The organism is Melissospora conviva, assembly GCF_049523535.1.
Taxonomy (GTDB): Bacteria; Actinomycetota; Actinomycetes; order Mycobacteriales; family Micromonosporaceae; genus Melissospora; species Melissospora conviva.
Map to the genome: position 1 here is coordinate 828,896 of NZ_JBLLDT010000001.1, position 113,724 is coordinate 942,619.

At 72.1% G+C, this 113,724-nt stretch carries 103 protein-coding genes, 2 tRNA genes, 1 other RNA gene and 1 pseudogene (2 of these 107 only partly in view); 71 read left to right on the top strand and 36 right to left on the bottom strand.

What is annotated here, in order from left to right; translation table 11 throughout:
• Positions 1–271: the 5' portion of a cyclase family protein gene (locus ACK8GG_RS04105; protein ID WP_440355562.1), read on the bottom strand. Its footprint begins 635 nt before the window's first position; 271 of the gene's 906 nt are visible here — the first part of the coding sequence; its start codon is at positions 269–271; the stop codon falls past the left edge of the window.
• A gap of 153 nt (positions 272–424) precedes the next feature.
• Here ACK8GG_RS04105 and mfd point away from each other — a divergent pair, with 153 nt between their 5' ends.
• The 3 genes from mfd to ACK8GG_RS04120 are packed head-to-tail and all read left to right on the top strand — an operon-like array spanning position 425 to position 5,925.
• Positions 425–4,072 carry a transcription-repair coupling factor gene (gene mfd, locus ACK8GG_RS04110; protein ID WP_440355563.1) on the top strand — a complete coding sequence of 1,216 codons (3,648 nt, stop codon included), beginning with the start codon at positions 425–427 and terminating at the stop codon, positions 4,070–4,072.
• A 13-nt stretch (positions 4,073–4,085) separates the two neighbouring features.
• Complete coding sequence (locus ACK8GG_RS04115) at positions 4,086–4,922, top strand: hypothetical protein (protein WP_440355564.1); 837 nt, start codon at positions 4,086–4,088, stop codon at positions 4,920–4,922.
• A gap of 1 nt (position 4,923) precedes the next feature.
• Positions 4,924–5,925: a nucleoside triphosphate pyrophosphohydrolase gene (locus ACK8GG_RS04120; protein ID WP_440355565.1), complete on the top strand. Its 1,002-nt coding sequence runs from the start codon at positions 4,924–4,926 to the stop codon at positions 5,923–5,925.
• Positions 5,926–5,935: 10 nt separating this feature from the next.
• Here the strand turns inward: ACK8GG_RS04120 and ACK8GG_RS04125 are convergent, their stop codons facing one another.
• On the bottom strand, positions 5,936–6,649 hold the full coding sequence (locus ACK8GG_RS04125) for a hypothetical protein (RefSeq protein ID WP_440355566.1): 714 nt from the start codon (positions 6,647–6,649) through the stop codon (positions 5,936–5,938).
• Positions 6,650–6,861: 212 nt separating this feature from the next.
• Here ACK8GG_RS04125 and eno point away from each other — a divergent pair, with 212 nt between their 5' ends.
• The 7 genes and pseudogenes from eno to ACK8GG_RS04160 all read left to right on the top strand — a co-directional run bounded on the left by eno (position 6,862) and on the right by ACK8GG_RS04160 (position 11,601).
• Complete coding sequence (gene eno / locus ACK8GG_RS04130; protein WP_440355567.1) at positions 6,862–8,145, top strand: phosphopyruvate hydratase; 1,284 nt, start codon at positions 6,862–6,864, stop codon at positions 8,143–8,145.
• Positions 8,146–8,175: 30 nt separating this feature from the next.
• A complete protein-coding gene (locus ACK8GG_RS04135) occupies positions 8,176–8,772 on the top strand; it encodes a septum formation initiator family protein (protein WP_440355568.1) in 597 nt (198 codons plus the stop codon).
• 100 nt (positions 8,773–8,872) lie between these two features.
• Positions 8,873–9,415 (top strand): annotated as a pseudogene (locus ACK8GG_RS04140) (DUF501 domain-containing protein); the annotation flags it as partial.
• Between the two features lie 127 nt (positions 9,416–9,542).
• The gene (locus ACK8GG_RS04145; RefSeq protein WP_440348150.1) at positions 9,543–10,064 is read left to right on the top strand and encodes an amino-acid N-acetyltransferase; all 522 of its coding nucleotides are present in this window, start codon (positions 9,543–9,545) and stop codon (positions 10,062–10,064) included.
• Between the two features lie 129 nt (positions 10,065–10,193).
• A complete protein-coding gene (locus ACK8GG_RS04150) occupies positions 10,194–11,123 on the top strand; it encodes a Ppx/GppA phosphatase family protein (protein ID WP_440349190.1) in 930 nt (309 codons plus the stop codon).
• 62 nt (positions 11,124–11,185) lie between these two features.
• A complete protein-coding gene (locus ACK8GG_RS04155) occupies positions 11,186–11,389 on the top strand; it encodes a ribbon-helix-helix domain-containing protein (protein ID WP_440348149.1) in 204 nt (67 codons plus the stop codon).
• Positions 11,386–11,601, top strand: a complete 216-nt coding sequence (locus tag ACK8GG_RS04160; protein ID WP_440348148.1) for a hypothetical protein — start codon at positions 11,386–11,388, stop codon at positions 11,599–11,601. Before ACK8GG_RS04155 ends, ACK8GG_RS04160 begins: the two co-directional genes overlap by 4 nt.
• Before the next feature lie 208 nt (positions 11,602–11,809).
• Here ACK8GG_RS04160 and ACK8GG_RS04165 read toward each other — a convergent pair whose 3' ends face one another.
• Together ACK8GG_RS04165 and ACK8GG_RS04170 are read right to left on the bottom strand one after the other, a co-directional pair.
• Positions 11,810–13,987: an MMPL family transporter gene (locus ACK8GG_RS04165; RefSeq protein WP_440355569.1), complete on the bottom strand. Its 2,178-nt coding sequence runs from the start codon at positions 13,985–13,987 to the stop codon at positions 11,810–11,812.
• A 19-nt stretch (positions 13,988–14,006) separates the two neighbouring features.
• A complete protein-coding gene (locus ACK8GG_RS04170) occupies positions 14,007–14,549 on the bottom strand; it encodes a TetR/AcrR family transcriptional regulator (RefSeq protein WP_440354021.1) in 543 nt (180 codons plus the stop codon).
• 195 nt (positions 14,550–14,744) lie between these two features.
• Between ACK8GG_RS04170 and ACK8GG_RS04175 the strand changes: the two genes are divergently transcribed.
• The 10 genes from ACK8GG_RS04175 (at position 14,745) to ACK8GG_RS04220 (ending at position 23,458) form a co-directional block, all read left to right on the top strand.
• Positions 14,745–15,077, top strand: a complete 333-nt coding sequence (locus ACK8GG_RS04175; protein ID WP_440354020.1) for a PadR family transcriptional regulator — start codon at positions 14,745–14,747, stop codon at positions 15,075–15,077.
• Complete coding sequence (locus ACK8GG_RS04180) at positions 15,074–16,063, top strand: HAAS signaling domain-containing protein (RefSeq protein ID WP_440355570.1); 990 nt, start codon at positions 15,074–15,076, stop codon at positions 16,061–16,063. Before ACK8GG_RS04175 ends, ACK8GG_RS04180 begins: the two co-directional genes overlap by 4 nt.
• A 127-nt stretch (positions 16,064–16,190) precedes the next feature.
• Positions 16,191–16,871 carry a dienelactone hydrolase family protein gene (locus ACK8GG_RS04185; RefSeq protein WP_440354436.1) on the top strand — a complete coding sequence of 227 codons (681 nt, stop codon included), beginning with the start codon at positions 16,191–16,193 and terminating at the stop codon, positions 16,869–16,871.
• The gene (locus tag ACK8GG_RS04190) at positions 16,798–17,604 is read left to right on the top strand and encodes a uracil-DNA glycosylase (RefSeq protein WP_440355571.1); all 807 of its coding nucleotides are present in this window, start codon (positions 16,798–16,800) and stop codon (positions 17,602–17,604) included. The genes ACK8GG_RS04185 and ACK8GG_RS04190 overlap by 74 nt, the downstream gene beginning before the upstream one ends.
• A gap of 27 nt (positions 17,605–17,631) precedes the next feature.
• The gene (locus tag ACK8GG_RS04195) at positions 17,632–18,345 is read left to right on the top strand and encodes a DUF4129 domain-containing protein (protein ID WP_440354018.1); all 714 of its coding nucleotides are present in this window, start codon (positions 17,632–17,634) and stop codon (positions 18,343–18,345) included.
• A 19-nt stretch (positions 18,346–18,364) separates the two neighbouring features.
• Positions 18,365–18,922 carry a hypothetical protein gene (locus tag ACK8GG_RS04200; protein ID WP_440348140.1) on the top strand — a complete coding sequence of 186 codons (558 nt, stop codon included), beginning with the start codon at positions 18,365–18,367 and terminating at the stop codon, positions 18,920–18,922.
• On the top strand, positions 18,919–19,920 hold the full coding sequence (locus ACK8GG_RS04205; protein WP_440348139.1) for an AAA family ATPase: 1,002 nt from the start codon (positions 18,919–18,921) through the stop codon (positions 19,918–19,920). The genes ACK8GG_RS04200 and ACK8GG_RS04205 overlap by 4 nt, the downstream gene beginning before the upstream one ends.
• A 25-nt stretch (positions 19,921–19,945) precedes the next feature.
• On the top strand, positions 19,946–21,355 hold the full coding sequence (locus ACK8GG_RS04210) for a DUF58 domain-containing protein (RefSeq protein ID WP_440355682.1): 1,410 nt from the start codon (positions 19,946–19,948) through the stop codon (positions 21,353–21,355).
• Entirely contained in the window at positions 21,352–21,912 is a 561-nt protein-coding gene (locus ACK8GG_RS04215) for a hypothetical protein (protein WP_440355572.1), read from the top strand. The genes ACK8GG_RS04210 and ACK8GG_RS04215 overlap by 4 nt, the downstream gene beginning before the upstream one ends.
• Before the next feature lie 217 nt (positions 21,913–22,129).
• Complete coding sequence (locus ACK8GG_RS04220) at positions 22,130–23,458, top strand: NAD(P)/FAD-dependent oxidoreductase (RefSeq protein ID WP_440355573.1); 1,329 nt, start codon at positions 22,130–22,132, stop codon at positions 23,456–23,458.
• A 113-nt stretch (positions 23,459–23,571) separates the two neighbouring features.
• Here ACK8GG_RS04220 and ACK8GG_RS04225 read toward each other — a convergent pair whose 3' ends face one another.
• Positions 23,572–25,416, bottom strand: coding sequence for a hypothetical protein (locus ACK8GG_RS04225; RefSeq protein WP_440355574.1), 1,845 nt, complete (start codon positions 25,414–25,416; stop codon positions 23,572–23,574).
• A 102-nt stretch (positions 25,417–25,518) separates the two neighbouring features.
• Here ACK8GG_RS04225 and ACK8GG_RS04230 point away from each other — a divergent pair.
• From ACK8GG_RS04230 to ACK8GG_RS04245, 4 genes are all read left to right on the top strand, one after another.
• Positions 25,519–25,602, top strand: a tRNA-Leu gene (locus ACK8GG_RS04230).
• Between the two features lie 150 nt (positions 25,603–25,752).
• Entirely contained in the window at positions 25,753–26,640 is an 888-nt protein-coding gene (locus ACK8GG_RS04235; RefSeq protein ID WP_440355575.1) for a Bax inhibitor-1/YccA family protein, read from the top strand.
• 171 nt (positions 26,641–26,811) lie between these two features.
• Positions 26,812–27,570 carry a Bax inhibitor-1/YccA family protein gene (locus ACK8GG_RS04240; protein WP_440355576.1) on the top strand — a complete coding sequence of 253 codons (759 nt, stop codon included), beginning with the start codon at positions 26,812–26,814 and terminating at the stop codon, positions 27,568–27,570.
• Between the two features lie 59 nt (positions 27,571–27,629).
• Complete coding sequence (locus ACK8GG_RS04245) at positions 27,630–27,950, top strand: hypothetical protein (protein ID WP_440348133.1); 321 nt, start codon at positions 27,630–27,632, stop codon at positions 27,948–27,950.
• Positions 27,951–28,107: 157 nt separating this feature from the next.
• Here the strand turns inward: ACK8GG_RS04245 and ACK8GG_RS04250 are convergent, their stop codons facing one another.
• From ACK8GG_RS04250 to ACK8GG_RS04260, 3 genes are read right to left on the bottom strand one after another with little or no spacing between them, the layout of a single operon-like run.
• Positions 28,108–29,367: an acetyl-CoA C-acetyltransferase gene (locus ACK8GG_RS04250; protein ID WP_440348132.1), complete on the bottom strand. Its 1,260-nt coding sequence runs from the start codon at positions 29,365–29,367 to the stop codon at positions 28,108–28,110.
• A 54-nt stretch (positions 29,368–29,421) separates the two neighbouring features.
• Entirely contained in the window at positions 29,422–30,228 is an 807-nt protein-coding gene (locus ACK8GG_RS04255) for an SGNH/GDSL hydrolase family protein (protein WP_440348131.1), read from the bottom strand.
• Positions 30,225–31,310, bottom strand: a complete 1,086-nt coding sequence (locus ACK8GG_RS04260) for an SGNH/GDSL hydrolase family protein (RefSeq protein WP_440355577.1) — start codon at positions 31,308–31,310, stop codon at positions 30,225–30,227. The genes ACK8GG_RS04255 and ACK8GG_RS04260 overlap by 4 nt, the downstream gene beginning before the upstream one ends.
• Positions 31,311–31,527: 217 nt before the next feature.
• Here ACK8GG_RS04260 and ACK8GG_RS04265 point away from each other — a divergent pair, with 217 nt between their 5' ends.
• Together ACK8GG_RS04265 and ACK8GG_RS04270 are read left to right on the top strand one after the other, a co-directional pair.
• Positions 31,528–31,884: a YkvA family protein gene (locus tag ACK8GG_RS04265; protein ID WP_440348129.1), complete on the top strand. Its 357-nt coding sequence runs from the start codon at positions 31,528–31,530 to the stop codon at positions 31,882–31,884.
• Between the two features lie 80 nt (positions 31,885–31,964).
• Positions 31,965–33,335: a cystathionine beta-synthase gene (locus tag ACK8GG_RS04270; protein ID WP_440349188.1), complete on the top strand. Its 1,371-nt coding sequence runs from the start codon at positions 31,965–31,967 to the stop codon at positions 33,333–33,335.
• Positions 33,336–33,438: 103 nt separating this feature from the next.
• Here the strand turns inward: ACK8GG_RS04270 and ACK8GG_RS04275 are convergent, their stop codons facing one another.
• From ACK8GG_RS04275 to ACK8GG_RS04295, 5 genes are all read right to left on the bottom strand, one after another.
• Entirely contained in the window at positions 33,439–33,951 is a 513-nt protein-coding gene (locus ACK8GG_RS04275) for a GNAT family N-acetyltransferase (protein ID WP_440355578.1), read from the bottom strand.
• A 10-nt stretch (positions 33,952–33,961) separates the two neighbouring features.
• Positions 33,962–34,906, bottom strand: coding sequence for a ribonuclease Z (locus ACK8GG_RS04280; protein WP_440354009.1), 945 nt, complete (start codon positions 34,904–34,906; stop codon positions 33,962–33,964).
• Positions 34,907–35,283: 377 nt separating this feature from the next.
• Positions 35,284–36,483, bottom strand: coding sequence for an osmoprotectant NAGGN system M42 family peptidase (locus ACK8GG_RS04285; RefSeq protein ID WP_440354008.1), 1,200 nt, complete (start codon positions 36,481–36,483; stop codon positions 35,284–35,286).
• A gap of 74 nt (positions 36,484–36,557) precedes the next feature.
• On the bottom strand, positions 36,558–38,369 hold the full coding sequence (gene ngg, locus ACK8GG_RS04290) for an N-acetylglutaminylglutamine synthetase (RefSeq protein ID WP_440355579.1): 1,812 nt from the start codon (positions 38,367–38,369) through the stop codon (positions 36,558–36,560).
• A gap of 4 nt (positions 38,370–38,373) precedes the next feature.
• Positions 38,374–40,158 (bottom strand): N-acetylglutaminylglutamine amidotransferase, encoded by a 1,785-nt coding sequence (locus ACK8GG_RS04295; protein WP_440355580.1) that lies wholly within the window; start codon positions 40,156–40,158, stop codon positions 38,374–38,376.
• 683 nt (positions 40,159–40,841) lie between these two features.
• Between ACK8GG_RS04295 and ACK8GG_RS04300 the strand changes: the two genes are divergently transcribed.
• Complete coding sequence (locus ACK8GG_RS04300; RefSeq protein WP_440355581.1) at positions 40,842–41,000, top strand: CoA transferase; 159 nt, start codon at positions 40,842–40,844, stop codon at positions 40,998–41,000.
• Here the strand turns inward: ACK8GG_RS04300 and ACK8GG_RS04305 are convergent.
• The 4 genes from ACK8GG_RS04305 to ACK8GG_RS04320 form a co-directional block, all read right to left on the bottom strand.
• Positions 40,985–41,275, bottom strand: a complete 291-nt coding sequence (locus ACK8GG_RS04305) for a type II toxin-antitoxin system RelE family toxin (RefSeq protein WP_440355582.1) — start codon at positions 41,273–41,275, stop codon at positions 40,985–40,987. The two genes, ACK8GG_RS04300 and ACK8GG_RS04305, sit on opposite strands and share 16 nt — an antisense overlap.
• Positions 41,272–41,556, bottom strand: coding sequence for a type II toxin-antitoxin system Phd/YefM family antitoxin (locus ACK8GG_RS04310; protein ID WP_107260578.1), 285 nt, complete (start codon positions 41,554–41,556; stop codon positions 41,272–41,274). The genes ACK8GG_RS04305 and ACK8GG_RS04310 overlap by 4 nt, the downstream gene beginning before the upstream one ends.
• 95 nt (positions 41,557–41,651) lie before the next feature.
• Positions 41,652–42,311 carry a peptide-methionine (S)-S-oxide reductase MsrA gene (gene msrA / locus ACK8GG_RS04315; RefSeq protein ID WP_440355583.1) on the bottom strand — a complete coding sequence of 220 codons (660 nt, stop codon included), beginning with the start codon at positions 42,309–42,311 and terminating at the stop codon, positions 41,652–41,654.
• Positions 42,312–42,456: 145 nt separating this feature from the next.
• The gene (locus tag ACK8GG_RS04320) at positions 42,457–42,900 is read right to left on the bottom strand and encodes an HIT family protein (protein ID WP_440355584.1); all 444 of its coding nucleotides are present in this window, start codon (positions 42,898–42,900) and stop codon (positions 42,457–42,459) included.
• A 109-nt stretch (positions 42,901–43,009) separates the two neighbouring features.
• On the opposite strand from ACK8GG_RS04320, the gene ACK8GG_RS04325 reads away from it, so the two are divergent.
• The 3 genes from ACK8GG_RS04325 (at position 43,010) to ilvA (ending at position 46,971) form a co-directional block, all read left to right on the top strand.
• Positions 43,010–44,152, top strand: a complete 1,143-nt coding sequence (locus ACK8GG_RS04325) for a cystathionine gamma-synthase (protein ID WP_440354002.1) — start codon at positions 43,010–43,012, stop codon at positions 44,150–44,152.
• A 14-nt stretch (positions 44,153–44,166) separates the two neighbouring features.
• Complete coding sequence (locus ACK8GG_RS04330) at positions 44,167–45,576, top strand: amidase (RefSeq protein ID WP_440355683.1); 1,410 nt, start codon at positions 44,167–44,169, stop codon at positions 45,574–45,576.
• A 174-nt stretch (positions 45,577–45,750) separates the two neighbouring features.
• Positions 45,751–46,971: a threonine ammonia-lyase gene (ilvA, locus tag ACK8GG_RS04335; RefSeq protein ID WP_440354001.1), complete on the top strand. Its 1,221-nt coding sequence runs from the start codon at positions 45,751–45,753 to the stop codon at positions 46,969–46,971.
• A 31-nt stretch (positions 46,972–47,002) separates the two neighbouring features.
• Here the strand turns inward: ilvA and greA are convergent, their stop codons facing one another.
• Complete coding sequence (gene greA / locus ACK8GG_RS04340; protein ID WP_440348116.1) at positions 47,003–47,497, bottom strand: transcription elongation factor GreA; 495 nt, start codon at positions 47,495–47,497, stop codon at positions 47,003–47,005.
• An 83-nt stretch (positions 47,498–47,580) separates the two neighbouring features.
• On the bottom strand, positions 47,581–48,009 hold the full coding sequence (locus ACK8GG_RS04345; protein WP_440348115.1) for a DUF4307 domain-containing protein: 429 nt from the start codon (positions 48,007–48,009) through the stop codon (positions 47,581–47,583).
• A gap of 205 nt (positions 48,010–48,214) precedes the next feature.
• Here ACK8GG_RS04345 and mca point away from each other — a divergent pair, with 205 nt between their 5' ends.
• From mca to ACK8GG_RS04365, 4 genes are all read left to right on the top strand, one after another.
• Entirely contained in the window at positions 48,215–49,075 is an 861-nt protein-coding gene (gene mca / locus ACK8GG_RS04350; protein WP_440349186.1) for a mycothiol conjugate amidase Mca, read from the top strand.
• Between the two features lie 52 nt (positions 49,076–49,127).
• Complete coding sequence (locus ACK8GG_RS04355; protein ID WP_440348114.1) at positions 49,128–49,397, top strand: hypothetical protein; 270 nt, start codon at positions 49,128–49,130, stop codon at positions 49,395–49,397.
• Between the two features lie 241 nt (positions 49,398–49,638).
• Entirely contained in the window at positions 49,639–52,287 is a 2,649-nt protein-coding gene (locus tag ACK8GG_RS04360) for a putative bifunctional diguanylate cyclase/phosphodiesterase (protein WP_440355585.1), read from the top strand.
• 61 nt (positions 52,288–52,348) lie between these two features.
• Positions 52,349–54,337 carry a thioredoxin domain-containing protein gene (locus tag ACK8GG_RS04365; RefSeq protein WP_440355586.1) on the top strand — a complete coding sequence of 663 codons (1,989 nt, stop codon included), beginning with the start codon at positions 52,349–52,351 and terminating at the stop codon, positions 54,335–54,337.
• A gap of 4 nt (positions 54,338–54,341) precedes the next feature.
• On the opposite strand, the gene ACK8GG_RS04370 is transcribed toward ACK8GG_RS04365, so the two are convergent.
• Entirely contained in the window at positions 54,342–54,986 is a 645-nt protein-coding gene (locus ACK8GG_RS04370; protein WP_440348111.1) for a pyridoxine/pyridoxamine 5'-phosphate oxidase, read from the bottom strand.
• A gap of 140 nt (positions 54,987–55,126) precedes the next feature.
• Between ACK8GG_RS04370 and ACK8GG_RS04375 the strand changes: the two genes are divergently transcribed.
• Positions 55,127–56,284 (top strand): 5-(carboxyamino)imidazole ribonucleotide synthase, encoded by a 1,158-nt coding sequence (locus ACK8GG_RS04375; RefSeq protein ID WP_440355587.1) that lies wholly within the window; start codon positions 55,127–55,129, stop codon positions 56,282–56,284.
• The gene (purE, locus tag ACK8GG_RS04380) at positions 56,281–56,772 is read left to right on the top strand and encodes a 5-(carboxyamino)imidazole ribonucleotide mutase (protein WP_440348109.1); all 492 of its coding nucleotides are present in this window, start codon (positions 56,281–56,283) and stop codon (positions 56,770–56,772) included. Before ACK8GG_RS04375 ends, purE begins: the two co-directional genes overlap by 4 nt.
• Before the next feature lie 100 nt (positions 56,773–56,872).
• On the opposite strand, the gene ACK8GG_RS04385 is transcribed toward purE, so the two are convergent.
• On the bottom strand, positions 56,873–61,819 hold the full coding sequence (locus tag ACK8GG_RS04385; RefSeq protein ID WP_440355588.1) for an SCO7613 C-terminal domain-containing membrane protein: 4,947 nt from the start codon (positions 61,817–61,819) through the stop codon (positions 56,873–56,875).
• A 166-nt stretch (positions 61,820–61,985) separates the two neighbouring features.
• Positions 61,986–63,413 (bottom strand): UDP-glucose dehydrogenase family protein, encoded by a 1,428-nt coding sequence (locus ACK8GG_RS04390; protein ID WP_440348107.1) that lies wholly within the window; start codon positions 63,411–63,413, stop codon positions 61,986–61,988.
• A gap of 240 nt (positions 63,414–63,653) precedes the next feature.
• Between ACK8GG_RS04390 and ACK8GG_RS04395 the strand changes: the two genes are divergently transcribed.
• On the top strand, positions 63,654–64,817 hold the full coding sequence (locus ACK8GG_RS04395; protein WP_440348106.1) for an acyl-CoA dehydrogenase family protein: 1,164 nt from the start codon (positions 63,654–63,656) through the stop codon (positions 64,815–64,817).
• Between the two features lie 103 nt (positions 64,818–64,920).
• On the opposite strand, the gene ACK8GG_RS04400 is transcribed toward ACK8GG_RS04395, so the two are convergent.
• Complete coding sequence (locus ACK8GG_RS04400) at positions 64,921–65,454, bottom strand: RNA 2'-phosphotransferase (protein ID WP_440355589.1); 534 nt, start codon at positions 65,452–65,454, stop codon at positions 64,921–64,923.
• Positions 65,455–65,566: 112 nt separating this feature from the next.
• Positions 65,567–66,235, bottom strand: coding sequence for a hypothetical protein (locus ACK8GG_RS04405; RefSeq protein ID WP_440353995.1), 669 nt, complete (start codon positions 66,233–66,235; stop codon positions 65,567–65,569).
• Between the two features lie 23 nt (positions 66,236–66,258).
• Between ACK8GG_RS04405 and ACK8GG_RS04410 the strand changes: the two genes are divergently transcribed.
• Entirely contained in the window at positions 66,259–66,774 is a 516-nt protein-coding gene (locus ACK8GG_RS04410) for an acyl-CoA thioesterase (RefSeq protein ID WP_440348103.1), read from the top strand.
• 221 nt (positions 66,775–66,995) lie between these two features.
• Complete coding sequence (locus tag ACK8GG_RS04415; protein ID WP_440355590.1) at positions 66,996–68,990, top strand: acetoacetate--CoA ligase; 1,995 nt, start codon at positions 66,996–66,998, stop codon at positions 68,988–68,990.
• Between the two features lie 103 nt (positions 68,991–69,093).
• Here ACK8GG_RS04415 and ACK8GG_RS04420 read toward each other — a convergent pair whose 3' ends face one another.
• Positions 69,094–69,771: a TIGR03089 family protein gene (locus ACK8GG_RS04420; RefSeq protein WP_440355591.1), complete on the bottom strand. Its 678-nt coding sequence runs from the start codon at positions 69,769–69,771 to the stop codon at positions 69,094–69,096.
• A gap of 234 nt (positions 69,772–70,005) precedes the next feature.
• Between ACK8GG_RS04420 and ACK8GG_RS04425 the strand changes: the two genes are divergently transcribed.
• On the top strand, positions 70,006–71,151 hold the full coding sequence (locus tag ACK8GG_RS04425) for a glycosyltransferase family 4 protein (RefSeq protein ID WP_440348100.1): 1,146 nt from the start codon (positions 70,006–70,008) through the stop codon (positions 71,149–71,151).
• A 59-nt stretch (positions 71,152–71,210) separates the two neighbouring features.
• Positions 71,211–72,308 (top strand): mannose-1-phosphate guanylyltransferase, encoded by a 1,098-nt coding sequence (locus ACK8GG_RS04430; protein ID WP_440355592.1) that lies wholly within the window; start codon positions 71,211–71,213, stop codon positions 72,306–72,308.
• Here ACK8GG_RS04430 and ACK8GG_RS04435 read toward each other — a convergent pair.
• Positions 72,277–72,843, bottom strand: a complete 567-nt coding sequence (locus tag ACK8GG_RS04435) for an NUDIX hydrolase (RefSeq protein ID WP_440355593.1) — start codon at positions 72,841–72,843, stop codon at positions 72,277–72,279. The genes ACK8GG_RS04430 and ACK8GG_RS04435 overlap by 32 nt on opposite strands.
• 290 nt (positions 72,844–73,133) lie before the next feature.
• On the opposite strand from ACK8GG_RS04435, the gene ACK8GG_RS04440 reads away from it, so the two are divergent.
• The 4 genes from ACK8GG_RS04440 to ACK8GG_RS04455 all read left to right on the top strand — a co-directional run bounded on the left by ACK8GG_RS04440 (position 73,134) and on the right by ACK8GG_RS04455 (position 77,669).
• Positions 73,134–74,138 carry an ArsR/SmtB family transcription factor gene (locus ACK8GG_RS04440; protein ID WP_440355594.1) on the top strand — a complete coding sequence of 335 codons (1,005 nt, stop codon included), beginning with the start codon at positions 73,134–73,136 and terminating at the stop codon, positions 74,136–74,138.
• A 140-nt stretch (positions 74,139–74,278) separates the two neighbouring features.
• Positions 74,279–74,806 carry a PadR family transcriptional regulator gene (locus tag ACK8GG_RS04445; RefSeq protein WP_440355595.1) on the top strand — a complete coding sequence of 176 codons (528 nt, stop codon included), beginning with the start codon at positions 74,279–74,281 and terminating at the stop codon, positions 74,804–74,806.
• Entirely contained in the window at positions 74,803–75,474 is a 672-nt protein-coding gene (locus ACK8GG_RS04450; RefSeq protein ID WP_440355596.1) for an ABC transporter ATP-binding protein, read from the top strand. The genes ACK8GG_RS04445 and ACK8GG_RS04450 overlap by 4 nt, the downstream gene beginning before the upstream one ends.
• Entirely contained in the window at positions 75,471–77,669 is a 2,199-nt protein-coding gene (locus ACK8GG_RS04455) for an FtsX-like permease family protein (protein WP_440355597.1), read from the top strand. Before ACK8GG_RS04450 ends, ACK8GG_RS04455 begins: the two co-directional genes overlap by 4 nt.
• Positions 77,670–77,735: 66 nt before the next feature.
• Here the strand turns inward: ACK8GG_RS04455 and ACK8GG_RS04460 are convergent, their stop codons facing one another.
• A complete protein-coding gene (locus tag ACK8GG_RS04460; RefSeq protein WP_440355598.1) occupies positions 77,736–78,857 on the bottom strand; it encodes a coenzyme F420-0:L-glutamate ligase in 1,122 nt (373 codons plus the stop codon).
• Complete coding sequence (gene cofD / locus ACK8GG_RS04465; protein WP_440355599.1) at positions 78,854–79,801, bottom strand: 2-phospho-L-lactate transferase; 948 nt, start codon at positions 79,799–79,801, stop codon at positions 78,854–78,856. Before cofD ends, ACK8GG_RS04460 begins: the two co-directional genes overlap by 4 nt.
• 96 nt (positions 79,802–79,897) lie before the next feature.
• Between cofD and ACK8GG_RS04470 the strand changes: the two genes are divergently transcribed.
• The 3 genes from ACK8GG_RS04470 to ACK8GG_RS04480 all read left to right on the top strand — a co-directional run bounded on the left by ACK8GG_RS04470 (position 79,898) and on the right by ACK8GG_RS04480 (position 84,316).
• Positions 79,898–80,833 (top strand): hypothetical protein, encoded by a 936-nt coding sequence (locus tag ACK8GG_RS04470; protein ID WP_440355600.1) that lies wholly within the window; start codon positions 79,898–79,900, stop codon positions 80,831–80,833.
• A gap of 173 nt (positions 80,834–81,006) precedes the next feature.
• Positions 81,007–83,595: a bifunctional FO biosynthesis protein CofGH gene (locus ACK8GG_RS04475; protein WP_440355601.1), complete on the top strand. Its 2,589-nt coding sequence runs from the start codon at positions 81,007–81,009 to the stop codon at positions 83,593–83,595.
• A 460-nt stretch (positions 83,596–84,055) separates the two neighbouring features.
• Entirely contained in the window at positions 84,056–84,316 is a 261-nt protein-coding gene (locus ACK8GG_RS04480; protein ID WP_440348092.1) for a WhiB family transcriptional regulator, read from the top strand.
• A 39-nt stretch (positions 84,317–84,355) separates the two neighbouring features.
• Here the strand turns inward: ACK8GG_RS04480 and ACK8GG_RS04485 are convergent, their stop codons facing one another.
• On the bottom strand, positions 84,356–84,805 hold the full coding sequence (locus ACK8GG_RS04485) for a metallopeptidase family protein (protein WP_440348091.1): 450 nt from the start codon (positions 84,803–84,805) through the stop codon (positions 84,356–84,358).
• A gap of 143 nt (positions 84,806–84,948) precedes the next feature.
• Between ACK8GG_RS04485 and ACK8GG_RS04490 the strand changes: the two genes are divergently transcribed.
• The 12 genes from ACK8GG_RS04490 to hpf all read left to right on the top strand — a co-directional run bounded on the left by ACK8GG_RS04490 (position 84,949) and on the right by hpf (position 98,087).
• Positions 84,949–85,317, top strand: a complete 369-nt coding sequence (locus ACK8GG_RS04490; protein ID WP_440348090.1) for a DUF3499 domain-containing protein — start codon at positions 84,949–84,951, stop codon at positions 85,315–85,317.
• Between the two features lie 138 nt (positions 85,318–85,455).
• Positions 85,456–86,832, top strand: a complete 1,377-nt coding sequence (locus ACK8GG_RS04495) for a phosphomannomutase/phosphoglucomutase (RefSeq protein ID WP_440353986.1) — start codon at positions 85,456–85,458, stop codon at positions 86,830–86,832.
• 59 nt (positions 86,833–86,891) lie between these two features.
• Positions 86,892–87,077 carry a Trm112 family protein gene (locus ACK8GG_RS04500; RefSeq protein ID WP_440348088.1) on the top strand — a complete coding sequence of 62 codons (186 nt, stop codon included), beginning with the start codon at positions 86,892–86,894 and terminating at the stop codon, positions 87,075–87,077.
• Entirely contained in the window at positions 87,074–88,276 is a 1,203-nt protein-coding gene (locus tag ACK8GG_RS04505; protein WP_440348087.1) for an SIS domain-containing protein, read from the top strand. Before ACK8GG_RS04500 ends, ACK8GG_RS04505 begins: the two co-directional genes overlap by 4 nt.
• 61 nt (positions 88,277–88,337) lie before the next feature.
• Positions 88,338–89,357, top strand: coding sequence for a cation diffusion facilitator family transporter (locus ACK8GG_RS04510; RefSeq protein ID WP_440348086.1), 1,020 nt, complete (start codon positions 88,338–88,340; stop codon positions 89,355–89,357).
• Between the two features lies 1 nt (position 89,358).
• Entirely contained in the window at positions 89,359–90,519 is a 1,161-nt protein-coding gene (manA, locus tag ACK8GG_RS04515; RefSeq protein WP_440353985.1) for a mannose-6-phosphate isomerase, class I, read from the top strand.
• Positions 90,520–90,586: 67 nt separating this feature from the next.
• On the top strand, positions 90,587–92,083 hold the full coding sequence (gene ahcY / locus ACK8GG_RS04520; protein WP_440353984.1) for an adenosylhomocysteinase: 1,497 nt from the start codon (positions 90,587–90,589) through the stop codon (positions 92,081–92,083).
• A 175-nt stretch (positions 92,084–92,258) separates the two neighbouring features.
• Positions 92,259–92,948, top strand: a complete 690-nt coding sequence (gene mtrA, locus ACK8GG_RS04525) for an MtrAB system response regulator MtrA (RefSeq protein ID WP_440348083.1) — start codon at positions 92,259–92,261, stop codon at positions 92,946–92,948.
• A 90-nt stretch (positions 92,949–93,038) separates the two neighbouring features.
• Complete coding sequence (gene mtrB, locus ACK8GG_RS04530) at positions 93,039–94,685, top strand: MtrAB system histidine kinase MtrB (RefSeq protein WP_440355684.1); 1,647 nt, start codon at positions 93,039–93,041, stop codon at positions 94,683–94,685.
• The gene (locus tag ACK8GG_RS04535; RefSeq protein WP_440353983.1) at positions 94,682–96,499 is read left to right on the top strand and encodes an LpqB family beta-propeller domain-containing protein; all 1,818 of its coding nucleotides are present in this window, start codon (positions 94,682–94,684) and stop codon (positions 96,497–96,499) included. The genes mtrB and ACK8GG_RS04535 overlap by 4 nt, the downstream gene beginning before the upstream one ends.
• Before the next feature lie 10 nt (positions 96,500–96,509).
• Positions 96,510–97,217: a ComF family protein gene (locus ACK8GG_RS04540; RefSeq protein WP_440353982.1), complete on the top strand. Its 708-nt coding sequence runs from the start codon at positions 96,510–96,512 to the stop codon at positions 97,215–97,217.
• A gap of 240 nt (positions 97,218–97,457) precedes the next feature.
• Positions 97,458–98,087 (top strand): ribosome hibernation-promoting factor, HPF/YfiA family, encoded by a 630-nt coding sequence (gene hpf / locus ACK8GG_RS04545; RefSeq protein ID WP_440348080.1) that lies wholly within the window; start codon positions 97,458–97,460, stop codon positions 98,085–98,087.
• 94 nt (positions 98,088–98,181) lie between these two features.
• Here hpf and ACK8GG_RS04550 read toward each other — a convergent pair whose 3' ends face one another.
• A complete protein-coding gene (locus ACK8GG_RS04550) occupies positions 98,182–99,375 on the bottom strand; it encodes a GNAT family N-acetyltransferase (RefSeq protein ID WP_440355602.1) in 1,194 nt (397 codons plus the stop codon).
• A gap of 170 nt (positions 99,376–99,545) precedes the next feature.
• On the opposite strand from ACK8GG_RS04550, the gene secA reads away from it, so the two are divergent.
• Positions 99,546–102,392 (top strand): preprotein translocase subunit SecA, encoded by a 2,847-nt coding sequence (gene secA / locus ACK8GG_RS04555; RefSeq protein ID WP_440348078.1) that lies wholly within the window; start codon positions 99,546–99,548, stop codon positions 102,390–102,392.
• A 150-nt stretch (positions 102,393–102,542) separates the two neighbouring features.
• Here the strand turns inward: secA and ACK8GG_RS04560 are convergent, their stop codons facing one another.
• Positions 102,543–103,163: an Rv3235 family protein gene (locus ACK8GG_RS04560; protein ID WP_440348077.1), complete on the bottom strand. Its 621-nt coding sequence runs from the start codon at positions 103,161–103,163 to the stop codon at positions 102,543–102,545.
• Positions 103,164–103,314: 151 nt separating this feature from the next.
• On the bottom strand, positions 103,315–103,542 hold the full coding sequence (locus ACK8GG_RS04565) for a helix-turn-helix domain-containing protein (RefSeq protein WP_440348076.1): 228 nt from the start codon (positions 103,540–103,542) through the stop codon (positions 103,315–103,317).
• A 150-nt stretch (positions 103,543–103,692) separates the two neighbouring features.
• Here ACK8GG_RS04565 and ACK8GG_RS04570 point away from each other — a divergent pair, with 150 nt between their 5' ends.
• The gene (locus ACK8GG_RS04570) at positions 103,693–104,211 is read left to right on the top strand and encodes a DUF6912 family protein (protein WP_440355603.1); all 519 of its coding nucleotides are present in this window, start codon (positions 103,693–103,695) and stop codon (positions 104,209–104,211) included.
• Here the strand turns inward: ACK8GG_RS04570 and ACK8GG_RS04575 are convergent.
• Positions 104,201–105,193: a hypothetical protein gene (locus ACK8GG_RS04575; RefSeq protein WP_440353980.1), complete on the bottom strand. Its 993-nt coding sequence runs from the start codon at positions 105,191–105,193 to the stop codon at positions 104,201–104,203. The genes ACK8GG_RS04570 and ACK8GG_RS04575 overlap by 11 nt on opposite strands.
• A 457-nt stretch (positions 105,194–105,650) precedes the next feature.
• On the opposite strand from ACK8GG_RS04575, the gene ACK8GG_RS04580 reads away from it, so the two are divergent.
• The 6 genes from ACK8GG_RS04580 to ssrA all read left to right on the top strand — a co-directional run bounded on the left by ACK8GG_RS04580 (position 105,651) and on the right by ssrA (position 110,250).
• On the top strand, positions 105,651–106,166 hold the full coding sequence (locus tag ACK8GG_RS04580) for a PadR family transcriptional regulator (RefSeq protein ID WP_440348073.1): 516 nt from the start codon (positions 105,651–105,653) through the stop codon (positions 106,164–106,166).
• Positions 106,167–106,316: 150 nt separating this feature from the next.
• Positions 106,317–107,438: a peptide chain release factor 2 gene (prfB, locus tag ACK8GG_RS04585; protein WP_440348072.1), complete on the top strand. Its 1,122-nt coding sequence runs from the start codon at positions 106,317–106,319 to the stop codon at positions 107,436–107,438.
• Between the two features lie 117 nt (positions 107,439–107,555).
• Positions 107,556–108,236 carry a cell division ATP-binding protein FtsE gene (gene ftsE / locus ACK8GG_RS04590; protein WP_440348071.1) on the top strand — a complete coding sequence of 227 codons (681 nt, stop codon included), beginning with the start codon at positions 107,556–107,558 and terminating at the stop codon, positions 108,234–108,236.
• A 69-nt stretch (positions 108,237–108,305) separates the two neighbouring features.
• Positions 108,306–109,181, top strand: coding sequence for a permease-like cell division protein FtsX (gene ftsX / locus ACK8GG_RS04595; protein WP_440348070.1), 876 nt, complete (start codon positions 108,306–108,308; stop codon positions 109,179–109,181).
• 113 nt (positions 109,182–109,294) lie between these two features.
• On the top strand, positions 109,295–109,774 hold the full coding sequence (gene smpB, locus ACK8GG_RS04600; RefSeq protein ID WP_440348069.1) for an SsrA-binding protein SmpB: 480 nt from the start codon (positions 109,295–109,297) through the stop codon (positions 109,772–109,774).
• 99 nt (positions 109,775–109,873) lie between these two features.
• Positions 109,874–110,250: a transfer-messenger RNA gene (gene ssrA / locus ACK8GG_RS04605) on the top strand.
• Positions 110,251–110,330: 80 nt separating this feature from the next.
• On the opposite strand, the gene ACK8GG_RS04610 is transcribed toward ssrA, so the two are convergent.
• Both ACK8GG_RS04610 and ACK8GG_RS04615 read right to left on the bottom strand, forming a co-directional pair.
• Positions 110,331–111,056 carry an ABC transporter permease gene (locus ACK8GG_RS04610; RefSeq protein ID WP_440348068.1) on the bottom strand — a complete coding sequence of 242 codons (726 nt, stop codon included), beginning with the start codon at positions 111,054–111,056 and terminating at the stop codon, positions 110,331–110,333.
• Positions 111,053–111,784 (bottom strand): ABC transporter ATP-binding protein, encoded by a 732-nt coding sequence (locus ACK8GG_RS04615; protein ID WP_440348067.1) that lies wholly within the window; start codon positions 111,782–111,784, stop codon positions 111,053–111,055. Before ACK8GG_RS04615 ends, ACK8GG_RS04610 begins: the two co-directional genes overlap by 4 nt.
• Positions 111,785–112,075: 291 nt before the next feature.
• Here ACK8GG_RS04615 and ACK8GG_RS04620 point away from each other — a divergent pair, with 291 nt between their 5' ends.
• The 3 genes from ACK8GG_RS04620 to ACK8GG_RS04630 all read left to right on the top strand — a co-directional run bounded on the left by ACK8GG_RS04620 (position 112,076) and on the right by ACK8GG_RS04630 (position 113,440).
• A complete protein-coding gene (locus tag ACK8GG_RS04620; RefSeq protein WP_440348066.1) occupies positions 112,076–112,471 on the top strand; it encodes a hypothetical protein in 396 nt (131 codons plus the stop codon).
• A 214-nt stretch (positions 112,472–112,685) separates the two neighbouring features.
• The gene (locus ACK8GG_RS04625; protein WP_440349184.1) at positions 112,686–113,276 is read left to right on the top strand and encodes a YqgE/AlgH family protein; all 591 of its coding nucleotides are present in this window, start codon (positions 112,686–112,688) and stop codon (positions 113,274–113,276) included.
• 91 nt (positions 113,277–113,367) lie between these two features.
• Positions 113,368–113,440, top strand: a tRNA-Ala gene (locus tag ACK8GG_RS04630).
• A 276-nt stretch (positions 113,441–113,716) separates the two neighbouring features.
• On the opposite strand, the gene ACK8GG_RS04635 is transcribed toward ACK8GG_RS04630, so the two are convergent.
• Positions 113,717–113,724 carry the end of a hypothetical protein gene (locus tag ACK8GG_RS04635; RefSeq protein ID WP_440355604.1) on the bottom strand. Its footprint extends 172 nt past the window's final position, so 8 of the gene's 180 nt are visible here — the last part of the coding sequence; its start codon lies beyond the right edge, outside the window — the gene reads right to left on this strand; it ends in the stop codon at positions 113,717–113,719.

Sequence of the window (113,724 nt, forward strand, 5' to 3'; positions counted from 1 at the left end):
CGCGGAGGACGTGGCTCAGCTCCACCAGCCGCCGTCCGGTTGGCGCTGCGGGCACTCCTCTGCCGCCCTTGTGCGCCTCGGCGATGATCTTCTTGTTGCTGATCTCGACCCCGGCCACCATCAGCAGACCCAGGTGCCGGACGAAGAGCGCCGCCAACTGCGCGTCGTCGATCTCCGGGCCGGGCAGGTCGAGCCGGAACCCCTCCGTGCGCAGTCCGCCGCCGTTGGCGAAGGTCACTTCCGCGTCGAACCGGGCCCGCCACTGATCCATGCAGCCGATCATCAGGGCGGCAATGCCGCGCGGCAAGGGGTTTCCCGTCGACTGTCCCGCCGGGCCGGGGATACGCTGGCAGGGTCGACCCGCACCCCCCGTCCGTCCCGGACGCGGGGTGGTCGGCGTGTGCCGATCCGCTGGAAAGGGACCATGACTGCGCTCACCGGACTGCTCGCCGCCGCCCTCGGTGACCCGGCGTTCACCCGTACCCGTGATCTGGCCCGCTCCGGCGCCGCGCAGGTCGACGGCCTGGACCTGACCGCGCCGGTGGCGCTGCGCCCGTTCGCGGTGGCGGCTGTCGCCGCCGACGTCGACTCGGGCGGCGCCGGGCACCCGGTGCTCGCGGTGACCGCCACCACCCGGGAGGCCGACGACCTGGCGGCCGCCCTGGCGGATCTGCTCCCCGCCGGCCAGATCGCGGTCTACCCGTCCTGGGAGACGCTGCCGCACGAGCGCCTCTCGCCCCGCTCCGACACCGTCGGCCGGCGGCTGGCGGTGCTGCGCCGGCTGGCACACCCGCAGGCGACCGGAAGCGGCGGCCCGCTGCGGGTGGTGGTCGCGCCGGTCCGGTCGGTGCTGCAACCCCAGCTCAAAGGGCTCGGCGACCTGGAGCCGGTGCAGCTGGCCACCGGCGGCGAGGCGGAGCTGGAGGGGATCGCGCGGCGCCTGACCGACCTGGCGTACGCGCGAGTCGACCTGGTCACCAAGCGCGGCGAGTTCGCGGTGCGCGGCGGCATCCTCGACGTCTTCCCGCCGACCGACGAGCACCCGTCGCGGGTCGAGTTCTGGGGCGACGAGGTGGAGGAGATCCGTACCTTCGCCGTCGCCGACCAGCGCACCATCGAAGCCGTACCGGCGCTCTGGGCCCCGCCCTGTCGGGAGTTGCTGCTCACCCCGGAGGTCCGGGAACGCGCCGCGGCGCTCGCGCAGGCGCACCCCGAGCTGGCGGAGATCCTGGAGAAGGTCGCCGAGGGCATCCCGGTGGAGGGGATGGAGTCGCTGGCGCCGGTGCTGATCGGGCCGGACTCACTGGAGCTGGTGCTGGACACCATGCCCGCCGGCACCCACGTGCTGCTCTGTGACCCCGAGCGCATCCGCACCCGGGCGCACGACCTGGTCCGCACCTCCGACGAGTTCCTCCAGGCCGGCTGGGCCGCGGCCGCCGCCGGTGGACAGGCCCCCGTCGACGTCGGCGCCGTGGCGTTCAAGACCCTCGCCGAGGTACGCGCCACCGCCGCCCGGCTGCGTCAACCCTGGTGGACGCTCTCGCCGTTCGGGCTCACCGAGGCCGAGCCGGCGCAGACCCAGCCCTGGGAGGACGCCCCCGACGAGGCGGCGGTCGCCCCCGACGACAGCATCGCGGTGACCCTGTCGGCCCAGCCCACCCCGCTCTATCACGGCGAGACCGCCCGGGTCGTCGACGACCTCAAGCGCTGGACCGGCGACGGCTGGGCCGCCGCCCTGGTCTTCGAGGGCAAGGGTCCCGCCCAGCGGGCCGTGCAGGTGCTGCACGACGCCGGGCTCGGCGCGACCCTCACCGACCGCGTCGACGAGGCGCCGAAGCCGGGCACCGTCCTGGTCACCTGCGGCGCGCTCAACCACGGCTTCACCGACGAGGCGTCGAAGTTCGCCCTGCTCACCGGGAACGACATCTCCGGCGGCCGGGGCGCCTCCACCCGCGACATGCGCAAGATGCCGGCCCGGCGGCGCAACACCATCGACCCGCTGGAGCTCAAGGCCGGCGACCACGTCGTGCACGAGCAGCACGGCATCGGCCGCTACGTCGAACTCGTGCAGCGGACCGTCAACGGCGCCGAGCGCGAATACCTCGTCATCGAGTACGCCCCCAGCAAGCGCAACCAGCCCGGCGACCGGCTCTACGTCCCCACCGACCAGCTCGACCAGCTCTCCCGCTACGTCGGCGGGGAGTCCCCGACGCTGCACAAGATGGGCGGCTCGGACTGGCAGAAGTCAAAGGCCCGGGCCCGCAAGGCGGTCAAGGAGATCGCCGCCCAGCTGATCCAGCTCTACGCCGCCCGGCAGGCCTCCCAGGGCCACTCGTTCGGCCCGGACACCCCCTGGCAGCGGGAGCTGGAGGACGCCTTCCCCTGGCAGGAGACCCCCGACCAGCTGGCCGCGATCGAAGAGGTCAAGCGGGACATGGAGCAGTCCGTTCCGATGGACCGGCTGATCTGCGGCGACGTCGGCTACGGCAAGACCGAGATCGCCGTCCGCGCGGCCTTCAAGGCGGTGCAGGACGGCAAGCAGGTCGCGGTGCTGGTGCCGACGACGCTCCTGGCGCAGCAGCACTTCAACACCTTCACCGAGCGGATGGGGCAGTTCCCCGTCGAGATCCGCCAGCTCTCCCGCTTCCAGACACCGAAGGAGGCCGCGGAGACCGTCGCGATGGCCGCCGAAGGCACCGCCGACATCGTCATCGGCACCCACCGGCTGCTGCAGGACTCGATGCGCTTCAAGTCCCTCGGTCTGATCATCGTTGACGAGGAGCAGCGCTTCGGTGTCGAGCACAAGGAGCGGCTCAAGGCGCTGCGCGCCTCCGTCGACGTGCTGAGCATGTCCGCCACCCCGATCCCGCGGACCCTGGAGATGGCGATCACCGGCATCCGGGAGATGTCGACCATCGCCACCCCGCCGGAGGAGCGCCACCCGGTGCTGACCTTCGTCGGCGCGTACGACGAGCGGCAGGTCGCCGCCACCATCCACCGCGAGCTGCTCCGCGACGGGCAGGTCTTCTACCTGCACAACCGGGTCGAGTCGATCGAGAAGACGGCCCGCAAGCTGCGTGAGCTGGTGCCGGAGGCCCGGGTCGCGGTCGCGCACGGCCAGATGGGCGAGGACGCCCTGGAGAAGGTGATGGTCGGCTTCTGGGAGAAGGAGTACGACGTCCTGGTCTGCACCACGATCGTGGAGTCCGGCATCGACATCCCCAACGCCAACACTCTGATCGTGGAGCGGGCCGACCTGCTCGGCCTGGCCCAGCTGCACCAGATCCGCGGCCGCGTCGGCCGGGGCCGCGAGCGGGCGTACGCGTACTTCCTCTATCCGGGGGAGAAGCCGCTGACCGAGCAGGCCCACGAGCGGCTGGCGACGATCGCCCAGCACACCGAGCTCGGCGCCGGCATGTACGTGGCGATGAAGGACCTGGAGATCCGCGGCGCGGGCAACCTGCTCGGCGGCGAGCAGTCCGGCCACATCGAGGGCGTCGGTTTCGACCTCTACGTGCGGATGGTCGGGGAGGCGGTGCAGGCCTTCAAGGGCACGCAGCCCGAGGAGCAGCCGGACGTCAAGATCGACCTGCCCATCGACGCGCACCTGCCGATCGACTACATCGGGGTGGAGCGGCTGCGGCTGGAGATGTACCGCAAGCTCGCCGAATCCCGCGACCTCGACCGGCTGCGCGAGGTCGTCGCCGAGATGACCGACCGCTACGGCGAGCCGCCGGCGCCGGTGCAGAACCTGGTCGCCGTTGCCCGCTTCCGGCTGCTGGCCCGCCAGTACGGCCTGACCGACGTCTCCATGCAGGGCAAGCACCTGCGCTTCTCGCCGTTGGTGCTGCCCGACTCCAAGCAGATGCGGCTCAAGCGCTACCACCCGGACTCGGTCTACAAGCAGGCCGCCGATCAGGTCAGCGTGCCGCGGCCGACCACCCGCCGCATCGGTGGCGAGCCGCTGCGCGACCAGGCCCTGCTGGAGTGGTGCGCCCAGCTGTTGTCAGATGTCCTCGGCGAGCCGGCCGCTGCGCCGGTAGCCGCCGCCCCGACCCCCCGCAAGTCGTGAGAGAGTGGCCATTATGCGTGTTCGCCGCCTTGCCGTCGCTGCCATCGCCGCAGTCCTCGGCGCCGGATCCCTCGCCGCCTGCGGCACCGGATCGCCGGACGTCGCCGCCTACGTCGGTGACACCACCTACCAGCTGAGTCAGGTCGACGCCGTCTACGACGAGGTCCAGCAGTCGCACGGCGACCGCGTCCGGCAGGCCTACGCCGCCGAGAACGACGCCGCGAAGCAGCGGGCCGAGCAGACCGGCGCCGAGGCGCCCGCCACGATCGAGCCCTCCCCGCAGGACCTGCTCCACCCGGCGACCCGCCAGGACGTGGTGAACCTGCTGGTCACCGTCGACCTCGGCCGGCAGCTCCTCGCCGACCGGCAGCTCGCGGCGCCGACCGACATCGACCCCGCCGTCATCGGCAACGGACTGGGCGTGGACCCCGGCAGCGAGTACGCCGCCCTCTGGGCCGAGTCGTACGGCATCTACCGGGCTCTGGCGCAGGACCTGCCGCCGGCCGCGGACACCGACGAGAACGTCATCGCCTTCTACACCCCGCTCGCCGACCTCGGCGCGCTGCCGCCGGGTCTGACCGCCGCGCAGGTACGTGAAGGGCTCGGCGGGGCCGAGCTGGCCCAGATGGTGATCGCCGTCCGGGACGCGTTCGCCGGCAAGGCCGACGAGGTCGGCGTCACGGTCAACCCGCGCTTCGGCTCGGTCGCCATCCCGATGGTGCTCAGCGGCGGCCAGGGCGACATCTTCTTCGACATGCCGTACACCACGGCCGGCGTGCCGGTGACCGACGCGCCCGCCCCGACCACGGAGCCGGCCGACCAGCCGGCCGACGACGGCGACGCCCACTGACGTGACCGCCCGGATCATCCTGCTGGTCACCTCCCCCCGGCTGCCGGTCGGGCTGCTCACCGCGGGCGCCTGGGATGCCGTACGGGCCCATCCGGTGCTCGCCGGCGCCGAGGGGGAGTGGACCGCGGCCCTGCGTCTCTGCGGGGCCGAGGTCACCGTGGTCGACCCGCACGACGCCGTCGAGGCGCTGGTGGCGGCGGCCGAGACGCATGGCGCGGTGGTCTGGCTCGCCGGTCCCGCCGGTGACCAGGAGATGGCCCGTTCCCTCGGGCTGCGGCTGGCCCGCCGGCCCGGCCTGGCCGACCTGGAGCTGCTCTACGGCTCGTGGGATCCGCCCGGCGCGCGGCTGCTCGACGCGGTCGCCGTCATCGACCGGCTGGCCTCCCCGGGCGGGGATCCGTGGAAGCGGGCGCAGACCCATCAGAGCCTGGCCCGGTTCCTGCTGGAGGAGGCCTACGAGGCGTACGACGCGATCGTCGCCGGTGACAGTGCGGCGCTGCGCGACGAACTCGGTGACGTACTGCTGCAGGTGCTCCTGCACGCCCGGTTCGCCGAGGAGGCCGCCGAGGACGAGCGCTGGAACGTCGACGACGTCGCCGGCGGGCTGGTGGAGAAGATGATCCGCCGCAATCCGCACGTCTTCGCCGGCGCCTCCGCCGGGACCCTCGACGAGATCACCGAGAACTGGGAGCGGATCAAGCAGGAGGAGAAGCCCCGCGAGTCGGTGCTCGAGGGCATCTCCGCCACCCTGCCGACCCTGGCGTACGCCGGCAAGGTGCTGGAGCGTTCGGCGCGGCTCGGCGTACCGGTGCCGTCCTCGGGGCAGGTCGAGCCGGAGCTGGCCGCCGACGCCGACCGGCTCGGCGGCCGGCTGCTGGCCCTGGTGGCTGCGGCCCGCGAGCACGGCGTCGACGCCGAGGCGGCTCTGCGCGCGGCTCTGCTCGCCCACACCGGGCGCATCCGCGACGCCGAGCAGCGCGCTGCCGGCGACCGGGTGGGGTGACGCCGGGCGGTCAGTCGGTGTCGTCGCGGCGGTCGACCACCAGCGCGTCAGCGGGCAGTTCGAACACGCTGCTCTCCACCGAGTCGCGGTAGCGGACCAGCGCCAGGTCGACCGAAGTGTCGTCGACGGTGCCGGTGAAGCTGCCGAGCACGCCGTCACTGGTCACGCAGGTCTTGAACGGGGCCTGGCCGTCCTCGGCGCTGCCCGGGCGGACCTCGACACAGGTGGCGTGCCGCCCGGCGATGGTGCTGTCGGTCTCCTCGGTCGTGGTGGTCGGATCCAGGGCGGCGGAGGTCAGCAGGCCGATCACCATCGGCGGAGTGACCAGTCCCCGGTCCTTGGCGGAAGTGAACGTGGTCACCGGCGGCTTGCCGGCCTGCGCGGGCGGCGGGGTGAGGGTGCAGACGGGCCGCTCGCCCCCGGTGTCGCACTCCGCCGTCGCCTCGTCGGTGACGGTGAGCAGCCCCGCCGGGTAGATGTACGCCGCGCGGGGAGCGGGCTGCTGGGTCTGCACGATCGAGGCGGTCGCGCCGCCGGCCAGCTGGTACTCCGCGGCGTAGGTCGACGCCAGGGCCGCGTCGAGCCGGCCGGCCAGGTCATTGATCAACTGCGAGCGGCCGATCCCCCGGCCGGCGTCGTCGAGGGTCTGGCAGCCGGTGGCGAGCAGAGCGAGCGCGACGGCGGCCGCGGCGACGACGCGGCGAGCGAGGGAAGCGGCAGGCATGGCGGACAGCCTATGCCGCCCGGTCGATGCCGGTGGAAACGATCACGATTGATGGGACAGAAAACGGGAATCCCGGCCAGGCACCATCAGGGTGGTACTGCGTCGGAGGTAACACCCGGTCGGCGCGTGAGGACCGATACGCTGCTTTGCACAACGCTTTCGCGGGGGCGGCCCTGCCGACCGGAACCACATCGAAACGAGGAGCGACAACAGTGGCAACCATCGAGGGAATCGTCGCCCGGGAAATTCTCGACTCGCGGGGCAACCCGACGGTCGAGGTCGAGATCGGCCTGGACGACGGCACCATCGCCCGCGCCGCAGTTCCGTCGGGAGCTTCCACCGGGGCCTTCGAGGCGCTCGAACTGCGAGACGGCGACAAGTCCCGCTACCTCGGCAAGGGCGTCGAAAAGGCAGTCAGCAACATCGAGGACCGCATCGTCGACGAACTGATCGGTTACGAGGCGAGCGAGCAGCGCATCATCGACCAGAAGATGCTCGACATCGACGGCAGCGACGACAAGTCCTCGCTCGGCGCCAACGCGATCCTCGGCGTCTCGCTCGCCGTGGCCAAGGCCGCCGCCGCGAGCGCCGAGCTGAGCCTGTTCCGGTACCTCGGCGGCCCGAACGCGCACCTGCTGCCGGTGCCGATGATGAACATTCTCAACGGCGGCGCGCACGCCGACTCGAACGTCGACATTCAGGAATTCATGATCGCGCCGATCGGCGCGCCCACCTTCCGCGAGGCGCTGCGCGCCGGCGCCGAGGTGTACCACGCACTCAAGTCGGTGCTGAAGAAGCAGGGCCTGAGCACCGGTCTGGGCGACGAGGGCGGCTTCGCCCCGAACCTGCCGACCAACTCCGCGGCCCTGGACCTGATCTCCGAGGCCGTCGAGAAGGCCGGCTACCGGGTCGGCGCCGACATCGTCTTCGCTCTCGACGTGGCCGCCACCGAGTTCTACAACGACGGCTCCTACACCTTCGAGGGCGCCGGCAAGTCCGCCGAGGAGATGACGGCGTACTACACCAAGCTCGTCGGCGACTACCCGATCGTGTCGGTCGAGGACCCGCTCGCGGAGGACGACTGGGCGGGCTGGAGCGCGCTCACCGCCGCCCTCGGCGACAAGATCCAGATCGTGGGTGACGACCTCTTCGTCACCAACCCGACCCGCATCGCCCGGGGTATCCAGGAGCGGGCCGCCAACGCCCTCCTGGTCAAGGTCAACCAGATCGGTTCGCTCACCGAGACCTTCGACGCGGTCGACCTGGCCCAGCGCAACGGTTTCCGCGCCATGATGAGCCACCGTTCCGGCGAGACCGAGGACACCACCATCGCCGACCTCGCCGTCGCCACCGGCTGCGGGCAGATCAAGACCGGCGCGCCCGCCCGTTCCGAGCGGGTCGCCAAGTACAACCAGCTCCTGCGCATCGAGGAGGAGCTCGCCGAGGCGGCGCGCTACGCCGGCGCCGGCGCGTTCCCGCGTTACCGTTCCGCCTGAGTCCGGTCGCCACGGCGGAGGAGGACCACAATGCAGCAACCACGGACCCCGGGCGGGCGTCGTCCGGCGCGCCGCCCCGCCCGTCCCGTGCGTTCGGGCGCTGCCCGTACGACCGGTCGGGGCGTCCGCTCCGAGGCCCGTGGCTCCTCCGGTAGAACACCGCACGCCGCGCGGGGCGGTGAGGCCGTACGTTCGGCCAGCCGCCCCGCCGCGGCGCGGCGCACCTCCGCCAAACGCACATCCGCGCCGCAGCAGCGGCATCTCACCGGCCGCGCCACGGTGCTGCTGACGGTCCTGATCGCGCTCGCCCTGGCCTATGCGTACCCGCTGCGCGTCTACCTCGACCAGCAGTCGGACATCGCCCGGACGGAGGCGGCGCAGGCCGAGCAGCGCGAGCTGATCAAGAACCTGTCGCTGCAGGCGGAGAAGTGGCAGGACCCGGAGTACATCGAGATCGAGGCGCGTCGCCGCTTCTACATGCGCCGCCCCGGCGAGCAGCTCTTCCTGATCCACGACGACCGCGACCTCACGACCGACCCCGGCGCGGCCGGCGGCCCGGCGCCCGAGGAGGGCGAGACCTGGTACGACACGCTCTGGTCGAGCATCGAAGCCGCCGACGAACGGTGACCGGAGCCGACGCCGTGCTCGACCGGCCCGTGTTGTGATCCGTGGCCGTCCGGCCCGGCCCGCCCGTAACAGCCACCGGACGCGCAGGGAAGATGGAGACGTGACTGTCGTACCCCCGCCGGAGCCGGCTGCCGAACTCGTACCCCCGCCCGTACGGGAACCCGCCACCGAGGCGGACCTCGCCGCGGTCGCCGAGCAGCTCGGACGCACCCCCCGTGGCACCCGCGCGGTGGCGCACCGCTGCCCCTGCGGCGCCCCGGACGTGGTGGAGACCACGCCTCGGCTGGCCGACGGTACCCCGTTCCCGACGTTGTTCTACCTGACCTGCCCGCGGGCCACCGCGGCCTGCAGCCGGCTGGAGTCGGCGGGGCTGATGAAGGAGATGGCGGCCCGGCTCGCCACCGACGCCGACCTCGCCGCCCGCTACGAGGCCGCACATGAGGACTACCTGCGGCGGCGCGCGGCGATCGGCGAGGTGCCGGAGATCGCCGGGATCTCGGCCGGCGGCATGCCGGGGCGGGTCAAGTGCCTCCACGTGCACCTCGGTCACGCGCTCGCGGCCGGGCCCGGCGTCAATCCCTTCGGCGACGAGGTGCTGGAGCTGATCGAGCCCTGGTGGCTCGCCGGCCCCTGCACCGAGGTCGCGGGTGCGGCGGCGCAGGCCGCCGGCGTGGCGCAGCCCGGGGACCCGGCGCAGGCAGCCGACGCGGCGCCGGTCGCGGCCGCTGAGAGCGCCGACGCCGACCGCGACCCCCGCTAGGCTCGCCCGCATGGAGGCCGCCACCGTCGAGGTTCGCCGGGCCCGCACCGCCGACGTACGCGGAATCCGGCGGCTGATCAACACCTACAGTGCCGACCCCGAGGACCGGCGGCTGCTGCGCAAGGCGACCGTCACCCTCTACGAGGACGTACAGGAGTTCCGGGTCGCCGTTCCGGTCGGCGAGTCACGGGTGGTCGGCTGCGGCGCGCTGCACGTGATGTGGGAGGACCTGGCCGAGATCCGTACGGTGGCGGTCGACCCGGCGTACCGCGGCCACCGGATCGGGCAGCGCATCGTCACCGAACTGATCGACCAGGCGCGCGAACTCGGCGTGGCGCGGATCTTCGCCCTCACCTTCGAGACGCGCTTCTTCGCCTCCTTCGGTTTCGTCGAGATCGACGGCGCCCCGGTGCCCACCCCGGTGTACGAGCAGCTGCTGCGCTCCTACGACGAGGGCGTCGCCGAGTTCCTCGGCCTGGAGCGGGTCAAGCCCAACACCCTCGGCAACACCCGCATGCTTCTGCGCCTCTGACCCCCCTCCTGCCGCCCGCCCGGGCGTCCTGCTCGGCGCAACTTCAGGGAAGTTGCGGTGTCCCGCAGCAGCTGATGCAGCAACTTCCCTGAAGTTGCCTGACGTAGGGTGGCTGCCGTGACGACTCGTGTGGCGGCCATTGACTGTGGGACGAACTCGATCCGGCTGCTGGTGGCGGATCTGCCCGACGCCTCGGCGGGGCCGGAAGCGCCGCTGGTGGACCTGAGCCGCCGGATGGAGATCGTCCGGCTCGGTCAGGACGTGGACCGGACCGGCCGGCTCGCCGATGAAGCGATCGAGCGGACCCGGGTGGCGCTCGAGTCGTACACGGCGCAGATCAGGCAGTTGGGTGCCGAGCGGGTACGGATGTGCGCCACCTCCGCCTCCCGGGACGCCACCAACGCGGAGGTGTTCCGCACGATGGTCCGCGAGACCCTCGGGGTCGCGCCCGAGGTGGTTAGCGGCGACGAGGAGGCACGCCTCTCCTTCACCGGCGCCGTCCGCGGGCTCGCCGCCGACGCGCAGCCGCCGTACCTCGTGGTGGACATCGGTGGCGGCTCGACCGAGTTCGTCGTCGGCGACCGGGAGCACGGGGTGCGGGCCGGGGTCTCGATGGACATCGGCTGTGTCCGGATGACCGAACGCCATCTGGCGGGCGACCCGCCGAGCGCGGCGCAGATCGCTGCCGCCGAGGCCGACATCACCGCGGTGGTGGACCGGGCACTGGCGGCCGTGCCGGGCCGGGAGGCGGCGACCCTGGTCGGGCTCGCCGGTTCGGTGACCACCGTCGTCGCGCTCGCCCAGAACCTTTCCGAGTACGACCCGGCCCGTATCCACCACGCGCGGGTCTCCTACGACGACGTGGCGCGGGTGACCGCCGATCTGCTCGGCAAGTCGCGCGAGCAGCGGCTGGCGTACCCGGTCATGCACCCGGGCCGGGCCGACGTGATCGGCGCCGGCGCGCTGGTGCTGCGGATCATCATGGAGCGCGCCGGCATGAGCTCGGTGGTCGCCAGCGAGCACGACATCCTCGACGGCATCGCCTGGTCCCTGGCCTGACCCCGCAGCCGCTGCGGTTTCTGGGAACTGTTCAGACTGTTCAGGGCGGGTATGGTTTCTGCATGGTCACCCCGGTCAATCTCCCTGACGGCCTCCATGAGCAGCTGAAACGGGTCGCCGACGCCGAGCACCGCTCGGTGGACGACACCATCGTCGTGGCGGTCGAAGAGTACGTCGCCGCCCGCGACCGACGATCGCGCGTTCGTGATCTGGCGGGCCAGGTCGCGGAGCGAGACGCGGAGCTACTGCGGCGGCTGGCCGAGTGATCGTCTATCTCGACGTCGAGGATCTCGTCGAGATCGCCTCAGTTGTTCTGGGCGAACCCCCGCAGATCCGCGATCCGGGCCTGCTCTCCTCCGCGGCCGTCCGGCCCGCAACCGAGGCCTTCGGCCAAGAGGCGTACGAGGATCTGTGGAGCAAAGCGGCTGCGTTGCCGGGTTTTCCTCGCGCTGAACGACGTGCCGGTCTCGGCGGTTGATGTCGATCAGGCCGAGGCGCTGGTCATGACAGTGGCCAGTGGTGCAATGGGTGAGGTTGCTGAGATCGCCCGCGAGCTGCGGAAGCTCTACCTCTGAGCGGGAGTCAGCGACGTCTCGTGATTCCCACCGGCGTGCCAGGTCCCTGACGCGGCGACGGCCCGGTCGTCCAGCCCTTCGGGGCCGGACGACCGGGCCGTCGCCGGTTGGTCAGACCTGTGCCGCGTCGGGCGTGCGGGCGGAGTCAAGCTGCTTGCGCAGCGCTTCGCCCTCGATGTCGACGTTGGGCAGGATCTTCGACAGCCAGCCGGGCAGCCACCAGGCGCTCTTGCCGAGCAGCGACATCACCGCCGGCACGATCGTCATCCGGACCACGAAGGCGTCGATCGCGACACCGATCGCCATCGCGAAGCCCATCGACTTGATGATCGGGTCGTCCATCAGCATGAAGCCGGCGAAGACCGAGACCATGATCAGCGCGGCGGCGGTGACGACCCGGGCCCCGTGTCCCATGCCGTTGATCGTCGCCTGCTGTGCGGTGTCACCGTGCACGAAGTCCTCCCGCATCCGGGAGACCAGGAAGACCTCGTAGTCCATCGCCAGGCCGAAGAGGATGCCGATCAACAGGATCGGCAGGAAGCTGACCAGCGGCCCGGGGCTGTCGACGCCGAGCAGGCCGGCGAGGTTGCCCTGCTGGAAGACCAGCACGGTGATGCCGAAGGTGGCACCGACGGTGAGCAGGAAACCGAGCGCCGCCTTGACCGGCACCAGGATCGACCGGAAGACCAGCATCAGCAGCAGGATCGACAGCCCGACCACGAGGATCAGGTAGATCGGCATCGCGTCGCTGAGGCTCTCCGACACGTCGATGCCGAAGGCGGTCGCGCCGGTCAGCAGGATGTCGGCGCTGTCGACGGCTGCGGCCTTCTCCCGGATGGTGTGCACCAGATTCTCGGTCGCCTCGTCGGTCGGCGAGGTGCCCGGGATGATGCTGAGCAGGGCGGTGGTCTGGTCCCCGCTGAGGTTCGGCGGGGTGACCGCGAGCAGGTTCTCGGTGCCCTGCAGCTCCGTGGTGATCTCCTGCACGGCGGCGGCGGTCTGCTCGGGGGAGTCTCCGGAGACGACCAGGGCCAGCCGCCCGGTGAAGCCCGGCCCGAACCCCTCGGCGATGAGGTCGGCGGCCTCGCGGGGCGCACTGCCCGCCGGGCCCGAGCCCGCGTCCGGCAGGGCGAGCCGCATGTCGGTGGCGGGCAGGGTGAGCGCACCGAGTGCGAGCACGCCGGCGATGATCACCGGGATCCGTGCCCTGGTCACCCAGCGGGCCCAGGTGAAGCCGAAGCCCTGGGTCGGCTCGGCGGCGGCCTTGTCGGGGCCGCTCCGGTGCTTGCGCGGCAGGACCCGCGCGCCGATGAAGCCGAGCAGGGCCGGCAGCAGCGTGATCGCCACCAGCACGGCGACGGCGACGGTCGCGGCGGCGGCCAGACCCATGACGGTCAGGAAGGGGATCTGGACGACGGCCAGCCCGGCGAGGGCGATGACGACGGTGGCGCCGGCGAAGACCACGGCGGAGCCGGCCGTGCCGACCGCGCGTCCGGCCGCTTCGTCCCCGTCGAAGCCCTCCAGCAGGTTCTGCCGGTAGCGGGAGCTGATGAAGAGCGAGTAGTCGATGCCGACCGCGAGGCCGAGCATCAGCGCCAGCACCGGCGTCACGCTGGTCATCTCGAATGTGTTGCTCAGGGCGTAGAGGCCGGCCATGCCGACGCCGACGCCGATCAGCGCGTTGAGCATGGTCATGCCGGCGGCGACCAGCGATCCGAAGGTCACCACGAGTACGACCATCGCCACCGCGACACCGATCGCCTCGGTGCTGCCCACCTCGGGTTCGGAGTTCATCACCTCACCGCCGTGCTCGACCTGCAGGCCGGCGGCCTGGGCGGCGGAACCACTCTGCTCGTACGCGGTGCGCTGGGAGTCGGTGACCTTGTCGACCTGTTCGGTGAACTGGACCGAGATCAGGGCGTACCGGCCGTCGGGGGAGACCGAGCCGGTGGTGAACGGGTCGAGCGCGGCGAGCACGCCGGGCAGCTCGTTGGCTTCCTTGACCAGCTGTCCCAGCTGGGCCTGACGCTGCGGTGCGGTGAGCGTCTCGCCCTCAGGCGCGGCCACCACGATCGTGCCGGTGGTGCCGCTGGCCTCGGGGAACTCCTCGGCGAGCATGTCGATCGCCCGCTGCGATTCGGTACCGGGGATGGTGAAGTTGCTGGAGGTGGGGCCCATGAAGGCCAGGGCGCCGCCGCCGAGGGCGAGCAGCAGCCCGAGCCAGAGCGCCACCACGACCTTGCGGCGCCGGAAAGCGCCGCGGCCGAGCCGGTAGAGCAGGGTTGCCATTTTCAGTCCTTGTTTATCGTCAGGCGTCGGGGCGCAGGGCCCGTCGTGCCACACGGATGAGGGCGGTACGCAGTTCGTCGTCGTCGAGGTCGCGGCAGGTGTCGATGGCGACGGTGGCGCTGCCGGCGAGCAGCACCTCCGCGGCGATCCGGTCGGCCGGGTCGGTGGACCAGCCGGTGCAGGCGGCCATGAGGGTCTCGATGAGCGGCCGGATGTCTTCGAAGCTCGCCACCTGCAGCAGCTGGGGCAGGGAGTCGAGCAGGAGCATGGTCTCCTGCCGGAATGCGAGCAGCAGGTCGACGAAGCCGTTGATCGCGGTTTCCCGGGCGGTTGCGGCGTCGAGGCCGGTCAGCCGGGTGACGAGGGCCTGCAGTGCTTCGGCTGCGGGCGCCAGTAGCGCGGTGAGGATCGCCTCCTTGCTGTCGAAGTGGTAGAGCAGCGTTGCCTTGGAGCAGCCAACCTTGACCGCGATGTCGTGCAGCGACGTGCCTTTGAAGCCGGTGGCGGCGAACTGCCGGGCCGCCTCGGCGAGGATCTCGTCGCGTGTGTTGGTACGTGCCATTGCCGCAATTGCCTCCCGGACCAGAATGCCCTGACCGTTCGGCCAGTTCCTGACCGATCGGCCAGATGTGACGCAGCTCGCCATGCGGGGGTGGCGCCGGCCCGGGGCGGCGCCGGGCCCGGCGTGCCGGCCCGGAGTATCGGCGGCCAGCTATGTCATTGACGGTACTGTGCGATGCGTAGTAGCGTCCTCGTTGTGGATGCCACTCAGCTGTTGAAAGGTGTGCTGGACCTTGCCGTCCTCGCCGTCCTGCGGGACGAGGACGGCTACGGCTACGACATCCTGCGCCGGTTGCGCGCCGCCGGGCTGGAGGAGGTCGGGGACGCCTCCGTCTACGGCACGCTGCGCCGGCTCTTCGCCGCCGGCCTGCTCACCACCTACGTGGTGCCGAGCGAGTCCGGGCCGCACCGCAAGTACTACTCGCTCAACTCCGCCGGACGCGACGAGCTCGCCCGCTCCGGCAAGCTCTGGCGATCCTTCGCCACCACCATGGACCAGTTGGTCGACGATCGGGGGATGACGGCATGACCGTCGTACACGAGCAGGACATCGCGCGCTATGTCGAGCAGGTCCGGGCCGCGCTGGCCGACCTGCCGCCGCAGCTGCGCGACGAACTGACCGAGGACCTCCCCGAGCACCTGGCCGAGGTCGCAGCCGAGGGCGACGGCTCCCTGGTGGACCGGCTCGGCAGCCCCGAGGCGTACGCGGCCGAACTGCGTACCGCCGCCGGTGCGGCCGTACCCTCCGCCCGGCCCAACCTCGACCAGCGGCTCGCCGCCGCCCGGATCAACCTGCGTGACCGGATCCGCAACGCCGACCGCACCCTCGGCCCCCTGGTCGGGTACGCCCGGGCGAGCGAGTTCCTCGCCCTGCTGCGCCCCGGCTGGTGGGTGCTGCGCGGCTACCTGGTGGCAGTCCTGATCACCGGCAGTGGGGGAGTGATCCCGCGGCTCGGCGGCAGCGTCCTCGCCGGCCTCGTCGTCCTCGGCGCGGCCGTGATCGGCTCGATCTGGCTGGGCCGGCGCTCCGGCGGCTTCCGGCTCTGGCCGCGCCGGGCGGTGCACGCCGGCGCCTTCCTCCTGCTGCTGATCGCCTTCGTGCAGGTGGTGCAGATCGACCGGGAAGCCCGCTGGGACCCGTACTACCCGGAGCCGGCCACCTACGCGGATCCCTCCGGCCAGATCAGCGACATCTTCGTCTACGACGAGCAGGGCCGGCTCGTGCCGAACGCCCGCCTCTTCGACCAGGACGGCAACGTCATCCGGCTCGGGGACGAGTGGTGCTGGGACGAGGGGACGCAGGAGAGCGTCCAGGCCGTCACCGGCCGCTACCCGCACTGCCCGGGGGACGCACCGTTCACGTTCCGCACCGACGCCACGCCGACGCCCGCCGACGCCACACCGGCTCCGTCCGACGCCACGCCGACGCCCGCCGACGCCACGCCGGCTCCGTCCGACGCCACCCCGGCTCCGTCCGACGCCTCGCCCGCTCCCGCGGGCACCCCGCACCGGTGATCGCGCGCCGGGAGGCGAAGACCACTGCCGCGGTTACTTCCCGGCGGCCCTGCGGCATGGCAGGCTACCGGCACGCGTCGCCACGCTGTGACGGGCGACGGTGACTGACCGCGAGGAGGCCGGGCCGATGGGCGAGATGGTGAGCTATCGCGGCAGTACGGAACAGATCCCGGGTTACCTAGCCAGACCCGTCGGCGCCCTGCCCGCCCCGGCGGTCATCGTGATCGGGGAAGGGTGGGGGCTGGTCCCGCACATCCGGGCGGTCGCCGACCGGCTGGCCGCCGCCGGCTTCGTGGCGCTCGCGCCGGATCTGCACCGGGGCGCACCGCCCCCGGGGCCGGACGAGGCCGCCTCGGCGGCGCTGCGGGCGCGCATCGGTGCGGCGGCGCAGGAGATCGCTGCCGCGGCCGAGTACCTCGGCGGCCTCACCGGCTGCCAGGGCAAGATCGGGACCGTCGGCTTCGACATCGGGGCCGGCCTGGCGCTCTGGTCGGCCACCCGATCGGAACGGATCGTCGCGGCGGCCGGTTTCTACCCCACGCTCCCCGCCGCGGAGCTGAGTTGGGACAACTACGCCGGCAAGGCCGCCCTGATCCACTGTGCCGAAGCCGACGGCAGCTCCACCGCCGACGGTGTGCGCCACGCCGTACGGGCGATCGAGGCGGCCGGGGGCAGCTGCCACACCTGCGACTATCCGGGCACCGCGCACGCCTTCTTCAACGACGACCACCCGGATGCGTACCATCCGGCGGCCGCGGCGGGCGCCTGGGCGCGGACCATCGAGCTGTTCCGGAGCCGGCTTGGCTGAGGCACGCACCCCGGCCGACGTGGTCCGGCTCGCCGCCGGCGCGGACGCACTCGGTGCGCTCGACACCCGGATCGCCGACTGCTTCGCCTGCCCCCGCCTGGTGGCGTGGCGCGAAGAGGTGGCGGTGGTGCGGCGCGCGGCCTTCCGCGACCAGGCGTACTGGGGCCGGCCGATCCCGGGGTTCGGTCCCGCCGACGCCCGGATCGCGATCCTCGGTCTGGCACCCGCCGCCCACGGTGGCAACCGCACCGGCCGGATCTTCACCGGCGACCGCTCCGGCGACGTCCTCTTCGCCGCCCTGCACCGCGCCGGGCTGGCGAACCAGCCCACCAGCGTCGCCGCCGACGACGGGCTGGAGCTACGGGGCACCCGGATCTTCGCCGCCGTGCGCTGCGCTCCGCCGGCGAACAAACCCACCCCGGCCGAACGCGACACCTGCGCGCCCTGGCTGCACCGCGAGATCGCCCTGATCCGGCCTACGCTGCGGGTGGTCGTCGCCCTCGGCGCGTTCGCCTGGGACGCCTGGTGGCCGGCATATCGACAGGTGTACGGTGTGGCCTCGCCCAGCCCCAAGCCCCGCTTCGGCCATGCGGCACACTGGGCGGGTACACGCGGCCCGCACCTGCTGGGCTGTTACCACGTCAGCCAGCAGAACACGTTCACCGGCCGCCTCACACCGGCCATGTTGGACGAGGTGCTGAGCCGGGCCAAGGTGCTGGCCGGATTGGACTGAGAGGGTGGGGCGGGTGGCGAAGACGTCATGATCCCCGCCAGCCTGCGCCGCTTCGGCGGACTCGTCGCCGTCGCCGGCCTCCTCGCGTTCGCGGCGGTCCTCTCCGGCCACTCCGCACTGCCCTTCACCCGGGTGGAACAGCCCGTCAACGACGTGCCCCCCTTCTACGAGGAGCAGCTCCCGCCGACCGCCGGACCGCAGGACGCGCCGGCGCCGAGCCCGACCCCGGAGCGGGTCGCGCCGGCCGAGCCTGCCGAGATGCCGGGCTGGGTGGGCACTCTGCTGGTCGTCCTCGGCGCGCTCGCCGTGGCGGTCAGCCTGGGTGTGCTGGTGCGGGCCCTGATGCGCGACGTCGCCCGCCGCGCGGGCAGACGGGCGGCGCCCCGCCCGCAGGGCGAGACCACGGCAGAGGTGGTCGCCGCGCTCGAAGCCGGCCTCGACGAACTCAGCGACAGCGACGCCGACCCGCGCCGCGCGGTCATCGGCTGCTGGCTGCGGCTCGAGGAGGCCGCCACCGCCGCCGGGATCGAACGCCAGATCGGCGACACCCCCACCGACCTGGTCAGCCGCCTGCTCGGGCGCGAGTCCACCCGGATCAGTGCCGGCGTGCTCGACGGCTTCGCCGACGTCTACCGGCAGGCCCGCTACGCCCGCCACCAGGTCGACGAGCAGATGCGGGCCCAGGCCCGGGCCGCGCTGGAGCGGGTACGCGACGAACTCGCCGCCGAGGTGGGCACGTGACGGACCGTGGAGCGCGCCGGTGAGCGAACTCAGCGCCCTCAACGACCTGTTCACCGGCGACGACGAGCCCGAAGGCACGCAGCAGCGGCGCGGCTCCGCGCTCGGCGGCTGGATCCGCTCCGCGCTCGGCGTCGCCGCGCTGACCGTGGTGACCATCGTGCTGCTGCGGGTCGGTGGGGTGGCCGTACCGCTGATCGCCCTGGTCGCCGGCTGGTCGGCGGTGCTGCTGCTGCGCCGGGTCGCCGCCTCCGTCTCGCCGCCGCCGGTGCACGGACGGCGGCCCGACGACGACGCCGGCTACGGCGAGGAGACCGAGGACGGGATGCGGGCGGCGGTGAAACGGTGGGAGCGGCGGCTGAGCGCCCCCGACCGCTTCCAGCAGGTGAGCCGTTCGATGTTCACCGAACTGGTCGACGAGCGGCTGCGGCAGCGGCACGGCCTTACCCGCGCCGGTGATCCGGAACGCGCGCGCAAGCTGCTCGGCGACCGCCTCTGGACGTTCCTCGACAAGCCTCCCCGGCGGCACCCGGCACCGAAGGACTACGCGGCCCTCATCGCGGAAGTGGAGAAGATATGAAAGACGTGGAGCCGCTAGCCCTCAGCGAGGTCCAGCGACTGTCCCGGGCGGTGCTCGACGCCGTCGGCACCGTGGTCGTGGGCAAGCGCGATGCCCTCGAACTCGTGCTCGCCGGCATCCTCGCCGGCGGTCACGTGCTGCTGGAGGACCTGCCCGGCCTGGGCAAGACGCTCACCGCCAGGTCGCTCGCCCAGGCGCTCGGTCTCGACTTCCGGCGTCTGCAGTTCACCCCGGACCTGCTGCCGGCCGACATCACCGGCTCGTTCCTCTACGACCAGCGCAACGGCGAGTTCGCCTTCCGCGCCGGCCCGATCTTCACCAACCTGCTCCTCGCGGACGAGATCAACCGGACGCCGCCGAAGACCCAGTCCGCCCTGCTCGAGGCGATGCAGGAGCGGCAGGTCTCCGTGGAGGGCGTCACCTACCGCCTGGACCCGCCCTTCCACGTGCTCGCCACCGCCAACCCGATCGAGTACGAGGGCACCTACCCGCTGCCCGAGGCGCAGCTCGACCGGTTCCTGCTGCGCGTCTCGTTCGGCTATCCGAGCCGGGATGAGGAGTGGGACGTGCTGCGCCGGCGGATGTCGCGCCGCCACGAGGAGACGTACGTGGAGTCGGTGGTCGACGCGGCGACGCTGCGCGCGATGCAGGCGGCCCTGGAGGACGTGGTCGTGGAGGACTCGATCGGCCGGTACATCGTGGAGCTGACCTCCGCGACCCGGGACCACGCTTCGGTGCTGGTCGGCTCCTCCCCGCGTGGCTCGCTGGCGCTGCTGCTGCTCTCTCGGGTCTGGGCGGTCTTCGCCGGGCGCGACTACGTGGTGCCCGAGGACGTCAAGGCGGTCGCCGCGCCCGCCCTGGCGCACCGGATCACCCTGCGGCCGGAGATGTGGCTGCGCCGGGTCGACCCCGCCTTCGTGGTGGCGGAGGTGCTGGCGGCCACACCCGTGCCCGCCAGCGGCGCCCTGCCCAGCTACGCCGCCGGCACGTCGGCCTGACGCGACGGGCATGGCGATGACCGCGCTGACCTTACGGAGCGCCACCCCCGCGCAGGCGGAGCCGGCGCTGCCTGCCGGCGGCGGCGACCAGGAGACCAGCTGGGTGCCGACCCCCGCGCTGCGCCGGGCCGTCACCCTCACCGGGCTGCTGCTGCTCGCCGGGGCACTGCTGGGCCGGGCCGACCTGGTCGTGCTGGCCGCGCCCTTCGCGCTCGGCACCGCCTGGGCGCTGCGTCGCCTCCCGGAGGCCCCGCCGGTGCTGCGCATCGGCGCCGACGACGCCAACGCGGTCGAGGGCAGCGACCTGGTCGCCACCGTCGCGGTGGACAACCCGGGCCGGGTCGACTACGACCTCGTGGTGGTCCGGACGCTGGTCTCGCCCTGGTTGCGGATCCACCGGGCCGGGCTGCCCGGCCCGGACGGGGAACCACCCGCCGGGCAGGCCGATCGGCCGTTCGCACTGGTGGTACCGGCCGGCGCCGGCGTCGATCTCGAACTGCGCGGTGAGACCCGGCGCTGGGGCCGCCACCAGCTCGGTCCGGCGGCGGCCCGGGCCGTCGTCTGCGACGGGCTGCTGCTGGCCCGGCCGGTGGCGGTCAGCGAGGCGCGGCAGGTCCGGGTCTTCCCCGCGACCGACGTCTTCAGCGCCGACGAGGCGATGCCCCGTGCCGCCGGGCTGGCCGGCGGGCACCGGTCCCGGCGCCCGGGCGAGGGCGGCGAACTGGCCGGCGTACGGGTCTTCGGTCCCGGAGACCGGCTGCGCCGCATCGACTGGCGGGTCTCCCTGCGCGCCCGGCAACTGCATGTGGCCGGCACCCTCTCCGACCGGGACGCCGAGGTCGTGCTCCTGCTCGACGTGCTGACCGAGGCGGGCCGCTCCGGCGGCGTCAACGGATCGGCGTCGGTGCTGGACACCACGGTGCGGGCCGCGGCGGCGATCGCCGAGCACTACCTGCACCGCGGCGACCGGGTCGCGATGCTGGAGTACGGCCCGCAGGCCCGCCGGCTGCGCCCGGCGAGCGGACGCCGGCAGTATCTGACCGTGCTGGAGTGGCTGCTCGACGTCAAGGTCCTGCCCGCCTGGCAGGAGCCCTACGACCGGGTTTTCGGCGCGCACCTGCTCTCCTCCGACGCCCTGCTGGTCGTGCTCACCCCGCTGGTCGACACCCGTTCGGCGGAGATGCTCGCCCGGCTCGCCCGGTCCGGCCGTTTCGTGGTGGCCGTCGACACCCTCCCCGCCGATCTTGTCCCGGCCGGTCAGGGACCGTGGCACGAGGTGGCGTGCCGGCTGTGGCGCATGGAGCGCGAGAACACCGTCGGTCAGCTGCGCGAGCACGGCGTACCGGTGGTGCGGTGGGCCGGGGCGGGGAGTCTCGACCTGGTGCTGCGGGACGTGGCCCGGCTCGCCTCGGCGCCGAGGGCGGGACAGCGATGATCGCTCTCGCCGAGCGGGCCGCCGCCCTGCTGACCGCGCTGCGGCGGCTCACCCTCGTCCCGCTGCTGCTGCGGACCGCGTTGTTCGTGCTGGCGTTCACGACCTTCCTGCTGGTCTTTCCGGGGTGGGCGCTCGCCGGCGGGTACGGGCTGCTGCTCGTGGCCGTCGCCCTGCTGCCCGCGCTGACCCCGCGCCGCGGCTGGACCGCCACGCTGGTGGTGCTGACCGTCGTCGGCGGGTGGATCCTGGCCACCAGCTGGTACGACGAGCCGGTGGTGCTCTGGCGGCTGCTCACCCTGGCCGTTCTGCTCTACCTGCATCACAGCCTGACCGCGCTGGCGGCGGTGCTGCCGCACGACGCGGTGGTCCCGCCGGAGGTGGTGCTGCGCTGGCTGCTGCGCAGCCTCGGGGTGGCGCTCGCCGGGGCGGTGGCCGGGATTCTGCTGCTCTTCCTGGCGAATCTGGGCGGGGAGCGGACGTACTTCGCCGCCGCGCTGCTGGGGCTCGCCACGGCCGTCGGGGTGGCCGCCCTACTGGCCCGGCTGCATCGGCGCTGAGCGGGTTCGCCGCGTACGCTCGTTGCTGTCGGCGATGCCGCCCGAAACGGCCGGCACCTCAGGGACGTGGGCGCCCTGAAGCGTTGCGGCGAAAGGGTATTCCGGGATTTCCGGGCTGTTTCCCGCAACGCGACGTCGTGCAGGTCACAGCGGGTCCTCCGTCACAAAGGGGCCCGTCGACTGCGTGTTTCATGGATGCCAGGGGAAAGATGGTGGAGTGAATTCGCAGCGGATCCTTGTCGTCGGTGCCGGGCATGTCGGACTCTATGCGGCCCTGCGTCTGTCCAAGAAGCTCAAGTCCGGTGAGGCCGAGGTCGTCGTCGTCGACCCGCAGCCCCACATGACCTACCAGCCCTTCCTGCCGGAGGCGTCGGCGGGCAACATCTCGCCCCGGCACGCCGTGGTGGCGCTCCGTCGCGCGCTGCGCAAGTGCCGGATCATCGTGGGTTCGGTCACCCAGGTGGAGCACTCGCGCAAGACCGCGACGGTGCAGCCGGTCGCCGGCCCCGCCGAGGAGATGACCTACGACCACATCATCGTGGCACCTGGTTCGGTCTCCCGGACCCTGCCGATCCCGGGTCTGCACGAGCACGGCATCGGCTTCAAGACCATCGGCGAGGCGATCTTCCTCCGCAACCACGTGCTGGAGCAGCTCGACATCGCCGCGGCCACCTCCGACCCGGCGGTCCGCCAGGCGGCGCTGACCTTCGTCTTCGTCGGCGGCGGGTACGCCGGCATCGAGGCGCTCGCCGAGACCGAGGACATGGCCCGCGACGCGCTGCGCTACTACCCGGAGCTCGCGCCGGAGGACATGCGCTGGGTGCTGGTCGAGGCGACCCAGCGGGTGCTGCCCGAGGTCGACCGGGACATGGGCGCCTACACCGTCCAGCAGCTGCTCAAGCGCAACATGGACATCCGGCTCGACACCCGTCTGGAGTCCTGCGCCGACCAGATCGTGCGGCTCTCCGACGGTGACAGCTTCCGCACCAACACCATCGTCTGGACCGCCGGCGTGAAGCCGTCGCCGATGCTGGACAGCACCGACATGCCCCGCGACCAGCGCGGCCGGGTTACCTGCGCGCCGACGCTGCAGGTCGTCGACGGCGACCGGGTGCTCGACGGCGCCTGGTCCGCCGGTGACTGCTCGGCCGTGCCGGACCTGACCAAGGAACCGGGTGCGTTCTGCTCGCCGAGCGCCCAGCACGCGGTACGCCAGGCCCAGCGGATGGCCGACAACATCGTCGCCGTCATCCGGGGACAGGAGCCGGTGGAGTACAAGCACAAGCACGCCGGCAGCGTGGCGAGCCTCGGCCTCTACAAGGGCGTCGCCCAGGTCTACGGGATCAAGATGACCGGTTTCCCGGCCTGGTTCATGCACCGGACGTACCACATGAGCCGGATCCCGTCGTTCAACCGCAAGGTCCGGGTGATCGTCGACTGGACCCTGGCGTTCTTCCTCAAGCGTGAGGTCGTCGCGCTCGGCCAGCTGCACGAGCCGCGTGAGGAGTTCCTCGAGGCCACGCCGCCGCTGTCGGCCCGCCGCTAGCGGTACGGAAATGCTGCCGTCCGTGTCCGGGCGGCACCGCGAACCGAGGTGAAGGCCCCCGGTCGCCGAAGCGGTTCAATCCGTGGCGGCGACCGGGGGCCTTCGTCCGTCGGTCAGCCGAGGCGCCAGGTCCAGACGTCGGCGACCGGCGTCGCGGGGCCGTAGAGCTGTTCCAGGCTGCGCCGCAGCGGTTCTGCCTGGTCGGCGTCGGTGGCCAGCACCACGCAGGAGGATCCCCAGAACACCAGGTCCGCGCGGGCCTGATTGCGCTCGCGTTCCCCGATGGCGGGCACCTGCCCGGTGCGGGCGACCTCTGCCAGCAGCGCCGATGTCGGCCGCCGGTACGTCCCCATCGCGGCGCTGCCGTCCGCACCGTACGACCCGATGAAGAAGCCCTCGGGGATGGCGAATCCGGCGTGTGCCGCGGTGGCCCAGCGCATCGGCCAGGGGTCGCGGGGCGTGGCCGACGGCACCGGCACCAGGACGCCGTCCTCGCCGGCGCAGTCGCGCCAGTGGCCGGCGCTGATGAACTCCGGCAGTGCCGGGCGTTGCTCGGTGGGCAGCGGCGTCGGGAAGACGGTGAGCAGCACCGCGACGGCCGCCACCGGCGCCCCGATCCGGTACGGCCGCCGTGCGTCCCGGGCCCGGTCCAGCGCGAGGACGAAGATCGTGGCGAGCAGCGGCAGCACCGGCAGCGCGAAGCGCATGGGCAGTGCGCCGTCGACCACCGGCACCCCGGCCAGCAGCGCGTACGGGCCGGGGATGCCGGTGCGGTTGCCGCCGACGACGATCTCCGGGCCGAGGGAGAGCGCGGCCATCACCAGGGCGGTGATCGCGCAGGCCAGGGCGAGGGCGTTGCGGCGCAGCCAGATCGCGCAGCCGAGGCCGGCCAGCAGCAGCGGCAGCCCGAGGTAGGTGTTGTACTCCGCCGGGCCGGTGGTCAGCCGGGCGTTGTCGGGGTCGGCGGCGACGGTGAGCGGGGAGCGCACCGCCCAGCTCGCCAGGTCGGCGGAGAAGTAGTGCGGGCTGAACATTCCGTCGGCGACACCGAGCGGGCCGGCGAACTGGTACCAGAGCGGGTAGGCGAGCACCATCAGCGCCAGTCCGGCGGCGGCGGTCAGCCCGGCGGCGAAGGGCCCGAACGCGCGCCGGGCGTAGCGCCGTTGTCGCAGGGCATAGCAGATAGTCAGCACGAGCAGGGTCACCGCTGTGAGGAAGAGCACCTCTTCACCGATGAAGATCTGCACGGTGACGGCGACCGCCAGGCCGGCGGCGGAGGTCAGCAGCCGACGCCAGTCCGGCGCCGGCCCGGGTGCGGTGCTCTCGGCGGCGCCGGGAGCGGTGGCGCCGGGAGCGGCGGCGCGCAGCAGCCGGACCACCAGCCAGACGATGACCGGCACCAGCCACTGGACGGTCATGTGCAGGTGGCTGTTGGACTGCGAGACCATCCCCGGCCCGAACCCGCAGAGCGCGGCGCCCATGACGGCGGGGAACCGGCGGGCGCCGAGCGTACGGGTGAAGAGCAGGTACCAGGCGATGGCGGTGCCGGCCAGGCCGGCGGCGACCAGCAGGGCGAAGCTGACCGGGGCGCCGAAGGCGAGCGTCACCGGGGCGAAGAGCAGGCCGAGCGCGATTACCGAGGTGTTCGCCAGCAGGTTCACCCCGTCCGGGGCGTTGAGCCGGTCGGTGCCGAGCCCGAGCTCGCCGAGCAGGGCGCGGGAGTCGACGGCGAGGAACCACTCGTAGAGGACCTGGTCGGGGGGGTTGAGGGCCAGCACCCGCTCGCCGGGGGCGGGCCAGAGGCCGTGGGTGAGATAGGCGCCGAGCAGCAGGAACGCCAGGCAGACGGCGAGGTCGGGGCGGAGTCGCCGAAGCCGGGGGAAGCGGCCGTGGCCACCGCCCGGCGTCGCGTCCGGCGGGGAGTCGGTGTCGGGATCGGCGGGGGCGGTGCTGTTCACGGTCCGACCCTAGTGGCGCGGAGTGGTGCGTGGGTGCACGCGCCGGTGGTGACCGGCTACGGTGACAGGGCACCCGCCGCCGGCGTACCGGTGGTGGCCCCTGCCCGGGTGGTGGAATGGCAGACACGGCCGCCTTAAAAGCGGCTGCCGCGAGGCGTGCGGGTTCGAGCCCCGCTCCGGGCACCACCGTTTCACGGATCCGTATCCCGAGTTCGCGCCGGCCGCTGTTACGACTTCGCCGCCGGCGGTCCGGGCCGCGATCTCCCTGTGGTCGATTCTGCCCGATACCCTGGTAAGGCACCTCATGTGCTTCGACCCCCCAAGGGAGGCCTGAAAGTGAAGACTACGAACCCGGTGCTGTCTCGGCTCGGCCAGGCGGCCGAACGCGAGCGGGCCGCCGGGTACGCCGCGCCCGGCGCGTACGGCCAGCAGCCTGGCCCGTACGGCCAGCCCGGTTACGGACAGCCTGCCGGTTACGGACAGCCGGCCGGTTACGGCCAGCCCGGTGTGCCGCAGCAGTACCCGGCCGGTCCCGGTTACCCGGCGGCTCCGCCGGCCGTGGCGCCGATGACCATCGACGACGTCGTCGTCAAGACCGTCACCCTGCTCGGCATCACCGGCCTGATGGCCGCGCTCGCCTGGATCATGGTGCCGGCCGCGCTGACCATGCCGGTCTGGATCGGCTCGATGATCATCGGCCTGGTGCTGGGACTGGTCGTCTCCTTCTCCCGGATGGCGAACCCGGCGCTGGTCGTGGCGTACGCCGTCTTCGAGGGCGTCTTCCTCGGCATGATCAGCAGGACCTTCGAGAGCTTCTACAACGGCATCGTGCTGCAGGCGGTGGTCGCCACCTTCGGCGTCTTCTTCGTGATGGCGATGCTCTTCAAGGCCCGGGTCATCCGGGCGACGCCGAAGTTCACCCGCATCATGATCGCTGTGATGGGCGGTCTCTTCGCCGTCATGCTGATCAACCTGGTGCTGGCGCTCTTCGGTGTCGACACCGGGCTGCGCAGCGGTGGCCCGCTCGCCATCGGTTTCAGCCTGGTCTGCATCGTGGTCGCCTCGCTCAGCTTCATCCTGGCCTTCCACGAGGTGGAGGAGGGTGTGCGGATGGGACTGCCGCAGCGCTACTCCTGGACGGCCGCGTTCGGCATCCTGCTGAGCCTGGTCTGGCTCTACATCGAGATGCTTCGCCTGCTCAGCTATTTCCAGGGCGACGACTGACCGTCGACCCGGCTTCACCTGGCGCCCGTTTCCCGTACGTGGGAACGGGCGCCCGCCGTTTCCGGCCGTACCGTTTCCGGCCGCGCTGTCGCCGGGGTGGTATCGCCGACCGGCCACCCGGGCCCTCCCGGCTGATTACCGTGAGCATGACGCCGCGGACGGGGGTGGGCGATGGCGCAGGCCAATCCGGTGCTGACCCGGCTCGACGACACGGCCCGGGTGCAGCGGCAGGTGCTCGGGACCGGGCCCGCCGAGGCGATGACCGTCGACGACGTCGTCCTGCGTACCGTCTTGTTGCTGCTGCTCACCGGGGTGGTCGGCGCCTTCTCCTGGCTCTTCGTCCCGCAGCAGGCGTGGATCGGCGGCTCGCTCTTCGGCGCCGGTCTCGCCGCGGTGCTGCTCGCCCTGCTCATCTCGATCCGGGGCGCCACGAACCCGGTCGTGATCGCCGTCTACGCGGTCCTGCAGGGAGTCCTGCTCGGTGTCACCAGCCGGGCGTTCGAGCTGGTCTATCCGGGCATCGTGATCCAGGCCGTCACCGGCACCTTCGCGGTCTTCTTCGGCATGGCGGTGCTCTACCGGGCCCGGGTGATCCGGGCGACGCCCCGGCTGGCCCGGTTCGTCGCCGGCACCCTGATCGGCCTGCTCGTCCTGGGTGCGGCGAACCTGCTGGCCCACCTCTTCGGTGGCCCGCAACTGCTGGAGGTCTACAGCCTCACCGGCCGGGTCGGCTGGCTGCCGTACGTCTTCTCGGGGATCGCGGTGATGGCCGGCGCGCTGACCTTCATCCTGGACTTCGACGCGGTCGAACGCGGTGTCGCCGAGGGTCTGCCGCGGCGCTACGCCTGGTACTGCGCCTTCGGCATCCTGGTCGGGTTGATCTACCTCTACTGGCAGATCCTGCGGCTGCTGAGCTATCTGCGCCGGTGAAACGCCGGCGGCGATGCCGGACGAATCCGCCCGCCGGCGCTGCTCGTAGACTCGGCGCGATGAGCGCAGCTGACCTGGAACGCGTCACCACCCTGCTGGTACGGCAGGTGGGGCACTGGAGCGCGCCGCGCTGGGCGGGTTCGGCAGGTCCGGGGCCCGGTTCCCGGGCCGACCTCGTGCACCGGCTGGTGCAGCACATCGCGGACCTGAGCGCCGATGCCGAGTCCCTGCCGCACCGGGCCGTGCCGCGGCTGGGCAACGATCTGGCGCTGCCGGATCAGCTCCGGGTGGTCGTCGCCGACCTCGTCGCCTCGGGCGCCCCGGCCGAACTGCTCGCCGAGGCCGCCGCCGAGGTCACGGCGGTACGCGACCGCTTGTAGACCAGGCTGGTCCCATCCCGAGTGACGGCAACGGCATGGCCGGTATCAGCTTCCACCCGGGCCGGGACGTGCTGGACGCGGCGGGTGAGCGATCGCGGGAAAGCGAACCGGCCCCGCTGCCGAGATGGCGGCGGGGCCGGCTGCGCGGTGACTCGAGTCAGCTCATCCGCTCGATGACCATGGCCATGCCCTGGCCGCCGCCGACGCACATCGTCTCCAGGCCGATGCTCTTGTCGTGCCAGTCGAGGGCGTTGATCAGGGTGCCGGTGATGCGGGCGCCGGTCATGCCGAATGGGTGGCCCACGGCGATCCCGCCGCCCATCACGTTCAGCTTCTCCTCGGGGATGTTCAGCTGCCGGGCCGAGGGGATCACCTGGGCGGCGAAGGCCTCGTTGATCTCGACCAGGTCGACGTCGTCGATGGTCATGCCGGCCCGCTTGAGCGCCTGCCGGGAGGCCTCGACCGGGCCCAGGCCCATGATCTCGGGGGAGAGGGCGGAGACGCCGGTGGAGATGATCCGGGCCAGCGGGGTGAGGCCCAGGTCGCGGGCGCGCTGCTCGCTCATGATCACCACGGCGGCGGCGCCGTCGTTGAGCGGGCAGCAGTTGGCGGCGGTGATCCGGCCGTCCGGGCGGAAGACCGGCTTGAGGCCGGCCACACCCTCGAGGGTGACCCCGGCCCGGGGGCCGTCGTCGGTGCTGACGACATCGCCCGACGGAGTGGTAACCGGGGTGATCTCGCGGGCCCAGAAGCCGTCGGCGATCGCCTTCTCGGCGAGGTTCTGGCTGCGTACGCCGAAGGCGTCCATCTCCTCGCGGGTCACGTCGCAGAGCTGGGCGACGTTCTCGGCGGTCTGGCCCATGGTGATGTAGACGTCGGGCACGTCACCGTCGGCGCGCGGGTCGTTCCACACCGGCACGCCGGCCTGGCTGCGCTTGACGGTGCGCTCCTGGGCGGCGTCGAAGCGGGGGTTCTCCCACTGGCCGACGATCTCCTGGGCGGCCGAGGGGAGCCCGTCGGAGCTGCCCTTGGCGTAGCGGGAGACGGTCTCCACCCCGGCGGAGACGAAGGTGTCGCCCTCGCCGGCGGCGATGGCGTGGAATGCCATCCGGGTGGTCTGCAGCGACGAGGCGCAGTAGCGGGTCAGGGTGGCGCCGGGCACGGTGTCCAGGCCGAGCAGGGTGGTGACCACCCGGGCCATGTTGAAGCCCTGCTCGCCACCGGGCAGGCCGCAACCCAGGTAGAGGTCGTCGATGGTGGCGGGGTCGAGCTGGGGCACCTTGTCGAGCGCGGCGCGGACGATGGTGGCGGCGAGGTCGTCGGCGCGCATCTCGCGCAGCGAGCCCTTGCCGGCGCGGCCGATCGGCGAGCGGGCGGTGGCGACGATGACGGCGTTTCGGGACAGGTCAGTCGGCATAGGGCAACCGTAACCGCCGGTAACTTGTCGCGGAAGGCGGTGAATATCCGGGGATCAGTGCCGAGTGGCGGACATCACTGCCGCCGAGACGGCGGGGAGCAGCGCGTGCGCCCAGACCCGGTAACCGTCCCCGGAGGGGTGGAAACCGTCGGCGCAGAGCGTGGCGGCGTCGGCGCGGAAGACCGGCCCGGTCTCGGCGGCGATATCGACGACGGTGCCGCCGGCCCGGCGGACCGCCTCGGCCTGCGCCCGCGCGGTCCGCTGCCCCTGCCAGGCGGTGATCTGCCGCAGCGGCGCGGCGATCGCCCGGACCGCGCCGAGGTCCGGGCAGGTGCCCACGACCACCTCGACGTCGGCGGCGAGCAGCCGGCGAACCGCCGCACCGAGGTGGGCGGCGGCCTCCCGCGGCCGGCGCAGCGTCGTCACGTCGTTGGCGCCGATCAGGATGACCGCCACGTCCGGAGCGGGACCGAGCAGCGCCCGCGCCACCTGGGTGTCGAGGTCGACCGAACGGGAGCCGGACACCCCGACACTCGACAGGTGCACCCGGCGGCTGCCGGTCGGGCCGCCCTCGGCGAGCAACCGGGCCAGCTGGCCGCCGACGGTCTCCTCGACCCGGCTGACCCCCACTCCGAGGGCGGAGGAGTCGCCGAGCAGCACCAGCCGCAGCGGCGGCGCCTCGGTGCGTCCCGTGGTCGAGCGCAGCGCCAGCCCGAAATCCGGCTGCGCGTAGGTGCGGGACCGGGCCAGGAGCGCCTGCCCGGCCAGTACCGCCGCGCCCCCCACCGTGCCGGCGATCATCGTGAGCAGAGCGGCCCGGCCCAGTCGTGCCGTCCTCGTGCCGGCGAAGCCCGGGTTCATGGCGCTCCCTCCACGGTGGACTTCCCGGCAGCCGTCGACGGGACGACGGTCGCCGGGTTGTCGTCCGGGTTCTGCGGGTTGCCGCCGGCACCGAAGAAGATCCGGCGGCGGCGCAGCCGGGCCCACCGTCCACCCGCGCCGCGCTCCTGTCCGTGCACCTGCGCGCCGCTGACCTCGGTGCCGGCGTGCCGGGCCGCGACCTGAGCGGCCTTCGGCAGCGAGCGCACACCCTCGCCGCGCGCCGGCGCGGTACGCGGCTCGCCGGTCGCACCGAGCGCCGACAGCGCCGTCGGCAGCAGGGCGGCCACCGCCATCGCGTACCCCTCGGCGGAGGGGTGGAACCGGTCCCAGGCGAACATCCGCTTCGGCTCCGTCGCGAACCTCGGGCCCAGCAGGTCGCCGAGGGAGACCGTCCAGCCGCCGGCCTCGACCACCGCCACCGTCTGCGCCGCGGCGAGCTGCCGGCTCCACCGCCGGGCCAGCCACCGCAGCGGCGGCTTCACCGGCTCGATCGCGCCGAGGTCCGGGCAGGTGCCGACGACAACCTCGGCGCCGGCCGCGCGCAGGGCCCGGACGGCCTCGACGAGGTGGCGTACCGCCACGCTGATCGGCGTGCGGTGGGTCACGTCGTTGGCGCCGATCAGGATCACGGCCAGGTCCGGTTCGAGTTCGAGTGCGTCCTCGACCTGATAGCGCAGCCGGGACGAGATGCTTCCCACCACCGCCAGGCGGCACAGCCGTACCGGACGGCGCAGCCGCCGGGACAGGCCGGTGGCCAGCAGCGCACCCGGGGTCTCGCGGCGGCGGTGCACCCCGTAGCCGGCCGCGGTCGAGTCGCCGAGCACCACCAGCGTGAGGGGCTCACCCGGAAGTTTCGCGCCGTAGACGCCGTCGCAGCGCGGTGGCGGCGCCTCGGCCGAGGGGATGATCCGCCGGGCCTGGCGGGCCTGGCCGAAGAGGACCCCGGTCGTCGCCGCCGCGGTCACCGCGGCCGCGCCCGCGCCCGCGGCGGTCAGCTTGACGGCCTGCCGGGTCCGTCGTCGACGGGCCGCAGCCGGCGACTCCGAACCTGCAACAGCCATAGAGCGACAGTATCGCGCGCCGGCGAGCGCTGCCGCAGTCGTGCCCGGAGCCCCGGGACGCCGGGAGAGGCCTAGAAGCGGACAGGAGTGGGTAATTGACGCGGGACTGCCGTACAACTGCCGTACGACACGATCCAGCTTTGCCGTACCACCCGCTCCACGTTGCGGACACCGTGCATCATGGGGCGGCCCGCCGGGCCAGAAGGAGGACGCCGAGATGGCGAAGACACTGAAGCGCACCGCGGCGTTCACCGCGCTGGGGCGGGCCCTGATGAGCGGAGCCCGGGGCGGCCCCTCGCTCGGCAAGCGCATCTCGGCGATCCCGCGCATGATCCGGGCGACCGGCAAAGGTGAGTACGACGGCGGGATGCGGATGGCGATGATGGCCGCCGCGGCGGCGTACATCGCCTCACCGATCGATTTCGTCCCGGAACTCTTCCTGACCGTCTTCGGCCTGGCCGACGACGCGCTGATGGTCACCTGGCTCGCCGGCAGCGTGCTGGCCGAGACGCAGCGGTTCCTGGAGTGGGAGCAGCGCCGGGCGTCGGTGGTCCCTGGGCACGTGGTGACCTGAGGGCAACTAGGCTGACGCCAGACATCTTGGGATCACCGCCGGGTCACGAGCCGCCGGCGCTGCGCGAAGGACACAACGAAGTGCGCTACTACGACAACGTCGTCGAGTTGATCGGTAACACCCCGCTGGTCCGTCTGCGTAACGTGACCGCGGGTATCTCCGCGACCGTGCTGGCGAAGGTGGAGTACCTCAACCCCGGCGGATCGGTGAAGGACCGGATCGCGCTGCGGATGGTGGAGGAGGCCGAGAAGGCGGGCCTGCTCGCCCCCGGCGGCACCATCGTCGAGCCGACCAGTGGCAACACCGGCGTCGGGCTGGCCCTGGTCGCACAGCTCAAGGGCTACAAGTGCGTCTTCGTCTGCCCGGACAAGGTCAGCCAGGACAAGCAGGACGTGCTGCGGGCGTACGGCGCGGAGGTGGTGGTCTGCCCGACCGCCGTCGACCCGGCCGACCCGCGCTCCTACTACAACGTCTCCGACCGGCTGGCCCGGGAGATCCCCGGCGCCTGGAAGCCGAACCAGTACAGCAACCCGGCCAACCCCCGCTCGCACTACGAGCAGACCGGCCCGGAGCTCTGGGAGCAGACCGCCGGCAAGATCACGCACTTCGTGGCGGGCGTCGGCACCGGCGGCACCATCAGCGGCATCGGCCGCTACCTCAAGGAATCCTCCGACGGCGCGGTCAAGGTCATCGGCGCCGACCCGGAGGGCTCGGTCTACTCCGGCGGCACCGGCCGGCCGTACCTGGTCGAGGGGGTCGGCGAGGACTTCTGGCCCGAGACCTACGACCGGACGGTCTGCGACGAGATCATCGAGGTCTCCGACAAGGCGTCGTTCGAGATGACCCGGCGGCTGGCCCGTGAGGAAGGGCTGCTCGTCGGCGGTTCCTGCGGCATGGCCGTCGTCGCGGCGCTGGAGGTGGCCCGCAAGGCCGGCCCGGACGACGTGATCGTGGTGCTCCTGCCGGACAGCGGCAAGGGCTACCTCTCCAAGATCTTCAACGACGAGTGGATGGCCCGGTACGGCTTCCTCACCACCGGCGGCACCGAGGCGACCGTCGCCGAGGCGCTGGCGAGCAAGCCGGGTGGCATCCCCGAGCTGGTCCACGTCCACCCGACCGAGACGGTCCGCGACGCCATCGACTACATGCGCGAGTACGGCGTCTCCCAGCTGCCGGTGCTCAAGGCCGAGCCGCCCGTGGTCACCGGCGAGGTGGCCGGCTCGATCGCCGAGAAGGACCTGCTCGACGCCCTCTTCACCGGCCAGGCCCACCTGCACGACACCATCGAGCGGCACATGGGCGACCCGCTGCCGATGATCGGTGGCGGGCAGCCGGTCAGCGAGGCGGTCACGCTGCTGGCCAAGTCCGACGCCGCGCTGGTGCTGGTCGACGGCAAGCCCAAGGGCGTGCTGACCCGCCAGGACCTCCTCGCCCACCTCGGCGAACGCTGACCCGTCTCTTCGCCGTTGCGCCGGGTCCGTCGTGAGAAACGACCGGCCCGGCCGCGGTTGGAAGTATGGGTGGCCGTTCAGGCGGTCCGGCCCGTCGGTGTGATCACGGCAGCGGACGCAGGTAGCGCAGCTGCCGGGTGATCGCCGCTGCGATCACGCTCTCGCGTTCTGTGCCGTCCGGCCGCCAGCCGCCGCGCTCATAGAAGCGGCGGGCGTGCTGGTTGCCGGCCACCACCCAGAGCGACGCCCGGGTGAAACCCCGCTCGTGCAGCGCCGCCAGCGCGTCCACCATCAACGCCCGCCCGGTGCCGCGCCCCTCTTCGGCGGGGACGAGGTGGATCGCGTAGAGCTCACCCAGCCCCGGCTCGCCGTACTCGTCCGGTCCGAGATAGGTGAAGCCGACGATCCGGCCGTTCCGCTCGGCGACCGTCAGCCGGTGCGTGTCGCGCTCGTACGGCCACCGCTCGTACCACCAGCGGCCCAGCGCCTCCGCCGGGACCGACTCCAGCGCCTCGGGATCGACGAAGCCGCGGTAGGTATCGATGCGGGAGGCGTGGTGCACGGCGCCCACCGCCATCAGGTCGTCCCGGCAGACCGGGCGCAGCACGAGGGTCACCGCACCGAGGCTAGCCCGTAACCGGTGCGGCAGCGCCCGCCGGGCGTCGTTTCGGCACCTGGACCCTGTCGAGATCCTCGGCGACCACCAGTTCACCGGTGAAGTGCTCCCGGGCCTCCGCGGCGAACTCGGCCGCGTCGGAGTAGCGCTGCGAGAAATGGGTCAGCACCAGCTTGCGTACGCCCGACTCGGCGGCGACCCGGGCGGCCTGGGCGGCGGTGAGGTGGCCGACCTCCGCGGCACGGGCGGCGTCACGCTCCAGGAAGGTCGACTCGATAACCAGCAGGTCGGCGTCCTCGGCGAGGGCGTAGACGTTGTCGCAGAGCCCGGTGTCCATCACGAAGGCGAAGCGCTGCCCCGGCCGCGCCGTGCTCACCTCGGCCGGCGTGATCCGCCGTCCGTCCCGGTCGAGGCTGCCGTCGCGCAGGAGCCGGCCGACGTCCGGGCCGTCGATTCCGTGGGCCGCCAGCCGCTCCGGGAGCATCCGCCGGCCGTCGGGCTCGATGAGCTGGTAGCCGTACGTCGCCACGGGGTGCCGCAGCCGCCGGGCGCGCAGGATCCCGGCGCGGGTGTGGAACTCCTGCCCGTCGTGCTCGACGGGTGCGGGGCGGACCTCGATGGTGGAGTGGAAGAGGCTGGCGTTGGCCAGCCGGTGGAAGTATTCGGCGTCGGTGCCGGGGAAGTGCACCGGCAGTGGTGCGGTGGCCCGGTCCAGGTTGCGGCGCTGGATCAAGCCGGGCAGGCCGAGGCAGTGGTCGCCGTGGAAGTGGGTGACGCAGATCCGGGTCAGGTCGATGGAGGTGACGCCGGTGTGCAGCAGTTGCCGCTGACTGCCCTCGCCGGGGTCGAAGCAGATCACCTCGTCGTCCCAGCGCAGCACGTACCCGTTGTGGTTGCGGGTGCGGGTGGGGGCTTGACTGGCGGTGCCCAGCACGACCAGCTCACGCATCGACACGGCGCTTCCTCGGGGCAGGAATGAAGCGACCCCCGGGGCTTCCGCGCGTACGCGGGCCGGCTGGACTGGGCCGGCACCCCGGGGGTCGGGTGGCTGACGTGGATTCGCCGTTACCGCTGCCACACGGTCTCGACGATCTTCCGTAGGGCCGGCGGCGAACCACCGGCCAGTGGAACTGTCAAGGACAGCGGCTAGCGGACAGCCACCTCACGAGTCCGATAACTACACAAAGTCTGGACCACCTCCCTTCCCGTGTACCGCCACGCTATCGACGCTCCAGGGGGGTCCACAACAGGTTTTCGTCACAACCCGCCTCGGAATAAATGCCCGCCGTCCGGGCCGCGCGGCCCGGACGGCTGCCGGCCGCGCCGGCGGGGTCACTCGTCGTCGGCGATGCCGATGGGGCCTTCGCGGGGGCCGTCCTCGTTGGCGGGCTGGACGGCCAGGGACGGGAAGTCGGCAAGCTCGCCCGCCGGCTCGGCGTCCCACTCGGGGAAGACCAGGTCGCTCTGCAGATAGAGGCAGAGCAGCTGGGTGAGGTGCAGCAGCCCGTCCAGGTGGGTGCGCTCGTGGCCGTGGGTGGCGTCGACGCCGAAACCGAGCAGCGCGACCCGGGCGTGGGCGCCGGCCTCGACCGCGGCGGCCACGTCCGAGCGGTAGAAGTCGAAGACGTCCCGCACCAGGTCGATCTTGTGTTCGGTGGCGAGGGAGGCCAGCTTGCGGGTCAGGTGGTAGTCGAACGGGCCGACGCTGTCGCCCATCGCCACCGTCGCGGCGTTCTCCCGGGACTGCTGACCGGGGGCGACCACCGCGGCGTCCACCGAGACGATCTCGGCCACGTCCGGGTCGAGGCCGTGGCTGGCGCCGTGCCCGATCTCCTCCGTGCAGGTGATCAGCAGGTGTGCGCTGACCGGCAACTGCGTCCCGGAGTCGACGATCGCCTTGACCGCCGTCAGCACCGCCGCCACCCCGGCCTTGTCGTCCAGGTGCCGGGACTTGACGTACCCGCTGGCGGTGATGACCGGGTTCGGCAGGAGCGCGACGAAGTCGCCGACGTCGATGCCGAGGTCCCGCAGGTCGAGGATGCTCTCGACCGGCTCGTCGACGCGGGCCTCGATGTGTGCCCAGCCGACGCCCTGCAGGTCCACGCCGTCGTTGTAGCGGTGTCCGCTCGCCTTCAGCGGCAGGATCTGCCCAGTGATCACCCGGTTCAGGTCGTCGGTGAAGATCCGCACGTGCGCCCCCTCGGCGAACCGGGCGCTGTGCGTGCCGATCATCGTCAGCTCCAGCCGGCCGTTCTCCTTGAGGCGCTTGACCATCGCGCCGATCGTGTCGGTGTGCGCCACGATCGCACGGTCGGCGCCGGTGGTGCGCCGCCCCGGCAGGCACGCGCTGAGCGCGCCGCGCCGGGTGAGCGTGGAGGAGATACCGAGCGCGGAGAGCCGCTCCCCGACGTACTGCTGGACGTGGTCGGTACGCCCCGACGGGCTGGGGATCTCCAGCAGCTCCAGCATCACCTGGCGCAGGTACTCGGTATCCAGGGTGAGGGGGGTGGGCTGGGGGGCGGGTGCGGACATGAGGGGGTCGCTCCTTGCACTGATGATCTCTATCGCGGGGTCGGCGACTGTATCCAGCCTACGACCCGGCCCGCCTATCGCCGGGCGCCGGCACCGGCCGGGTTCCAGCGTCGGCGTGGTGCCCGGGTGCCGGGGAAGAGCAGGTCGATGAAGCGTTCGGCGGTCGGCTGCGGCTCGTGGTTGGCCAGGCCGGGGCGCTCGTTCGCCTCGATGAATACGTGCTCCGGGCTCTGCGGTGCGGGCACCAGCAGATCCAGTCCGGTCACCGGGATGGCGAGCGCCTTGCTGGCGGTGACGCAGGCGTCGGCGATCTCCGGGTGCAGTTCGCCGGTGACGTCGTGGATGGTGCCGCCGGTGTGCAGGTTCGCCGTTCGCCGGACCGCGAGCACCTCCCCCTCGGGGAGGACGTCCTCCAGCGCGTACCCGGCGGCGACGACCACCTCGCGGGTGGTGTCGTCCATCGGGATGCGCGATTCACCGCCGGTGGCGGCGGCCCGGCGCCGGCTCTGCCGCTCGATCAGCTTGGCGATGCTGTGCACCCCGTCGCCGACCACCGAGGCGGGCCGGCGGACCGCGGCCGCGACGACCTTGTGGTCGATGACGACCACCCGCAGGTCCTCGCCGGTGAAGAGCTCCTCGATCAGCACGTCCGGGCAGTGCACCCGGGCCATCTCGACGGCCGCGCGCAGCCCGTCGGGGGTGCGCACGCCGACGGTGATGCCGTTGCCCTGCTCACCACGGGCCGGTTTGACGACCACCTCGCCGACCTCCTCGAGGAACGCGAGGTCGTCGCTGCCACCGGTGGCGGTCCGTCCGCGGGGCACCCGCAGCCCGGCGTCGGCGAGGATCCGCCGGGTCACCCGCTTGTCGTCGCAGCGGCTCATCGCCACCGCCGAGGTCAGCTCCGAGAGCGACTCGCGGGTCACCACCGTCCGGCCGCCGCTGATCAGCCGCAGCTCACCCCAGGCCGGGTCGATGACCTCCACCCGGATCGCCCGCCGCATCGCCGCATCCGCGATGATCTTCGCGTACGGGTTCAGCTCCTCGTACCCCTCGGGGCTGCTGGGCAGGAAGAGCTTCTCGTTGATCGGGTTCTTCCGCTTGACGCAGAGCATCGGGGTGCGGTCGAAGCCCAGCCGCTCGTAGAGCCGGATCGCGCCTTCGTTGTCGGCGAGCACCGACAGATCGACGAAGGAGCGGCCACGCTGGGTCAGCCGGGCGGCCAGCTCCAGCAGCAGCGCCTGACCGGTGCCGGGCGGCGCCGTGTTCGGGTCCACCGTCAGGCACCAGAGGCTCGCGCCGTTCTCCGGATCGTCGAAGACCTCCACATGGTCGACGCCGGTGATGGTGCCGACGATCTCACCGGTGACCGACTCGGCGACCAGGTGCAGGAAGCTGTCGGTACGGCTGTTGTCGACCAGCACCTCCACCGGCGCGGTGACCATCTGGTTGCTGGCGTAGATCCGGTTGACCGCCTCGGCGTCGGCGGCGTCGCGCAGCGGGCGGATGGTCAGCCCCGGCTCCTCCGGTGGCGGCGGTACCGAGTCGTCGAGCGTCAACCGGTACGTCAGCGACGGGTCGATGAAGAGCTCGTCCGGGCGGCGGGCCACCAGCACGTGCGGCTCGGGCAGGTAGATGCAGATGTCCCGGGAGCCGGCCGCCTCGGAGCGCAGCACGTCGAGCACCTTGGAGGGGCGGCCGAATGTCTGGCCGAAGACCAGCCGGCCCCAGCCGCAGTCCAGCACCACGGCGTCGCCCTCGTCGTGCCGTTGCCGTACCTCGCCGGCGACGACCGGGTCGCCGCCGGGTCCCACCTTCTCGCGTCGCGGCCGTCCCGGTCCGGTGCTCGCCGGCCGGGCCGATTCGGTGGTCTGCTTGCTGGTCATCCGCTCAACCGATCCCGTGGTTCTGCAGCCACATCTCGAGGAGTCCGAGCTGCCAGAGCTTGTTGCCCCGCAGCGGCGTCAGTTCCCGGTTGGGATCGCGCAGTAACTCCTTGACGTATTCGTCACGGAACAGGCCGCGCCGGCGCGCCTCGGGGGCGTGCAGCGCGTCGTTGACCCGGTCGAGGAGCTTGCCTTCGAGGTGGGTCAGTCCCGGCACCGGGAAGTACCCCTTCGGGCGGTCGATGACCTCCCACGGCAGCACCCGGCGGCCGATCTCCTTGAGTACGCCCTTGCCGCCCTGGGCGAGCTTCAGCTCCGGCGGGCAGGTCGCGGCCAGCTCCACGAACTCGTGGTCGAGGAAGGGCACCCGGGCCTCGAGCCCGTGCGCCATCGTCATGTTGTCGACCCGCTTCACCGGATCGTCGATGAGCATGACCTCGGTGTCGATGCGCAGGCCGGCGTCGACCGCGGTGGCCGCGCCGGGGCGGCCCAGGTGGGCGGCGACGAACTCCCGCGCCGGGTCCCCCTCGGCCAGGTACGCCGGGTTGAGCACCCGCGCCAGGCCGGCCGCGTCCCGGTCGAAGAACGCCTTCGCGTACGTGTCGAGGGCCGCTTCCCGGCCGACCCCGGCCAGCGGCGGGTACCAGTGGTAGCCGCCGAGGATCTCGTCGGCGCCCTGACCGGACTGCACCACCTTGACGTGCTGCGAGACGACCTCGCTGAGCAGGTAGAAGGCCACGCAGTCGTGGCTGACCATCGGCTCGGACATCGCCGCGACGGCCGACTCCAGCGGCGGCACCAGGTCGTTCGCCGCGATCTGGATCTTGTGGTGGTCGGTGCCGAAGCGCTCGGCGATCAGGTCGGAGTAGACGAACTCGTCGCCGCTGCGCCCGCCGACGGCCTCGAAGCCGATGGAGAAGGTGGAGAGCCCGCGCTGCCCCTCACCGGCGAGCAGCGCCACGACGAGGCTGGAGTCGAGTCCGCCGGAGAGGAGGACGCCGACCGGGACGTCGGCGACCATGCGCCGGCGTACGGCGGTGTTCAGCGACTCCAGCAGGGCGTCCTGCCAGTCCTTCTCGGACCAGCCGGCGCGCTCGGCGCTGCGGGTGAAGTCCGGGCGCCAGTAGACGTGCTCGGTGACCCGGCCGTCGGGCTCGTAGACCCGTACGGTCGCCGGGGGGAGCTTGGTGACGCCGCGCAGGATGGTCCGCGGCGGCGGCACGATGCTGTGGAAGCTCAGGTAGTGGGCCAGCGCCACCGGGTCGATGGAGGTGTCGATGCCGCCCCCGGCCAGCAGGGCGGGCAGGGTGCTGGCGAAACGCAGCACGCCCGGGGTCTCGGCCAGGTAGAGCGGCTTGATGCCGAGCCGGTCACGGGCCAGCACCAGCCGTCCGGTGTCCCGTTCGGTGATCGCCACGGCGAACATGCCGATCAGGTGGTCGACGAAATCGAGACCCCATTCGGCGTACGCCTTGAGCACGACCTCGGTGTCGCCGGAGGAGAAGAAGCGGTGCCCCTTGGCCTGCAGTTCGGCGCGGAGCTCCTGGTAGTTGTAGATGCAGCCGTTGAAGACCCCGGTCAGGCCCGCGGCGGGGTCGATCAGGGGTTGTCCGCTGGCCGCGGAGAGGTCGATGATTTTCAGCCGTCGATGCCCGAGCGCCACCGGCCCCTGAGACCAGACGCCGCTGTCGTCGGGCCCCCGGTCGTGCATCGTCGCCGCCATGCGTTCCACAGCCGCGACGTCGGCACGCGACCCGTCGCGACGGAATTCCCCAGCCAATCCGCACATGCGAAACAATGCTGCCAGAGGTGAGCCTGATCCGCCTGTTGATCCGATGGCGAAGCGGCTGGATGCTGCTACGATGACCGGCTTTCGCGTAACGGCTGGTGATCTTGTCTCGGCAAGGGCGAAACGGTCCGGTTTGCTCGTCGCCGAAAACGTGACCCTCATCTCAGAAAAGGCTAGCCGCCGAAAGTGGCGTGGGTGTTACGGCGCGGTGCGCATCCGGAACCTCTGGAGGGTGTTCCTCCTGCCCCCGGCGTGTGAGCAACGGCACCCCAGTGCCGCTGATCTGGCCTCTGCGCGCACCGGTCGCCGGCCTGATATCGCACTCGACCGGGCGCATGTGGCGGCGGCGATGCGCAGCGAGGTTTGGCTTCGCGACGCGGACGGGCGGGGGATCGATGGCTTCGCTTCGCTGTCTCGATTGTGGCGGGCCGCGGACGGTTGGGTGCGTACACATGCGAACTACCCGTGGCATCGGACGGCTCTGCTGGTGGCCCTCGGTGTGAACGACGATCGTGACGCCGAGGTTCAGGCGCGGGTGGCTGACGTCATTGCTGCGTGCCCGGCGCTGGAGGTTGAGCGTGCTGTGTACGCCGCGGGAGGGGCTGGCCGTCGCGGCTCGTACGCAGGCCCAGTGGCAAGCAGACGATCAAAACAGCGCGATGGGGACGTCTCCACTCGTGAGCATGGTGCCGCTCAGTCATGGGTCGCTGCCGCTGGCCGCACCGGGCCGGCTTCCGGCGTCGGGGGTGAAGGTGCTCGATCTGACACGAGTCATCGCCGGCCCCGTTGGTACCCGAATGCTGGGCGCGCTCGGTGCGGACGTGCGTCAACGCGACCGGTAGGCGTCGGCGCGGTGCTCGATGGCCGTCACGGTCACGAGGCGGTCGTCCTCATCGATCTCGTAGAGGACGCGGTACGTGCCGCGCCTGGCCGACCAAGTCCCCTCGAACGGCGGCAGAAGCAGTCGTTTGCCGACGCGATGCGGGTTGTCGAGGAGAGCGGTGGTGATGAACTTGTAGACCGCGGCGGCGATTTTCTCTGGCAGCCGTCCGGCCAAGGCGCGTGCGGCCGGGCCGGTGACCTGAAGTCGGTAGCGGTCGGGGGCAGCGCCAGTCACCGTGCCTGCTTCGACCGCTTTGCCATCAGCGCCGCGAGTTCGTCGGCGTCGAGGACGTCACCGGCCTCGACGGCCGCCTTGGATTCGGCAAGTTGCCGCATGGCCTCGGCGCTGGATAGGACTTCCAGAGTCTCCTCCAATGCCGCGAGATCGTCGGCCGAGATGAGCACCGCGGCGGCGTGGCCGTGCTTGGTGATCTCTATCCGCTCGTGGGTCGAGGTCACCTCGTCGATGAGTTCCGAGAGGCGGTTCCGGGCGTCGGTGAACGGCACGACAGTCATGCTCGAAGTATAGGCAGTCACTGGCGCGAAGTCTGTACAGATCTTGAGGGTCGGCGGCACAGGCCACCGGGCCGTAAGCCCGATGGCCTGCGGTTCTAGGCCGTCTTGGCCACGCCAACCGGGCAAGTCATGCCATTCGGGCCATGGTTGCAATAGCCGCCCGGGTTTTTCGTCGGCGCCAGGTACTGCTGGTGGTACGTCTCGGCGAAGTAGTAGTCGCCCAGCGGCTCGATCTCAGTGGTGATCGCCCCGCGCCCGGCCGCCTCGACGATCGGCGCGAAGGCGTCCCGCGACGCCAGCGCCGTGGCGAGCTGGTCGTCGCTGGTGGTGTAGATCGCCGAGCGGTACTGGGTGCCCACGTCGTTGCCCTGGCGCATCCCCTGCGTCGGGTCGTGGTTCTCCCAGAAGACCTTCAGCAGATCCTCGTAGCTGATCCGCGCCGGGTCGTAGACCACCCGGACCACCTCGGCGTGCCCGGTCAGCCCGGAACAGACCTCCTCGTACGTCGGATTCGGGGTGATGCCGCCCGCGTAGCCGGCCGAGGTGCTGAGCACCCCGGGCAGCTGCCAGAAGAGCCGCTCGGCCCCCCAGAAACAGCCCATCCCGAAGACCGCCACCTCGGCGGTGTCCGGGAACGGCCCCTTCAGGGACGCGTCGAGCACCTCGTGCCGGTCGGCGACCGGCATCGGCAGCGGGCGGCCCGCCAGGGCCTGGTCAGGGGTGGGCAGCTCGGCCTTCATGCGCCGTAGGAACACCGTCGGACTCCTCTCGTACCTCGCAGTGAGGGCAACACCGCAGGCTTGCCAATCCTTACCCGCCCAGGGCCGGTTCAGGCGGCCGGGTCGCGTAGCAGGGCGTCAGGCGGCGGGATGCCAAGCGGGGCCCCGCCAGGTGGCCGGTTCAGGGGGATGGGGGGTGCGGGAACGGGGTGTCCCGCAGGGCCGTGGCGATCCGGTCGGCGTAATCGTGGGCCTCGGTGTCGGAGGCGTACCGGTGCCGGGGCCAGAAGAAACCGCGCAGGCCGTCGCCCTTGGTGCGGGGCACGACGTGGGTGTGCAGGTGCGGCACCGACTGGGAGACCCGGTTGTTGATCGCCACGAAACTCCCGCCGGCCCCGAGCCCCTGCACCACGGCGAGGGAGAGGCGCTGCACCAGCGCGAAATAGGGGGCCAGGTCGTCCTGCGGGAGTTCGCCGAGCGTCACGACGTGCCGCCGGGGCAGGACGAGCACATGCCCCTTGAAGACCGGGCGGGTGTCCAGGAACGCCACCGCCTCCGGGGTGTCGGCGACCCGGAAGGCGGGCACCGTCTCCGCCACGATTCCGCAGAAAACACAGTCGGCCACCCGTCGAGGCTATGGCCCCGCGCCCCGCAGAGCCATGCGCCCACGCCCGGTGGCGACAGGCCGACGGGGTGTGCCGGGTCGTCGGGTGATGCGGGCTAGCCTCAGCAGCATGAGTTACGGCTTCGAGACGCTCGCCATCCACGCCGGGCAGGACCCCGACCCGCGTACCGGCGCGGTGATCCCCCCGATCTTCCAGACCAGCACGTACGCCCAGGACGCCGTCGGCTCGCCCCGGCTCGGTTACGAGTACAGCCGCTCCGGCAACCCCACCCGCGACGCCCTTCAGGAGTGCCTGGCGGCGCTGGAGGGGGGCACGGTGGGGCTCGCCTTCGCCAGCGGCCTCGCCGCCGAGGACACGCTGCTGCGTACGGTCTGCGCCCCGGGCGACCACGTGGTGATCCCCGACGACGCGTACGGCGGCACCTACCGGCTCTTCGCCCGGGTCGCCCAGCGCTGGGGTGTGGACTGGACCGCCGCGAAGGTCTCCGACCCCGACGCCGTGCGGGCCGCGATCCAGCCCGGCCGTACGAAGATCGTCTGGGCGGAGACGCCGACGAACCCGCTGCTCGGCATCGCCGACATCGCCGCGCTCGCCGGCATCGCCCACGAGGCGTCGGCGCTGCTGGTGGTCGACAACACCTTCGCCTCGCCGTACCTGCAGCAGCCGCTCGGCCTCGGCGCCGACGTGGTTGTGCACTCCACCACCAAGTACGTCGGCGGGCACTCCGATGTGGTCGGCGGCGCGCTGATCACCGCCGACACCGCGCTCGGCGACGAGCTGCGCTACCACCAGAACGCGATGGGCGCCATCAACGGCCCCTTCGACGCCTGGCTCACCCTGCGCGGCATCAAGACCCTCGGCGTACGGATGGACCGGCACTGCGACAACGCCGAGCGGATCGCGGCGTTCCTGCAGGGGCACCCGGCGGTGTCGCAGGTGCTCTACCCGGGGCTGCCCGAGCACCCCGGCCACGAGGTGGCGGCCAAGCAGATGCGCCGCTTCGGCGGCATGATCTCCTTCCGCGCGGCCGGTGGTGAGGAGGCGGCGGTGAAGATCTGCAACAGCACCGAACTCTTCGTGCTGGCCGAGTCCCTGGGCGGCGTGGAATCCCTGATCGAGCACCCCGGTCAGATGACACACGCCAGCGCCGCGGGCTCGCCGCTTGAAGTTCCCGCCGATCTCGTGCGACTGTCTGTCGGCATTGAGACCGCCGACGACCTGCTGGCCGATCTGGAGCGGGCGCTCGGCTGAGGCGTGGCAGGAGGCTGGGCGTGCAGGACATGATGCCGACCTGGGTGGGCGCGACGGCGAAGCAGATCGCGCGGGCGGTGCGGCGCGGTGACGCCTCCGCCACCCAGGTGGTCGCCGATCACCTCGACCACATCGACCGGACGGACCCGACCATCGGTGCGTTCCGGGCGTTGCGCGGTGGCGAGGCCATCACCGAGGCGGAGAAGGTCGACGAGCAGGAGGACCTGGGGAACCTCCCGCTGGCCGGCGTGCCGGTCGCGGTGAAGGAGAACACCCCGGTGGCCGGCCTGCCCACCTGGAACGGCTCGGCGGCGGCGCGCAGCGTCGTGGCGGAGGACGACCACGAGGTCGTCCGCCGCCTCCGCGGCGCCGGGGCGGTCATCGTCGGCGTCACCCGGATGCCCGAGCTGGGGCTCTGGGCGGTCACCGACGACGAGACCGCCGTCACCCGCAACCCGTGGCACAGCGACCACACCCCCGGCGGCTCCTCCGGTGGGGCCGCCGCCGCGGTCGCCGCCGGGCTGGTGCCGCTCGCGCACGGCAACGACGGCCTCGGCTCGATCCGGATCCCGGCCGCCTGCTGCGGCCTGGTCGGGCTCAAGCCGGGCCGGGGCGTGGTGCCCGGCGGGCTCGGCGTGGACGACTGGTTCGGCCTCGCCGAGCAGGGGATGCTCGCCACCACCGTCGCCGACGCCGCCCTCGGGTTCGCCGTGCTCGCCGGCCGCCGGCCGGAGGCGCTGGTCCAGCCGTCCCCGCTGCGGGTCGGCGTCTCGCTCCGCACACCCGTACCCGGGGTCCTGCCCGACCGGCCCAACCGCTCCGCCGTCACCGAGGCCGCCCGGCTGCTGATCGCCGCCGGGCACGACACGGTGACCGCCGACCCGGCGTACCCGCTGCTGCTCGGACCGCAGACGCTCGCCACCTGGTTCGCCGCCGCCGCCCGCGACGTCGACGACGCCGGTCTGGACGAGACCGCCCTGCAGCCGCGCAACCGCCGGCACATCGCCTTCGGTCGCTGGGCCCAGCGCAAGGGGTACGTGCGCGCCGCCGACCGCGACGGTTGGCGGGAACGCGCCGTCGGCTACTTCGCCGACCGCAACGTGGACCTGCTGCTCACCCCGGCGCTCGCCGCCCGGCCACCGGCCGCCGCCGGCTGGGGTGGCCGCTCCTGGCAGGCGAACATGGTCGCCAGCGTCCGGTACGCGCCGTACACCTCGCCCTGGAACGTCGCCGGACTGCCAGCGCTGGTCGTGCCGATCGGGCAGCGCCCGGACGGGCTGCCGGTCGCGGTGCAGCTCGTCGGGCCGCCCGGGTCGGAGCTGCTGCTGCTCGCCGTCGCCGGGCAGATCGAGATGGCCGCGCCCTGGTCCCGGCACGCCCCCGGCTACCCCCGGGTGGCGAGCCGGTCGGCCGCCGGCTCCTGACCTGCCGCCGGTCTCCCGGCGAGGCCGCCACGACGTGATCCGGCGCGACGGCGGCCCGGCCGGGGCCGTTCTCCGATCCTGACCGGGCCGTCGTCCCGGCGCGGCGGCGACCTGGCCGGGCCGCTCGCCGATCCTGGACGGGCCGTTGTCCGCCGGCAGTGGCACGATCGGGGTATGACGGAACTGGTCGGCCTGGCCGATGTGCGGGCGGCGCGGGAACTGCTCACCGGCGTCGTCCGGACCACCCCGCTGGAGCCCTCGCGCCCGCTGAGCGCGGCGCTCGGCGGGCCGGTCCTGCTCAAGTGCGAGAACTTCCAACGCGCCGGCTCCTACAAGGTGCGCGGGGCGTACACCCGGATCGCCGGGCTCACCGCCGAGGAGCGCGCCGGCGGGGTCGTCGCGGCCAGCGCCGGCAACCACGCCCAGGGGGTGGCGCTCGCCGCGGGCCTGCTCGGCGCCGCCGCCACCGTCTTCATGCCGGTCAACGCGCCGCTGCCCAAGGTGGCGGCCACCAAGGCGTACGGGGCCCGGATCGAACTTGTCGGCAACACCGTCGACGAGTCCCTCGTCGCGGCGCACGACTACGCCGAGCGGCACGGCGCGACCCTGATCCACCCATTCGACCACCCGGACGTGATCGCCGGTCAGGGGACGGTGGCGCTGGAGATCCTCGAACAGTGCCCCGAGGTCAAGACCATCATCACCGGCGTCGGTGGGGGCGGGCTGATCTCCGGCATCGCCGTGGTCGTGAAGGAGCTGCGCCCGGACGTACGCGTCGTCGGGGTGCAGGCCTCGGGGGCGGCGGCCTACCCGGCCTCGCTCGCGGCCGGTGAGCCGGTACGGCTGACCTCGCTCAGCACGATCGCCGACGGCATCGCGGTCGGCTGCCCCGGTGACGTGACCTTCGCGCATGTCAGCAAGCTCGTCGACGAGGTGGTGACCGTCACCGAGGAGGAGATCTCGCGGGCGCTGCTGATGCTGCTGGAGCGCAGCAAGCAGGTCGTCGAGCCGGCCGGTGCGGTCGGGGTCGCCGCCCTGCTCGCCGGCGCGATGCGGGTCGAGGCGCCGGCCGTGGTGGTGCTCTCCGGCGGCAACATCGACCCGCTGCTGCTGTTGCGGGTGATCGAGCACGGACTCTCGGCGGCAGGGCGGTACCTGCGGTTCACCGTCCGCTGCCCGGACCGGCCGGGACAGCTGGCGTCGCTGCTCGCCCAGATCGCCGAACTGCGCGGCAATGTCGTGGACGTGGAGCATCTGCGGGGCAACCCGCATCTGCGTCTCGGCGAGGTGGAGGTGGCGCTCTCGGTGGAGACCCGCGGCGCCGAGCACTCCGACAAGCTGATCGGCACGCTGCGCGCCAGCGGCTACGAGGTGCTCTTCGCCGCCGGGGGATAGGACCCCCGGCGGCGTCGGACGCAGCGGCGGCTCAGCCGGCGAACGGCTCGAAGCTGACGACGGTGACCTTGATGTCCGCGCCGCTGGGCGCGGTGTAGGTGACGGTCTGGCCGGGACGGCTGCCGAGGATCGCCTTGCCCAGCGCCGACTCGGGGCTGTAGACGGTCAGTTCGGTGGTGGCCGAGATTTCCCGCGAGCCGAGCAGGAAGGTCTCGGTGTCGTCGGCGTCGTCGTCGAAGTAGATCGTCACGACCATGCCGGGGGCGACCGCGTCGGAGTCGGGGGCGTCGCCGACCTTGGCGGTGCGCAGCAGCTCCTGCAGGTAGCGGATCCGCCCCTCCTGCTTGCCCTGCTCCTCGCGGGCGGCGTGGTAGCCGCCGTTCTCCCGCAGGTCGCCCTCCTCGCGACGGGCGTTGATCTCCGCAGCGATGGCCGGCCGAGCCGCGATCAATTCGTCGAGCTCGGCCTGGAGGCGGTCGTGCGCGTCCTGGGAAAGCCAGGTGGCCTGGTTGTCAGTGCTGGACACTGGCGATCTCCTCGGGTCTTACCGGCCGACAGGTGAACCTCACACCTTACCAGCGCGGGGGAAGACCGGGCCCGGGCGGAAAGTCACTCCACCGGGCGGCAGCCGAGCACCTCGGCCATGAACGGCTTCGCGGTGGTGGCCAGCAGATGCTCCTGCGTCATCTGCCGTGCGCCGCCCGGATTGTCGACCAGGACGTCGGCGTACCCGACCTGGGCGCCGTCGTAGGAGCGGGCGCGCAGCGTGCAGCGGGCCGGTTCGCCCTCGGGGACTGTCACCTGGAAGGTGATCCGGATCTGGCTGTCGGTGATGTCGGTGTAGCTGACGACCTCGCCGCTGTAGTCCGGGCCGTACTGCTGGTAGAGCTTCACCGAGATCAGACCGGTGACGACGAGCAGCACGGCGACCAGCGCGGCGAAGAGCACCGGGCGGCGGCGCTGCGGCGCGCGCCGGCGGCCGTAGCGACCGGGCGGGAAGACGGGCGTGACGGCTTCTGTGGCATGCGTCTCGGTCACCGCCTGGTATCTCCTACCGTCGTTGTCGGGGCCATCGGCAACAATGGCAGGGTTCATTCTCGCACCTGCCGCTGTCGAGGCCGTGGCAGGTGCCGGTCACCGGTCACCTCCAGGTGCCCGGTACGGGCAGGTCAGGCCCGCCGGCCGACCGGCCGTACGGCAGCGCAGACGAGGAGTACCGGCGTTGGCAGAGCAACTGCGACTCATGGCGGTTCACGCCCACCCCGACGACGAGTCGAGCAAGGGCGCCGCCACCATGGCCAAGTACGTCGCCGAGGGCGTGGACGTACTGGTGGTCACCTGCACCGGCGGTGAGGCGGGCTCGGTGCTCAACCCCAAGCTGGACCGCCCCGAGGTCTGGGCCGACATCGCCAACATCCGCCGTGCGGAGATGGACGCCGCCCGGGCGATCCTCGGCGTGGAGCAGGCATGGCTCGGTTTCGTCGACTCCGGGCTGCCCGAGGGCGACCCGCTGCCGCCGCTGCCCGAGGGCTGTTTCGCGCTCCAGGAACTCGACGCGGCGGCGGGCCCGCTGGTCCGGCTGATGCGCGAGTTCCGGCCGCACGTTGTCACCACCTATGACGAGCAGGGCGGCTACCCCCACCCGGACCACATCATGTGCCACCAGGTGAGCGTCGCCGCGTTCGAGGCGGCGGGCGACCCGCAGCGCTACCCGGAACTGGGTGAGCCGTGGCAGCCGCTGAAGCTCTACTACGACGTCGGCTTCTCCCGGGCCAAGATCAAGGCGCTGCACGAGTGGACCCTTGCGGCCGGGCTGGTCTCGCCGTACGAGGGATGGATGGACCGGTGGCAGCACCGCGAGGACCGGGGCTCGCAGATCACCACCCGGGTGCACTGCGCCGAGTACTTCCCGGTCCGTGACGACGCGCTGCGCGCGCACGCCACCCAGATCGACCCGGACGGCTTCTGGTTCCAGGTGCCGATGGAGATCCAGCAGAACGCCTGGCCGACCGAGGATTTCCAGCTGGCGCGTACGCACATCGACGCTCCACTGCCGGAATCGGACCTTTTCGCCGGGATTCGCGGCACCGACCACGCCCGATGACCTGCCCAGCAGGTACCGTCAACGGCAGACCGCACCCCGGAGGAAACCTGTCATGCTGACCGCCGCGCAGATTCTCGCGCAGAACAACTTCGGCGACACCCGCACCGGTGGGCTCGCCGGACCGATGGGGCTGTTCCTCCTGCTCGCGCTGGGCACGGCCACCGTCCTGCTCATCCGCAACATGAACAAGCGGCTCAAGCGACTGCCCGCCGAGTTCCCCGCCCCCGAGGGCCCCGGTGCTCTCCAGGCCGCCTCGGTGGCGCAGCCCCCGGCCCCCGCCGCCGGTCCGGACGCCGCACCCGACGGCGGCGCGCGCGGCTGATTCCGCTTCCGGCAGCACCCGCGGTTGGTCCCGGGCCCGATGGCGGCGCGCTCAGCCGCCGCGGCGTCCAGGTCCGGACAGAACCCCTGTTGCGTGCGCCCGGATTGGCTTAGCCTTCCGCCCGGGGGCATCGACGTCCCCACCGGCGCGGAAGGGGGGCGGCGATGACGGCGACAGACCTGCGGCGGTCGACACCCCGCCACCCGCCACGTGCCGAGGTGGTCCGGGCCGGGACGCGCCGATGACGGGGGCCGGGGGCGGTGAAGTCGCCGGGCGACGGCATGGCACCACCCCCGGACACGCGTCACGTTTCACCGCGCTGCTGCTCACCGCCGCCGTCGCGGCGGTCGTGACCGGCCTGCTCCTGCCGCCGGTCCACCCGCCCGAGATCCACTGGGACCCCCGCCTGCGGTTCGCCGTCGCCGCGGCCGTCTTCGGGCTTGCCCAGCTCGCCCGGCTGCGGTTCCGCACCGCCACCGGGATGGTCACGGTCACCTGGGGCGAGGCCGCTCTCATCTTCGGGCTCTTCCTGGTGCCCACCGGGTGGCTGCCCGCCGCCGTCTTCCTCGGCGCCGGATTCGGCTGGCTGATCATCTCGCTGCGCGTCGACCGCCGCCCGGTCACCGAGCTCGCGCACATCGCCGCCTCGATGACGCTGGCGGTCGCCGCGGCGGTGCTCGTCTTCCAGTTGATCGCCGCGCCCGCCGCCGGTCTCACCCCGGCGGTGCTCGTCTTCCAGTTGATCGCCGCGCCCGCCGCCGGTCTCACCCCGGCGGTCGCCGTCGCCGCCGTCGCCGCGGCCGCGACCTACGTACTGGTCAACGCCGTCATCGGCACCGCCACGCTGGCCCTGCGCCGCGGCGGCCCGGTCGGTGGCCCGCTGCTGCTGGCGCTCCGCGGCAAGCTGCTGATGTTCATCGGCAACGTCGTGGTCGGCCTGAGCCTGGCCGCGCTGCTCGATCACTATCCGCTCGGGCTGATCCTGGCGCCGCCGCTGCTCTGGCTGCTGCAGCAGGCGTACCGGCATCGGCTGGGGGTGGCCGAGGAGCGGCGTACCTGGCGGGTGCTGGCCGAGACGACCGGCGGCCTCAACCGGCTCGACGAGCGCGGCGTCGCCACCGCGGGGGTACGCGGCGCGGCCGACCTCTTCGGCGCCGAACAGGTCGACGTGGAGGTGATCCGCGGTGACGGCGCACGACACCGCTACCGAGGTGACCGCTACGGCGGCCTGACCGACCAGGAGATGCCCGCGACCGACGCCGCGGCCCTGGCTGGCACCGAGACGCCGCGCGATCCCGCGACGCCGGCCGATCCCGTGGCGCTGACCGACTCCGAGACGCCTGCCGGGTGCGTCGCGCTGACCCACCCACTCGTGGTCGGTGCCACCACCATCGGCCGGCTGCGGGTCTGCTTCCCGACCTCGGCGCGCCCCCGCGCCCGGGACCGGGACGTGCTCGGTGCCTACGGCGACGCCCTGGCGGCGGCGCTGCACGACGCGGCGACCCACGGGGAGTTGCGGCAGTTGGCGGCCCGCGCCTCGTACGAGGCGGTGCACGACCCGCTGACCGGCCTGATCAACCGCGCCACCCTGCTCGACCGGGGCGACCAGACGCTGCGCGGACTGGAACGCAGCCGGCCGGTGGCCCTGCTCCTGCTCGACCTCGACCACTTCAAAGAGGTCAACAACACCCTCGGACACTCCGCCGGGGACGAGCTGCTGCAGCGCGCCGCCGGACGGCTGCGTGACCTCACCGGCAACGGCGGGCTGCTCGGACGGCTCGGCGGGGACGAGTTCGCGCTGCTGTTGACCGCCGTGCCGGTCGCCGAGGAGGCCGCGGTGCGGGCGTACGCGCTGCGGCAGGCCCGGGAGATCGTCGCGCGGCTGGCCGTACCCGCGGAGGTGGCCGGGATCAGGATCTCGGTGGAGGCCTCCGTCGGCGTGGTGGTGGCAGCCGCGGGCGGCGCCGACATGACGGAGCTGCTGCGCCGCGCCGACATCGCGATGTACCAGGCCAAGGCGGGCGAGGGGAGCGTCGCCTTCTACGACGGCAGCCGGGACGCCGCCAGCACCGACCGGCTCGCCCTGCTGGCCGAGCTGCGGGAGGCGCTGCGCAGCGACGACCAGCTGGTGCTGGAGCTGCAGCCGGCGGTCGACCTGGACAGCGGCGCGCCGACCGGGGTGGAGGCCCTGATCCGCTGGCGGCACCCGCGGCGCGGACTGCTCAAACCGGCGGAGTTCATCCGCCCGGTCGAGGCGAGCGAACAGCTCGGCGCCTTCACCCGCTACGTCGTGGACAAGGCACTCACGGTGGCGGCCCAGTGGCCCGGCCGCGGACTCGACCTGCCGATCTCGATCAACCTCTCGGCGCGCAGCCTGCTCGACCCGCGACTGCCCGCCGAGATCGCCGAATCGCTGCGCCGGCACCGCATCCCCGCCCGCCGGCTGGTCCTGGAGATCACCGAGACGGTGGTGATCAGCGAACTGGCGGTGATCGACGAGGTGCTCGCCACGCTGCGCGCCATGGGCGTGCAGATCGCCGTCGACGACTTCGGCACCGGCTTCTCGACCCTGACCTTCCTGACCCGCGTCCCGGTCGACGAACTCAAGGTCGACCGCAGTTTCGTGCTCCGCATGCAGGACTCACCCGAGGCCGCCGCGATCGTGCGGACCACCGTGGGCCTCGCCCGCGAGCTGGGCTTACGGGTGGTAGCCGAGGGGGTGGAGACGGCCGAGCAGCGGGCGGCGCTGGTGGCGATCGGCTGCACCGCCGCCCAGGGCTACCACTTCCACCGGCCGATGCCCGCCGACCAGATCACCGCCGTGCTGGAGACGATGATGCGTACGGCCGGGGCACGCGTACCCGGAGCGCGGACCGAAGGCGCCTCCTGAACATCGGGCCGTGCGGGCCGCAGATCCGGCGAGCGTCGCCGCCAGTGGTTATGGTCGTCGGGTGAACCGACTCGCCGATGCCACCAGCCCGTACCTGCACCAGCACGCCGACAACCCGGTCGACTGGTGGCCCTGGTGCGAGGAGGCGTTCGCCGAGGCGCGCCGCCGGGACGTACCGGTGATCATCTCGGTGGGGTACGCGGCCTGCCACTGGTGTCACGTGATGGCCCACGAGTCGTTCGAGAACGAGGCCGTGGCCGAGGTGATGAACGCCGGTTTCGTCTCGGTCAAAGTGGACCGTGAGGAACGCCCCGACGTGGACGCGGTCTACATGACCGCCACGCAGGCGATGACCGGGCAGGGCGGCTGGCCGATGACAGTCTTCGCCACGCCCGACGGCACCCCGTTCTTCTGCGGCACCTACTTCCCCCGGGAGAACTTCCTGCGGCTGCTCGAATCGGTGACCAAGGCCTGGCAGGAGCAGCGCGAAGCCGTGCTCCAGCAGGGCGCCGCGGTGGTCGAGGCGATCGGCGGGGCGCAGGCCGTCGGCGCGGCGGGCAGCCCGCTCACCGCCGAGCTGCTCGATTCCGCCGCCGCGCAACTGCGCCGTGAGTACGACTCCGGCAACGGAGGATTCGGTGGCGCGCCGAAGTTCCCGCCGCACATGAACCTGCTCTTCCAGCTGCGCCACCACCAGCGCACCGGCGCGGCGCAGGACCTGGAGATCGTCCGCCACACCTGCGAGGCGATGGCCCGCGGCGGCATCTACGACCAGCTCGCCGGCGGCTTCGCCCGCTACTCGGTCGACGCGCACTGGACCGTGCCGCACTTCGAGAAGATGCTCTACGACAACGCGCTGCTGCTGCGGGTCTACACCCAGCTCTGGCGACGTACCGCCGATCCGCTGGCCGCCCGGGTCGCCGCCGAGACCGCCGCCTTCATCATCGACGACCTCGGCACCCCGGAAGGGGGCTTCGCCTCCGCGCTCGACGCCGACACCGAAGGCGTCGAAGGACTGACGTACGCCTGGACCCCGGCGCAGCTGATCGAGGCGCTCGGCGAGTCCGACGGGACTTACGCCGCCGACCTCTTCGGTGTCACGCAGGCCGGCACCTTCGAACACGGCACCAGCGTGCTGCGGCTGGCCCGCGACGTCGACGACGCCGACGAAGAAGTCACCGCCCGCTGGGCGCGGGTGCGGGCCCGGCTGCGCGAGGTACGCGACACCCGGCCCCAGCCGGCCCGCGACGACAAGGTCGTGGCCGCCTGGAACGGGCTGGCGATCACCGCCCTGGTCGAGCAGAGCCGCCTCACCGGCGACCCGGTCACCGCCGCGGCGGCCACCCGGGCCGGCGAACTGCTCGCCGGGCTGCACCTGGTCGACGGTCGGCTGCGCCGGGTCTCCCGCGACGGCGTGGCCGGGGCACCCGCCGGCGTCCTGGAGGACTACGGCTGCGTCGCCGAGGCGTTCTGCGCCCTGCACCAGCTCACCGGGGAGGGACGCTGGCTGGAGCTGGCCGGCGGCCTGCTCGACACCGCGCTGGAGCACTTCGCCGCCGAGGGGGGCGGCTTCTACGACACCGCCGACGACGCCGAGCGGCTCGTCACCCGCCCGGCCGACCCGACCGACAACGCCACCCCGTCGGGTCTCTCCGCGGTCGTCACGGCCCTGGTGACGTACTCGGCCCTGACCGCTCAGCCGCGCTACCGGGAGGCTGCCGAGCGGGCACTCGCCACCATCGCCCCGATCCTGGGCCGGCACGCCCGCTTCAGCGGCTGGTCCGCCGCCGCCGGTGAGGCGCTGCTCTCCGGCCCGTACGAGATCGCGGTTGTCACCGAGGAGCCGGCCGCGGACCCGCTGCTGCTGGCGGCGTACAAGGCCGCCCCGCCCGGTGCGGTGATCGTGGCGGGCGCCCCGGACCGGCCCGGGGTGCCGCTGCTGGCGGACCGGACCATGATCGACGGCGCGTCGACGGCGTACGTCTGCCGTGGTTTCGTCTGCGACCGCCCCGTGACGACGGTGGAGGAGCTGGTCGCGCAGCTGAGCTGAGCGCTCAGGGCCAGAGCAGCTCGCGCGTCCAGCCTTCGCCGGTGCGGCGGTAGCGCAGGCGGGTGTGCCGGCGCTCCGGGTCGCCCTGCCAGAACTCCACCGACTCGGGCACCACCGTGTAGCGCACGTGGTCCGGGTTGGTCAGCTCCGGGTCGGCGGCCACCCGCTCCCGCTGGTGGGCGAACTCCCGGTCCAGCTCGGCCCGGTCGGTCAGCACGTCGCTCTGGCGGCCCGCCAGGCCCGCGATCCGCGAACCGGGGGAGCGGGAAAGGAAATCCTCGCGGTTGGTGGCGGCGTCGGCCGGCTCGGCGACGCCCCGGACGCGTACCTGCCGCGCCTGTTCGCGCCAGTGGAAGTTCAGCGCGGCGTACGGGTCGCCGGCGAGCTGCCGCCCCTTGGCGCTGCGGGCGCTGGTGGCGACCTGCCAGCCGGTGGCGTCGACGTCGCGCAGGATCACCACCCGCAGGTCGGGCCGGCCGTCCGCGTCGACGGTGGCGAGGTGGACCGCGTGCGGTTCGACCGCTCCCGCGTCGATCGCCGCGGTCAGCCACTGCCGGAACAGCGCGAAGGGATCGCCGGGCACGTCCTGCGGATCGAAGTCCGGCAACTGCTGGGCGAAGACGGGCAGGTCCCGTAGAAGATCACGCATGCGCCGACTCTGCCACGCGACGCCGCCCGCCCGCGGCCCCTGCCCGCCGTCCTCGGGAGCCGGTCCTCGCGCGGCGCGGGCTGCCGGGATGAGACGCGGTTGTCCGGGGGCGGCGCTGCGCCGATAGGCTGGCGCGCGCTATGGATTCGCGTACCGGACTTCCCGTTGTCGGCATGGTGGGCGGTGGCCAGCTGGCCCGGATGACCCACCAGGCCGCGATCGCCCTCGGCCAGTCGCTGCGGGTGCTGGCCCAGACCCCGGTCGACGGCGCCGCGCTCGTCGCCGCCGACGTGCGGTACGGCGAGCACACCGACCTCGACGCGCTGCGCGCCTTCGCCGAGGGCTGCGACGTGGTCACCTTCGACCACGAACACGTCCCGCAGGAACACATCCGCACCCTGGCCGCCGAGGGCGTGACCCTGCACCCGCCGGCGGACGCGCTGCGCTACGCCCAGGACAAGCGGCTGATGCGCGAACGCCTCACCGAACTCGGCGCGCCGGTGCCCCGCTGGGCGCCGGTCGAGAGCGCCGGCGACCTGGCCGTCTTCGGCGCCGAGATCGGCTGGCCGGTGGTGCTCAAGGCAGCCCGCGGCGGCTACGACGGGCGTGGCGTCTGGATCGTCGACGCCGAAGCGGCCGGGCCGCTCGCCAAGGAGCTGCTCGCCGCCGGCACCCCGCTGATCGTCGAGGAGAAGGTGGCGCTGCGCCGCGAGCTGGCGGTGCAGGTGGCGCGTTCGCCGTTCGGGCAGGTCGCCGCGTACCCGGTGGTGGAGACGGTGCAGCGCGACGGGATCTGCGTCGAGGTGCTCGCCCCCGCGCCGGACCTGAACGCCGACCTGGCCGTCGCCGCCCAGCAGCTCGCCATCGACCTGGCCACCTCACTCGGGGTGGTCGGCCTGCTCGCGGTGGAACTCTTCGAGACCGCCGACGGGCTGGTCGTCAACGAGCTGGCGATGCGCCCGCACAACTCCGGGCACTGGACCATCGAGGGGGCCCGCACCTCGCAGTTCGAGCAGCACCTGCGGGCGGTGCTGGACTATCCGATGGGGGACACCTCGCTCACCGCCCCGGTGGTGGTGATGGCGAACGTCCTCGGTGGCCCCGAGGGCGGCATCTCCATCGACGAGCGGCTGCACCACCTCTTCGCCGCCGAACCCGGCGCCAAGGTGCACCTCTACGGCAAGCAGGTCCGGCCGGGCCGCAAGATCGGGCACGTCACGGTGCTCGGTGACGACCTTGACGACGTACGGGCCCGGGCTGCGCGCGCCGCCCGCTGGCTCCAGGAGGGGCAGGCATGACGACCGTCGGCATCATCATGGGCAGCGACTCGGACTGGCCGACCATGCGGGCCGCCGCGGAGGCGCTCGACGAGTTCGGTGTCGCGTACGAGGTCTCGGTCGTCTCGGCGCACCGCACCGTCGACAAGATGATTTCGTACGGCCGGGAAGCCGCCGGCCGCGGCCTGAAGGTGATCATCGCGGGGGCGGGGGGTGCGGCGCACCTGCCCGGCATGGTCGCCTCGCTGACGCCGCTGCCGGTGATCGGCGTGCCGGTGCCGCTCAAGCACCTCGACGGCATTGACTCGCTCCTCTCCATCGTGCAGATGCCCGCCGGCGTGCCCGTCGCCACCGTCTCCATCGGCAACGCCCGCAACGCCGGCCTGCTGGCGGTGCGGATCCTCGGCGTCGCCGACGAGGCGCTGCGGGAGCGGATGACGCAGTTCCAGGCCTCGCTCGAGGCGATGGTGGAGCAGAAGGACGCCGCCCTGCGCGCCTCCCTGGCCTGACCGCCGCCCTGGCCTGGCCTGACCGCCGCCCGGCCGCGCCCGGCCCGCCGCACCCTCATCGCCCGCCGCGCCCGGCCCGCCGCACTGATCCGGCGCGGGCTCAGCGCATGCCGCGCAGGGTGGCCTGGAGCCGCTCCTGCGTCTGGCGGCGGCGCTCGTTGTTGGCGCCGAGCACGATCAGCACGATCCCGACCGGGATCAGCACCAGCCACGGTCCGAACGAGAAGAGCGCGTGCAGCGCGGTCAGCGCGGTGACCACCGCACCGACCACGAAGGGCGCCTGGTGCCGCCGGTACGCGCCGAAGATCAGCGTCGCCACCGCGCCGAGCAGCAGCAGCACCTGCCGCATCGGATGCGAGGGCGTGGCGACCACCAGCACCAGCGTCGGCAGGAAAGCCGCGATCAGCGCCGGGCCGTACGCGGTCCAGCTGTTCAGCTCGGCGCGCTGACGCCCCTCCAGCAGCCCGGCGACCAGCGCCAGCAGGGCGAACGGCAGCGTGTACGCCTCCGGCAGCGCCACGTCGGCGATGCGCATCAGCAGCCACCAGGCGCTGATCTCGCAGGCGACAACCGCCCAGAACAGGATCCGCCGTTCCCGGGCCTGCCGGCCGGGGCGGGTCGCGGCGATCCCGAGCACCGCGCCCAGGGCGGCCAGCAGCGCCGCCACGTGCCGGGAGGAGTCGTACGCCAGCGCCAGCGCCATCAGCGCCGAGGCGTACCCGCACCACTCGACGACTGACGCCTCGATCCGGTAGCCCTCGCGACGTAGCCGGGGCAGCCGGGCGGCGAGCACCAGCAGCACCGCGCCGATGGCGAGTACCCCGAAGGCCGAGGTGCGCGGGGCGACGCCGGCGACCAGCCCGGCGGTCAGCACGAAGAGCTGCGCCATGATCGAGCCGAAGAGCCAGCCGGCGATCCGGTCCCGGGCGGAGACACCGAAGAGCGCCGCTACCGCGCCGACGCCGACCGCCGCGCCGAGGGTGAACAGCGTCAGGTCGCGGGTGGCGAGGCTGCCCGCCAGTCCGGCCCCGCCGGCGGCCATGCCGATGGCGAAGACGAGGACGCGGGCCAGGCGTACCGGTCGGGCTCGTTCGGCGCCGGCCGGCGGCGGGGTCAGCGCCAGCCCCAGCAACAGGACCGTGAAGACCGTCAGCGCGGCCAGGGTGCTCAGCGGCCAGCCCCGGCCGAGCGCGATCGGCGTGATCAGCAGGGTCACCGCGACGCCGGGCAGCACCACCGGTACGGCCCGGCTGCGTCGTCCACCGCTGAAGCCGACCGCCGCCAGCGCCCCCGAGAGGGTGAGCAGCAGCGCGGCGAGGACGTGGGTGGCGCCGCTGGCGGTCGGATCGGGGTGACGCAGCTCGGCCGGCGCCCCCTCCCAGACCGAGGTCAGCAACTGGTACGGCTGCACCAGGGCCGTCAGGAGCGCGGGAGCCAGCGAGGCCACGGCGAGCGCGGCGGGCAGCAGGGTGGCGCCGAGGGCACCCACCTCCGGGCTCACCGTCCACAGGTGTGGCTGTGCCGGGTCCGCGGCCCAGCGGGCCGAGCCGGGGAACGTCCAGCGGCGGACCACCGGCACGCCGGTCGCGGCAGGGGGAGCGGTGGCACCGCGGACGAGTTCGGCGAGGACGGCCAGCAGCACCGCCGCCGCGGCGTAGACCCCGGCGTTCAGGTCGGCGGCGATGGCGATGAGGGCGACAGCGGTGGCGCCGCCGGCGATGCCGATCGTGGCGTACGGCAGGAACTGCGGGGTGCGCCGGCGCCCGGCGGCGACCACGGCGAGGGCGAGGCTGGAGGCGGCGAGCGCACCGGTGAGCAGCACCGGTGCGGGATGGCCCAGCTCCGCGGCGGCCGAGGCGACCAGTCCGGGGGCGGCGAGCAGGGCACCGACGGTGGCGGCGCCGCCGATCAGCGCCAGGTGCGGCGGCAGGCCCTCCGCGGCCAGGTTCGGGGTCAGGCGCGCGCCGGCGGACCGGCTGAGGTTCGCCACGAGCAGACCGGTCAGCAGCACCAGAGCGAGCGCGAGCGCCGTGGACCAGGCCCGGGGCAGCCCGGTGCCGACGGCGTGCAGGGCCACCAGGGCGGCCACCAGCGTGCGGGAGAGCGCGGCCCGGGGGTCGGCGGCGAGGACCGCGGCGATTCCGTAGCCGGCGGCGACCGCGGTGCCGACCAGGACCGGCGCCGGCCACGGCAGTCCGAAGGCGACCGGCGCGGAGATGGTGGCGAGCACCGCCAGCACCGCGGAGACGTCGTAGCGCCAGGGGCGCGGGAGCAGGATCGCGGTGGCGGCGGCGAGCAGGGCCAGGGCGACCGGCGACTGCCAGTCGACGTGTGCGGCGCCGGCCGGCCAGCGGCTCAGGTCACCCGCCCAGATTGGTCCAGGAACGGCGAGCACACCGAGCCCACCGACGAGGGCCTGCCAGCCGGCGAGCGCGGCGATGACGGCGCCGCTGACGGTGACGCCGAGGATCGGGCCGCGCCGCCAGTCCTCGGGCATCGCGCGGGCCGCGACCGCCACCAGCAGGATCAGCCCGGCGGTCACCGCGAACTGGCCCGAGGGGGTCAGGACGGTGCTGATTCGGGCGAGGGTGCCGATCAGGGCGACCGTCGCCGCTGCGGCGGCGAAGTCCGCCCCGTCGAGCACCTGGTCGATACGGCGGTTGCGGTCTATCCACGGCGCGGCGAGGACCAGCAGTGCCGCGGCGAGCAGCAGCGCGCCGACCCAGATGTCGGGCGTGCTCGCCTGCGGCGCGGTGAAGGCGGCGCCGGCGACGACGACGGTGCCGAGACCGGTGCCGATGCTCAGTGGCGTGCTGATGCGCCGCTGCGCGACCTGGACGACGGCGGCGTGGCAGAGGGTGGCGCAGGCGGCGAGGAAACCGGCGCAGAGCACCGCCACCGTCGCGTCCGCCCGGCTCTGCTCGGCGGCGGTCATCGCGGTGGTGGCCGCGGCCACGGCACCCGGCAGGGCGAAAGCGGCGCCACCGGCGGCCCAGCCGGCCAGGACGTCCGCCGGGGTGCTGGAGATCCGCAGCCGCGGCGTCATCCCGATGATCACACCGATGAGGACGTAGCTGAGCAGCACCACGGCGGTCAGCTCCGGCCGGACCAGGGCGGCGGCGGCGCCGAAGAGGCCGATGAACCCGGCGCCGACGGCGTGCACACGGGCGTCGTGGTCGGTGCGGGCGCGCAGTCCCGCCAGGCCGATGCCGATGGCGGCCAGCACCGGGGGCAGTGGCGCGGTCGACCAGCTCAGCCCCAGGGCGGCGGGCGCGCCGAGCGCGGTCAGCACCACGCCGGCCACGGCGAACTCCCGGCGTACCCGGGGCGGCAGGGAACCGACAGCGGTCAGGGTGAGCAGCAGCGCCGCCAGCGGCAGCTGCCAGGGGGCGGCGCCGACATCGGCGGCGAGCTGCGCCGGATAGCTCTCCAGGGCCGCATCCCAGGCCGGCAGCGCGGCCTCCACGGTGGCGGCGGCGGCGCGCAGCGAACGGCCGGCGACCTCGGCGCCGCAGACCGTGAGGGCGATGGTCAGACCCCACTGCGGACCGCGGCGGGCCGGCACCGGCACCGCGCGCACCGCGAGCCCGGCGCCGGCGATCACCAGGGCGGTCAGGACCAGCGCCCGGCCGGGCAGGGCGAGCGAGGCGACCCGGGCCAGCGCGCCGATCACCGCGAGGGTGAAGACCGCCGAGGCGACCTCGGGCAGCGGGCGACGGCGTTCGGTCAGGGCGCCGGCCAGTCCGAGCGCGGCGGCGAGCACGAGCACCGCGCCCGCCTGGGCGGCGGCGGGAACACTGCCGGCGCGCAGCAGCGCCGCCACCGCGAAGGCGAGCGCGCTCAGCACCGCCGCGCCGTGCAGCGCCCAGGTCAGCTCCGGCAGCCAGGGCACCGGCACGGCCGCCGGGGCGGCCCGGCGCGTCGGCGTACCGGCCAGATCCGCCTCGGCGGCCTCCGGGGTCGACTCGGGGCGCTCGGTGGCCCGCGCCTGCGGTTCGTGCACGGACGCGGTCGTGGCGACGTCGACGAGTTCGCCGGGGTCGGTCGCCGGGTCCGTGGCGGGCAGGGTGAGCCAGCCCGGCTGCCACCGGCGGGAACTCGCCAGCCGCGCCAGTGCCAGGTTGCCGGTGGCGACCAGGGTGAGCACCAGCGCCCAGCCGGCGACGTCGGTGACCTGCCCGTACGCCAGCAGCGGCAGCACCGGCTGCAGCGTGACCACAGCGGCGAAGCGGGGCACGCTCAGCCCGGTGAACCGTCCGTAGGCGAGCGCGACCGCGCCGACCACCAGGCAGGTCGTGGCGGCGAAGACCGTTCCGGCGGCGGCGGTGCCGCGGACCTGGTCGACAGTCCAGAGGGCGTACCCGTCGACCAGGGCGAGGATCAGGCCGACCGCCGCCACCGATTCGGCGGTGGAGGTGAGGCCGCGCGGGGCGATCAGCGGCGGGGCGAGGAGGGTGAGCGCGGTGGCGGTGATCAGGATCGCCACCCGGCCGAGGTCGTCCAGGGAGCTGATGGCCACCACGGCGAAGACCACGGCGGCGACCCCGAGCAGCAGCGCGCCGAGGGTGAGCAGGACGTTCTGCACCTCCCGGGAGGAGGTCTCCGTCGGGGCCGCCGCGCCGGGGGCCGTAGGGCCGGGCGCCGCCGGTCGTCGCGGCGGCCCCGGCGGCGGGCCGGGTGGGGTGGTGACGGTGGGGCTCTGCCGCGGCACCCGGGGTGGGGCGCCGGTCGCTGTCGCGGTCGGCCCCGGGGCTCCGGGGTGCTGCGGCCCCGGTCGTCCCGGCTTACGCCAGGGCCGGCCGCGCTGGCGGATCTTCTTGTCCCCGGCGTGGGCCAGCATGTTCCGCTTGAACAGAGCGGTCTGCAGATCGGCGGCGAGCTTCTGCTGCTCCCGCAGGATCTCGGCGTCGCGGGCCTTCATCTCGGCGATCGAGCGTTCGATGCGGGTCAGGTCCTCGGCCCACTGGGGCTGCTCGGACCCGCAGTTCGGGCAGGACGGTGCGGGCTGGATGGTCCGCCCGCAGGCGGCGCACTGATAGCTCTCCACCCGGTCCTCACTCCCTCCCGCGGCCGCCCTGCACTGTGGACGTCCACTGACGCAGCATGCCCAATCCGGGCGGGTGATCCATCCTCCCCCGCCGGTCCGGCGCAAAGAAAGGGGCCGATCACGCATCGCTGCGTGATCGGCCCCGAAGATCGGCCGGTGGTCGGGGTCAGGGGCGGCCCATGCCCCGGTACTCCCAGCCCGCCTGGACCCAGAGCGTCGAATCCAGGCAGTTGCGCCCGTCGACGACCCGGCGGCCGGCGACGACCCGGGCCAGCGCCTCGGGGTCGGCGTTGCGGAAGTCCGACCACTCGGTCAGCACGCAGACCAGGTCGGCGTCGCGGACCGCCTCGATCATGTCCGGGGAGTACGTCAGGTCGGGCTGCGCCCTGCGGGCGTTCTCCATGCCCTGCGGGTCGTAGACGCGTACGTCGGCGCCGGCCTTGGCCAGCTGCGCGGCGACCGCCAGCGACGGGGCGTCGCGTACGTCGTCGGAGTTGGGCTTGAACGTCGCGCCGAGCACGGCGATGCGGGTGCCGGAGAGGTCGGGGCCGGCCGGCCCGTACCGGCGGTCGAGCAGTTCGGCGGCGAGCTGGAGCACCCGGTTGCGCCGGCGCAGGTTGATCAGGTCGACCTCGTGCAGGAAGCGCAGCGCCTCACCGGCGCCGAGCTCCTGGGCGCGGGCCTGGAAGGCGCGGATGTCCTTGGGCAGGCAGCCGCCGCCGAAACCGACCCCGGCCTGCAGGAAGCGGTTGCCGATGCGCGGGTCGTAGCCGATGGCGCGGGCGAGCTGGGTGACATCGCCGCCGGAGGCCTCGCAGACCTCGGCCATCGCGTTGATGAAGGAGATCTTGGTGGCGAGGAAGGCGTTGGCGGCGACCTTGACCAGTTCGGCGGTGGCGAAGTCGGTGACCACCAACGGCACCTCGCGGTCCTCGGTCGCGGCGAGGTCGAAAACGCCCTTGTGGGCGGAGTAGAGCATGCTGTTGGCCCACTCGGACTTGACCCCGACGACGATCCGGTTGGGGCGCAGCACGTCCTCGACGGCGAAGCCCTCCTGGAGGAACTCCGGGCTGTAGGCGACCTCGACGCCGAGCTGCGAGTCGGCGTGCTTGTCGACCAGCTGCTCGATCCACTCGGCGGTGCCCACCGGGACGGTGGACTTGCCGACGATCAGCGCCCGGCGGTCGAGGTTCTGCGCCAGCCCGGTGACCGAGGCCTCCACGTAGCTGAGGTCGGCGCTCATGCCGTCGGCGCGCTGCGGGGTGCCCACGCAGATGAAGTGGACGTCGCCGAAGTGCGCGGTCTCGGCGATGTCGGTGCTGAACCGCAGCCGGCCGGCGGCGAGGTTGCGCCGGAGCAGCTCGTCGAGGCCGGGCTCGTGGAACGGGACCTCGCCCCCGGCCAGCTTGGCGATCTTCTCCGCGTCCACGTCGAAGCCGATCACCTCGTAGCCGAGTTCGGCGAAGCAGATCGCGTAGGTGGCGCCGAGGTAGCCGGTGCCGAGGAAGGTCAATCGCGGACGGGATGCGCCCGACGGCGGGACGACCGGTGTGATGGCCGGCATCGGTTGGCTGCTCGGGTACGGGATCGTCACGCCTGGTTCTCCGCTCGCGCTGGCGGCGCTGTACTCGCGTCGCTTCGGTGCGGCGCCGCGCCGGGGCACCGGAATAGGACATAGCTTCGTATTGAGTCCGCCGTGGTGCGCACACGGCGATAGTGCGCCAGCCTACGCCGCGGTAAGTATCGCCCGAAGCTAGGCCGGTATTCTCCAGTCTGCGCGTCGGCGGCGATCGACGCTACAGCGACGCGCGGAAACAGCCAAGGGGAGGCCAGCATGAGCGCAGGTGCGGATTTCGACGTCTACCGGTTGCCGGAGGAGCACGAGGCGATTCGCGAAGCGGTCCGGGAGATCTGTGACGCCCGGGTGGCCCCGCACGCGGCCGAGGCCGACGAGAACGCCGAGTTCCCGAAGGCGTCCTACGACGCGCTGCGCTCGTCCGACTTCCACGCCCCGCACATCCCCGCCGAGTACGGCGGCGCCGGCGCCGACGCCCTGGCCACCGCGATCGTGATCGAGGAGGTAGCCCGGGCCTGCGCCTCGTCGTCGCTGATCCCGGCCGTCAACAAGCTCGGCACCATGCCGCTGCTGCTGGCCGGCTCCGAGGAGCTCAAGCGCAAGTACCTGACCCCGGTCGCCGCCGGTGAGGCGATGTTCTCGTACTGCCTCTCCGAGCCGGAGGCCGGCAGCGACGCCGCCTCGATGACCACCAAGGCGGTCCGTGACGGGGATCACTGGGTGCTCAACGGCGTGAAGCGCTGGATCACCAACGCCGGCGTCTCGGAGTACTACACGGTCTTCGCGGTCACCGACCCGGCCGCCCGCTCCCGCGGCATCTCCGCCTTCGTGGTCGAGAAGTCCGACCCGGGTGTGAGCTTCGGCGCGCCGGAGAAGAAGCTGGGCATCAAGGGCTCGCCGACCCGCGAGGTCTACTTCGACAACGTACGCATCCCCGCCGACCGCATGATCGGCGCCGAGGGGACCGGCTTCGCCACCGCGATGAAGACCCTGGACCACACCCGGGTCACCATCGCCGCCCAGGCCATCGGCATCGCCCAGGGCGCGCTCGACTACGCCAAGGGCTACGTCAAGGAGCGCAAGCAGTTCGGCAAGCCGATCGCCGAGTTCCAGGGCCTGCAGTTCATGATCGCCGACATGGGCATGAAGCTCGAGGCGGCGCGGCAGCTGACCTACGCCGCCGCCGGCAAGTCCGAGCGTGGCGACGCCGACCTGACCTACTTCGGTGCGGCCGCCAAGTGCTTCGCCTCCGACGTGGCGATGGAGGTGACCACCGACGCGGTGCAGCTGCTCGGCGGTTACGGCTACACCCGCGACTACCCGGTCGAGCGGATGATGCGCGACGCCAAGATCACCCAGATCTACGAGGGCACCAACCAGGTGCAGCGCATCGTCATGGCCCGTCAGATCCTCAAGGGCTGAGCGTTCCGACTCCGGCGTGGCGCCGCAGGGGCTCCGGCCTCCGCCGCGCCACGCTGTCGTTTCCGGCCGGGCGGCCGGCCGGTCCTCCGGTGGGAGCGTTCACTCACTCGCCTCGGATCAGGAAGGCCGGCGGCACCGTGTCGGTGAGCCAGACGCCGTTGGCGCTGCGATGGAAGGTGTGCCCGGCGGCGTGCATCGCGACCGCGTCGACTTGGAGCACCACCGGCGTACCGTGCCGGGCGCCCACCCGGCGGGCGGTGTCGGCGTCGGCGCTGAGGTGCACATGGTGGCGGCACCCCTTGCGCAGGCCCTCATGGAAGATCGCGCCGAGGTGGCGGGTGGCGGTGCCGTGGTAGAGCACCTCCGGCGGCGTGACGGGCGGCAGCGCCAGATCGACCGGGACCGAGTGGCCCTGGTTGGCGCGGATGCGGTCGCCGTCGATGGTGAAGCGCTGCTTGTCGTTGGCGGCGACGATCCGGGCCAGCCGGTCGCGGCTGAGGTCGGTGCCGTGGGCGGCGAGGCCGGCGAGCAGGGCGTCGATGCCGATCCAGCCGTCGTCGCCGAGCGTCAGTCCGATGCTGTCGGGGCGGTGCCGCAGGACGTACGAGAGGCGTTTGCTGATTCTGGTGTCGTCCACGCCCGCCGACGATAGGGCCCGGGGGCACTCCTGCCCAGCCGTTTGAGCGGCGGCGGGAGGGCCCCGTCAGGGTTGTGGGGGCGGGCCGGTGGCCGGCCCACCCCCGGACGAATTACTTGGTCTTGCCGGCGTGCTCGGTCGACCGCGGCGGCGCCGACCACGGCGTCTCCCCGGTCGGGCCCGTCCAGGACGACTCGCCGGCCGCGCGCCGGGGCAGCGGGTCGGTCGGCGTCTGGTCGGGATAGCCGAGCGTCAGGTCGGCGGCCTGCTGATCGCCCTTGGCGTCGGCCGGCGGCCAGTCATTGAGGGACTGGGATTCCTCCTTGACGGTCGGGGTCGCGTCGGCCGCTGCCGGACGGGGCCAGCGGCGCCAGCGCTGCACGCTGAAGGTCGCCATCAGGAGCATGACGCCGATCAGCAGGAGGGTGCCGTTCTCCAGGGGCAGCAGCAGCGGCAACGGGTCGCCGAGCACCTGCCAGTCGTCGGGCACCCGGTCGCGTACCTGGAACGGCGCGAGCGCCATCGTGACGTACGCGCCGGTCAGCAGTGCGCCGGCGGTGAGCGGACCGAGCGGTGAGACGCGCAGCGTGCCGACCAGCCCGAGCAGGATGGCGGCGACGCCGAGGTAGACGGCCGGCTCGATCAGGTTCGCGCTGTTGTACGCCCCGACCTCGACCCACCGTTCGACGGTGCGCGCCGATCCGTCCTGACCCACAGTGACCAGCACCCACGTGACGGGCGCCACCACCAAGCCTGCGAGGAAGCTCCACAGATGTCGCATCCGGGCACCGTACCGTCTAAATCATGACTGAGCACCCCTCTGTTTCCCCCGGCAGGCCAACCTCTTATTCGCGCGTCACACTGAGTCGCATCATGACTGCGGTCGATGTAAATCTGTACGGCACCGTGCACGGCGGGGTGCTGATGAAATTCATCGACGACGTCGCCGGGGCGGCCGCGGCGCGGCACAGCGGGGGCACCGCCGTCACCGCCGCGATCGACGAGATCGTCTTCTCCGAGCCGGTCCGGGTGGGCGACCTGATTCACGCACATGCGCAGGTCAACTGGACCGGGAAGACCTCCATGGAGATCGGGATCAAGGTCGTCGCCGAGCGCTGGGACTCGGCCGAGCAGGAGCCGGTGCGGGTCGCCACGGCGTACCTCGTCTTTGTCGGGGTGGATCTCGGCGGGGGTGCCCGGGAAGTGCCGCCGGTGCTGCCGGAGACCGACGAGGACCGGCGCCGGTTCCGGGAGGCGGAAATCCGCCGGGAGCACCGGCTCAACCGGCGGCGCGCGATTCGCGAGCACCGCGCCCGCTGACCGGCCGTCGTCGCGCCGCTTGCCCACCCGGGGCCATCCGACGGTCACTGTGCGCAGTCGTCGATGCCGGCCAGGGCTTGCGGCGTACCTCCCATCCACCGAACATGGGGGCGACCCGTGCGGCGCCGCTCAAGATCGGTCCGCACAATGACGCGGCGGGGTAGGGCAGGATGACGCTGCGGCCCGACCCGCCGACGTGCCGGGCCAGGGGAGGGTGTGCTGTGGGTGACGTGCTGTGGACTCCGCCTGCGGACGTGCGTGAGCGGTCCCGTATCGGTGGCTATCTGAACCGGCTGCGGGCCGACCGCGGACTCGAGTTCGCCGGCTACGACGACCTCTGGCAGTGGTCGGTCACCGAACTCGAAGACTTCTGGCGCTCCATCTGGGACCACTTCGAGGTGATCTCCCACGCGCCGCCGACCGCCACCCTCACCGAGCGGCGGATGCCGGGCGCCCAGTGGTTCCCCGGCGCGACGCTCAACTACGCCGAGAACGTGCTGCGGATGCCGGGTCTGGCCGACGACGCCCCCGTCGTGATCGCCCACAGCCAGACCCGGGAGCCGGTCACCCTGACCGCCGCCGGACTCCGCGAGCAGGTCCGCCGGGTGTCGGCCGGGTTGCGCCGGCTCGGCGTCGGGCCCGGCGACCGGGTCGCCGCGTACGCGCCGAACATCCCCGAGACGTACGTGCTGCTGCTCGCCACCGCCAGCCTCGGCGCGACCTTCTCCTCCTGCGCGCCGGAGTTCGGCACCCGCAGCGTCACCGACCGCTGGCAGCAGATCGCGCCGAAGGTGCTGGTGGCGGTCGACGGCTACCGCTACGGCGACAAGGCGGTCGACCGGCGCGCCGAGGTAGCCGCGATCCGGGCGGCGCTGCCGTCGGTGGAGCAGACAGTGCTGCTGCCGTATCTCGACCCGGCCACCGGCGTCGACGACGCGGCGATGTCGCTCTGGGCCGACCTGGCCGCCGACACCGACGAGCCGCTCACCTTCACCCCGGTGCCCTTCGCGCACCCGCTCTACGTGCTCTACTCCTCCGGCACCACCGGACTGCCGAAGCCGATCGTGCACGGCCACGGCGGCATCCTGCTGGAGCACCTGAAGATGCTGGCGCTGCACCACGACCTGGGACCCGGCGACCGCTTCTTCTGGTTCACCACCACCGGCTGGATGATGTGGAACTTCCTCGTCTCCGCCCCGGCCGTCGGCGCGGCGATCGTCCTCTTCGACGGCAACCCGGCCGTCGACGCCGTACCCGGGCAGCCGGCCCGGCCGGACCTGGGCATGCTCTGGCGGCTCGCCGCCGACACCGGCACCACCTACTTCGGCACCTCGGCGCCGTTCCTGCTGAGCTGCCGCAAGGCCGGGCTGCGCCCCAGGGAGATCGCCGACCTGACCGGCCTGCGTGGCCTCGGCTCCACCGGCGCCCCGCTGCCCGCCGAGGGCTTCGTCTGGGTCTACGAGCAGGTCAGCTCCACGCTGGCGCTGCACTCCCTCTCCGGCGGCACCGACGTCTGCACCGGCTTCGTCGGCGGCGTGCCGCTGCGGCCGGTACGGGCCGGGCAGATCGCCTGCCGCTGCCTCGGCGCCAAGGTGGAGGCCCGCTCCGCCGACGGCACCCCGGTCATCGGTGAGCTCGGCGAACTGGTCATCACCGAACCGATGCCGAGCATGCCGGTCGGGTTCTGGAACGACCCGGACGGCGAGCGCTACCGCAACGCGTACTTCGACCTCTACCCCGGCATCTGGCGGCACGGTGACTGGATCACCATCGACGACCAGGGCGGCTGCGTGATCACCGGCCGCTCCGACGCCACCCTCAACCGCGGCGGCGTCCGGCTCGGCACCGCCGAGTTCTACTCCGTGGTGGAGGCCCTCGACGAGGTCGTCGACTCGATGGTGGTGCACCTGGAGGACAACGAGGGCGGCGCCGGCGAGCTGCTGCTCTTCGTGGTGCTCGCCGAAGGGCTGGTGCTCGACGACGCCGTCCGCGGCCGGATCGTCCGGGAGCTGCGTACGGCGCTCTCGCCACGGCACATCCCCGACGAGATCCACCAGGTCCGGGCCGTGCCGCGCACCCTGTCGGCGAAGAAGCTGGAGGTCCCGGTCAAGAAAATCCTCACCGGTACGCCGGTGGACTCCGCCGCCGCGACCGGCGCCCTGGTCAACCCGGAGTCCCTGACCGCCTTTGCCGACTTCGCGCAGCGCCGCCGCTGAACCCACGACGGCGTCGGTCCTGCCGGGCAGGCCGGGCCGCACGCCGCGCAGCCCGCCCCGGGCCCGTGCCGGTCGTCGGTACGGGGAGCGGTGCCGATGGCCCTCAGGCCAGCGGGACGGATACCCGCTCGACCGCGATCCGGTCGGCGAGCTTGTCGCGGTCCAGATTGGCGCAGAGCACCACACTGGAGCCCGTTGCCAGCGGGGCGAGCAGCCAGTCCAGCGGGTCCGGGTTGCGCCCGACATCGATCAGGACCCGCTCCCCGGCGGCGATGGCCAGCTCGCCGGCCCGGTCGATCGCCTCCGCCACCAGCGTCTCCCCGAACGGGTACGGCGTGAAGTGGTCGCCCTGGCCGCGTACCTGCACCACGTAGTCGGTGAAACCGGCCGGGACCTCGCGCAGCGGGGCGGCCAACGGGTGCAGCGCCAGCGCGTACTGCTCACCGGCCGACCAGGCTGCGGCCTCGGCGGCCCGTTCGACGGTGGCGAAGAGGGCGTCCACCTCACCCGGCGCTGCGGTCACCTCCACCCCGGCCGACCAGCAGCCGAGCAGCACCGCGGCGGTCTGCCAGTGCGGGGGGAGCAGGACGGCGGCCCGGCCGCCGGGGCCGGCGCCGACCTCGTCCACCATCAGGTTCGCGGTCTTGGCGACCCAGTTGGCCAGGGTCGCGCCGGAGAGCTCGGTGCGTTCCCCGGTGGCGTCGTCGTACCAGGTCAGCAGCGGGCGAGCCGGGTCGATCGCCACCGCGGCGGCGAAGATCCGGGAAATGTTGTCGGCCATCGCGGGGACGATACCTTCCGTGCGTCGTGGAGCCGGGCGAGGTGTCGGAGGCGTACCGTCGGTTCGCGGCGAGCGTCGGTGGTCTGGATCGGCGTACGCTTGGCGCGAGTGTAATTTGCCACAGCATCGCCGACGGTCGTTATCGGCCGACCCCCACCCGGCGTGCCTCCACTTTCACACCACACCGAACAGCTTTCGCGCCACAGGCGAGAGCCGATCGCGAGGAGTTGCCCTGTGACCGCCGGTCGTCAGCCCCGTGTGCTCATCGACGCCACGAGTGTTCCCGCCGACCGCGGCGGAGTCGGCAGATACGTCGACGGCCTGCTCGGGGCGCTCGGCGAACTCGGTGACTCCGGTCTGGACCTCGTCGTCGTGGCGCTGCGCACCGACACCGAGCGGTACGCCCGGATGCTGCCGGACGCGGAGATCCTCGGTGCGCCGGCGGCCGTCGCGCACCGCCCCGCCCGGCTGGCGTGGGAGCAGACCGGGCTGCCGATGCTCGCCCAGCAGGTCGGCGCGCAGGTGCTGCACTCGCCCTTCTACACCTGCCCGCTGCGGGCCGGCTGCCCGGTCACCGTCACCGTGCACGACGCGACCTTCTTCACCGAGCCGGAGCACTACGACAAGTCCCGGCGGACCTTCTTCCGCAGCGCCATCAAGACCTCGCTGCGCCGTGCCGACCGGGTCATCGTCCCGAGCAAGGCGACCCGGGACGAGCTGATCCGGCTGCTCGACGCCGAACCGACCCGCATCGACGTGGCCTACCACGGGGTCGACCCGGTCGCCTTCCACCCGCCGACCGAGGAGGAGAAGGCCCGCGTACGGGCGCGGCTGGGCCTGGGCGACGGCAGCTACCTGGCCTTCCTCGGCGCCAAGGAGCCCCGCAAGAACGTGCCGAACCTGATCCGCGGCTGGGTGGCGGCGGTGGCGCAGCGACCGGATCCGCCGGCGCTGGTGATCGCCGGCGGCGCCGGGCACGACGACGAGATCGACCAGGCGGTGGCGGAGGTCCCCGGGCATCTGCGGCTGCTGCGTCCCGGCTACCTGCGCTACGCCGACCTGCCCGGGTTCCTCGGGGGCGCCCTGGTCGCGGCCTACCCGTCGTACGGGGAGGGGTTCGGGCTGCCGATCCTGGAGGCGATGGCCTGCGCCGCGCCGGTGCTGACCACCCCGCGCCTGTCGTTGCCGGAGGTCGGCGGCGACGCGGTCGCCTACACCAGCGAGGACCCGGCGCGGATCGCCGCCGACCTGACCGCGCTGCTCGACGACGACGAGCGGCGCAGCGGACTGGCCAAGGCCGGTTTCCAGCGGGCGAAGGAGTTCACCTGGGCCTCCAGCGCGGAGGTGCACGTCGCCGCCTGGGAGCGGGCCCGGGCCTGATCGGGGGGTCCGGCGGAAGCCGCCCTCGGCGAGCGGTCCCCGTCGGGCATGATGGCCTGATGCTCTACGCCGTGATTCCGGCGGGTGGCAGCGGCACGAGGTTGTGGCCGCTGTCCCGTGCCGGTCATCCCAAATTCCTCCACCCCCTCACCGGAACCAGTGAATCCCTGCTCCAGGCGACGGTGTCCCGGCTGGCGCCGCTGACCACGCCCGAGCGGACCCTGGTGGTGACCGGCACGGCTCATGTCACGGCGGTGGCCCGCCAGCTGGCCGGGCTGCCCGAGGAGAACATCCTCGTCGAGCCCTCGCCCCGGGACTCGTGCGCCGCGATCGGGCTCGCCTGCGCGGTGATCGCCGAACGCGACCCGACCGCGGTGATGGGTTCCTTCGCCGCCGACCATCTGATCGGCGATCCGCAGCGCTGGGCCGAGGTGGTCCGCGAAGCGGTCCGCGGCGCCGAGGCGGGGCGGCTGATGACGGTCGGAATCACCCCGACCCGCGCCGAGACCGGCTACGGGTACCTGGAGTGCGCCGACGCGGTCGACGGGGCGCCGCAGCGGCGGGTCACCGAGTTCAAGGAGAAGCCGGCCGCCGAGGTCGCCGAGGCGTACCTGCGCTCGGGGCGGCACCTCTGGAACGCCAGTATGTTCGTCTGGCGGGCCGATGTCTTCCTCGCCGAGCTGGCGCGGCAGCAGCCCGCCATGCACGCGGGGCTGACCGCCATCGCCAAGGCGTGGGGGACACCGGAGCAGGACGAGGTGCTCGGCACGGTCTGGCCCACCCTGCCCAAGATCTCCGTCGACTATGCGGTGATGGAGGGCGCGGCCGCCGCCGGGCAGGTCGACACGGTGCCCGGCGACTTCGGCTGGAACGACGTCGGCGACTTCCACACCCTCGGTGAGGTGCTCCCCGGCGACGCCGACGGCAATGTGCTCCTCGACGCCGGCCACGGCGAGAAGGCGCCGGTGCTGCTGCACGACAGCAGCGGCGTGGTCGTCGTGCCGCAGTCCGGCCGGCTGATCGCCACCGTCGGCCTGCGGGACATGATCGTGGTGGACACGCCGGACGCGGTGCTGGTCTGCCCCCGCGACCGGGCGCAGGACGTCAAGAAGATCGTCGACGAACTCAAGTCGCGCGGCGAGGAGACGTACGTCTGAACGACGCCAGAGCGGGCTCGACGAGCTGTTCGGTGCCGCCGGCGAGCGGCGCCGGCAGCTCGCCGGCCGGGAACCAGCCGAGGGCGATCGATTCCTCGCTGAGCTGCTCGACCGCCCCGGAGGGGGCGGTCACCGCGAACCGCACGTCGTAATGGAGCGACCCGCCCTGGCAGGAGACCGGGTGGATGTCGATGTCGATCGGTTCCGGGTCGATCCGCAGCCCGGCGATGCCGGACTCCTCGGTCGCCTCGCGCAGGGCCGCCCCCGCCAGGGTGGTGTCGGTGGGTTCACAGTGGCCGCCGAGCTGCACCCACTTGGCGAACTTGCCGTGCAGGCAGAGCAGCACCCGTTCCCCGTCGGCGGCGAGCACCAGTGCGCTCGCGGTGACGTGGCCGGGCCGGTGTTCGCGGCGCAGCGCGACCGGTCCGGCGTCGAGCAGGGCCAGGGTTCGGTCCCGGGCCTTCGCGGCGGTGGGGCTGGTCGGCCGCCAGCCGGTGAGCAGCGCGGTCGCATCAGCGTGCAGGGCGTCGAACACCCGGTCACTCTAGTCAGCGTCGGGGCCACGACGTCCGGGTGGCGTCTCCGCGGATCGAAAGCCGCGGACCCTCGTGGCGCCACCCGGGCGTCGTTGCTCCCCCGGTCCCACAGTGGCCGCCGCGATGTTCGCATCGCGGTGAAACACGGAGGTCCAACCAGGATTCCCGACTCCCGCGGCAGGGTCGAGGTCATTCAGCCCCCGCTTAAAGACCGAGGCCGCGGCGACGGCCGGTAGAGTTGGCGCAGTCGCCGGTAACCCCTCGTCTCCGGCTTCAGGGAGCACCCCCGATGCTGCGGATCTTCTTCTCCCCCGAGGACATCGCCCGGACCAGGCTGGCACCCGCCGCGGACCCGCTCTGGGAACTCGTCCTCAGCCTGCACCTGCTGCGGGGCACCAACGCCGACCCGATGGTCTCCGGTTGGCGGCGCCGGGTCGGCGAGCGACTGCGGGATGGCGCCGTCGCCGAGCAGGTCCGGCCCTTCGTCGCGGTGAACCCGCCACGTGGCTACTTTCCCGACTTCCTCACGCCGTACCAGAGTGTGCGCGGACTCGACGCGGGGCTGGAGGCGATCCGCTCCACCCCGGTCACCCGGCTGCGCCGGGATCTGGCGGTGCTGGCCGGCACCACCACGCTGTCCCCTTCGACGGTCGGGCTCGCCGAAGGGGAGTCGGCGTCGCTGCGGGAGCTGACCTCGGCCATGGTGCGCTACCAGGCGATCGCCGTCGACCCGTACTGGTCGCACATCAGCAACGCCGTCGAGGCGGACCGGGGCGTACGGGCCCGGGCGATGCTCGAAGGCGGGGCCGAGGCGCTGCTGGCGAGCCTTCGGCCGCACCTGCGCTGGCGCTCCGGTGAGCTGACCGTGCTCAACTACCCGTCCAGCCGGGAGCTGCACCTGGACGGCCGAGGGCTGCTGCTGGTCCCGTCGTTCTTCTGCGCGGGCACCCCGGTGGCGCTCTTCGACCCGGAGCTGCCGCCGGTGCTGGTCTATCCGGTGGAGCGGCTGGGTGCGCTGCCGACGGCGCCATCGGCGCCCGACCCGGTCGGCCGGGAGGCGTTGGCGGCCCTGGTGGGGCGGACCCGGGCGCTGGTCCTGGAGGCGCTGATCACCGGGCGCGGGGGCGAGGGGCAGACCACCAGTGAGGTGGCCCGGCGCTTGCAGGTCTCCCCGGCAGCGGCCAGCCAGCACGCAACCGTCCTGCGCAACGCCGGCCTGCTGGTCAGCCGCCGGGAACGGAACATGGTGGTACACACCCTTACTCCGCTGGGGCGGGCGATCCTCAAGGGCTGAAGCCCACCGGGTTGATGCCGATGGGAGCGGGGTGGATGTGCAGCCCGGCGAGGAGAAAATGGATCTGCAGGCCGAACCATCCGGGAACTATTCCCTGAGGGTATATACGCGAGGTATACGCTCAGAGTATGGTGATCGCCATGAGTGTTCCCATGACCCTCCTCGGCCTGCTCGAACGCGAGCCCAGCCACGGCTACGACCTCAAGCGCGAATACGACACGTTCTTCAGCAGGGGCAAGCCGCTGCCGTTCGGCCAGGTCTACGCGACGCTCGGCCGCCTTGTCCGCGACGGGAAAATCGTGGTCGGCGACATCGAGCCCGGTGTCGGGCCCGAGCGCAAGCGCTACCTCATCACCGAACGCGGCGTCACCGAGGTCGAGTCGTGGCTCACCGAGCCCGTCGGGGCCGAACCCGATCTGCAGACGGTCCTGTTCACCAAGGTGGTGCTGGCGCTCATGCTGGGCCGCCCCGCCGAGGAGTACCTCGACGTCCAGCGCGCCACACACCTGCGCCGGATGCAGGAACTCACCGAGATCAAGCGCACCGGCGACCTCGTCGACACCATGCTCGCCGACCACGGCCTGTTCCACCTGGAAGCCGACCTGCACTGGATCGACACCACGGTCGCCCGGCTGGACGCCCTGCGCGCGATGGTGGCGTCGCGATGACGGCGATCGAGGCGCGCGACGTCGCCCTGTCCTTCGGTGAGACCCCGGCGTTGCGCGGCGCCACAGTCTCGGTGGCATCCGGAGAGATCGTCGCCGTCATGGGCCCGAGTGGCTCCGGCAAGTCCACTCTGCTGCACTGTCTGGCCGGTATCCTCGTGCCGGACTCCGGTGAGATCCACTTCGAAGGCCGTCGGATCGACACCCTCAGCGAGACCGCGCGCAGCTCTCTGCGCCGTGACCGGTTCGGGTTCGTGTTCCAGTTCGGCCAGCTCGTGCCCGAGTTGACCGCGGAAGAGAACGTCGCCCTGCCGTTGCTGCTCTCCGGCATCAGGCGAGGCACCGCGCTCGCGCAGGCCCGACCCTGGTTCGACCGGCTCGGGCTGGCCGGGCTGGGACGGCGCCGGTCCGGCGAGCTGTCCGGCGGGCAGGCGCAGCGGGTCGCGCTGGCCCGCGCCCTGGTGGCCCGGCCCGGCGTGCTCTTCGCCGACGAGCCGACCGGGGCGCTGGACTCGCTCACCGGCGAACAGGTCATGGAACTACTGGTCACTTCAGCCCGCCGGCAGGGCACCACCGTCGTGCTCGTCACCCACGACGCCCGCGTCGCCGCGTACGCCGACCGGCAGGTCATCGTGCGCGACGGCAAGGTGAACGCGCTGGTGCGCTCATGATCCGTTTCGCGCTGCGGCTCTCCCTGGCGGGCGGACGGGAGGCCGCCACCCGGCTCGCCGTCATCGCCACTGCCGTGGCGCTCGGCGTCGGCATGCTCCTCACCGTCCTCGCCGGGATGAACGCCGCCGGCGGGCAGAACCAGCGGTACGCCTGGCTGAACAGCGCCGTGGCACCGGCTTCCCCGGACGAATCCGCCGACCCGCTGTGGTGGCTCACCCGGAACGACTACCACCACGGCGACCGGATCGGCCGGATCGATGTCGCCGCGACCGGCCCGGAAGCGCCCGTACCCCCGGGCGTCCCGCGCCTGCCCGGCCCGGGCGAGTACTACGTCTCACCCGCCCTCGATGAACTGCTGCGCAGCACACCGGCCGACGAACTCGGCGATCGCTTTCCCGGCCGGAAGATCGGCACGATCGGCCGGGAGGCTCTGCCGTCCCCCGAATCCCTGCTGGTACTCGTCGGCCGCACCCCGGCCGAGCTGGAACCGCTGGGCGCCCAACGGGTCACGCAGATCATGACCACGTCGCCGGGTGACTGTCCCAACGGCTGCCACGTCGGGTTCAACAAGGACGCGATGACCCTCGTGCTTTCCGTCGTCGCCGTCACGCTGCTCTTCCCCGTGCTCATCTTCATCGGTACGGCCAGCCGCATGGCAGCCACCCGCAGGGAGCAGCGGTTCGCGGCCATGCGGCTGGTCGGTGCCACGCCGCGGCAGATCGCCCTCATTTCGGCCGTCGAGTCGGCCCTCGCCGCCGCCGTGGGCACCGCCTTCGGGTTCGGTCTGTTCTTCGCTCTCCGGCCCGGGCTCGCCGCGATCCCGTTCACGGGCGAGCGGTTCTTCGCCAGCGACCTCGCGCTCAGCGCCGTGGACGTTCTCGTCGTCGCGTTCGGAATCCCGCTCGGCGCCGTCGCGGCGGCCTGGTTGGGGCTACGCCGTGTGCAGATCTCTCCCCTGGGCGTGAGCCGACGCGTCACGCCCACTCCGCCCCGCGCCTGGCGGCTCATCCCGCTGGCAGTCGGGCTCGCCGAACTGGCGTACTTCATCGGACGGCGCCCCGAAACGACCAACGGGCAGCTCACCGCGTTCCTCTCGGGGTTCCTCCTGATGCTCGTCGGGCTCGTGCTGGCGGGTCCGTGGCTGACGATGACGGGCGCCCGGCTGCTGGCCGGACGGGCGAGCCGACCCGCGGCGCTCATCGCCGGACGGCGCCTGGCCGACAACCCGCAGGCCGGCTTCCGGTCCGTCAGCGGGCTGATCGTGGCGCTTTTCGTGACCAGCGTGGCGACCGGCACGATCACCACCTTCGTCGCCAACCGCACCGCTCCGGCTCCCGCGTCGGTGGCCGCCACGTCGCTGTCGAAGGCGTTCTGGCCGGAGGACGGCCCGGCGCCGACCGTGGATCAGATCCCGGCCGGGCTCGCAGCCATCCCCGGGGTGCGCAGCGTGACCGCCGTGCGCGCCAACCCCGACGTGCGCGGAGGGCATGGCCTCGTCACCTGCGCCGAACTGGCACGCCTGGAGGTCTTCGGCGGCTGTCCCACCGGCGATCAGGTCGCCGAAGTGCCCGTCGACCTGATCGGCATGAACGCCTCCGACCTCGCCGACGGCGACCATCTCTGGGAGGCAGCCGGCATCGCCGCCGGCGCTGTCGACCAGCAGCCGCTCCTGTCGATCGTCGTCAACACCACCAGCCCGGCAGCGCTGGAACAGGCTCGGACGATACTCATCAGGGCGTTTCCGCAGGGACGCTTTCCCGCCAGGGGTGTCGAATGGCAGGCCGAATCGGCGCGTCAGCTGGTGCAGTTCCAGCAACTCGCCAACGTCGTCATATTGGCCAGCCTGCCCATCGCCGGGTGCAGCCTCGCCGTGAGCGTCGTCGGCGGGCTGAGCGACCGGAAACGGCCGTTCAGCATGCTGCGGCTCACCGGCGTACGGTTGCGTACGCTCCGCGGGGTGGTCGCGCTGGAGACCGTCGTGCCGCTGCTGATCGTCGCCGCGGTGGCCATCGGGATGGGATTCCTGGCCGCGCACCTCTTCCTGCAGGCGCAACTGGAGTACACCCTCGTGGCGCCGAAGCCGTCGTTCTACCTGATGGTCGTCGGTGGGCTGGCGGTGTCGCTGGCGATCATCGGGTTGACGCTACCGCTGCTACGACGCATCACCGGTCCGGAGACCGCCCGCAACGGATGATCACCGCCCGGCGTGGACGGGCCGGGGCTGCCGGCCCGTCCGCTTGTCACGTCTGCCGTCGGCGTGTCAGATCGCGAGGGTCGCCAGTGCGCTGCCGTCGGGGCCGAAGAGCAGGGTCGAGGCCAGCCCCTGGGCGGCCAGGGCGGCCCGGAGCCGGTGTACGTCGGCGCCGAAGCGGATCAGTGCCGCGGGGTCGGGTGCGGCGTCGCCTGTTATGCGGCAGTGGATCGCCGCGGTGGCGTGCGTCGGCCAGCCGTCGAGGAGTGCACCGAGCTGCGTCGCGGCGGGGCCGGTGACCGGGGCGAAGAGGGTGCCGTCGGCAACGGCCTGCGCGACCTCGTCGACCGCCCGGCGCAGCGCCGCTTCGATGTCGGCGTCGACCGGCGCGGCGGAGGTCGCCTCGGCGGGCGCGGGCGCGCGGTCGGGCAGGGTGGCGGCGGCGAGCAGCCCCGCGACCCGGGCCTCCGCGGTGCCCAGGGAGAAGAGGTCCATCGCCGGGTCGCGGACCAGCGACCGGACGCCGTCACCGTCGTTGTCGGTCGGCGCGGTCAGATAGCCGCGGACCACCGCGACCGGAACCTGGTCGCACTTGCCCTTGATCAGCTCACCGGCGCCGGCCAGCTCGTCCACCACGGCCATCTGCGTGATGCTCAGCTCGTTGCCGTACGGGTCGACCTCGCCGCGGTGGTCGCGGATCGCGCTCATGCCGGCCACGCCGAGCGCCACATCGGTCAGCCCGTTGCGCCAGGGCCGGCCCATGGTGTCGGAGACGATGACGGCCACGTCGGCGCCGTGGCGGCGCCGCAGGGCGGCGCGCAGGGCCCGGGCCGAGGCGTCGGGGTCCTTGGGGAGCAGCACCAGCTTCGAGGCGTCCACGTTGGAGGCGTCGATGCCGGCGGCGGCCATCACGAAGCCGTGGTGGGTCTGCACGATGCGGGTCGCGCCGCGGGCGGCGACGGTCCGGACTGTCTCGGCGGCGAGGACCTCGTCGCGGGCGGCGAGGCGCGCCGGCCCCTCCTCGGCCGGCACGTCGACGAGCCGGCCCTCCGCCTTCGAAACGATCTTGCTGGTGACGACGAGGACGTCACCGTCGCGCAGCCACGGCGCGGCGCCGGCGATCAGCTCCGCCAGGTCGTCGCCCTCGGCGACGTCACCGATGCCGAGCACCGGCAGGATCTCCAGCCTCATGCCGCCTCCACCGCAGCGGCCACCATCGCCGCCGTCGCCGCCTCGTCCACCATCCGCAGCGCAACGGCCCGCACGTCCACCCCCGGCACCACCGCCCCGGCGTCGGTGCTGTCGACCAGCCAGGTGTCGAGCAGGCCACCCTCGACGCGGGCGCCGTAGAGCCCGCCGACCCCGGCGGCGCTGCACTCGACGCCGATCACCGCGAGGCAGCGGTCGGCCATCCCGCGCACCGGCGCGCCGCCGATGATCGGGGAGACGCCCGCGACCCGGCCAGGCGCCGCGACGACGGCCTCCCGGATCCCCGGTACGGCGAGGATGGGCGCCACGCTCACCACCGGGTTGCTGGGGGCGAGCAGCACCACGTCGGCCGAGCCGATCGCGTCCAGCACCCCGGGGGCCGGCTTCGCGGCGTCCGCGCCGACGAAGACGAAGCGGTCGGTGGAAATCTCGGCCCGGTGGCGGACCCACCACTCCTGGAAGTGGATCGCCCGGGTGCCCTGGTCGTCGGTGACGACCGCGTGGGTCTCCAACCGGTCGTCGGTGGCGGGCAGCAGGCGTACGCCGGGTTCCCAGCGGGTAGCGAGAGCCTCCGTGACGATCGAGAGCGGATATCCGGCATTGAGCATCGTGGTGCGCACCAGATGCGTGGCGATGTCCTTGTCGCCGAGGCCGAACCAGCTCGGTTCGACGCCGTACGCTGCCAGCTCGCCCCGGATCGTCCAGGTCTCGTCGACGCGGCCCCAGCCACGCTCCGGGTCGGCGCCGCCGCCCAGGGTGTACATGACACTGTCCAGATCAGGGCAGACCTGCAGCCCGTGCAGCCGGAGGTCGTCTCCGACGTTGACGACGGCGGTCACCTCGGCACCGGTGCGCCGGGCGTACTCGCGGACGCCGAGCAGGAACCGGGCTCCGCCGATGCCGCCGGCCAGAACGACGATGCGCATGTCGACCATCCTCGCGCACCGGTAGGGCTCAATGCCCCTGTGGCGCAGGAGACTAGGCTCACTTCACACGAAACCCGAAATCGCCCTGGGGGAGTTTTGACCACCAGCCACTCCGAGCCGGCCCCGACCGAATCGGCGCCCGCCAATCCCATCACTCCGGCGCTGCGCGATCTCGTCGCGCTGGTGCTGCTCGCCGCCAACGCCGTGCTGCTGCTCGTGGCGTTCGTCCGGCTCTTCGCGGACTTCGGCCCGTACAGCGAATACAGCACCTGGACCAACCGGGCCGGCGGCACCCTCGGGGCGGTGACCGGCCTCTGGGCGCTGGCGCTGCCGCTGGTCGCCGTGCTGATCACCGTCTACCTGGCACCGCGTACGCCGCAGGCGAAGGTGATCACCCTGGCGGCGCTCGCCGAGATCGCCTTCAGCGCCCTGCTGGCGGTCATCACCTTTCTCATCGTCACCGTCGGGACCTTCTCCGACGGTCCGATCGGCAACGCCTTCCTGAGTTTCCTGAGCACGGTCGCCTCGCTGGCGATCTTCGCCGTGGTGGCGCTGGTGATCTTCAAAACCTGGCAGGGGTACTTCTACGTGCCCAAGCCCAAGCCGCAGCCGGGCGTCTACGGCCAGCCGCAGCAGCCGTACGGCCAGCAGCCCTACGGTCAGCAGCCGGGCTACGGCCAGCAGCCCTACGGCCAGCAGCAGCCGGGCTACCCGCAGCAGGGCTACGGCCAGCCGCAGCAGCAGCAGCCCTACGGCCAGCAGCCCTACGGTCAGCCGCAGCAGCCCTACGGCCAGCAGCCGGGCTTCCCACAGCAGCAGTACGGTCAGCCGGGCCAGCCGGCCGACGCCCCGCAGTTCACGGCTCCGCAGTCGGCCCCGCCGGCTCCGCAGTCCGCCCCGCCGGCTCCGCAGTCGGGTCCGCCGGCGCAGACCGGCTTCCCGCCGGCGGCCGAGACCCAGGCGCTCCCGCGTCCGGGCGAGGAGAACGGCGACCGCACCCAGGTGATCAACCCGGGTGACGGGCAGCGCTGACAGCAGGCGCAGCGCGCCAGGAGCGCGGCCTCGTCCATCGGACGGGGCCGCGCTGCTGTCCGCGGACCGCGCCTACGGGTACGGCAGACAGCGCCCCGCCGGATCAGTCCGGCGAGCGGGACCGCCCTGACCTGCGGTTCGGTCAATCGCGGCTGAGCGCTTACGCTGCTGCAATGGTTGAGCGTACGGAGACCGCACCGACCGAGGCGAGCATCCGGCGGGCGTGCAAGCGTGCCGCCGAGGGCAGGCCGCTCGACGCCGACGAGGCGACGGCCCTGCTGAGCGCGCGCGGCCCGGCGCTGGAGGAGCTGCTGCGGATCGCCGGCGGCGTGCGCGACGCGGGGCTGCGCGAGGCGGGCCGTCCCGGCGTCGTCACCTTCTCCAAGAAGGTCTTCATCCCGCTCACCCGGCTCTGCCGGGACCGCTGCCACTACTGCACATTCGTCACCGTGCCGCACAAGCTGCCGGCGGCGTACCTGGATCGCGACGAGGTGCTCGCCATCGCCCGCGCCGGTGCGGCCCAGGGCTGCAAGGAGGCACTCTTCACCCTCGGCGACCGGCCCGAGGAGCGCTGGCCGGCGGTGCGGCAGTGGCTCGACGAGCGGGGCTACGACTCGACCGTCTCCTACCTGCGGTCGGTGGCGATCGCCGTGCTGGAGGAGACCGGCCTGCTGCCGCACCTCAACCCCGGGGTGCTGGACTGGTCGGAGCTGCAGCGGCTCAAGCCGGTGGCGCCGAGCATGGGAATGATGCTGGAGACCACCGCCACCCGGCTCTGGTCCGAGCCGGGCGGTCCGCACTACGGCTCCCCGGACAAGGAGCCGGCGGTCCGGCTGCGGGTGCTGGCCGACGCCGGCCGGGTCGGGGTGCCGTTCACCACCGGCATCCTGATCGGCATCGGCGAGACCCACTCCGAACGGATCGACGCGATCTTCGAGATCCGCCGTTCGCACCGCGAGTACGGCCACATCCAGGAAGTCATCGTGCAGAACTTCCGGGCCAAGCCGGACACCGCGATGCGCGGCATGCCCGACGCCGAGCTGCACGATCTGGCGGCGACCGTGGCGGTGGCGCGGATCCTGCTCGGGCCGAAGGTGCGTCTGCAGGCCCCGCCGAACCTCATCGCCGGCGAGTTCGCGCTGCTGCTGCGCGCCGGCATCGACGACTGGGGCGGGGTCTCCCCGCTGACCCCCGACCACGTCAACCCGGAACGCCCCTGGCCCGCCATCGAGGAGCTGGCCCGGCACAGCGCCGCCGCCGGCTTCACGCTGCGCGAGCGGCTGACGATCTACCCCGAGTACGTCCGGCGCGGCGAGGGCTGGCTGGACCCGCGCCTCGGCGCGCACGTGCGGGCCCTGGCGGACCCGGCCACCGGCCTGGCGGTCGAGTCGGCACGGCCGGCCGGGATGCCGTGGCAGGAGCCGGAGGAGAGCTTCGTGCCGGGTGGACGGACCGACCTGCACGCCACCATCGACACCGACGGGCGCACCGGCGACCGGCGGGGCGACTTCGACAGCGTCTACGGCGACTGGGCCGAGGTCGCGGCCCGGGTGAGCGCCCCCGCCGCCTCGATCCCGGCGCCCGCCACCGGGGAGACCGCCACCGCCGGCAGCGGGGAGACCGCCACCGCCGGCAGCGGGGACGCCGACCTGCGGGCCGGGCTGCGGCTCGCCGCCGACGACCCGGCCGCGCTGCTGGCCCCGGCCAACGCCGACGCGGCCCTGGCGCTGTTCAACGCCGACGGTCCGGCGCTGGAGCAGCTCTGCCGCCTCGCCGACGACGTCCGCCGGGACACCGTCGGCGACGACGTAACCTACGTGGTCAACCGCAACATCAACTTCAGTAACGTCTGCTACGTCGGCTGCCGCTTCTGCGCCTTCGCGCAGCGTGAGAGCGACGCTGACGCGTACCGGCTCTCGGTGGAGCAGGTCGCCGACCGGGCCGAGGAGGCGTGGCGGGTCGGCGCGACCGAGGTCTGCATGCAGGGCGGGATCGACCCGAAACTGCCGGGGACGACGTACGCGGAGCTGGTCCGGGCGGTGAAGCGGCGGGTGCCGCAGATGCACGTGCACGCCTTCTCGCCAATGGAGATCGTCACCGCGGCGGCGAAGGCCGGCGTGCCGGTGCGGGAGTGGCTGACCGAGATGCGGGAGGCCGGGCTGGACACCATCCCCGGTACGGCCGCGGAGATCCTCGACGACGACGTGCGCTGGGTGCTGACCAAGGGCAAGCTGCCGGCGGCGGCCTGGGTGGACGTGGTGAGCACCGCGCACGAGCTGGGCATCCGCAGCAGCTGCACCATGATGTACGGCCACGTCGACCACCCTGGCCAGTGGCTTGCCCATTTCCGGGTGCTGGCCGGCGTGCAGGACCGTACCGGCGGCTTCACCGAGTTCGTGGCGCTGCCCTTCGTGCACACCAACGCCCCGATCTATCTGGCGGGTATCGCCCGGCCGGGGCCGACCTGGCGGGAGAACCGGGCGGTGCACGCGATGGCCCGGCTGCTGCTGCACGGCCGGATCCCGAACATCCAGTGCTCCTGGGTGAAGCTCGGCGACGAGGGCACGGTGGCGATGCTCAACGGCGGCGCCAACGACCTGGGCGGCACGTTGATGGAGGAGACGATTTCCCGGATGGCCGGGTCGGACAACGGTTCGGCGCGTTCCGAGGAGCAGTTGCGGCAGATCGCGGCCCTGGCCGGACGACCGGCCCGGAAACGCAACACCGCTTACGGCTCGGCGGCCGTGCCGCAATCGGTCTGATATCTGTCTGTTGGACCCCCTCGGTCCACTTCAGAACCAATTCACGGGTTGTTCACGGCGCCGGGCGTAGTACGCCGGGCCGGGCTAGCCTTGTCCGGAAGTGATCTTGGCGGGCGCGGTCCGGCGTGTCGTCGCGTACGGGTCGGTGGGCTGCTCACCGGGGTTTCCAGGGACGCCACGCCGGGTTTCCGGGGCAACTCGCCGAGGGAGCGTTACTCGGACGGGGTCTGAATCGGTAGGGCAGGTTGCGAGGCCGGGCGGTTCGGCTGAACCGCCCGCAGGCACCCGACCGGGTGCCTTCGTGCGACGGGTTCGGGTTGACGGTGCACGTATTACACACGTGTAATTTCAATTGGACTGTTCGCACGGAGCGCAATGAATTGCCACGGGACGGACAAGGCGCGCCTTCGCGTGGGGGGTTGCAGCGGCATTTCGCCGGTGCGCGAGAAGGAGGCATTGGATGGACGGCCGACTTGAGGTGGCCGACCTGCTCGGGAACGCACCGGAGTGGCAGGAGCAGGCCCTCTGCTCCCAGACCGACCCGGAGGCGTTCTTCCCGGAGAAGGGTGGCTCGACCCGGGAGGCGAAGCGGATCTGCTCCCGCTGCGAGGTCAAGGTCGAGTGCCTGGAATACGCCCTCGGACACGACGAACGGTTCGGGATCTGGGGCGGGCTCTCCGAGCGGGAACGGCGCAAGTTGAAGCGGCGGGTCGTCGCCTGAGTGGTCGCCGGACCGGACGGCCGGGAGGGGCCGTCCGGTTCAGGCCAGCTCGTCGGGGTCGATCCCCAGCAGATTCGCGACCTGCTCGACGATGACGTCGTGAACCAGGTCGGCCAGATCATCCCGGTCCATCGCCCGGAACTCCAGCGGGCGCCGGTAGAGCACGATCCGCGGCGGCAACTCGTTGCGTCCCGGCTGCCCGGGCAGCAGCCGCGCCAGCGGCACCTCGCCGTCCTCGAGCACGTCGGAGTCGTAGACGTTCAGCTCCGGCGGCACGTCCTCCACCGCGAACTCCACCCCGGCCAGCTCCTTGGCGAAGCGGCGCTCCAGCGCCTCGACCGTGTCCAGGACCAGGTCGTCGAAGACCTCCGCCTTGGTACGGGCCATCGGCACCGTCGCCGGCACCAGCCGTCCGCGCAGCCCACGCCCGTGCCGGTCGCGCCGGGTCTGCCGCCGGTTCACCGGCCGGCGCGGTTGCGGACTCGTCATGGGGCACAGGGTATCCCGCCCACAGGCGGCCTGCGGTTATGCCGGCCACCGACGCTCCGGGCACCTGATTGTGATCAACGACAACGGGCGTGTCGCGTACCCAACCGGTGCGGCGAACCCGGTATTGGGGATACCCTGCCGCGGTGAGGTCAACCCGGCGCTGCTCCCGAAACGGCTGTCCCCGTCAAGCGGTCGCCACGCTCACCTACGTCTACAACGAGTCGACGGCGGTGGTCGGGCCGCTGGCGGCATTCGCCGAGCCGCACACCTACGACCTCTGCGAGCCGCACGCCCGCAGCCTCACCGCCCCGCGCGGCTGGGAGGTGGTCCGGCACGAGGGGGCCTTCGACCCGCCGCCGCCGACCACCGACGACCTGGTCGCCCTCGCCGAGGCCGTCCGCGAAGCGGCCCGCCCCGCGCCCCGGCCGCCCGCCGACGACCTGCCCGACCCCCACCGCGGTCAGCAGGCCGGCCGCCGCGGCCATCTCCGGGTGATCCCGCCGGGGCGCTGACCCGCCACCGCTCGCCACCACCGCCGCACCCGTCGCAGACTGCCGCTTCGTACCGGGCTGCGCCTTGGGCCGGGCTCCCCGCCCCGCCTCCGATACGCTCAGGTGCGTTGACCACGTACGGCCGAAGGAGCGAGATCGGTGTCTGAGCTGTCCCAGATCGTCAAGGCGTACGACATTCGGGGGACGGTTCCTCAGCAGTGGGACGAGCGCACCGCGGTGGCGCTGGGACGCGCCTTCGCGCAGCTGCTGAACGCCTCCCCGGAGCGCCGCGACGCGGTGGTCATTGCCCACGACATGCGGGCCACCTCGCCCGGGCTGGCGCGGGCCTTCGCCGCCGGTGTCGCCGCGGAAGGGCTCGAGGTCGTCGACGCGGGCCTCGGCTCCACCGACATGCTCTACTTCGCCTCCGGTGTCCTCGACCTGCCCGGGGCGATGTTCACCGCCAGCCACAATCCGGCGCAGTACAACGGCATCAAGATGTGCTACCCCGGTGCCCGGCCGATCGGGCAGTCGACCGGCCTGGCCGAGATCCGCGACCGGGCGCAGGCGCTGCTGGACGCCGGCGAGCCCGCGCCCGCCGACGTCGCCGTGCAGCGGCGGGACCTGCTCTCCGAGTACGCCGCCCATCTGCGGACCCTGGTCGACCTGCGCAAGATCCGCCCGCTGAAGGTGGTCGTGGACGCCGGCAACGGCATGGGTGGCTACACCGTGCCGACGGTCCTCGGCGACGCCGTGCACGAGGCGCTGCCGTTGACGATCGTGCCGCTCTACTTCGAGCTCGACGGGACCTTCCCCAACCACGAGGCGAACCCGCTCGACCCGGCGAACCTGGTCGATCTTCAGCGCGCCGTCGTCGAGCACGGCGCGGACCTCGGGCTCGCCTTCGACGGCGACGCCGACCGGTGTTTCGTGATCGACGAGCGCGGCGCGGCCGTCTCGCCCTCGGCGATCACCGCGCTGGTGGCCGTGCGGGAACTCGCCAAGGCGCCCGGCTCGGCGATCATCCACAACCTGATCACCTCCAGCGCGGTGCCGGAGATCGTCCGCGAGCACGGCGGCGAGCCGGTGCGTACCCGGGTCGGGCACTCCTTCATCAAGGCCGAGATGGCGCGCCGCAACGCGATCTTCGGCGGTGAGCACTCCGCGCACTACTACTTCCGTGACTTCTGGTTCGCCGACACCGGCATGCTCGCGGCGATGCACCTGCTGGCCGCCCTCGGCGAGCAGGAGCGGCCGCTGTCGGAGTTCGCCGCCGCGTACGAGCGCTACGCCGCCTCCGGCGAGATCAACTCGACCGTCGCCGACCAGCAGACCAAGCTCGCCGAGGTGCGGGCGGCCTATCCCGACGCCACCTGCGACGAGCTGGACGGGCTTACGCTGTACTTCGCCGACGGTGCCTGGGCCAACCTGCGCCCCTCCAACACCGAACCGCTGCTGCGCCTCAACGTGGAGGCGCCGACGGCGGATCGGATGACGTCGCTCCGCGACGAGGTGCTTGCCCTCGTTCGTCGCTAAGATCCCTGGGCCGGTCGCCACTCGGTTCCGGCACCCGCACCCGTGGAAGGAGCCGCACCGTGGCCCTGGACCCGCAGTTGCTCGAGATTCTCGCCTGCCCGGACACCCACCACGCCCCGCTGGACTACGACGCCGACGCGGAGACCCTGACCTGCACCGAGTGCGGCCGGATCTTCGAGGTCCGCGACGGCGTGCCGGTGCTGCTGCTCGACGAGGCGCGCGAGGACCGCGCCCAGCCGCGATGATGCCCGGTGCCTCCGGTGTCAGCGGACACCGGCACGCCGACGAGGAGCTGCTCGACAACCCGCAGGCCCTGGCTCTGCAGGACCCGGGTGGGATGCTGCGCTTCACCGCCTCGGCCGGTGCCCAGGTACGCGAGTCCACGGCCCTGACCGCCGAGGCGGACCTCACCGCGCTCTCCGACGACGGGCGCCCCCGGGCGGTCGTCATCGCCGGGATCGGCACCGCGGCGCGTACCGGTGACGTGCTGGCGACGGTGGCCGGGCCGCGCTGCCCGGTGCCCGTGATCGCGCACCGCAGCGCCGGTGTGCCCGGCTGGGTCGGCGCCGCCGACGTGGTCATCGCGGTCAGCGCCTCGGGACGCAGCCCGGAGGCGCTCGGCGCCGCCGAGGCAGCCGCCCGCCGCGGTGCCCGGCTCGTCGCCGTCGGCGCGCCGGACTCCCTGCTGCAGGCGGTCGCCGAGCGCGCCCGCGCCCCCTTCATCCCGGTGCCGCGCCGGGCCCCGGCCCGCGCCAGCCTCTGGGGCCTCACCGTGCCGGTGCTGCTCGCCGCGCGCGCCCTCGGACTGGTCAAGGTCAACGAGGCGGACCTGGCAGAGACGGCGACCCGCCTGGACGCCGACGCCGAGCGGTGCCGCCCGGACGCCGAGTCCTTCGTCAACCCCGCGAAGTCCCTCGCGCTGGGCATCGCCGGGTCGATCCCGGTCGTCTGGGGCTCGTCCCCGCTGGCGACGGTGGCGGCCCGCCGCTTCGCCGACACCCTGGCGGCCAACGCCCGCTACCCGGTGATCGCCGGGGCGCTCGGCGAGGCCGGCCGCGGCCGGGTCGGGCTGCTCGACGGTGTCTTCGGCGGCCTCGCCGAGGCCGGCCGCGACATCTTCGCCGACCCCGACGAGAACGAGACCCCCGACGGGCAGAGCCGGCTGCGACTGGTGATCCTGCGCGACGGTGGGCTCAACCCGGAGGAGGACGCCGACGAGCCGCTGGTGGTCGAGGAGCGTCGTGCCGACGCCGTGCAGACCCTCGCCGAACGTCGCGGGGTGCGCTGTGACGTGGTGACCGCCGAGGGCGGTTCCGCCCTGGAGCGGTTGGCGTCCCTGGTCGCGGTACCCGATTTCGCCTCCATCTATCTTGGTCTGGCCCATGGTCTGGACCCGATGGCGGTTCCCGCCATCAGCGAAATGAAGGAGCTGTCGAACCCGTGACCGTACTGACCTGCGGCGGCGTGCCGGTCCGCCACGCCGCGGCTGGTGCCGGAGCTGCGGCGTGAGCGCCAGTGGCGGCACCAAGGCCGTCGTCGCCGCACTGTTCGCCAACCTCGGCATCGCCGTCACCAAGTTCGTCGCGTTCTTCCTGACCTCGTCGTCGTCGATGCTCGCCGAGTCGATCCACTCGGTCGCCGACTCGGGGAATCAGGCGCTGCTGCTGCTCGGCGGACGCCGGGCCAAGCGCAAGGCCGACCTCAGCCACCCCTTCGGCTACGGCCGGGAGCGGTACGTCTACGCCTTCATCGTCTCCATCGTGCTCTTCAGCGTCGGTGGCCTCTTCGCGCTCTACGAGGCGTACCACAAGTGGCACGAGGGGGGTGGGATCACGAGCTGGCAGTGGGTGCCGGTCACCGTCCTGCTGATCGCCATCGCGCTGGAGAGCCGCTCCTTCAGCGTGGCGGTCAAGGAGGCGAACCTGGTCCGGGGCAAGTCGTCCTGGGTCGAGTTCGTCCGCCGCGCCAAGGCCCCGGAGCTGCCCGTCGTCCTGCTCGAAGACCTCGGCGCTCTGGTCGGCCTGGTGCTGGCGCTCGGCGGGGTCAGCATGACCCTGATCACCGGCGACGGGATCTGGGATGCCATCGGCACCGGCTGCATCGGGGTGCTGCTGGTGGTCATCGCCGTCGTCCTGGCGATCGAGACCAAGAGCCTGCTGCTGGGTGAAGGGGCCGAAGCGTCCGACCTGGCCCGTATCGAGGAAGCGATCACCGGCGGTCCGGAGGTCGAGCGGATCATCCACATGAAGACCCTCTACCTCGGCCCGGACGAGCTGATGGTGGCTGCCAAGATCGGTGTGCCGGCGGAGGAGTCGGCGCAGCTCGTGGCACGCAGCATCAACGTCGTGGAAGCACGGATCCGCCAGGCCGTACCGGTCGCCCGGGTCGTCTACCTGGAGCCGGACATCTTCAGTGAACGCGCCGCCGCGGCGGGCACCGGGGCGGCCGCGGAGACCGCGGCCGGGGCGCCCGGCGTCGCGGCGCCGGGCACCGCCGGCGAGACGGCGGAACCGAACAGGAGCTGACGTGAAGCTGCTACGGGGGCAGATCCGCGACTACGCGTGGGGTTCACGCCAGGTGATCGCGCAGCTGCAGGGGCGGCCGGTGCCGAGTCCCGGGCCGGAGGCGGAGCTGTGGCTGGGCGACCACTGCGGCGCCCCGGCCACGGTGCTCGGCTCCGGCGTCCCGCTGCCCGAACTGCTCGCCGCCGATCCGGAGCACTGGCTGGGCCGGCCGGTGCTCGACCGCTTCGGAACCCGGTTGCCGTTCCTGCTCAAGGTGCTGGCGGCCGACGCGCCACTCTCGCTGCAGGCCCACCCCGACGCCGAGCAGGCCCGTGCCGGGTACGCCCGCGAGCAGGCAGCCGCAACGGCGCCGGCAGCGCGCAACTATGTCGACCCGCACCACAAGCCCGAGTTGCTGGTGGCGCTGACACCGATGGACGCGCTCTGCGGCTTCCAGGACCCGGTGGTCGCCGCCGAGCTCTTCGCCGCCGTCGACCTGCCGGCCCTCGCGCCGGTGGTCGCGGCGCTGCGGCAGGGGCCGGCGGGCCTGGCCGGTGTCGTGCGAACGCTGCTCACCTGGCCCGAGGACGAGCGCACGGCGCTGGTCGAGGCCGCCGTGGCCGCGGAGCTGGGGGCGTCGTCGAAGCTGGTGGGCGACCTGGCCGAGCGCTACCCGGGCGATCCGGGCGTGCTGGTGGCGTTGCTGCTCAACCACGTGACCCTCGCCCCGGGCGAGGCGATCTGGATGCCGGCCGGCAACCTGCACGCCTATCTGCGCGGCGCGGGTGTCGAGATCCTCGCCGCCAGCGACAACGTGCTGCGCGGCGGCCTGACGCCGAAGCGGGTCGATGTCCCGGAGCTGCTGAACGTGCTCCGCTTCGAGGTTCTGCACGATCCTGTGCTGCGGGCGGAGCCACTGGCGCCGGGCCTGGTGCGCTGGCCCGCCCCGATCGAGGACTTCGCCCTGCACGGCGTGTCGTTGGCGCCGGGCGCGCCGCCGGTCACGATCGACACGCCGGGACCGCGGGTGCTGCTCTGCCATGCCGGGCACCTCACCGTCGACGACGGGCTCGAGACGGTCACGCTGAGCGCGGGTGAGGCAGCCCTCGGGCCGGCGGCAGGGGCGGCGTTGACCATCCGCGGTGCCGGTGAGGCCTTCGTCGGCACCGCCGGACTGCGGTAGGAAAGCCCCGGGTCTCCCCGACGCGTAAGGTGGGAGGTCTGCGAGCAGCCGTACGACAGGAGCATTCATGACCAGCACCCTCCCCACCTCCATCGGCGCGACCGGCGGCACTCGGCCGCGGACGCTTGCCGAAGGCGACTTCAAGGTGGCGGATCTGTCGCTCGCCGAGTTCGGGCGCAAGGAGATCCAGCTCGCCGAGCACGAAATGCCGGGCCTGATGTCGATCCGCCGGGAGTTCGCCGAGAGCCAGCCGCTGGCCGGCGCCCGGATCACCGGCTCGCTGCACATGACCATCCAGACCGCCGTGCTCATCGAGACGCTGACCGCGCTCGGCGCGCAGGTGCGCTGGGCGTCCTGCAACATCTTCTCCACCCAGGACCATGCGGCCGCGGCGATTGTCGTCGGCCCGGAGGGCACCCCGGAGGCCCCGGCCGGTGTCCCGGTCTACGCCTGGAAGGGCGAGAGCCTCGAGGAGTACTGGTGGTGCACCGAGCAGGTGCTCGACTGGCCCGACGGCCAGGGCCCGAACATGATCCTCGACGACGGCGGTGACGCCACCCTGCTGGTGCACAAGGGCGTGGAGTTCGAGAAGGCCGGCGCCGTCCCCGCGGTGGAGACCGCCGCCTCCGAGGAGTACGCCGTGATCCTCGGCGTGCTGCAGCGTTCGCTGGCCGAGGACGGCCAGCGGTGGACCCGGATCGCCTCCGCCATCCGCGGCGTCACCGAGGAGACCACCACCGGCGTGCACCGCCTCTACGAGATGCAGCGTGAGGGCAAGCTGCTCTTCCCGGTGATCAACGTCAACGACTCGGTCACCAAGAGCAAGTTCGACAACAAGTACGGCTGCCGCCACTCGCTGATCGACGGCATCAACCGGGCGACCGACGTGCTCATCGGCGGCAAGACCGCGGTCGTGCTCGGCTACGGCGACGTCGGCAAGGGCTGCGCCGAGTCGCTGCGCGGCCAGGGCGCGCGGGTGATCGTCACCGAGGTCGACCCGATCTGCGCGCTGCAGGCGGCGATGGACGGCTACCAGGTCGCCACCCTCGACGACGTCGTCTCCACCGCCGACATCTTCGTCACCGCCACCGGCTGCTTCGACGTCATCACCAACGAGCACATGGCGCGGATGAAGCACCAGGCGATCGTCGGCAACATCGGCCACTTCGACAACGAGATCGACATGGCCGGGCTGGCCAAGCGCTCCGACGTGCAGCGGGTCAACATCAAGCCGCAGGTCGACGTCTGGAAGTTCGACGACGGCCACTCGATCATCGTGCTCTCCGAGGGCCGGCTGCTGAACCTCGGCAACGCGACCGGGCACCCGAGCTTCGTGATGTCGAACTCGTTCGCCAACCAGACCATCGCCCAGATCGAGCTCTTCACCAAGACCGAGGAGTACCCGGTCGGCGTCTACGTGCTCCCCAAGCACCTGGACGAGAAGGTCGCCCGGCTGCACCTGGACGCCCTGGGCGCCAAGCTCACCACCCTGACCGATGAGCAGGCCGCGTACCTCGGCGTGCCGGTGGAGGGACCGTTCAAGACGGACCACTACCGCTACTGACAGATGCGCGCGAAAGCGGGCCGGCCCGGACGACGGGCCGGCCCGCTTTCGCGTGTCGCGCCATGCCCGGTTCTGCCTGGTAGAGCAGGGTTTCGGAGACCTTGTGAGCGCCGCGGCGTCAGATCCGGGGTGACACCATTGCCATGAATGTCGGCCGGGATGAAATATTGGTGCCATGAGAGCCCGGGTACTGGTGGTCGACGACGACCCCGCGCTGGCCGAAATGCTCGGCATCGTGTTGCGCAGCGAGGGCTTCCAGCCCTCCTTCGTCGCCGATGGCGAGCGCGCGCTGGCCGCATTTCGTGACATCCGGCCCGACATCATCCTGCTGGACCTGATGCTCCCCGGGATGAGCGGTATCGACGTCGCCCGGGCGGTCCGGGCCGAGTCGGGGGTGCCGATCGTCATGCTGACCGCCAAGAGCGACACCGTCGACGTGGTGCTCGGGCTGGAGTCCGGGGCCGACGACTACGTCGTCAAGCCCTTCAAGCCCAAGGAGCTGGTGGCGCGGATGCGCGCCCGGTTGCGCCGCGGCGACGACGTCGCCCCGGAGATGCTTGCCATCGGGCCGCCGGGCAACCAGATCACCATCGACGTGCCGGCGCATACGGTCAGCCGCAACGGCGCCGAGGTGAAGCTGACCCCGCTGGAGTTCGACCTGCTGGTCGCGCTGGCGCGTAAACCGCGTCAGGTCTTCAGCCGGGAGGTGCTGCTCGAGCAGGTCTGGGGCTACCGGCACGCCGCCGACACGCGACTGGTGAACGTGCACGTCCAGCGGTTGCGCGCCAAGATCGAGCCGGATCCGGAGCGGCCGGAAATCATCCTGACCGTGCGTGGCGTGGGTTACAAGGCCGGTACCGGCTAGCCTGTTGGCACTGTGGCCAGCACCGATGTTTCCGAATCCGACAAGCTGCCGGGCCGCCTCCCTGACGGGATGCGGGAGCTCGGGCGCAGGATGCTGGGCCGCTGCCTCACGCTCCTCGCCGCGGGGCACCAGACCTGGCGGCGGTCGTTGCAGGTCCGCATCGTCACGATCACCCTGGTCGCCTCCAGCCTGCTCGTCGGCGGATTCTCCTACCTGGTGGCGACAAAGATCACCAACATCCTTCAGGAGAACGCCCGCACCGACGTGCGGCAGCGGCTGGAGAGCGGCCGGGACTACACCGCCAAGCAGATGGCCGTCTACAGCCGGCCGCTGGAGGCCGGGCTGCAGGACACCATGGTCGGCACCGTCGACTACCTCGCCGGCGGCGATCCGCAGCAGATCAGCGGAGTGGTGGTGCAGCTGCGGGCCGACCGTTCGGGCGGGGTGATCGAGTCGCGCGCCTCGCCGAACGTCAACGTCGACCTGCTGCTCACCCCGCAGCTGCGGGAGAGCGTCAGCGGCGGCAACGTGGCGAGTCAGATCCGCAGCGGCGATCTGGGCAACGGCCGGGCCAAGTACCTCGTCTACGGCTCGCCCGTGCCGACCCGGATGGGGCAGCTGGAGCTCTACTACTTCGTGCCACTGAGCCGCCAGGACGTGACCGCCTCCGAGGCCCGGTCGGCGGTGCTGGCGATGGGCGTGGCGCTGGTGCTGCTGCTCGGCCTGCTCGCCGCCCTGGTCACCCGGCTGGTCGTCCGGCCGGTGCGGGTGGCCGCGCGCACCGCGCAGCGCCTCTCCGCCGGCCTGCTGGATCAGCGCATGGCGGTCAGCGGCGAGGACGACCTCGCGCTGCTGGGTGCCTCTTTCAACCAGATGGCGACAAACCTCCAGCGACAGATCCTGCGGCTGGAGGAGATGTCCCGGCTGCAACGGCGCTTCACCTCCGACGTCTCGCACGAGCTGCGTACCCCGTTGACCACGGTGCGGATGGCGGCGGACCTCATCTTCGCCGAGCGCGACGAGTTCGATCCGGCGGTGGCCCGCAGCGCCGAGCTGCTCCAGGCCGAGCTGGACCGTTTCGAGGAGTTGCTCACCGACCTGCTGGAGATCAGCCGGTTCGATGCCGGCTTCGCGATGCTCGACGCCGAGCCGACGGATCTGGTGCCGGTGGTGAACCGGGTGGTGCAGCGGCTGACGGCGCTGGCGGAGCGGATCGGCACCTCGTTGGAGGTGGAGATCCCGGACGGGCCGGTGATCGCGGAGGTGGACCCCCGGCGGGTGGAGCGCATCCTGCGCAACCTCGTCGGCAACGCTGTCGAGCACGGTGAGGGCCGGCCGGTCCAGGTCCGCCTGGCGTGCGCGGACAAGGCGGTCGCGGTGACCGTGCGCGACCACGGTGTCGGGCTCAAGCCAGGGGAGGAGAAGCTGGTATTCAACCGGTTCTGGCGCGCCGACCCCTCGCGGGCCCGGCAGACCGGTGGCAGCGGACTGGGGCTCTCCATCAGTGTGGAGGACGCTCGGCTGCACGGCGGCTGGCTGGAGGCGTGGGGCGCGCCGGGGCAGGGTGCGCAGTTCCGGCTGACCCTGCCGGCACGTGCGGGGGACCGGCTCACCGCCTCGCCGCTGCGGCTGGTGCCGGCCGACGCGGCGCCGCCCTTCGCCGGCCAGCGCGCCGGCGAGCCGGCCGCGCTGACCGAGTCGCCGACGGCGACCGATCCGAAGGCGGTGGCCCCGTGAACCGCGCCCTGCGAGTGCTGCTCGCCGCGCTGCTGGCGGGGCTGCTGCCGGTCGCCGGCTGTGGCATCCCGAGCGAGACGGACGTGCAGGTGGACGGCCCTGGGCCTTCGGTGGAGGCCGATTCCGGCGCCGGCCGGGCCGAGGAGCCGCCGGACCGGCGCAGTGCCGGGACCGACCCGGAGACCTTCGTCCACAACTATCTCGCGGCTGCCGCTGGGGAGACCGACCTGGCGTACCAGCGGGTCAAACAGTTCATCGTCCCGGCCAACCGGGATCAGCTCCAGGAGAAGCAGGGCAGCGAGGTCGCCATCAACGTCGTACGGCTGCTGGAGCCGCCGACGGCGACCACCAACGACGACGGCACCATCCGGGTCGCCGTCCGGGTACAGCAGATCGGGGTGCTGCGCTCCACCGGCGTGCTCTCGCCCGCGACGGCCACCGAGAGCCGGTACGTCTTCCGGCTGGGCAGGGTGAGCGACGTGGATGTGGACGAGCCGGGTCTCTTCCTGCTCGACGCGCCGAAGGTGCTGCTGCTCAGCGATGTCGCGCTGCGCGACTACTACCAGCCGCACACGATCTATTTCTGGAACACCCAGCAGTCGGCCCTGGTGCCCGACCAGCGTTACCTGCCGGTGGTGGTGGCGCGGGAGCGGCGCGCGACCGAGGTGGTCAAGTGGCTGGTGGCCGGCCCGGCGGAGTGGCTGACGGTGGCGGCGGCGCGGCTGCCGGACGGCACCGAGCTGATCGGCACGGTGCCGGAGACCGGCGGCCGTCTGGAGATCAACCTGTCGACGAAGTTCGACGACCAGGCCCGGCTGGACCGGCTCGCCACCCAGCTCGCGTGGTCGTTGCCGCCGTCCAGCGGGGAGCTGGAGATCAAGATCCGGAATCAGTCCAAGAAGGTGGTCAACGTCAAGGACCACCGGGCCGGCAACGCGATCTACCAGGTCACCGGCCCGGACCGGTTCTGCATCTACGACGGATCCGTGTACCCGCTGCCCTCGACGCTCGGGATGGAGCCCGGCGCGGTGCCGACGGTCCCGATGACCTCGGAGGTCAACCGGGATGTTGCCTCGGCCGGGTTCGGGACCTCGGGGCCGCGCGCGCTGGTCGCGCTGGTCCGGGCCACCCCCGACGGACAGCAGCTCTTCGTGGGCACGGGCACGCCGCTGGTCGAGAAGGTGACCGCGGTGGGGCCGGTGTTCCGGGCCATGAGCCGTCCGGTGTGGTTGAAATCGGCGGGCCAGCAGCCGGTGGGGCTGGTGGTGGCAGGCCCAGGCCTCTACAGCTTCGGCGCCGGCGGCAGGATGACCCAGGTCGACCTGACCGTCTCCGGCCGGGTGACGGCCGCGTCGGCCTCTCTCGACGGTCACCGGCTCGCGTTCGTCGTCGATGGCGCCCTCTACCTGGCGGCGCTGGCGGTGGACGGGGAGACGGTTATCGCCGGCCCGGCGCGGCGCGTCCCGAGCCGGCTCGGGCGCGTCACGGCGGTCGACTGGAGTCAGGAGAACTCGCTGATCGTGGCCGGCTCGGCCGGCCGCTCGGTGATCAACGAGATCAGCGTGGACGGCGGGACGGAGACCTCGGTGAAGGACGCGGTCGGTGAGACCCCGGTCAGCCACCTCGCCGCGTACCCGACCAATCCGCTTTTGCCCGCCGGCACCGGCCGGGTGATGTACGAGACCAACGGTGTCGCCTGGGCGGGGCTGCCGGGAGTCTTCGCCCCGATCCAGATCGAGGACGTGGCGGGGGTGACGGCGCCGACCGGGCTGGACGCGCCGAACAACCCGACCGCCCCCTTCTACCGGTACTGATCGGCGCGCGATGGTCTGGGCGGAGCTGAGCGATCTGGTCCTGCCCACCGCCTGTGCGGGCTGCCGGGCCGACGGGGTGCGGCTGAATTCCGGGTTCTGCCGGCCCTGCGCCGTCGGACTGCAGTCGCTGCGACCGGCCCAGGTCCGCCCGAGCCCGGCCCCGGCGGGCATGCCGCCCTGTGTGGCGCTGGGGCCGTACGCCGGGGTGCTGCGGGAGGCGATCCTCTCCTACAAGGAGCGGGGCCGGCACGCGCTGGCACGCCCGCTGGGTGAGCTGCTGGCGGTGGCGGTGGCCCGGGCGGTGGGCCCGTCGCGTTCGGTGCTGCTGATTCCGGTGCCGTCGACGGCGCGGGCGGCGCGGCAGCGCCACGGTGACCATCTGCGTCGGCTGGCCGGTCACGCCGGTGCCCGGTTGCGCCGCAGCGGCTGGTCGGTCGTGTTGGCGCAGCCGCTGCGGGCGCTGCCCCGGCCGGACTCGACGACTCTGGACAGCGCGCAGCGGGCCGCCGCGGCACTCGCGGCGTTCGGGCCGCGGCCGGTCCGGCTGCGCCGGCTCCCCGCCAGGGCGGCCGGCCGGTCGGTGGTGCTGCTGGACGACATCGTCACCACCGGGGGCACCCTGGCGGCGGTGAACCGGCGGCTCGCGGCGGCGGGCGTGACGGTGTGCGGGGCGGCCGTGCTGGCCGCCACCGAACGGCGGACATATCACAGACAGTGATCGTCGAATCACCCGTTCGCGGGAAGAGGGGGTAAATCACAGAGCTGTAACGGAACAACGGGTGACGGCGGGGCGAAATGGCGTTAGCGTTCTGGTGACCGGGGTAGCGGGTTTCGCTCCCTACCCCCGGCACCTGAAAGGAGGCGCAGCCGTAGCATCCCGGCCGACGCCCAGCGGGTGTCGCAGCGATCGGCCGGCCGGATCGAGACTGTGCAGGGCCCCCCGATCAAGGAGGTCACTATGGAAATCGTGGTCAAGGGCCGCAACGTCGAAATCCCGGATCACTACCGGGTTCACGTCGCCGAGAAGCTGGCGAAGGTCGAGCGGTACGACGAGAAGATCATCCGGATCGAGGTCGTGCTCACCCACGAGCGCAACCCCCGTCAGTCCGAGCAGTGCCAGCGAGTGGAGATCACCTGCATCTCCCGCGGCCCCGCGGTGCGTTCCGAAGCCTGCACCGCCGACTTCTACAGCGCCCTCGACGCCGCCGCCACCAAGCTGGAGAGCAGGCTGCGCCGGACCGCCGAGCGCCGCCGGGTCAGCCGCGGACGCCGTACGCCCGTCTCGGTGGCCGCCGCCACCGCCGACCTCCCGGTGGCCCCGGCCGACGTGCCCCTCTTCGCCGCTCCCGGTCCCGGTGCGACGACGACGGCCGAGCCCGAGTACGACGGCATCGACGACGACCAGCCGTGGCACATCGCCCGGGAGAAGGTGCACGCCGCCGAACCGATGACCGTCGAGGACGCGCTGTTCCAGATGGAGCTCGTCGGACACGACTTCTACCTGTTCCAGGACAAGGAATCGGGTCGGCCGAGCGTCGTCTACCGGCGTCGCGCCTACGACTACGGCATCATCTCGCTGGACGTCTGAGCCTCCGCCCCGCGCCGGCCGGCCTTCGCGCCGGCCGGCGCTTTCGTGCCCGTGCGGCGCTCCGCGGCTCGGCGTACGCGCCGGCCGTGGCCGATCATCCGTTCCGCCGTGCTGCCAGATCCGCCGCGGTCAGCGCGGCGACCCAGACGTCGATCCGGTCGCCCCGGTGGGTGAGAGCGGCGCGGCGGGTCCCCTCGAAGACGAAGCCGGCCTTCTCGGCGACGCGCCGGGAGGCGGTGTTGCCGACGTTGGCCGCCCACTCCACCCGGGCCAGTCCGAGGCCGGTGAAGCCCCAGGCGGCCAGCGCGGCCAACGCGGCCGGCTGGTAGCCGCGACCGCGGGCGTGCGGGGCGGTCATGAAGCCGACGTCGGCGTTGAGCGGATCGGCCGGGCTCAGCCGCAGGTCGATCGTTCCGGCGTACGCGTCGTCGGGGTCGGCGATGACGAAGCAGGCGGCCCTCCCCTCGGCCCAGGCCGCCCGTCCGTAGCGGAGGAAACCTTCGGCGTCGCTGCGCCCGTAGGGCTTGGGCAGCGTGGTCCAGCGCAGGGTTGTCGCATCCCGGCAGGCGATGACGATCGCGTCGAGGTCGCGTTCCTCCATCGGGCGCAGCCGCAGCTCACCGGCGCCGGTGGCGGCGAAGAGCGTCGGCTGCGGCCGGCCGAAGACCGCTGCGCGCCGGGCAACCAGGGTGCCGGGCGCGGCCGGTCCCGCAAACGGTGCGTCGCTGTCTGCGGCGGCGTCGGCAGCGGCCAGGTCGGCGGGGAGGAGCGTCCCCACCCAGCCCTCGTCGAAGCCCTCGGGATGCCGCTCGGCGAGCCGGAGCTTGCCCTCGATGCGGAAACCCGCCCGCAGTGCCACCAGGCGGGATGCGTGGTTGCCGATCTCGGCCAGCCAGACCAGGCGGCGCAGCCCGAGGTCGGTGAAAGCCCAGCGGGCGACCGCCCGGACCGCGTGCACGGCCACTGCGCGGCCACGCGCCCAGGGGGCGGTCCAGTAGCCGATGTCCGCGCTGCCGACGGCCGTCGCGATGTCGATCAGGCCGCAGGAGCCGAGCAGCTCGCCCGTGGCGGCGTCGCAGACCGCGAACGGGGCGCCGGTGCCGGCCGTCCATGCCGCCGGCGCGTACCGGCCGACGAACTGCTCGGCGTCGGAGATCCGGTACGGGCGCGGCACGCGGGTCCAGCGCTGGATGTCCGGGTCCTGGCAGGCCCGGTGCACGGCTGCGGCGTCCTCGGGCCGCCAGGGGCGCAGCAGCAGGTCGCCGGCGGCGAGTTCAGTGGATTCCATGCCGCCATCCTTCTGGATCGTTCGCCCAGAGCGTAACCGGGTTTTCCGTACAGGCCGCTCCGCTCGTTCCATATGTCGCTTTCGGCGACTTCGCCTGCCGCCACCACTGACGCCCGGCCGGGGGCAGCGCATACGATGGAATGCAGACTGTCCTAGGGGAGCGTTGATCCGTGTCGATTCTGGAAAAGGTCCTTCGCGCCGGCGAAGGCCGTATGGTGCGTCGGCTCAAGGCGATCGCCGCCGCCGTCAATTCGCTGGAGGACGACTACGTCGATCTCAGCGACGCTGAACTTCGGGCCCTCACGGAGCAGTACCGGGAGCGGATCGCCGACGGCGAGACCCTCGACGACCTCCTGCCGGAGGCGTTCGCCACCGTCCGGGAGGCGGCCGGCCGGGTGCTCGGGCAGCGCCACTACGACGTGCAGATCATGGGCGGGGCGGCCCTTCACTTCGGCAACATCGCCGAGATGAAGACCGGTGAGGGCAAGACCCTGACCTCGGTGCTGCCGGCCTACCTCAACGCGCTCGCCGGCAAGGGCGTGCACGTGGTGACCGTCAACGACTACCTCGCCGAGCGTGACGCGGCCTGGATGGGCCGGGTGCACGAGTTCCTCGGGCTGACCGTCGGTGTGATCCTGCCGAACCGGCCCGCCTCGGAGCACCGCGCGGCGTACGAGTGCGACATCACCTACGGCACGAACAACGAGTTCGGCTTCGACTACCTGCGCGACAACATGGCGTGGTCGAAGGAGGAGCTGGTCCAGCGCGGTCACCACTTCGCCATCGTCGACGAGGTCGACTCGATCCTCATCGACGAGGCCCGTACGCCGCTGATCATCTCGGGCCCGGCCGAGCACTCCGCCCGCTGGTACGGCGAGTTCGCCAAGCTGGTCGACCGGATGCAGCCCGGCAAGGACGGCGAGGGCGACTACGAGGTCGACTACGCCAAGCGGACCATCGCGGTCACCGAGCGCGGCGTCGCCAAGGTCGAGGACCGGCTCGGCATCGACAACCTCTACGAGTCGGTGAACACCCCGCTGGTCGGCTACCTGAACAACGCCATCAAGGCCAAGGAGCTGTTCAAGCTCGACAAGGACTACATCGTCAACGACGGTGAGGTCCTGATCGTCGACGAGTTCACCGGCCGCATCCTGCACGGCCGGCGGTACAACGAGGGCATGCACCAGGCCATCGAGGCCAAGGAGGGCGTGGCGATCAAGCAGGAGAACCAGACGCTCGCCTCGATCACCCTGCAGAACTACTTCCGCCTCTACGAGAAGCTCTCCGGCATGACCGGTACCGCCCAGACCGAGGCGGGCGAGTTCAACAAGGTCTACAACGTCGGTGTGGTCTCGATCCCGACGTACCGGGACATGGTCCGGATGGACCGCCCGGACGTGATCTACAAGACCGAGCGGGCGAAGTTCAACGCGGTCGTCGAGGACATCGTCGAGCGGCACCAGATCGGTCAGCCGGTCCTGGTCGGCACGGTCTCGGTGGAGAACTCCGAGGTCCTGTCCCAGATGCTGCGGCGCCGGGGGATCCCGCACGCGGTGCTGAACGCCAAGTTCCACGCCCGGGAAGCCGAGATCGTCGCCCAGGCCGGCCGTAAGGGCGCGGTCACCGTCGCCACCAACATGGCCGGTCGTGGCACCGACATCCTGCTCGGCGGCAACCCCGAGTACCTCGCCGCCAACGAGCTGCACCAGCGCGGTCTGAGCCCGGAGGAGCAGCCGGAGGAGTACGCCAAGGCGCTCGAAGAGATCCTGCCCAAGTGGAAGCAGGCCTGCGACGTGGAGGCGGAGGAGGTCGCCGAGGCCGGCGGGCTCTACGTCCTCGGCACCGAGCGGCACGAGTCCCGGCGTATCGACAACCAGCTGCGGGGCCGTTCCGGCCGGCAGGGTGACCCGGGTGAGTCGCGCTTCTACCTGTCGTTGCAGGACGAGCTGATGAAGCGCTTCCGTGCCGGCGCGGTCGAGGCGGTGATGGAGCGCTTCAACATCCCGGAGGACGTGCCCATCGAGTCGAAGATGGTCACCCGCCAGATCAAGAACGCCCAGGCGCAGATCGAGGGCCAGAACGCCGAGGTCCGCAAGAACGTCCTCAAGTACGACGAGGTCCTCGACAAGCAGCGCAAGGTCGTCTACGCCGAGCGGCTGCGGGTGCTCAACGGCGAGGACCTCTCCGACCAGGTCCAGAACATGATCGACGACGTCGTCTCGGCGTACGTCACGGGCGCCACGGCGGAGGGCTACGCCGACGACTGGGATCTGGACCAGCTCTGGGGCAGCCTCAAGCAGCTCTACCCGGTCGGCTTCACCATCGAGGAGCTGATCGAGGAGGTCGGTGGCGAGCGGGGCGGAATCGACGCCGACTTCCTGCTCGCCCGGCTGCGCGAGGACGCCCAGACGGCGCTGCGCAACCGCGAGGAGGAGCTGGGCAGCGAGGCGATGCGGCAGTTGGAGCGCATGGTGCTGCTGCAGGTCATCGACCGCAAGTGGCGCGAGCACCTCTACGAGATGGATTACCTCAAGGAGGGCATCAACCTGCGGTCGTACGCCCAGCGCGACCCGGTTGTGGAGTACCAGCGCGAGGGCTTCGACATGTTCGCCACCATGATGGACGGCATCAAGGAGGAGACGGTCGGCTTCCTGTTCAACCTGGACGTCCAGGTGGAGGAGCAGCAGCCCGCGGAGGCCGAGGCGGAGACGCCGAAGCTGCTGGAGCAGCCGGTCGAGGTCCGGGCCAAGGGGCTGTCGCGTCCGGCTCAGCCGCAGGGCCTGCAGTACTCGGCGCCGGTGATCGACGGGGCCGCGGGCAGCGGTGCCGTCGCGGTGGAGCGGGCCGAGGAGCAGGCGCCCGCGCTCGGGCTCGGTGGCCCGACCCCGCCGCAGGCCCGTCGGGCCGCCGCGCCCGGCCAGGTGGTCGGCGGGGGCGGTCCGTCCCGCAACGCCCCGTGCCCCTGCGGTTCGGGCCGCAAGTACAAGCGCTGCCACGGCGCGGCGAACAACGACTGACAGTCGACTGACAGCGCGGTCCCGGCAGGAGTCCTCTCCGGCCGGGACCGCTGCTTTGTGCCCCTGTTTCCGCTCGGCGGGCGTGGACCGGGCCGGTCGGAGCCGCCCGGCTGGTCGGAGCAGCCCGGCCACTCGGAGCTGTCCGGCCGGTCAGAGCAGTTGCAGGACCGTGCCGACCCAGGTGCCGGCGTGCCGTTCCAGTCGCAGGGCCAGAGCGAGGCTGTTGCCGTTGGTGCTGTGGGCCAGCACCGCGGCGATCTCGACGGCGCCGGGGCGGGGCTCACAGACCCGCACCCGGCGTACCCGTAGCTGGGCGCGGGTGGTCCGGCGCCCGACGGGCCGGAACCGGCCGGCCGCGGCGTCGAGGCGGGCGGTGATGAGCCGGGTGTCGGCCGGACGGGTGAGCGGGCGGATCTGGGTGACCGGCCGGAAGCCGTTGATGATCTCCAGGCAGGTGGCGACGTAGCGCTGGGCCGCACGGGTCGCCTCGGCGCTCGCCCCGGTGTACGGCGCGGGTGGAGGGCCGGGCGCGGGTGGCCGCGACGGGCTGGGGCGACTGCTGCCGCCGGGCCGGTTGCCGGCGCGGCCGTGCGGGCGCTGCATCGCCCCGGTCAGGTCCAGCGGGAGCTGGCGGGCACCGGGGGCGAGCCAGTGCGCCGGGGCGATGTCGTCGGCGTAGGGCGGGTCGAGCGGCGGCACCGGGCGCAGCCGTACTGCGGGACGCTCGGGGCGTACTGCGGGACGCTCGGGTGCGCTGCCGGCACTGACCACGACCAACCTCCGGTGTCTCGCGCGGACCCGCCGGTGGCGGGGTGACTGCCCCGCAACCCGTCCGATCCTTGCGTTTGCTTTCGTTTGCCTCCGACTGAACCCATTAGTAGCGAACGATTCGTTCCTGGTCAATGCCTTGGCGGCTGGGCGACTACTCCGATTCGCGCTCGATGAGCGGATTTCCCGCCACCCACTCGGCGGTTTCGGTGTATTTGCGCTCGATGTACGCTTCGAGCTGCACCCGCTCGACCCGCCACTGCCCCCGGCCGCCGATCTTGATCGCGGGCAGTTCGCCGCTGCGTACCATGTGGTAGACCTGCGAGTCCGACACGTTCAACTCGGCGGCCACATCGGACAGCAGCAGGAACCTGGATTCCACGAAAGAGCTCCCGTTGGGTAAGCGCGTTTGGCTCAGTTTGCCACCGACGACCTCGTCATAGGCACTGGCCGCGAGGCGGATTTCCCGACGGGGGTGACCGGCGGACGAACGGGCGCGGTCGCACCGCGCCGAGGGGAGCGGGAGACAGGCATGGCCAAGCAACTGGTCCGGGTCTACGTACCGGCCACCGTGCCGATGCTGCGCGCGCTGCGCGACGAGGGTGTTCTGCCGGTCAGCGGCGCCCACGCCGTGACCGCCGCGCTGCGCGAGTGGTACGCCGAGGGCGACGAGGAGGAACTGGAGTACGTCGCCTTCACCCGCGCCGCCCAGGACGCCCTGCGCCTGCTGCACGACGATCCGCAGGCACCGCCGCGCCGGGCTGTCGTCTCGGCCGACCTCTCCCCGGACGCCGTCGGTCTCGGTGGCGGTGAGCTCGGCACCAGCGACGTCTCACTCCGTGCGCCGGTGCCGCTGCGGTCGGTCGCCGCCCTGCACGTCGACTCCGCCGACGCCGAGGCCGACGTCCGGGCCGCCGTCGCGGTGGTTGCGGCCGCCGACGCCGGCGACGCCGACGCGGAGTTCACCGTCGACGGCGTCGAGGACCACGAACTCGAGTGGTATGACGCCAGTGAGCTGGAACTGCTGCTGCGCGCGGCGGTCAGCGACTGACCGCGGCGCTCTCCTGTGCCTCGTCCTCGGGGTGCCGCTTCGGTTCGAGGGTGCGACCGTAGGCGATGACGGCGGCGAGCGCCCCGACGAAGAGCACGATGATCGCGTGGTCCCAGCGGGAGCCGCCGATTACGCGCTGCACGATGCTGTCGGCCTCACTGAGGCTGCCGGCGACGTCGAGGATGCTGCGGCCACCGAACTGGGTGATCGCCTCGGCGATCAGCAGCAGCAGGCCGGTCCCGGCGCCCGCCAGCAGGTACGGCGGCAGCCCGAGGGTCTTGCTGTGCGCCTGCGCGCGCCGCAGCGACCAGCGCAGGTAGGCGAAGACCACCAGCCCGGCCGCGAGTCCGGCAGCGAGCGAGGAGGTCCGCGAGACCCACTGTGCGGCGGCGACCTGGGACTCCTGGGTCTCGCCGGCGCCGAAGAGCGAACGCAGGTTGTCGGTGAAGAGGCTCAGCACGAGCACCATCAGGTAGGCGGTGAGCGTGCCGGCGGCGACGGCGCCGGCGGCCGGGGTGAGCAGGAACCCGGCGACCGCGCCGCCGATGGTCGCGGCGGCGACGGTGGTGCCGGCGAGCACCATGTTGGCGGTGCCGGAGTAGTACGTGAAGTGCACGGTGAGCGCGGCGACGGTGCCGACCAGCAGGCCCGCGCCGGTGGCGGCGAGGAACCTGGTGGAGGCGTTCGTGCGGCCGCGCCGTACGAGCAGGTTGCTCGCCAGCAGGCCGGCGCCGAGGCCGGCCACCAGCGCGCCCTGGGCCAGGACCGGCACGGCGTTGGCGGCGACGGTGATGGCGATTTCGGCGAACTCGGCGCCGCGCAGCTGCGCCCGGGCCGACCAGATCATCGCGCCGAGCCAGCCGAGGGTGAGCAGGGCGAGGCCGACCGCAGCCGGGGCGGTCAGGCCGGCCGGGTCGCGGACCGGGCGCGAGCCGGGCGAGCCCGTGCCCGCAGTGGTGCTGGAGCCAGCCTCGTTCGTCATCGTCTCCCCTTCGCCCGCGGCGCCTCCACCGCGGCGCCGGGCCGGGGGAGGGCGGTGCGCGCGTCGCAGCGCACCGGTCATCCAGGGTACGCGGGGCGCCGTGCGCCTCCGGGTGGCCCCGCGTCGCCCGGCCGGCTGCCCACGGCGTGCCGAAGGAATCCGTTCTGCCCGCTGATGTCGCGACTCGCCGTTGTTGTCCGCGCTGGGGGTGAATGACGCGAATGGTTCTCGCTGATTTCGGCGTTGGGCTGCGGACACCCGCCGACTTGATCAATAAATGGTCCCGTCAAGAACGGTGGTACCACTGATGCCGATGTGAACTCTGGGGCGGAAATCGGGCGATAGATAGGTCTTCCCGAATGGACTGTCGGCCTCTGACAGTGCACAAAGGAACACGTCGGCGCGGATCTGGCGAATTCCTGGACGCTGTGGCGCGCAAGATGGCAGCGTATTGGACATGGCAGATACCGAAATCAACCCCACCGCCGCCGCGCTGCTGGGGCTCCTCCACGAAGGTCCGATGACCGGCGGTCAGCTGATGGCCGCGGCCGAGCGGCGGCTGGCTCCGTACTGGTCGATGACGCGCAGCCAGGTGTACCGGGAGCTACCGGGCCTGGCGGAGCAGGGACTGGTCCGGCTCGGAAAACCCGGCCCCCGGTCCAGCCAGCCGTACGCGCTCACCGCTTCCGGAAAACGAACATTCTCGCGATGGCTCAGCGAGATGCCCGGCCGGGACACCATTCGCAACCCGGTCGCGCTGCGGGTGGCATTCGGCAACCTGCACTCCGACACCCAGCTGCGCAACCTCTACGAGACCGCCCAGCAATACCACACCGAGGCGCTCGCGGCCGTACGCGATCAGGTGAAGGCGGCGAAGAAGGAAGGCGAGACGTACGACGCCAGTGCGCTCGAATTCGCCGCCGGCTACCACAAGGCCGCGCTCGCCTGGCTCAAGACCGCACCGCGCCGCTGATGATCCGGATCCGACTCCGGGTCCGGATCGTCCCAATCGGTGGTGTTCGGTGCCATACGGGCGATCCTGCGGCGCTCGGCGGCGCCCTCGCCGGGCCCGCAGCGGATGGAGATGACCGCTCCCGCGCAGCGGACAGTATTCTTGCCTGTTGTGACCGCTGACGAGTTTTCCGACCAGCTCAACGATCTTGACGCCACCCTCCGGAACATCGAGGCCGTGCTCGACATCGACCGGCTGCGCCAGGACAAGGTGCGCCTCGAGGAGCAGGCCTCCGCGCCGGACCTCTGGGACGATCAGGCGCGTGCCCAGGAGGTGACCTCCAAGCTGTCGTACGTCAACGGCGAGATCGCGAAGCTCGAAGGGCTGCGCGGCCAGCTCGACGACACCCGGGTGCTGATGGAGCTCGCCGAGGCCGAGGACGACGGCGGCGTGCTGGACGAGGTCGGCGCCGAGATCACCCGGCTGACCAAGGCCATCGACGAGATGGAGGTCCGCACCCTCCTCTCCGGCGAGTACGACTCCCGGGAGGCGCTGGTCGCCATCCGGGCCCAGGCCGGCGGCGTCGACGCCGCGGACTTCGCCGAGATGCTGATGCGGATGTACCTGCGCTGGGCCGAGCGCCACGGCTACCCGACGGAGGTCTACGAGACCTCCTACGCCGAGGAGGCGGGCCTGAAGTCCGCCACCTTCACCGTCAAGGCGCCCTACGCCTTCGGCACGCTCAGCGTCGAGTCCGGTACGCACCGGCTGGTGCGGATCAGCCCCTTCGACAACCAGGGCCGCCGGCAGACCAGCTTCGCCGGCGTGGAGGTGCTCCCGGTCACGGAGCAGACCGACCACATCGAGATCCCGGAGAACGAGATCCGCGTCGACGTCTACCGCTCCTCCGGCCCGGGTGGACAGAGCGTCAACACCACCGACTCGGCGGTGCGGCTGACCCACATCCCGACCGGGATCGTCGTCACCTGCCAGAACGAGAAGTCGCAGCTGCAGAACAAGGCCTCCGCGATGCGGGTGCTCCAGTCCCGGCTGCTGGAGCGCAAGCGCCAGGAGGAGCAGGCCGAGCTGGACAAGTACCGCGACAACGGCGGCGGTTCCTGGGGCGAGCAGATGCGCTCGTACGTGCTGCACCCGTACCAGATGGTCAAGGATCTGCGAACCGAGTACGAGACCGGCAACCCCACGGGCGTCTTCGACGGCGACCTCGACGGCTTCATCGAGGCCGGCATCCGGTGGCGCAAGCAGCAGCAGATGGCGGCCGACAACGCGTGACCGACGGCGTACAGCCGGTTCGTCTATGCGCCGGCTGTACGTCGGATTGATGATCCACGGCGGCGTGGGTGCTCTCTCGACTTGGCGTTTTCTTTTCACGGCGTAGACTCACCACCCGTGATTCAGCTTGAGCAAGTGACGAAGACGTACCCGAAGGCGTCCCGGCCATCGCTCGACGAGGTGTCGGTCTCGATCGAGAAGGGCGAGTTCGTCTTCTTCATCGGCCCGTCCGGGTCCGGAAAGTCGACCATCATCAAGCTGCTGTTGCACGAGGTGTCCCCGAACAAGGGACGGGTCGTCGTCAACGGCAAGGACGTGACCTCGATGCGCTCCTGGAAGCGCCCGCACTTCCGGCGTTCGATCGGTTGTGTCTTCCAGGACTTCCGGTTGCTGCCCAACCGCACCGCATTCGAGAATGTCGCGTTCGCGCTCGAGGTGATCGGCAAGACCAAGGCCGTGGCGCGCCGGGTCGTCCCGGAGGTGCTGGAACTGGTCGGACTCGGCGGCAAGGAGCACCGCTACCCGCACGAGCTCTCCGGTGGTGAGCAGCAGCGAGTCGCGGTGGCACGGGCGTTCGTGAACCGGCCGCTGATCCTGCTCGCCGACGAGCCGACCGGAAACCTGGACCCCGACACCTCCATCGAGATCATGCGTCTGCTGGACCGGATCAACCGCACCGGCACGACGGTCGTCATGGTCACGCACGACTCCAACATCGTGAATCAGATGCGCCGTCGCGTCATCGAGATCGAGAGCGGCCGCATCGTGCGAGACCAGGCCCGTGGTGTCTACGGCTGAGGCGACTCCGCCCGCCGCCCGCCGAACTGACGACACCCACCTCCGCGGAGATCCGGAAGGAACCCCCCGATGCGCATGAAATACGTCCTGTCCGAGGTGATGGTCGGACTGTGGCGAAACGTGACGATGACCGTCGCCATGGTCATCACGATGGCCGTCTCTCTGACCATGCTCGGCGCCAGCGGTCTGATGTACCGCCAGGTCGACAACATGAAGAGCACCTACCTCGAGAACATCGAGGTCTCGATCTTCCTCGCGAACGACGTCACCGAGGAGCAGCGCCTCGGCCTGCAAGGTCAGATCGAGGCCGACCCGCTGGTCAAGGACCTGCTGTACGAGGACCGCGAGGAGGCGTACGCGCGGTTCCAGGAGCAGTTCGCCGACGCGCCGGACCTGGTGAACGTGGTGGGCGAGGACGCGCTGCCCGAGTCGTTCCGGATCAGCCTCAACGACCCGGAGCAGTACCAGCAGATCTTCGACCGCTACAAGGATGCCGAGGGGGTCGACAAGATCGTCGACCAGCGCCGGCTGCTCGACAAGATCTTCGGCATCATCAACTCGATTCAGGGCGTGGCGCTGGCCGCCTCCCTGGTGATGGCGGTCGCGGCGTTGATGCTGGTCGCGAACACCATCCAGGTGGCCGCGTACAGCAAGCGCCGTGAGGTCGCGGTGATGAAGCTGGTCGGCGCCTCGAACTGGTTCATTCAGGCGCCGTTCGTACTGGAGGCGGTGGTCGCGGGTCTGGTGGGTGCGCTCATCGGCTTCGGTGCGCTGGCCGGGGCGAAGACCCTGCTGCTCGACGGCTCGCTACGGGATCTCAACGAGCTGCTGACCCCGATCGGCTGGGGCGACGTGCTGCTGATGCTGCCGCTGATGGCCGGCGCCGGTGCGCTCGTCAGCGCCATCACGGCCTGGGTGACGCTCCGGTTCTACCTGCGCGTCTAGTTGCCCGTACGCGGCACCGGGGCTCGCCGACACCGTGAAAAGCGGTGTCGGTGGGCCCCTGTCGTCGGGGTAGCATGATCAGGATCATCCGGGCAGCGGAAGGAGGAGCATCGATGCCACGGGAAAAGGGGCGCAAGGTGGTCGCCTCCAACCGCAAGGCCCGCCACGACTACGCCATCCTCGACACGTACGAGGCGGGCATGGTGCTGACCGGCACCGAGGTCAAGTCGCTGCGCGCCGGCCGGGCGAACATGGTGGACGCCTTCGCCCAGGAGCGCGACGGCGAGATATACCTGCACAATCTGCACATTCCCGAGTACACCCAGGGGACGTGGACCAACCACGAGCCGCGGCGTACCCGCAAACTGCTGCTCAACCGCGTCGAGATCAACAAGCTGCTCGGCAAGGTACGCGAGACCGGGCTGACCCTGGTGCCGCTGCAGGTCTACTTCTCCGACGGCTGGGCCAAGGTGGAGATCGGCCTGGCCAAGGGTAAGAAGTCGTACGACAAACGGCAGGATCTTGCCAAACGGGACGCCGACCGGGAAATCGCCCGGGTGGTGGGCCGTCGCGGCAAGGGCATGCGGGACTGACCTGCACCGACCGGGCCCGCGCCGGGCCGGACGGAGCCGGGAAGAATCCGCTTGCGCGAGGCGTTATCCTGGGAGACGCTGCGACAGGCAGCACTACGAGGGGGTGACTGGTTTCGACTTCGTACGTTGCGTCAGGGGAAGCGAGCCGAGGAAGCCGACGTCGTCTCGAGAATCGTTCGTCGGAAAACAATAAGCGCCAAGAACACTCGCGCTGACTTCGCTCTCGCCGCCTGAGGCGAGTAGCTAAGTCTGTCGGCCTGGGAACGCCTTCGTCCCAGTCAGCCGGCATCAGCTAGGAGGCTGGCCAATCGGACCCGGTCACGGGGTCCGTGCGGCGAGATTAATCAGTGACTGGGCCCGTCACACCGACTCGCTCGCGTGATCGGAGGGGCCGAGCAGAGGCACAGCGAGCTGCGCTCGGAGAAGTCCTGACAAACCGGCGAAGGACCCGGGTTCGATTCCCGGCACCTCCACCAGTGAGCACCGCCCCGGACCACCAGGTCCGGGGCGGTGCTGTTTCTCGGGGAAGGGGCCCGGAACGAGGGACCGGACCGGCTCAGGCCTGGGACTGGCGGCGGAAGAGGGCGATGGCGCCGGCGAAGACCGGCAGGGCGTACCCGAGGCACCAGAGCAGATGCGGCACGACCGCGCCGAAGTCGCCGGCGACGGCGAGGCGGGTCGCCTCCACGGCGTGCACGAAGGGCAGCAGGTTCGCGATGGTCTCGAAAGTCCCGCCGATCAGGCTCAGCGGAAACCAGGTGCCGCTCAGCAGCGTCGCCGCGTTGATCAGGATCGACCCGACACCGCCGACCTGTTCGACGGTGAAGACGGCGCCGAGTAGCAGTCCGAAGCCGACGAAGAGCACGCCCACCGGGACCAGCACCAGGAGCGCCACCAGCACGTTCGCGGTGACCGGCAGCCCGACGAAGAAGGCGGCGATCAGGCAGATCGCGCTCTGCGCCACGGCGATCAGCGTCATCGGCAGGGTGTAACCGGCGATCGAGTCGGCTGCGGTCAGCGGCGAGGCGCGCAGCCGGGTCAGGAAAGAACTGCGCCGGTCGCCGGCGAGGAGCGTGCCCGTGAAGATGGTGATGAAGGAGAGGCTGAGCACCGCGATGCCCGGTCCGAAGAGCCCGATCGCGAAGGCCTCGTTCGGCACGTTGTCGTTGATGGCCGAGAGCAGGAAGAGCAGCACGAGCGGCAGCCCGATCATCAATAGCGGCGAGAGAGGATCCCGCAGCAGCTCCTTGCCGTTGCGCCCGGCGAAGACCAGCGCCCTCACGGCTGCTCACCGCTCTCGGTCAGGGCCAGGAATGCCTCCTCGAAGGCGGCCGTGCCGGTGAGCTGCTTCAGCTCCTCGGCGGTGCCCAGCGCCCGCAGCCGCCCGGTGTGCATGATTCCGATCCGGTCCGCCAACGCCTCGGCCTCCTCCAGGTAGTGCGTGGTCAGCACCACCGTCGTGGATCCCTTGATCGACTCAAGGACCCGCCACAGGTCCCGGCGGGCGCGTACGTCGAGACCGAGCGTCGGCTCGTCCAGGAAGACGATCCGCGGCCGGGTGATCAGTGCCATGCCCAGGCTCAGCCGCCGCTGCAGGCCGCCGGAGAGGGACCTCGCCTTCTCGGTTGCCCGGTCGGTCAGGTGCAGCTGCTCCAGCAGTTCCGCCGTACGGCTGCGGGCCTCGCCCTTTGGGCAGCCGTAGATACGGGCGATCAGCTCCAGGTTCTCCGCGACCGAGAGCTTCGGCGCGACCGCCGTCTCCTGCGGCGACAGATTGATCTTCTGCTTCACCGCAGCCGGATCGGTCCGGATGCTGTCGCCGAGCAGGACCGCGTCCCCGCTGGTCGGGGCGAGCAGGCAGCAGAGCATCTTGATCGTCACGGTCTTACCGGCGCCGTTGGGGCCGAGCAGCGCGAAGAGTTCCCCATCGGCGATGGAGAGGGTGAGGTCGTCCACCGCCCGGCGCGCGCCGAAGTCCTTGGTCAGATTGCTGATCCGGATCGCGGTCATGGTTCTCTCTCCGGTTTCCGCCGCGCGGCGGCCAGGGCGTCGGCGGCCTGCTCTCCACGTTGTCACCCCCAGCTGTGCGAGGTGGCCGGTTCCGGCCGGGTCAGGGGTCTGATCCGGTCCCCCTGGCATCTCGCCACGCTCGACCTGCGCCGGACCGCCCAGCTGTCCCCAGGTCCGTTTTGGGTGGCTAACTCCGGCTGTGCAGCATGGGAGGCAGTTGGGGGCAGCCGTGGACATCCTGGGCGCCACGGACGACCATCAGCTCATGCGTTGACAGCGGTGGAGGTGGTCATGGACCTTTCGCGGGACGTCCACACCTTCCGCCACGCCCTCGCCGCCCCCGCCGAAGACCCGCTCTGGCGGCACCGCCTGCACAGCCGGGTGCACGAGCTGCGGTACGGCTTCGGCCTGCACCGCAGACTCACCGAAGGCCCGGCCGGCCTCTACGCCGAGGTGCTCGGCAGCGCGCCACGGCTGACCCACGCCATCGCGCTGCTCACCCGCGAACACCTCGCCGTCCACGCCGCGCTGCTCGCCTTCCAGCGGCGCGTCGCCCGCCCCGAGGCCGCCGTCCACGAGCTGCGTGAGCGGGGCGACGAACTCTGCGACGGGCTGACCCAGCACCGCCGGCGTGGCGCGGAGCTGCTGCACCAGGCGTACCAGATCGATCTCGGCGGGGAGACCTGAGCCGTGCCGGGCGACGAGGCCACACTCCGTCCCGGGCAGGCATTACACGCGGGGCGCTGCCCTTCGCGGTCGCCCCGAAGGCGGGTTATCGTGCCAGGCATGACGTTGGGCACTCGCGTGATCTCGGCGTACCGGGCTCGACCGGTGCGTTCCGTCCCGGCCGCTGGGGACAGCAGCCGGCGACCCGAGGTGCGAGGCTGACGCGGTGTACGGCATGCAGGGAGAGGGGCAGGCGATCGGGGGGCCGTCCATGGAGTCGATGGCCGGGCGGTTGCTCGTCGCCACACCGGCGCTGAAGGATCCCAACTTCGACCGTACTGTCGTGCTGCTCGTCGCCCACGAACCCGGAGGCGCGCTCGGGGTCGTGCTCAACCGGGCCACCGAGGTGGCCGTCGCCGACGTGCTCGCCGACTGGGGCGGCCTGGCTCGCGACCCGGCGGTGCTCTTCGAGGGCGGCCCGGTGCAGCCCGACTCGGCCATCTGCCTGGCCCGCATCCGCAACCCCATGCAGCGGATCAAAGGCTTCCACCAGGTCTCCGGGGCCGTCGGCACGCTCGACCTCTCCGTCGACCCGGAACGGCTGCGGGAGTCGGTGTCCGGCATCCGGGTCTTCGCCGGCTACTCCGGCTGGGGCACCGGGCAGCTCGAGGAAGAGATCAAGGAAGGCTCCTGGTTCGTGCTGGACGCGCTGCCCGGGGACGCCTTCGTCGACCGCCCCGAGGATCTGTGGGCCATGGTGCTGCGCCGCCAGGGTGGGCTGATGGCCGCCGTGGCGATCTTCCCGCCGGACGCCACCCTCAACTAGGAGTAGTCCGGGGGAGGGGGGTACCCGGATGACGATCTCCGGGGGCATGTGTATTATTTCGCAGGTGCCCGGGCGACCGGGACAACCGTAAGGGGCCGTGGCGCAGCTGGTAGCGCACCACACTGGCAGTGTGGGGGTCAGGGGTTCGAGTCCCCTCGGCTCCACCTTACAAAACCCCAGGTCAGCCTGGGTGTTACAGCGAAGATCGCCGATCCGTGAGGGTCGGCGATTTTGCTTTGGGTACACCGTGGGTGCACGGGTTGGGTGCACGGGCAATCCCGGGGCGTGTCGCAGCGCCGCCCGTCCGACCGCACGTTCTCCATTGTTCCTGTGCTGCGCGAGGGTTGGAGGCCGGCTGCCTCCCGCCGCTCACGGGATCCACCCGCGTCGGCCCGTGCCCGCCCTGGTGGGGCGGGAGGGCGTCGGTCAGACGGGGCGCGTCAGGACG

Bases quoted from the DNA above. Each gene is read 5' to 3' on its own strand.
- mtrB (WP_440355684.1), top strand. From the start codon at position 93,039: ATGCTGGGCCGCTGCCTCACGCTCCTCGCCGCGGGGCACCAGACCTGG.
- purE (WP_440348109.1), top strand. From the start codon at position 56,281: ATGACGACCGTCGGCATCATCATGGGCAGCGACTCGGACTGGCCGACC.
- ACK8GG_RS04125 (WP_440355566.1), bottom strand. From the start codon at position 6,649: ATGCCTGCCGCTTCCCTCGCTCGCCGCGTCGTCGCCGCGGCCGCCGTC.
- ACK8GG_RS04300 (WP_440355581.1), top strand. From the start codon at position 40,842: ATGGTGCCGCTCAGTCATGGGTCGCTGCCGCTGGCCGCACCGGGCCGG.
- mca (WP_440349186.1), top strand. From the start codon at position 48,215: ATGGCGGTTCACGCCCACCCCGACGACGAGTCGAGCAAGGGCGCCGCC.
- ACK8GG_RS04255 (WP_440348131.1), bottom strand. From the start codon at position 30,228: ATGAACCCGGGCTTCGCCGGCACGAGGACGGCACGACTGGGCCGGGCC.
- ACK8GG_RS04240 (WP_440355576.1), top strand. From the start codon at position 26,812: ATGGCGCAGGCCAATCCGGTGCTGACCCGGCTCGACGACACGGCCCGG.
- ACK8GG_RS04505 (WP_440348087.1), top strand. From the start codon at position 87,074: ATGATGCCCGGTGCCTCCGGTGTCAGCGGACACCGGCACGCCGACGAG.
- ACK8GG_RS04625 (WP_440349184.1), top strand. From the start codon at position 112,686: ATGCAGGGAGAGGGGCAGGCGATCGGGGGGCCGTCCATGGAGTCGATG.
- ACK8GG_RS04550 (WP_440355602.1), bottom strand. From the start codon at position 99,375: ATGGAATCCACTGAACTCGCCGCCGGCGACCTGCTGCTGCGCCCCTGG.
- mtrA (WP_440348083.1), top strand. From the start codon at position 92,259: ATGAGAGCCCGGGTACTGGTGGTCGACGACGACCCCGCGCTGGCCGAA.
- ACK8GG_RS04185 (WP_440354436.1), top strand. From the start codon at position 16,191: ATGGGCGAGATGGTGAGCTATCGCGGCAGTACGGAACAGATCCCGGGT.
- hpf (WP_440348080.1), top strand. From the start codon at position 97,458: ATGGAAATCGTGGTCAAGGGCCGCAACGTCGAAATCCCGGATCACTAC.
- ftsX (WP_440348070.1), top strand. From the start codon at position 108,306: ATGCGCATGAAATACGTCCTGTCCGAGGTGATGGTCGGACTGTGGCGA.
- ACK8GG_RS04395 (WP_440348106.1), top strand. From the start codon at position 63,654: ATGAGCGCAGGTGCGGATTTCGACGTCTACCGGTTGCCGGAGGAGCAC.
- ACK8GG_RS04360 (WP_440355585.1), top strand. From the start codon at position 49,639: ATGACGGGGGCCGGGGGCGGTGAAGTCGCCGGGCGACGGCATGGCACC.
- smpB (WP_440348069.1), top strand. From the start codon at position 109,295: ATGCCACGGGAAAAGGGGCGCAAGGTGGTCGCCTCCAACCGCAAGGCC.
- ACK8GG_RS04450 (WP_440355596.1), top strand. From the start codon at position 74,803: ATGACGGCGATCGAGGCGCGCGACGTCGCCCTGTCCTTCGGTGAGACC.
- ACK8GG_RS04375 (WP_440355587.1), top strand. From the start codon at position 55,127: ATGGATTCGCGTACCGGACTTCCCGTTGTCGGCATGGTGGGCGGTGGC.
- ilvA (WP_440354001.1), top strand. From the start codon at position 45,751: ATGACGGAACTGGTCGGCCTGGCCGATGTGCGGGCGGCGCGGGAACTG.
- ACK8GG_RS04480 (WP_440348092.1), top strand. From the start codon at position 84,056: ATGGACGGCCGACTTGAGGTGGCCGACCTGCTCGGGAACGCACCGGAG.
- ACK8GG_RS04115 (WP_440355564.1), top strand. From the start codon at position 4,086: ATGCGTGTTCGCCGCCTTGCCGTCGCTGCCATCGCCGCAGTCCTCGGC.
- ACK8GG_RS04145 (WP_440348150.1), top strand. From the start codon at position 9,543: ATGGAGGCCGCCACCGTCGAGGTTCGCCGGGCCCGCACCGCCGACGTA.
- ACK8GG_RS04370 (WP_440348111.1), bottom strand. From the start codon at position 54,986: ATGCGTGATCTTCTACGGGACCTGCCCGTCTTCGCCCAGCAGTTGCCG.
- ACK8GG_RS04195 (WP_440354018.1), top strand. From the start codon at position 17,632: ATGATCCCCGCCAGCCTGCGCCGCTTCGGCGGACTCGTCGCCGTCGCC.
- mfd (WP_440355563.1), top strand. From the start codon at position 425: ATGACTGCGCTCACCGGACTGCTCGCCGCCGCCCTCGGTGACCCGGCG.
- ACK8GG_RS04295 (WP_440355580.1), bottom strand. From the start codon at position 40,158: ATGTGCGGATTGGCTGGGGAATTCCGTCGCGACGGGTCGCGTGCCGAC.
- ACK8GG_RS04615 (WP_440348067.1), bottom strand. From the start codon at position 111,784: ATGACCGCGATCCGGATCAGCAATCTGACCAAGGACTTCGGCGCGCGC.
- cofD (WP_440355599.1), bottom strand. From the start codon at position 79,801: ATGCGCATCGTCGTTCTGGCCGGCGGCATCGGCGGAGCCCGGTTCCTG.
- ACK8GG_RS04485 (WP_440348091.1), bottom strand. From the start codon at position 84,805: ATGACGAGTCCGCAACCGCGCCGGCCGGTGAACCGGCGGCAGACCCGG.
- ACK8GG_RS04575 (WP_440353980.1), bottom strand. From the start codon at position 105,193: ATGACGAACGAGGCTGGCTCCAGCACCACTGCGGGCACGGGCTCGCCC.
- ACK8GG_RS04430 (WP_440355592.1), top strand. From the start codon at position 71,211: ATGCTCTACGCCGTGATTCCGGCGGGTGGCAGCGGCACGAGGTTGTGG.
- ACK8GG_RS04445 (WP_440355595.1), top strand. From the start codon at position 74,279: ATGAGTGTTCCCATGACCCTCCTCGGCCTGCTCGAACGCGAGCCCAGC.
- ACK8GG_RS04475 (WP_440355601.1), top strand. From the start codon at position 81,007: ATGGTTGAGCGTACGGAGACCGCACCGACCGAGGCGAGCATCCGGCGG.
- ACK8GG_RS04215 (WP_440355572.1), top strand. From the start codon at position 21,352: ATGATCGCTCTCGCCGAGCGGGCCGCCGCCCTGCTGACCGCGCTGCGG.
- ACK8GG_RS04205 (WP_440348139.1), top strand. From the start codon at position 18,919: ATGAAAGACGTGGAGCCGCTAGCCCTCAGCGAGGTCCAGCGACTGTCC.
- ACK8GG_RS04570 (WP_440355603.1), top strand. From the start codon at position 103,693: ATGGCCAAGCAACTGGTCCGGGTCTACGTACCGGCCACCGTGCCGATG.
- ACK8GG_RS04355 (WP_440348114.1), top strand. From the start codon at position 49,128: ATGCTGACCGCCGCGCAGATTCTCGCGCAGAACAACTTCGGCGACACC.
- ACK8GG_RS04260 (WP_440355577.1), bottom strand. From the start codon at position 31,310: ATGGCTGTTGCAGGTTCGGAGTCGCCGGCTGCGGCCCGTCGACGACGG.
- ngg (WP_440355579.1), bottom strand. From the start codon at position 38,369: ATGACCAGCAAGCAGACCACCGAATCGGCCCGGCCGGCGAGCACCGGA.
- ACK8GG_RS04180 (WP_440355570.1), top strand. From the start codon at position 15,074: ATGACCGTCGTACACGAGCAGGACATCGCGCGCTATGTCGAGCAGGTC.
- ACK8GG_RS04540 (WP_440353982.1), top strand. From the start codon at position 96,510: ATGGTCTGGGCGGAGCTGAGCGATCTGGTCCTGCCCACCGCCTGTGCG.
- ahcY (WP_440353984.1), top strand. From the start codon at position 90,587: ATGACCAGCACCCTCCCCACCTCCATCGGCGCGACCGGCGGCACTCGG.
- ACK8GG_RS04405 (WP_440353995.1), bottom strand. From the start codon at position 66,235: ATGCGACATCTGTGGAGCTTCCTCGCAGGCTTGGTGGTGGCGCCCGTC.
- ACK8GG_RS04165 (WP_440355569.1), bottom strand. From the start codon at position 13,987: ATGGCAACCCTGCTCTACCGGCTCGGCCGCGGCGCTTTCCGGCGCCGC.
- ACK8GG_RS04135 (WP_440355568.1), top strand. From the start codon at position 8,176: ATGCAGCAACCACGGACCCCGGGCGGGCGTCGTCCGGCGCGCCGCCCC.
- ACK8GG_RS04620 (WP_440348066.1), top strand. From the start codon at position 112,076: ATGGACCTTTCGCGGGACGTCCACACCTTCCGCCACGCCCTCGCCGCC.
- ACK8GG_RS04245 (WP_440348133.1), top strand. From the start codon at position 27,630: ATGAGCGCAGCTGACCTGGAACGCGTCACCACCCTGCTGGTACGGCAG.
- ACK8GG_RS04155 (WP_440348149.1), top strand. From the start codon at position 11,186: ATGGTCACCCCGGTCAATCTCCCTGACGGCCTCCATGAGCAGCTGAAA.
- ACK8GG_RS04440 (WP_440355594.1), top strand. From the start codon at position 73,134: ATGCTGCGGATCTTCTTCTCCCCCGAGGACATCGCCCGGACCAGGCTG.
- ACK8GG_RS04455 (WP_440355597.1), top strand. From the start codon at position 75,471: ATGATCCGTTTCGCGCTGCGGCTCTCCCTGGCGGGCGGACGGGAGGCC.
- ACK8GG_RS04250 (WP_440348132.1), bottom strand. From the start codon at position 29,367: ATGCCGACTGACCTGTCCCGAAACGCCGTCATCGTCGCCACCGCCCGC.
- ACK8GG_RS04265 (WP_440348129.1), top strand. From the start codon at position 31,528: ATGGCGAAGACACTGAAGCGCACCGCGGCGTTCACCGCGCTGGGGCGG.
- ACK8GG_RS04460 (WP_440355598.1), bottom strand. From the start codon at position 78,857: ATGAGGCTGGAGATCCTGCCGGTGCTCGGCATCGGTGACGTCGCCGAG.
- ACK8GG_RS04410 (WP_440348103.1), top strand. From the start codon at position 66,259: ATGACTGAGCACCCCTCTGTTTCCCCCGGCAGGCCAACCTCTTATTCG.
- ACK8GG_RS04190 (WP_440355571.1), top strand. From the start codon at position 16,798: ATGCGTACCATCCGGCGGCCGCGGCGGGCGCCTGGGCGCGGACCATCG.
- ACK8GG_RS04580 (WP_440348073.1), top strand. From the start codon at position 105,651: ATGGCAGATACCGAAATCAACCCCACCGCCGCCGCGCTGCTGGGGCTC.
- ACK8GG_RS04285 (WP_440354008.1), bottom strand. From the start codon at position 36,483: ATGTCCGCACCCGCCCCCCAGCCCACCCCCCTCACCCTGGATACCGAG.
- ACK8GG_RS04420 (WP_440355591.1), bottom strand. From the start codon at position 69,771: ATGGCCGACAACATTTCCCGGATCTTCGCCGCCGCGGTGGCGATCGAC.
- ACK8GG_RS04170 (WP_440354021.1), bottom strand. From the start codon at position 14,549: ATGGCACGTACCAACACACGCGACGAGATCCTCGCCGAGGCGGCCCGG.
- ACK8GG_RS04325 (WP_440354002.1), top strand. From the start codon at position 43,010: ATGAGTTACGGCTTCGAGACGCTCGCCATCCACGCCGGGCAGGACCCC.
- ACK8GG_RS04310 (WP_107260578.1), bottom strand. From the start codon at position 41,556: ATGACTGTCGTGCCGTTCACCGACGCCCGGAACCGCCTCTCGGAACTC.